Source organism: Streptomyces sp. NBC_00322 (assembly GCF_036147535.1).
In the GTDB taxonomy this organism is placed as follows: domain Bacteria; phylum Actinomycetota; class Actinomycetes; order Streptomycetales; family Streptomycetaceae; genus Streptomyces.
This window is the reverse complement of the sequence record NZ_CP108019.1, coordinates 5,732,877-5,848,219: the sequence shown is the minus strand read 5'-3', so window position 1 is coordinate 5,848,219 and position 115,343 is coordinate 5,732,877. Positions and strand designations below refer to the sequence as shown.

90 protein-coding genes, 3 tRNA genes and 1 pseudogene (2 of these 94 cut by a window edge) are annotated in these 115,343 nt (G+C 70.0%); 41 read left to right on the top strand and 53 right to left on the bottom strand.

The window, feature by feature from the left end; genetic code table 11:
- The 3 genes from wecB to OG905_RS26715 form a co-directional block, all read left to right on the top strand.
- Positions 1-357, top strand: partial view of a non-hydrolyzing UDP-N-acetylglucosamine 2-epimerase gene (gene wecB / locus OG905_RS26725; protein WP_266476415.1) — the 3' end only. It extends 747 nt beyond the left edge of the window; 357 of the gene's 1,104 nt are visible here — the last part of the coding sequence; its start codon lies beyond the left edge, outside the window; the stop codon is at positions 355-357.
- A gap of 166 nt (positions 358-523) precedes the next feature.
- Positions 524-1,879, top strand: coding sequence for a glycosyltransferase (locus OG905_RS26720; RefSeq protein ID WP_328682629.1), 1,356 nt, complete (start codon positions 524-526; stop codon positions 1,877-1,879).
- Positions 1,876-3,999, top strand: coding sequence for a glycosyltransferase family 1 protein (locus OG905_RS26715; RefSeq protein WP_328677846.1), 2,124 nt, complete (start codon positions 1,876-1,878; stop codon positions 3,997-3,999). Before OG905_RS26720 ends, OG905_RS26715 begins: the two co-directional genes overlap by 4 nt.
- Before the next feature lie 73 nt (positions 4,000-4,072).
- Here the strand turns inward: OG905_RS26715 and galE are convergent, their stop codons facing one another.
- From galE to OG905_RS26620, 19 genes are all read right to left on the bottom strand, one after another.
- Complete coding sequence (galE, locus tag OG905_RS26710; protein WP_328677845.1) at positions 4,073-5,053, bottom strand: UDP-glucose 4-epimerase GalE; 981 nt, start codon at positions 5,051-5,053, stop codon at positions 4,073-4,075.
- 79 nt (positions 5,054-5,132) lie between these two features.
- A complete protein-coding gene (locus OG905_RS26705) occupies positions 5,133-6,416 on the bottom strand; it encodes a nucleotide sugar dehydrogenase (protein WP_266476408.1) in 1,284 nt (427 codons plus the stop codon).
- A complete protein-coding gene (locus tag OG905_RS26700; RefSeq protein ID WP_328677844.1) occupies positions 6,413-8,062 on the bottom strand; it encodes a glycosyltransferase family 2 protein in 1,650 nt (549 codons plus the stop codon). Before OG905_RS26700 ends, OG905_RS26705 begins: the two co-directional genes overlap by 4 nt.
- Positions 8,063-8,073: 11 nt before the next feature.
- Positions 8,074-9,084, bottom strand: coding sequence for a Gfo/Idh/MocA family protein (locus OG905_RS26695; RefSeq protein ID WP_328682626.1), 1,011 nt, complete (start codon positions 9,082-9,084; stop codon positions 8,074-8,076).
- A gap of 2 nt (positions 9,085-9,086) precedes the next feature.
- Positions 9,087-10,205: a DegT/DnrJ/EryC1/StrS family aminotransferase gene (locus OG905_RS26690; protein WP_328677843.1), complete on the bottom strand. Its 1,119-nt coding sequence runs from the start codon at positions 10,203-10,205 to the stop codon at positions 9,087-9,089.
- A 332-nt stretch (positions 10,206-10,537) separates the two neighbouring features.
- Positions 10,538-14,446: an Rne/Rng family ribonuclease gene (locus OG905_RS26685; protein ID WP_328677842.1), complete on the bottom strand. Its 3,909-nt coding sequence runs from the start codon at positions 14,444-14,446 to the stop codon at positions 10,538-10,540.
- A gap of 231 nt (positions 14,447-14,677) precedes the next feature.
- Positions 14,678-15,499, bottom strand: coding sequence for a TIGR03936 family radical SAM-associated protein (locus OG905_RS26680; RefSeq protein WP_328677841.1), 822 nt, complete (start codon positions 15,497-15,499; stop codon positions 14,678-14,680).
- A 125-nt stretch (positions 15,500-15,624) separates the two neighbouring features.
- Positions 15,625-16,809 (bottom strand): hypothetical protein, encoded by a 1,185-nt coding sequence (locus tag OG905_RS26675; RefSeq protein ID WP_328677840.1) that lies wholly within the window; start codon positions 16,807-16,809, stop codon positions 15,625-15,627.
- A gap of 119 nt (positions 16,810-16,928) precedes the next feature.
- Positions 16,929-18,854: a TIGR03960 family B12-binding radical SAM protein gene (locus OG905_RS26670; RefSeq protein WP_328682624.1), complete on the bottom strand. Its 1,926-nt coding sequence runs from the start codon at positions 18,852-18,854 to the stop codon at positions 16,929-16,931.
- Between the two features lie 54 nt (positions 18,855-18,908).
- Positions 18,909-20,444, bottom strand: coding sequence for a CYTH and CHAD domain-containing protein (locus tag OG905_RS26665; protein ID WP_328677839.1), 1,536 nt, complete (start codon positions 20,442-20,444; stop codon positions 18,909-18,911).
- Positions 20,445-20,494: 50 nt separating this feature from the next.
- Complete coding sequence (rodA, locus tag OG905_RS26660; RefSeq protein ID WP_328677838.1) at positions 20,495-21,697, bottom strand: rod shape-determining protein RodA; 1,203 nt, start codon at positions 21,695-21,697, stop codon at positions 20,495-20,497.
- A gap of 3 nt (positions 21,698-21,700) precedes the next feature.
- Entirely contained in the window at positions 21,701-23,866 is a 2,166-nt protein-coding gene (gene mrdA, locus OG905_RS26655) for a penicillin-binding protein 2 (RefSeq protein WP_328677837.1), read from the bottom strand.
- Positions 23,867-23,882: 16 nt separating this feature from the next.
- Positions 23,883-24,551: a rod shape-determining protein MreD gene (gene mreD, locus OG905_RS26650; protein WP_328677836.1), complete on the bottom strand. Its 669-nt coding sequence runs from the start codon at positions 24,549-24,551 to the stop codon at positions 23,883-23,885.
- Between the two features lie 13 nt (positions 24,552-24,564).
- Positions 24,565-25,518, bottom strand: coding sequence for a rod shape-determining protein MreC (gene mreC / locus OG905_RS26645; RefSeq protein ID WP_266476390.1), 954 nt, complete (start codon positions 25,516-25,518; stop codon positions 24,565-24,567).
- Positions 25,519-25,653: 135 nt separating this feature from the next.
- Positions 25,654-26,673 carry a rod shape-determining protein gene (locus OG905_RS26640; protein ID WP_142218247.1) on the bottom strand — a complete coding sequence of 340 codons (1,020 nt, stop codon included), beginning with the start codon at positions 26,671-26,673 and terminating at the stop codon, positions 25,654-25,656.
- Positions 26,674-26,928: 255 nt separating this feature from the next.
- On the bottom strand, positions 26,929-27,342 hold the full coding sequence (gene ndk / locus OG905_RS26635; RefSeq protein WP_266476387.1) for a nucleoside-diphosphate kinase: 414 nt from the start codon (positions 27,340-27,342) through the stop codon (positions 26,929-26,931).
- A gap of 64 nt (positions 27,343-27,406) precedes the next feature.
- Positions 27,407-27,760 carry a DUF4233 domain-containing protein gene (locus tag OG905_RS26630; RefSeq protein ID WP_328677835.1) on the bottom strand — a complete coding sequence of 118 codons (354 nt, stop codon included), beginning with the start codon at positions 27,758-27,760 and terminating at the stop codon, positions 27,407-27,409.
- Positions 27,761-27,766: 6 nt separating this feature from the next.
- The gene (folC, locus tag OG905_RS26625; protein ID WP_328677834.1) at positions 27,767-29,257 is read right to left on the bottom strand and encodes a bifunctional tetrahydrofolate synthase/dihydrofolate synthase; all 1,491 of its coding nucleotides are present in this window, start codon (positions 29,255-29,257) and stop codon (positions 27,767-27,769) included.
- Between the two features lie 147 nt (positions 29,258-29,404).
- A complete protein-coding gene (locus tag OG905_RS26620; RefSeq protein WP_328677833.1) occupies positions 29,405-32,050 on the bottom strand; it encodes a valine--tRNA ligase in 2,646 nt (881 codons plus the stop codon).
- Positions 32,051-32,186: 136 nt separating this feature from the next.
- Between OG905_RS26620 and OG905_RS26615 the strand changes: the two genes are divergently transcribed.
- Positions 32,187-33,140 (top strand): hypothetical protein, encoded by a 954-nt coding sequence (locus OG905_RS26615; RefSeq protein ID WP_328677832.1) that lies wholly within the window; start codon positions 32,187-32,189, stop codon positions 33,138-33,140.
- 66 nt (positions 33,141-33,206) lie between these two features.
- Here OG905_RS26615 and clpX read toward each other — a convergent pair whose 3' ends face one another.
- From clpX to OG905_RS26590, 5 genes are all read right to left on the bottom strand, one after another.
- A complete protein-coding gene (gene clpX / locus OG905_RS26610; RefSeq protein WP_328677831.1) occupies positions 33,207-34,499 on the bottom strand; it encodes an ATP-dependent Clp protease ATP-binding subunit ClpX in 1,293 nt (430 codons plus the stop codon).
- A gap of 145 nt (positions 34,500-34,644) precedes the next feature.
- A complete protein-coding gene (locus tag OG905_RS26605) occupies positions 34,645-35,319 on the bottom strand; it encodes an ATP-dependent Clp protease proteolytic subunit (protein WP_313904719.1) in 675 nt (224 codons plus the stop codon).
- Between the two features lie 41 nt (positions 35,320-35,360).
- Entirely contained in the window at positions 35,361-35,978 is a 618-nt protein-coding gene (locus OG905_RS26600; RefSeq protein ID WP_328677830.1) for an ATP-dependent Clp protease proteolytic subunit, read from the bottom strand.
- A 231-nt stretch (positions 35,979-36,209) separates the two neighbouring features.
- Positions 36,210-37,607 (bottom strand): trigger factor, encoded by a 1,398-nt coding sequence (tig, locus tag OG905_RS26595; protein ID WP_328677829.1) that lies wholly within the window; start codon positions 37,605-37,607, stop codon positions 36,210-36,212.
- Positions 37,608-37,806: 199 nt separating this feature from the next.
- Positions 37,807-37,883: transfer RNA gene (locus tag OG905_RS26590), tRNA-Pro, on the bottom strand.
- A gap of 153 nt (positions 37,884-38,036) precedes the next feature.
- Here OG905_RS26590 and OG905_RS26585 point away from each other — a divergent pair.
- Positions 38,037-38,107 (top strand) — tRNA-Gly (locus OG905_RS26585).
- A gap of 118 nt (positions 38,108-38,225) precedes the next feature.
- Here the strand turns inward: OG905_RS26585 and OG905_RS26580 are convergent.
- Complete coding sequence (locus tag OG905_RS26580) at positions 38,226-38,420, bottom strand: hypothetical protein (RefSeq protein ID WP_266476365.1); 195 nt, start codon at positions 38,418-38,420, stop codon at positions 38,226-38,228.
- A gap of 423 nt (positions 38,421-38,843) precedes the next feature.
- Here OG905_RS26580 and OG905_RS26575 point away from each other — a divergent pair, with 423 nt between their 5' ends.
- The gene (locus tag OG905_RS26575; protein WP_328677828.1) at positions 38,844-39,998 is read left to right on the top strand and encodes an acyltransferase family protein; all 1,155 of its coding nucleotides are present in this window, start codon (positions 38,844-38,846) and stop codon (positions 39,996-39,998) included.
- A gap of 70 nt (positions 39,999-40,068) precedes the next feature.
- Here the strand turns inward: OG905_RS26575 and OG905_RS26570 are convergent, their stop codons facing one another.
- The 3 genes from OG905_RS26570 to OG905_RS26560 all read right to left on the bottom strand — a co-directional run bounded on the left by OG905_RS26570 (position 40,069) and on the right by OG905_RS26560 (position 43,194).
- Positions 40,069-40,527, bottom strand: coding sequence for an HD domain-containing protein (locus OG905_RS26570; protein WP_328677827.1), 459 nt, complete (start codon positions 40,525-40,527; stop codon positions 40,069-40,071).
- A gap of 62 nt (positions 40,528-40,589) precedes the next feature.
- The gene (locus OG905_RS26565; protein WP_328677826.1) at positions 40,590-41,786 is read right to left on the bottom strand and encodes an amidase; all 1,197 of its coding nucleotides are present in this window, start codon (positions 41,784-41,786) and stop codon (positions 40,590-40,592) included.
- A 262-nt stretch (positions 41,787-42,048) separates the two neighbouring features.
- Entirely contained in the window at positions 42,049-43,194 is a 1,146-nt protein-coding gene (locus OG905_RS26560; RefSeq protein WP_328677825.1) for a PP2C family protein-serine/threonine phosphatase, read from the bottom strand.
- A 106-nt stretch (positions 43,195-43,300) separates the two neighbouring features.
- Here OG905_RS26560 and OG905_RS26555 point away from each other — a divergent pair, with 106 nt between their 5' ends.
- Complete coding sequence (locus OG905_RS26555; protein ID WP_328677824.1) at positions 43,301-44,530, top strand: GNAT family N-acetyltransferase; 1,230 nt, start codon at positions 43,301-43,303, stop codon at positions 44,528-44,530.
- Between the two features lie 20 nt (positions 44,531-44,550).
- Here the strand turns inward: OG905_RS26555 and OG905_RS26550 are convergent, their stop codons facing one another.
- Both OG905_RS26550 and OG905_RS26545 read right to left on the bottom strand, forming a co-directional pair.
- On the bottom strand, positions 44,551-45,360 hold the full coding sequence (locus tag OG905_RS26550; protein WP_328677823.1) for an Fpg/Nei family DNA glycosylase: 810 nt from the start codon (positions 45,358-45,360) through the stop codon (positions 44,551-44,553).
- Positions 45,361-45,362: 2 nt separating this feature from the next.
- Complete coding sequence (locus OG905_RS26545; protein ID WP_142217169.1) at positions 45,363-45,851, bottom strand: ribose-5-phosphate isomerase; 489 nt, start codon at positions 45,849-45,851, stop codon at positions 45,363-45,365.
- A 182-nt stretch (positions 45,852-46,033) separates the two neighbouring features.
- Between OG905_RS26545 and OG905_RS26540 the strand changes: the two genes are divergently transcribed.
- Positions 46,034-47,530 (top strand): amino acid permease, encoded by a 1,497-nt coding sequence (locus OG905_RS26540; RefSeq protein WP_328677822.1) that lies wholly within the window; start codon positions 46,034-46,036, stop codon positions 47,528-47,530.
- A 108-nt stretch (positions 47,531-47,638) separates the two neighbouring features.
- Here the strand turns inward: OG905_RS26540 and OG905_RS26535 are convergent, their stop codons facing one another.
- Positions 47,639-48,223: a biotin transporter BioY gene (locus tag OG905_RS26535; protein ID WP_328677821.1), complete on the bottom strand. Its 585-nt coding sequence runs from the start codon at positions 48,221-48,223 to the stop codon at positions 47,639-47,641.
- Positions 48,224-48,607: 384 nt separating this feature from the next.
- On the opposite strand from OG905_RS26535, the gene OG905_RS26530 reads away from it, so the two are divergent.
- Together OG905_RS26530 and OG905_RS26525 are read left to right on the top strand one after the other, a co-directional pair.
- Complete coding sequence (locus OG905_RS26530) at positions 48,608-50,011, top strand: amino acid permease (RefSeq protein ID WP_328682619.1); 1,404 nt, start codon at positions 48,608-48,610, stop codon at positions 50,009-50,011.
- A 187-nt stretch (positions 50,012-50,198) separates the two neighbouring features.
- Positions 50,199-50,834 carry a superoxide dismutase gene (locus OG905_RS26525; RefSeq protein ID WP_328677820.1) on the top strand — a complete coding sequence of 212 codons (636 nt, stop codon included), beginning with the start codon at positions 50,199-50,201 and terminating at the stop codon, positions 50,832-50,834.
- A 129-nt stretch (positions 50,835-50,963) separates the two neighbouring features.
- Here the strand turns inward: OG905_RS26525 and OG905_RS26520 are convergent, their stop codons facing one another.
- On the bottom strand, positions 50,964-51,608 hold the full coding sequence (locus OG905_RS26520; protein ID WP_328677819.1) for a mycothiol-dependent nitroreductase Rv2466c family protein: 645 nt from the start codon (positions 51,606-51,608) through the stop codon (positions 50,964-50,966).
- A 134-nt stretch (positions 51,609-51,742) separates the two neighbouring features.
- Between OG905_RS26520 and pepN (OG905_RS26515) the strand changes: the two genes are divergently transcribed.
- Positions 51,743-54,313, top strand: a complete 2,571-nt coding sequence (gene pepN, locus OG905_RS26515) for an aminopeptidase N (protein WP_328677818.1) — start codon at positions 51,743-51,745, stop codon at positions 54,311-54,313.
- A gap of 280 nt (positions 54,314-54,593) precedes the next feature.
- The gene (locus tag OG905_RS26510) at positions 54,594-55,619 is read left to right on the top strand and encodes a hypothetical protein (protein ID WP_328677817.1); all 1,026 of its coding nucleotides are present in this window, start codon (positions 54,594-54,596) and stop codon (positions 55,617-55,619) included.
- A gap of 4 nt (positions 55,620-55,623) precedes the next feature.
- On the opposite strand, the gene OG905_RS26505 is transcribed toward OG905_RS26510, so the two are convergent.
- Entirely contained in the window at positions 55,624-56,790 is a 1,167-nt protein-coding gene (locus OG905_RS26505) for a serine hydrolase domain-containing protein (protein WP_328677816.1), read from the bottom strand.
- Between the two features lie 84 nt (positions 56,791-56,874).
- Positions 56,875-57,348: an NUDIX hydrolase gene (locus OG905_RS26500; RefSeq protein ID WP_328677815.1), complete on the bottom strand. Its 474-nt coding sequence runs from the start codon at positions 57,346-57,348 to the stop codon at positions 56,875-56,877.
- A gap of 46 nt (positions 57,349-57,394) precedes the next feature.
- On the opposite strand from OG905_RS26500, the pseudogene OG905_RS26495 reads away from it, so the two are divergent.
- The 3 genes and pseudogenes from OG905_RS26495 to OG905_RS26485 all read left to right on the top strand — a co-directional run.
- Positions 57,395-57,481 (top strand): annotated as a pseudogene (locus tag OG905_RS26495) (CGNR zinc finger domain-containing protein); the annotation flags it as partial.
- 157 nt (positions 57,482-57,638) lie between these two features.
- Positions 57,639-60,962, top strand: coding sequence for a S8 family serine peptidase (locus OG905_RS26490; RefSeq protein WP_328677814.1), 3,324 nt, complete (start codon positions 57,639-57,641; stop codon positions 60,960-60,962).
- Positions 60,963-61,131: 169 nt separating this feature from the next.
- Positions 61,132-62,160 carry an aspartate-semialdehyde dehydrogenase gene (locus OG905_RS26485; RefSeq protein ID WP_328677813.1) on the top strand — a complete coding sequence of 343 codons (1,029 nt, stop codon included), beginning with the start codon at positions 61,132-61,134 and terminating at the stop codon, positions 62,158-62,160.
- A 149-nt stretch (positions 62,161-62,309) separates the two neighbouring features.
- On the opposite strand, the gene OG905_RS26480 is transcribed toward OG905_RS26485, so the two are convergent.
- Positions 62,310-62,813: a DUF1203 domain-containing protein gene (locus tag OG905_RS26480; RefSeq protein WP_328677812.1), complete on the bottom strand. Its 504-nt coding sequence runs from the start codon at positions 62,811-62,813 to the stop codon at positions 62,310-62,312.
- Positions 62,814-62,940: 127 nt separating this feature from the next.
- Between OG905_RS26480 and pepN (OG905_RS26475) the strand changes: the two genes are divergently transcribed.
- From pepN (OG905_RS26475) to OG905_RS26455, 5 genes are all read left to right on the top strand, one after another.
- Positions 62,941-65,526 carry an aminopeptidase N gene (gene pepN / locus OG905_RS26475; RefSeq protein WP_328677811.1) on the top strand — a complete coding sequence of 862 codons (2,586 nt, stop codon included), beginning with the start codon at positions 62,941-62,943 and terminating at the stop codon, positions 65,524-65,526.
- A 185-nt stretch (positions 65,527-65,711) separates the two neighbouring features.
- Entirely contained in the window at positions 65,712-67,151 is a 1,440-nt protein-coding gene (locus OG905_RS26470; RefSeq protein ID WP_328677810.1) for a sensor histidine kinase, read from the top strand.
- Positions 67,148-67,564: a roadblock/LC7 domain-containing protein gene (locus OG905_RS26465; RefSeq protein WP_328677809.1), complete on the top strand. Its 417-nt coding sequence runs from the start codon at positions 67,148-67,150 to the stop codon at positions 67,562-67,564. The genes OG905_RS26470 and OG905_RS26465 overlap by 4 nt, the downstream gene beginning before the upstream one ends.
- Positions 67,561-67,920 carry a DUF742 domain-containing protein gene (locus tag OG905_RS26460; RefSeq protein WP_266476322.1) on the top strand — a complete coding sequence of 120 codons (360 nt, stop codon included), beginning with the start codon at positions 67,561-67,563 and terminating at the stop codon, positions 67,918-67,920. Before OG905_RS26465 ends, OG905_RS26460 begins: the two co-directional genes overlap by 4 nt.
- Entirely contained in the window at positions 67,901-68,521 is a 621-nt protein-coding gene (locus OG905_RS26455; protein ID WP_328677808.1) for a GTP-binding protein, read from the top strand. Before OG905_RS26460 ends, OG905_RS26455 begins: the two co-directional genes overlap by 20 nt.
- A gap of 397 nt (positions 68,522-68,918) precedes the next feature.
- Here the strand turns inward: OG905_RS26455 and OG905_RS26450 are convergent, their stop codons facing one another.
- The 6 genes from OG905_RS26450 to OG905_RS26425 all read right to left on the bottom strand — a co-directional run bounded on the left by OG905_RS26450 (position 68,919) and on the right by OG905_RS26425 (position 74,320).
- On the bottom strand, positions 68,919-69,827 hold the full coding sequence (locus OG905_RS26450) for a LysR family transcriptional regulator (protein WP_328677807.1): 909 nt from the start codon (positions 69,825-69,827) through the stop codon (positions 68,919-68,921).
- A 35-nt stretch (positions 69,828-69,862) separates the two neighbouring features.
- Positions 69,863-70,441 carry a dihydrofolate reductase family protein gene (locus tag OG905_RS26445; protein ID WP_328677806.1) on the bottom strand — a complete coding sequence of 193 codons (579 nt, stop codon included), beginning with the start codon at positions 70,439-70,441 and terminating at the stop codon, positions 69,863-69,865.
- A 97-nt stretch (positions 70,442-70,538) separates the two neighbouring features.
- Complete coding sequence (locus tag OG905_RS26440; RefSeq protein ID WP_328677805.1) at positions 70,539-71,492, bottom strand: DMT family transporter; 954 nt, start codon at positions 71,490-71,492, stop codon at positions 70,539-70,541.
- A gap of 240 nt (positions 71,493-71,732) precedes the next feature.
- The gene (locus tag OG905_RS26435) at positions 71,733-71,963 is read right to left on the bottom strand and encodes a hypothetical protein (protein WP_328677804.1); all 231 of its coding nucleotides are present in this window, start codon (positions 71,961-71,963) and stop codon (positions 71,733-71,735) included.
- 23 nt (positions 71,964-71,986) lie between these two features.
- Entirely contained in the window at positions 71,987-74,125 is a 2,139-nt protein-coding gene (gene malQ, locus OG905_RS26430; protein WP_443043997.1) for a 4-alpha-glucanotransferase, read from the bottom strand.
- Positions 74,126-74,320 (bottom strand): hypothetical protein, encoded by a 195-nt coding sequence (locus tag OG905_RS26425; RefSeq protein ID WP_266476309.1) that lies wholly within the window; start codon positions 74,318-74,320, stop codon positions 74,126-74,128.
- 289 nt (positions 74,321-74,609) lie between these two features.
- Here OG905_RS26425 and OG905_RS26420 point away from each other — a divergent pair, with 289 nt between their 5' ends.
- Positions 74,610-77,588, top strand: coding sequence for a beta-N-acetylglucosaminidase domain-containing protein (locus tag OG905_RS26420; RefSeq protein WP_328677803.1), 2,979 nt, complete (start codon positions 74,610-74,612; stop codon positions 77,586-77,588).
- Positions 77,589-77,700: 112 nt separating this feature from the next.
- Here the strand turns inward: OG905_RS26420 and OG905_RS26415 are convergent, their stop codons facing one another.
- A complete protein-coding gene (locus tag OG905_RS26415) occupies positions 77,701-78,237 on the bottom strand; it encodes an HNH endonuclease (RefSeq protein WP_142217192.1) in 537 nt (178 codons plus the stop codon).
- Positions 78,238-78,485: 248 nt separating this feature from the next.
- Between OG905_RS26415 and OG905_RS26410 the strand changes: the two genes are divergently transcribed.
- From OG905_RS26410 to OG905_RS26345, 14 genes are all read left to right on the top strand, one after another.
- A complete protein-coding gene (locus OG905_RS26410) occupies positions 78,486-79,550 on the top strand; it encodes a mechanosensitive ion channel family protein (protein ID WP_328677802.1) in 1,065 nt (354 codons plus the stop codon).
- Positions 79,551-79,854: 304 nt separating this feature from the next.
- Entirely contained in the window at positions 79,855-81,015 is a 1,161-nt protein-coding gene (locus tag OG905_RS26405) for an ROK family transcriptional regulator (protein WP_328682617.1), read from the top strand.
- Between the two features lie 61 nt (positions 81,016-81,076).
- Positions 81,077-82,414 carry an ABC transporter substrate-binding protein gene (locus tag OG905_RS26400; RefSeq protein ID WP_328677801.1) on the top strand — a complete coding sequence of 446 codons (1,338 nt, stop codon included), beginning with the start codon at positions 81,077-81,079 and terminating at the stop codon, positions 82,412-82,414.
- A gap of 15 nt (positions 82,415-82,429) precedes the next feature.
- Positions 82,430-83,371, top strand: coding sequence for a carbohydrate ABC transporter permease (locus OG905_RS26395; RefSeq protein ID WP_328677800.1), 942 nt, complete (start codon positions 82,430-82,432; stop codon positions 83,369-83,371).
- A 5-nt stretch (positions 83,372-83,376) separates the two neighbouring features.
- Positions 83,377-84,270, top strand: a complete 894-nt coding sequence (locus tag OG905_RS26390; RefSeq protein WP_328677799.1) for a carbohydrate ABC transporter permease — start codon at positions 83,377-83,379, stop codon at positions 84,268-84,270.
- A 6-nt stretch (positions 84,271-84,276) separates the two neighbouring features.
- Positions 84,277-85,584, top strand: coding sequence for a 6-phospho-beta-glucosidase (locus tag OG905_RS26385; protein ID WP_328677798.1), 1,308 nt, complete (start codon positions 84,277-84,279; stop codon positions 85,582-85,584).
- Positions 85,575-86,561: an N-acetylglucosamine kinase gene (locus OG905_RS26380; RefSeq protein ID WP_328677797.1), complete on the top strand. Its 987-nt coding sequence runs from the start codon at positions 85,575-85,577 to the stop codon at positions 86,559-86,561. Before OG905_RS26385 ends, OG905_RS26380 begins: the two co-directional genes overlap by 10 nt.
- Positions 86,562-86,865: 304 nt before the next feature.
- Positions 86,866-88,269, top strand: a complete 1,404-nt coding sequence (locus OG905_RS26375) for a hypothetical protein (protein ID WP_328677796.1) — start codon at positions 86,866-86,868, stop codon at positions 88,267-88,269.
- A gap of 11 nt (positions 88,270-88,280) precedes the next feature.
- On the top strand, positions 88,281-89,288 hold the full coding sequence (locus OG905_RS26370) for a glutamate ABC transporter substrate-binding protein (protein ID WP_328677795.1): 1,008 nt from the start codon (positions 88,281-88,283) through the stop codon (positions 89,286-89,288).
- Between the two features lie 82 nt (positions 89,289-89,370).
- Entirely contained in the window at positions 89,371-90,711 is a 1,341-nt protein-coding gene (locus tag OG905_RS26365; RefSeq protein ID WP_443043996.1) for a hypothetical protein, read from the top strand.
- Positions 90,708-93,437, top strand: coding sequence for a serine/threonine-protein kinase (locus OG905_RS26360; RefSeq protein WP_328677793.1), 2,730 nt, complete (start codon positions 90,708-90,710; stop codon positions 93,435-93,437). The genes OG905_RS26365 and OG905_RS26360 overlap by 4 nt, the downstream gene beginning before the upstream one ends.
- Before the next feature lie 3 nt (positions 93,438-93,440).
- The gene (locus OG905_RS26355; RefSeq protein WP_328677792.1) at positions 93,441-94,874 is read left to right on the top strand and encodes a PP2C family serine/threonine-protein phosphatase; all 1,434 of its coding nucleotides are present in this window, start codon (positions 93,441-93,443) and stop codon (positions 94,872-94,874) included.
- Between the two features lie 97 nt (positions 94,875-94,971).
- Positions 94,972-96,330: a vWA domain-containing protein gene (locus tag OG905_RS26350; RefSeq protein ID WP_328677791.1), complete on the top strand. Its 1,359-nt coding sequence runs from the start codon at positions 94,972-94,974 to the stop codon at positions 96,328-96,330.
- 73 nt (positions 96,331-96,403) lie between these two features.
- Positions 96,404-97,579: an FHA domain-containing protein gene (locus tag OG905_RS26345; protein WP_328677790.1), complete on the top strand. Its 1,176-nt coding sequence runs from the start codon at positions 96,404-96,406 to the stop codon at positions 97,577-97,579.
- Positions 97,580-97,764: 185 nt separating this feature from the next.
- Here OG905_RS26345 and OG905_RS26340 read toward each other — a convergent pair whose 3' ends face one another.
- Positions 97,765-98,781 (bottom strand): methyltransferase domain-containing protein, encoded by a 1,017-nt coding sequence (locus OG905_RS26340; protein ID WP_328677789.1) that lies wholly within the window; start codon positions 98,779-98,781, stop codon positions 97,765-97,767.
- 99 nt (positions 98,782-98,880) lie between these two features.
- Between OG905_RS26340 and OG905_RS26335 the strand changes: the two genes are divergently transcribed.
- Complete coding sequence (locus tag OG905_RS26335; protein WP_328677788.1) at positions 98,881-99,285, top strand: globin; 405 nt, start codon at positions 98,881-98,883, stop codon at positions 99,283-99,285.
- A 19-nt stretch (positions 99,286-99,304) separates the two neighbouring features.
- On the opposite strand, the gene OG905_RS26330 is transcribed toward OG905_RS26335, so the two are convergent.
- The 7 genes from OG905_RS26330 to OG905_RS26300 form a co-directional block, all read right to left on the bottom strand.
- Positions 99,305-99,979 carry a hypothetical protein gene (locus OG905_RS26330; RefSeq protein ID WP_328677787.1) on the bottom strand — a complete coding sequence of 225 codons (675 nt, stop codon included), beginning with the start codon at positions 99,977-99,979 and terminating at the stop codon, positions 99,305-99,307.
- Complete coding sequence (locus tag OG905_RS26325; RefSeq protein WP_328677786.1) at positions 99,976-100,416, bottom strand: acyl-CoA thioesterase; 441 nt, start codon at positions 100,414-100,416, stop codon at positions 99,976-99,978. Before OG905_RS26325 ends, OG905_RS26330 begins: the two co-directional genes overlap by 4 nt.
- 7 nt (positions 100,417-100,423) lie before the next feature.
- The gene (gene ettA, locus OG905_RS26320) at positions 100,424-102,088 is read right to left on the bottom strand and encodes an energy-dependent translational throttle protein EttA (protein WP_328677785.1); all 1,665 of its coding nucleotides are present in this window, start codon (positions 102,086-102,088) and stop codon (positions 100,424-100,426) included.
- A 200-nt stretch (positions 102,089-102,288) separates the two neighbouring features.
- Positions 102,289-103,704: an LAETG motif-containing sortase-dependent surface protein gene (locus OG905_RS26315; protein WP_443043995.1), complete on the bottom strand. Its 1,416-nt coding sequence runs from the start codon at positions 103,702-103,704 to the stop codon at positions 102,289-102,291.
- Positions 103,705-103,928: 224 nt separating this feature from the next.
- On the bottom strand, positions 103,929-104,372 hold the full coding sequence (locus OG905_RS26310; protein ID WP_328677783.1) for a single-stranded DNA-binding protein: 444 nt from the start codon (positions 104,370-104,372) through the stop codon (positions 103,929-103,931).
- A 123-nt stretch (positions 104,373-104,495) separates the two neighbouring features.
- Positions 104,496-106,307, bottom strand: a complete 1,812-nt coding sequence (locus OG905_RS26305; protein ID WP_443043994.1) for a GTP-binding protein — start codon at positions 106,305-106,307, stop codon at positions 104,496-104,498.
- A 5-nt stretch (positions 106,308-106,312) separates the two neighbouring features.
- Positions 106,313-107,920, bottom strand: coding sequence for a dynamin family protein (locus OG905_RS26300; RefSeq protein WP_328677782.1), 1,608 nt, complete (start codon positions 107,918-107,920; stop codon positions 106,313-106,315).
- A gap of 316 nt (positions 107,921-108,236) precedes the next feature.
- Here OG905_RS26300 and OG905_RS26295 point away from each other — a divergent pair.
- The 5 genes from OG905_RS26295 (at position 108,237) to OG905_RS26275 (ending at position 112,333) form a co-directional block, all read left to right on the top strand.
- Positions 108,237-108,309, top strand: a tRNA-Arg gene (locus OG905_RS26295).
- A 166-nt stretch (positions 108,310-108,475) separates the two neighbouring features.
- A complete protein-coding gene (locus OG905_RS26290; RefSeq protein ID WP_328677781.1) occupies positions 108,476-108,982 on the top strand; it encodes a VC0807 family protein in 507 nt (168 codons plus the stop codon).
- 470 nt (positions 108,983-109,452) lie between these two features.
- Positions 109,453-111,486, top strand: coding sequence for an APC family permease (locus OG905_RS26285; RefSeq protein WP_328677780.1), 2,034 nt, complete (start codon positions 109,453-109,455; stop codon positions 111,484-111,486).
- 97 nt (positions 111,487-111,583) lie between these two features.
- On the top strand, positions 111,584-111,880 hold the full coding sequence (locus tag OG905_RS26280; protein ID WP_328677779.1) for a hypothetical protein: 297 nt from the start codon (positions 111,584-111,586) through the stop codon (positions 111,878-111,880).
- Positions 111,881-112,012: 132 nt separating this feature from the next.
- Positions 112,013-112,333, top strand: coding sequence for a GYD domain-containing protein (locus OG905_RS26275; protein ID WP_328677778.1), 321 nt, complete (start codon positions 112,013-112,015; stop codon positions 112,331-112,333).
- Positions 112,334-112,566: 233 nt separating this feature from the next.
- Here OG905_RS26275 and OG905_RS26270 read toward each other — a convergent pair whose 3' ends face one another.
- The 3 genes from OG905_RS26270 to OG905_RS26260 form a co-directional block, all read right to left on the bottom strand.
- Positions 112,567-113,550, bottom strand: a complete 984-nt coding sequence (locus OG905_RS26270; RefSeq protein WP_328682613.1) for a lysylphosphatidylglycerol synthase transmembrane domain-containing protein — start codon at positions 113,548-113,550, stop codon at positions 112,567-112,569.
- A 173-nt stretch (positions 113,551-113,723) separates the two neighbouring features.
- Entirely contained in the window at positions 113,724-114,194 is a 471-nt protein-coding gene (locus OG905_RS26265; protein WP_328677777.1) for an anthrone oxygenase family protein, read from the bottom strand.
- Between the two features lie 475 nt (positions 114,195-114,669).
- Positions 114,670-115,343 carry the 3' end of a vWA domain-containing protein gene (locus OG905_RS26260; RefSeq protein ID WP_328677776.1) on the bottom strand. The gene runs 913 nt beyond the window's last position, so 674 of the gene's 1,587 nt are visible here — the last part of the coding sequence; the start codon falls outside the window, past its right edge; it ends in the stop codon at positions 114,670-114,672.

The following is a 115,343-nucleotide window of genomic DNA, read 5'->3' as shown; positions in this document are numbered from 1 at the left end:
GAGCTCGCGCAGGGCTCGGTCCACGTCGGCCGTCCGCTTCCGTACGCGGGTCTGGTCGCCGCGGTGCTGGCCTCGACCGGTGTGGTCACCGACTCCGGCGGCCTGCAGAAGGAGGCCTTCCTCCTGGAGCGGATCACGACCACGATCCGTCCCGAGACCGAGTGGGTCGAAACCGTCGACACCGGTTGGAACGTCTTGGTTCCCGACCCGCACGAGCTCTCCGCCGACGAGTGGGCCGCCACGGTCACCCGCGCCGTTCCGACGGCCGACCCGGGCACCCCCTACGGCGACGGACGAGCCGCGCAGAACGTTGTCCGGATCATGGAAGAGTGGAAGGGGGGCAGCCGGCGCGTGTGACGGACAAGCGCCTCAATGCAGGCTCTAATCCGTACTTGTCACCGTGCTAGCGTCACCGTTTATGTCAGCGTCTCCCAGGTCCGGGCTGCCCTCAGAAGGCCCGCGACCGCACGTCATCTATCTCGCCATCGGCTTCCCGCCGGCTGCGAAGAGCAGCGCCTACCGCATGCGCGAGACGGCGAACCAGTTCTGCAAAGCAGGCTGGGACGTCACCGTCGTCAACATCGCCCAGGAGTCCTGGGAGCGGGACTCGGGTGTCGACCTCACCCTGCTGGAGCAGGTCGACCCGCGGGTGAAGATCGTCGAGCTGCCGCTGTCCCGTGAGGACCTGGAAACGGACATCCGGCTCTTCAGCGAGGACCGCGCCCTCAACCCCAACAGGTGGGTCACGCAGCTGCGCAAGCGGCAGCAAAAGGCGTTCCCCGAGCCGAACTTCGGCGAGTGGCGCGGCGATCTGGAGCAGGCAGTGCTCGACATCCACGGGGAGCACCCGGCGGATCTGCTCGTGGCCAGCTGTGTTCCGTACGTGAATCTCGCCGCGGCCTGGAAGCTCTGGGAAGAGGCCAAGGTCCCGTACGCCGTGGACTTCCGCGACGGCTGGTCCATCGATGTGATCACCGGCATCGAGGCGTTCACCAAGGACTCCGAGATGGGCCGCTGGGAACAGAAGGTCCTCGACAGCGCGGTCTCGCTGTGGGTCGTCAACGACCCGATCGCCGACCACTACCGCGCCCGCTACCCGGAGTTCGCCTCCCGCGTCGAGGTCGTACGCAACGGCTACGACGCGGACAGCTCGCCCGGCCGCGCCCACAACCCCGACCCCGAATCGGGTCTGGTCTTCGGCTACCTGGGCACGGTCAACTTCACGCCCGCGCACCTGGAGACGGTGCTCAACGCCTGGCGCGCGGCCCGTGAGAAGGAGCCGCTGCTCGCCAACGCGCGCTTCGAGGTACGCGGCCACATCGGCAACGGAGCGGGCCGCGAGGCGAACAAGCACTCCGAGATGCTCAAGCAGGCCGAAGCGGACGGCGTGTTCTTCGGCGGCCCCGCCGCCAAGGCCGAGGTCTCCTCGATCTACGCCCGCTGGGACGCCATGGTGCTCATCCTGATCGGCGGTCGCTTCGTGACCTCCGGCAAGGTGTACGAGTACATGGCCACGGGCCTGCCGATCGTCTCGGCGCATGTCGTCGAGCACGACGCCTCGAACGTTCTCAACGGTCATCCCCTGTGGACCGGTGCCGTCGGCATCGACGAGGAAGGCCTCGCGGAGTCCTTCGTGAAGGCGGCCCACATGGCCGTCGAGACGAGCGACGAGGTCCACGCGGAAGCCATGGCGCACGCCGACCAGTTCACCCGTGAGGCCCTGATGTCGGTCGCCGTGAAGAACGTCGTCGACCGGCTCGCCGCCGAGCACGGTGTACCGGCCGCGCCCGCGGAGGGCATTGTCCCCCTGACTGCCGAAGCCACGGATGTGGACGACCTCTCATCGAAGTCGATCGTTGCCGGAGGTCCCACCCCGTGACCGATGTGTTGCTCGTCGCCGCCGCCCAGCCGCAACTCGGCGTGCTGGCCGGCGCGGTGCAGAAGTTCCGCGCCCAGGGTGCACGCGTCTATCTGGCCTGCGCCTTCGACACGAAGAGCTGCCAGGAGGAGCTCGACCTGCTCGAGCTGGACGGGTACCAGCCACTGCCGTACGGCATAGGGCATCTGCGCACCGCGACCCGCCGCCGGCTGCGCAGGCTCCCGGCGAGCCGCCGCCTGTGGATCCAGATCCGCCGCAATCCGTGGCTGCGCCGCCACGGCCTGGGCGCGCAGCAGCTCGTCGCGCTCGACGCGAACGCCGTGTACACGGTCTGGCGGCTGTCCCAGTACACCGACGCCGACGCCAGCTTCGGCATCGCGTCGGCGCTGCGGGCCCTGTCGGACCCGCAGCGGACCCCGGCCCCGCCCAAGCGGAGGGCTCTGCCGCCCCGCTCGGTGATCGTCAGCGATGTACGCCGTCAGGCCAAGGCGCTGCCCGAGACCGTGATCCGTACGGCCACGGCGCGTCCCCTGATGCGCAGCAGCGTCGGTGCCCGGCTGTGGCGCACCGCGCTCGTCGCACCCGGTGTTCCCGCGAACGTACGGGCGCGCCTGTCCCGCCAGGTGGCCGAGGGCATGCGCTGGGCCGGCCGGCCCGGCGGCGCGACGCTCGCGCTGACCACCGCCGCACAGCGCATCTCGGACCCCACGATCAGGACGGCGCTGCTGGACGAGGCGGCCAAGACCGAGCTCAAGAGGGGCATCGCACCGCGCGCCTTCGACAGCACGGTCAAGGAGCTGCTGACCGCCGCGGACGAGCAGTACACGTCCGGGGATCCGGAGGGCGCCGCGTCCACGCTGGACCGTGCCCTCGTCCTCGGTTTCCACCGGGTCGTCCACATCGACCAGCTCAGCTCGCCGCTGGCCAGTGACCCGGCCGCCTTCTCGGCGCCGGTGCACGGCTCGGCGGTCATGAAGAAGATCCAGCAGCCGCAGGGCAGGAAGACCCCGGCCGCGACGCCTCCGAAGGACCGGCCGCTGCGGCTGCTGGTCACCACGAGCGCCAACGACAACTTCCTCAAGCTGATCCTGTCCCACTACGAGGCCCACCAGGGCGTCGAGGTCCGCTACCTGGACCTGGCGTCCACCCCGGCCATGAAGCGCATCTCGTGGGCCGGCCGGCGGATGATAGAGAACCGTCTCGGGGGCGACGCCCTCTACGCGGAACAGGTCGAGCAGCTCATGCGGCCCCATCTGGACTGGGCAGACACGGTGTTCCTCGACTGGTGTGTGGCACCGGCCGTGATGCTCACGACGATCGACCCGGGCGACACCCGGATCGTGGTGCGGCTGCACAGCTACGAGGCCTTCACCCGGTGGCCGCACCTGGTGGACTTCTCCCGCGTGGACGACCTCATCTATGTCGCCGACCATGTGCAGGACCTGACGACCGCTCTGGTGCCGCAGCTCCGCGGTCCCGAGGCGCCTCGTACGCACATGATCGACAACGCCATGGACCTCAGCGCCTTCAACCGCGCGAAGCCCGCCGACGCCCGCTTCAACCTCGGGCTCATCGGTGTCTCGCAGGTGGCGAAGGACCCGCTGTGGGCCATCGACGTCCTGGAGCGCGTACGCAAGCGGGACGAGCGCTACCGGCTGCTGCTGGTCGGCGGTGACATGGATCCCAAGACCAGCCGTGCCACCAAGGACTACCTGAAGGAGTTCGAGCGGCAGCTCGAACCGCTGGTGGAGTCCGGTGCCGTGGTACGTCTCGGGCCGACGGACGACGTACCGTCCGCGCTCACCGGGATCGGTACGATCCTGAGCTCCTCGGTGCGTGAGGGCTGCCATGTCGGTCTGATGGAGGGCGCGGCCAGTGCCGCCGTCCCCGTCGTGCGCGACTGGCCGTTCTACGCCGGACGCGAGCACAGCGCCCGCACCCTCTACCCCGAGGGCTGGGTCGTCGGCTCCCCGGAGGAGGCCGCCAAGCGCATCCTCGAGGCCACGGCGACCGAGGAGAGCTGGCAGAACGCGGGCAAGCTGGCCTCCGAGCACGCGCTGTCCGCGTGGGACTGGCCGGTGGTGAGCCGTCGCTTCGACGAGCTGCTGCTCGGCGAGTAACACGTAAAGCAGCACGAAGGGCCCCCGGGAAGTCCCGGGGGCCCTTCGCCGTACGCAGGATCCAGAGCACGGGTCAGCCGCGTGCCTCCGGGTGGCGCAGGCACCAGCCCTCCCACGCCGATGTCACCATCGCGCGCACGTCGTGACGCGCCTCCCAGCCGAGCTCCTGGCGGATACGGTCAGCGGCGGCCACAACGCGGGCCGGATCGCCCGGCCTGCGGGACGTGACCTCGGCCTTGCTGTCCGTGTGCCCGGTGACGTCGAGGATGATGTCGACCATCTCCGCCACCGAAACCCCTTCGCCGCGGCCGATGTTGAGGACCAGCGAGGCCGAGGGGTCCGCGGCGAGCCGCCGCGCCGCCGCGACATGCGCGGAGGCGATGTCCTCGACGTGGATGTAGTCGCGGATGCAGGTGCCGTCGGGCGTCGCGTAGTCGTCGCCGAAGATGCGCGGCGGCTCGCCCGCGGTCAGGCGCTCGAAGACCATCGGCACGAGGTTGAAGATGCCCTCGTCGCCCAGCTCCGGCGAGGCCGCGCCGGCGACGTTGAAGTAGCGCAGGGAGGCGGTCGCCATGCCGTGCGCCCTGCCGACGGCGGTGACCAGCCATTCACCGGCGAGCTTGGTCTCGCCGTACGGGCTCATCGGCAGACAGGGCGTCGCCTCGGTCACCAGGTCGACGTCGGGCATGCCGTAGACGGCCGCCGACGAGGAGAAGAGGAACCGGCCGACGCCTGCCGCGGCCGACGCTTCGAGAAGGACCCGCAGGCCCTCGACGTTCTCGCGGTAGTAGAACAGGGGCTTCTCGACCGATTCCGCCACCTGCTTCTTGCCCGCGATGTGCACGACTCCGGTGATCGCGTGCTCGGCCAGGACACGGCCGACCAGCTCACCGTCCAGGACGGAGCCGGCCACCAGCCGTATGCCCGCGGGCAGCCGGTCGGCGCTGCCGGTGCTCAGATCGTCGAGGACGACGACGCTCTCGCCACCGTCGGTCATCGCCTTCACCACATGGGAGCCGATGAATCCGGCACCGCCCGTGATCAGCCACGTCATGTCAATACCCCTTGCGGAACGGCCCCGTCCCGGTGACTCGGGACGGGGCCACTGTGTCGCTCCAGTACTGCGTACTAAATCAGCCGCCGATGACAACCCGGCGTACGCCTTCCCAGCGCGCCGGGTCGGTGGTGCGCCGGCCGTCGACCAGGACGCGGACGTCCGGCAGGTCGGATGCGGCCAGCTCGCGGTACTCGGCGTGGTCGGCCTGCAGGATCGCGGCGGTGACGGTCTGGCCCTCGTGCGGGGTCAGACCGTGCGCGGTGAGCTCCTCGGCCGTGTACATCGGGTCCGACACGAAGGGGACGGCCCCGCGCGCCTTGAGCGCCTCGACGGTCGGGAAGACGCCGGAGAAGGCCGTCTCCTTCACACCGCCGCGGTAGGCGGCGCCGAGCACCAGCACGCCCACGCCCTCCAGGTCGCCGTAGGCCGCGGCCAGCAGGTCGACGGCGTACTCCGGCATGGCGGCGTTGGCCTCGCGCGCCGAGCGCACGACGGTGGCCTCCGGGTCGTTCCACAGGTACATCCGCGGGTAGATCGGGATGCAGTGGCCGCCGACCGCGATGCCGGGCTGGTGGATGTGGCTGTAGGGCTGCGAGTTGCAGGCCTCGATGACCTTCTTGACGTCGATGTCGTTCTTGTCGGCGAAACGGGCGAACTGGTTCGCCAGGCCGATGTTGACGTCGCGGTAGGTGGTCTCGGCGAGCTTCGCCAGCTCGGATGCCTCGGCGGTGCCCAGGTCCCAGACGCCGTTCGGCTGCGCCAGGTCCGCGCGCTCGTCGAAGTCGAGCACCTGCTCGTAGAACTCCACGCCGTGCTTCGCGGAGGCCTCGTCGATACCGCCGACGAGCTTCGGGTAACGGCGCAGGTCGGCGAAGACCCGGCCGGTGAGCACCCGCTCCGGCGAGAAGACCAGGTGGAAGTCCTTGCCCGCGGTGAGACCGGAGCCCTGCTCCAGCATCGGGGCCCAGCGGGTGCGGGTGGTGCCGACCGGCAGGGTGGTCTCGTACGAGACGAGCGTGCCGGGCTTGAGACCAGCGGCGATCGCCTTGGTTGCGGAGTCCATCCAGCCGAAGTCGGGCACGCCCTCGGCGTCCACGAACAGCGGGACGACGACCACGACGGCGTCGGACTCGGCGACGGCGGAGGCGGTGTCGGTGGTCGCGGACAGCAGCCCGGCGCCGACGGTCTCCTTGAGCAGACGGTCGAGGTCGTGCTCGCCGGGGAAGGGCTCGGTGCCGGCGTTGACCAGCTCGACGACCTTCTCGTTGACATCGGCGCCGATGACCTTGTGGCCCTTGGCGGCGAACTGGACGGCGAGCGGCAGGCCGATCTTGCCCAGCGCGACTACACAGATATTCATCGGGTCAGTTTCCTCTTCACACGGGACAGCAGCGCGCGCAGGCGCGGGACACGGGACAGCAGGGTGCGCAAGCGCGCGTCCAAGCCGGCTCTGGGCTCCCACAGGGGGGCCGTGGTGATGACCAGCCGTCCCTTGGGGTTCGCGTTGGCGGAGATGCGGTACGGGATCTTCTCCCGCCACCGCCGTGCGAGCGGCAGCGGCAGCCCGCAGGTCTTCACCGGGATCTCGTACATCGAGCCTGCGACGTCCACATGGACGCGGACGCCGAGCTTGGCGCGCTGCGGCTCGATCGGGATCCGGGCCCGGATCAGGGTGCCGCTTCCGTCGGGCATGGGCTCGCGGCTGAACTCGCCCACGGGGGCAGGCAGTTCGTGCCCGTCGGGCAGCTTGCGGCCGCCCGCCTTGTCGGAGCTCTTGGGCATGGCTCCGTTCACCAGACGGATGACGGCGGAGTCGGTGTCCCCGACCGCACCGGCCCGTACGGCAACGGCGAGCGTCAGCTGCTCGCCGGTCTGCTCCCACTCCGCGGAGAGAAGGCCGGTGGCGTCCGCCAGGACCTTGGGGAGGGACTCGGCGTCCGCCTCGAAGATGCGGTCGGGCATGTCGAGACCCGCGCTGCGAAAGCCCGGGTAGCGGACGAAGGCGCGGCCGTCCTCGACCAGGACCGCCGCCCCGGCCTCGTCGGTGATGGCCTGTACGAGCTCCTGGACGGCGCCCCGCTGGGCCAGCGCGATCCGCACCCGCCGCTTGACGTCCACGGAGTCACGCAGCGCGTCGGTGAAGTACTCGTCCGCGAGACGGGCGATACCGGCGCACACCTCCTGCCGGGTCTCCGCGTCCAGCGACGGGAAGTCCTCCCGGACGAGCTTGGCGAGCTCCCAGGTGAAGTGCCGCTTGAGGAGATGGTCACGCCGGGGGCCCGCCTCGACGAGCCCGGCCGCGTGCTTCATGATCTCGGCCGTGCAGCGCAGCCGCGACAGATGATCGGCGCGGTAGGTGATGTTGCTGGCGTCCCCGCGCTTCACGGCGTAGTAGCACGTGTAGTCCGCCATCACCGAGATCTTCCGGGCTCGGACACACGCCTCGATCGTGAAGGGCATGTCGCTGCCGACCGGGAGGTCCTCGGGGAAGCGCAGCTTGTACTTGTCCACCAGCTCACGGCGGAACAGCTTCGTGTTGGCCAGCGTGAACGGCAGCTCCGAGTCGTACAGGCTGATGTCCGGGTCGCTCTTCTTGAAGAGCGCCTGGTGGACATAGCGGCCGTTCGTGCCGACCATCTTGCCGATCACGACGTCGGAGTCGTGCTTGTCGGCGTACGCCACCATCCGCGCCAACGCCTCTTTGCCGAGGTGGTCGTCGGCGCCGATGAAGTAGACGTAACGTCCGGTGGCCACGTCCAGCGCCCTGTTGCTGGGCGCGGCCGGGCCACCGGAGTTCGCCTGGTGGATCACCGTGACGGTGTCCGGGTACTTCTTCGCGAACCGGTCGAGCTCCGCTCCGCTCTCGTCCGTGGAACCGTCGTCGACGGCCACGATCTCGAGCCTGTCCCGGCCAATGCTCTGCCCGACAAGGGAGTTAAGGCATTCCGTCAGATACGGCATCGTGTTGTACACGGCGACGACGACGGTGACATCAGGACTGGTCAAGGCTCCTCGCCCTACTGGGCCGCGGGGTACGCGGAGAGATCGACGGTGATGCCCGTGGCGGCGGACTCCAGAACGGCTGCTGCGACCTCGACGGTACGAAGACCCTGGCGCAGTGTGCAAATGTCGTGCGACTTCCCGAGGACCGCGTCACGGAAGAGCTCGTGCTCGACCAGCAGCGGCTCGCGCTTCGCGATGGCGTAACGGATCATGTCGCCCTCGGCGACGCCGCGGAACGCCTGGACCGCTTCCCACTCGGTGGCCTGGGAGGCGTTCGCGTAGAAGGTGAGGTCGGCGGTGAGGGTGTCCGCGACGAAGCAGCCCTTCTCGCCGGTGACCGAGGTGAAGCGCTCCTTGAGCGGGCTCAGCCAGTTCACCAGGTGGTTGACCATGGTGCCGTCGGAGAGCTGGCCGACCGCGGAGACCATGTCCTCGTGCGGACGGCCCGACTTGGAGACCGTGCGCGCGGAGATCGAGGTGTACGTCTGGCCGGTCACCCAGCCGGTGAGGTCGATGTCGTGGGTGGCGAGGTCCTTGACCACGCCGACATCGGCGATGCGGTGCGGGAAGGGGCCCTGGCGGCGGGTGACGACCTGGTAGACGTCGCCGAGCTCGCCGGCCTCCAGGCGCTGGCGCAGGGAGCGCAGCGCCGGGTTGCAGCGCTCGATGTGGCCGACGCCGGCGACCAGGCCGCGCGACTCGAAGGCCTCGACGAGGCGGCGGGCGCCGTCGACGGTGTCCGCGACCGGCTTCTCGACGAGTGCGCCGATTCCGGCCTCGGCCAGCTTGAGGCCGACTTCCTCGTGCAGGGCGGTCGGGCACGCCACGACGGCGTAGTCGATGCCGAGCGCGATGAGCTCCTCGACGGTCGACAGCACCGGGGCGCCCTGGCCCCAGCCGTTCTTGTCACCCATCGGGTCGACGACGGCGACAAGCTCGACGCCCTCCAGGCCGGCGAGTACGCGGGCATGGTGGCGGCCCATCGAGCCGAGGCCGATCAGGCCGGCCCGCAGTCCCTGGGCGATGGTCACTGGTTCTCTCCAAGCTCGTTCACGGCGACAACGATCCGCTCGAGGTCCTCCGCGGACAGCGAAGGGTGCACCGGCAGGGAGACGACCTCGGCCGCCGCACGCTCGGTCTCGGGCAGGTCCCAGTTACGGCCGGCCTTCTGGTCCGGCTCCCAGTACGGCTTCAGCCGGTGGATCGGGGTCGGGTAGTAGACGGCGTTGCCGACGCCCGCCTCGGTGAGCTTCGCCATGGCGGCGTCGCGGTCCCCGCCGACCCGGATCGTGTACTGGTGGTAGATGTGGCGCGCGCCCTCGGCGACGGTCGGCGTCTGCACGCTCGGCGCGGTGATGTGCTCGGTGAGGTACGCGGCGTTGGCGATGCGCTGCTCGGTCCAGCCGCCCAGCTTGGAGAGCTGTACGCGGCCGACGGCGGCGGCGACGTCGGTCATCCGCATGTTGGCGCCGACGATCTCGTTGGCGTACCGCTGCTCCATGCCCTGGTTGCGCAGGAGGCGCAGGGTGCGGGCGATCTCGGCGTCACCCGTGGAGATCATGCCGCCCTCGAGGGAGTGCATGTTCTTGGTCGGGTAGAAGCTGAAGGTGCCGCCCGAACCGAACGCGCCGACGGGGGTGCCGTTCAGCGCGGCGGCGTGCGCCTGGCAGGCGTCTTCGACGACGGCCAGTTTGTGCTTGGCGGCGATGGGCATGAGCTTGTCCATCGCGGCCGGGTGGCCGTACAGGTGCACCGGCATGATCGCGGCGGTGCGCGGGGTGATCGCGGCCTCGACGGCCGCGGGGTCCAGGCCGAAGCTGCCCGGCTCGATGTCGGCGAAGACGACATCGGCGCCGACGAGGCGGACGGCGTTCGCCGAAGCGGCGAACGAGAACGAAGGAACGATCACTTCGTCACCCGGGCCGATGCCCAAAGCCAGCAGAAGGAGGTGCAGCGCGGAGGTACCCGAGTTGACGGCCACACAGTGGCGCCCCTCGACGAGCTCCGAGAAGCCCTCCTCGAACGCGGCGACTTCGGGGCCCTGTACGACCCTGCCGCTGCGCAGTACGCGTACTGCGGCCTCGATCTCTTCCTCACCGATGACCGGGCGTGCAGCGGGAATGGGCTGCTGGTTGCTGCTCGTCATGGACGTCCTCCTTGAACACCGCAAGAGCTCTATGTGGCAGAGGTCAGGGGCGGAGCGGACGTCTCACGAGGCCGCGCATACCCCTCCGGCGCAAAGCCAACGCCCTACCGAGGATCTGGGACCGGTCTTGTCCCGAACCGGGCCGGTCACCCACCGTAGTGTCCGGAACGGGGCCCTCACCCGGCAGCGACCGCCGTCACATTATCAGGGATTTCCTAGTCAATTTCGGGGCTGTTAACGCAGCCCTGCATCGATTCGGCGACAAAAACCACGTCCCACCCCGCAGTCTGCGGGATGGGACACGGTTCGTTCACTGAGGGCTCATCAACTGTTCAGCTCTCAGTGGTCGCCGTCACTGTGGGCAGCGGCTGCTGCTCGGCCGCCGCGGTGGTCTTCTTCGCACCGGCCTTCTTCGCGGTCGTCTTCTTCGCCGCGGTCTTCTTGGCCGCCGTCTTCTTGGTGGCGGCCTTCTTCGCGGTTGCCTTCTTAGCGGTCTTGCGGGCGGCCTTCTTGGCCGGAGCGTCGGCCCCGGCCTCCGGCTCCGCCGTGGGCTCGGCCGTCGCGGGGACCACGACGATCGCGGCCTCCTCGGCGCCCGACGGCGAACCGGCGGGAGCGGTGACCTTGCGGGTCACCCGGCGGCGCGCACGCGGCGGCGCCACGACGGGAGCCTCCTCGGAGACGGTGGCCTCCGGCTCGGCGACCGGCGCCTCGGCCTGGGGGGCCTCCGCCTTGGCCTCGATGACGACCTCCGCCTCGACGGGGCTCGTCTCGGCGGCCTTCGGCGCACCGGCCGGAGCCGTCGCCTTGCGGGTGGCCCGGCGGCGGGTGCGGCCCGCCGGGGCGGCCTCGGGAGCGGGAGCCTCCGCCTGGGCGACGGGCGCCTCGGCCTGGGGCTCGGCAACCGGAGCCTCGGCCTTGGCCTCGATGACGACCTCGGCCTCGGCCACGGGGGCCGCGGCCTTCGGCGCACCGGCCGGAGCGGTGACCTTACGGGTCGCCCGGCGGCGGCCACGGCCGCGCGTCGCGGCGGCCTCGGCCTCCGCGGCGCTGCTGTACAGCTCCTCGTCCGGCACGAACTCGGGCTCCGCGAGCGCCACGGGGGCAGCCACCTCGGCGGCGACCTCCGCCTCGGTCTCGGTCTCGGTCTCCCCCTCAGCAGTGAGCTCGTGCTCCTGGGCCTGCTCCGCGCCGCCGCGCCCGCGCTTCTTGGCGCGCTTGCCGCCGCCACCGCCACCGGGGGCGGTCGGCTGCTCCATGTGCACGATCACGCCACGGCCGTTGCAGTGGACGCAGGTCTCGGAGAAGGACTCCAGCAGACCCTGGCCCACCCGCTTACGGGTCATCTGGACCAGGCCCAGCGAGGTGACCTCGGCCACCTGGTGCTTCGTACGGTCCCGGCCCAGGCATTCGAGCAGACGCCGCATGACCAGGTCGCGGTTGGACTCCAGGACCATGTCGATGAAGTCGACGACGACGATGCCACCCAGGTCGCGCAGCCGCAGCTGGCGCACGATCTCCTCGGCCGCCTCCAGGTTGTTCCTGGTGACGGTCTCCTCGAGATTGCCGCCCTGCCCGGTGAACTTGCCGGTGTTGACGTCGACCACGACCATGGCTTCGGTCTTGTCGATCACCAGCGAACCGCCGCTCGGCAGCCAGACCTTGCGGTCCAGCGCCTTCATCAGCTGCTCGTCGATCCGGTACGTCGCGAAGACGTCGACCTCGGACGTCCACTTGGACAGCCGGTCGGTCAGGTCGGGGGCGACGTGGTTGACGTAGCCGTGGATGGTCTCCCAGGCCTCGCCACCGCTGACGATGACCTTCGTGAAGTCCTCGTTGAAGATGTCGCGGACGACCCGGACGGTCATGTCCGGCTCACCGTAGAGAAGGGTCGGGGCGTTGGAGCTGCCGCCGCTCTTGGCCTTCTTCTGGATGTCTTCCCACTGCCCCTGCAGACGCTCGACGTCGCGGCGCAGCTCGTCCTCGCTCGCACCCTCTGCGGCGGTACGGACGATGACGCCCGCGTCCTCGGGGACGATCTTCTTGAGGATGGTCTTCAGACGGGCGCGCTCGGTGTCGGGCAGCTTGCGGCTGATGCCGGTCATCGAGCCCTCGGGCACGTAGACCAGGTAGCGGCCGGGCAGCGAGACCTGGCTGGTCAGGCGGGCGCCCTTGTGGCCGATCGGGTCCTTGGTCACCTGGACGAGGACCGACTGACCGGACTTGAGCGCGGCCTCGATACGACGCGGGCCGTTCGCCATGCCCAGCGCCTCGAAGTTGACCTCACCGGCATACAGAACGGCGTTGCGTCCCTTGCCGATGTCGACGAACGCGGCCTCCATGGACGGCAGTACGTTCTGCACCTTGCCCAGGTAGACATTGCCGACGTACGAGGTCGCCTGCTCCTTGTTGACGTAGTGCTCGACGAGCACGTTGTCCTCGAGGACGCCGATCTGGGTGCGCTCGCCGCTCTGGCGGACGACCATCACGCGCTCGACGGCCTCGCGGCGGGCGAGGAACTCGGCCTCGGTGATGATCGGCACCCGCCGGCGGCCCTGCTCGCGGCCCTCACGGCGGCGCTGCTTCTTCGCCTCCAGACGGGTCGAGCCCTTGATGGACTGCACCTCGTCGGACGGCTCGTCGCTCTTGGCGCGCGCGGGGCGGGGCTCGCGGACCTTGACGACCGTACGCTCCGGGTCGCCCGAAACCGTCTCCTCGCCCTCGGCGGGCTCACCGCTGCGACGGCGACGGCGACGGCGGCGACGGCTGCTGGAGGTACCGGCGGCCGAGGGGGTCCCGGACTCGCCCTGCTCCTCCTCCTCGGCCTCCTCGTCGTACTGGGCCTCTTCGGCGGCGGTCTCCTCGGAGGGCTCCTCAGACGTCTCGTCGGTGTCGGCGGGCTCACCGCGGCGACGGCGACGGCCACCACGGCGGCGGCGGCGCGAGGGGCGCTCGTCGAACTCGTCCGACTCCTCGCCCTCAGCCTCCGGCTCGGCCTCGGTCTCCGGCTCGGCCTCCTGCGCGGCGGGCGCGGGGGCCTCGACCGGCTCGGCGGCCTCACCACGGCGGCGACGGCGGCGACGGCCCGCGGGCTCGGGGGCGACGGTCTCGGCGACCGGCTCGACGACGTCCTCGTCCTCCTCCGGCTCCGTGTCCTCGGCAGCTGCGGCGGCCGCGGCGGCCGTCTCCGGGGTCTGGAACATGGGCTCGGTGAAGACGGGGGCCTGGAACACAGCCACGGCGGGCCGTCCGGCCCGGCGGCCGCGCGCGGGCGCCTCGGCCTTCTCGCTCTCGGCCTTCTCGCTCTCGGCCTTCGCGGGCTCGACCTTCGTGCTTTCGGCCTTCGCGGGCTGGGCGAACTCGGGCGTGGCGGCGCGACGGCGCGTACGGCCACGGGTGGCGGCCTTCTCGGCGGCCGCGACCTCCTCGTCGGAGGCGATCTGGGCGACGGTGCCCGTGGGCAGGCTCTCGCCCGCCTCGGCGACGTCCTCGTCCTCGTCGGCATCGACGGCCTGCGGGGCGCCGGCGGGCGCGGTGACCTTACGGGTGGCGCGACGGCGGGTACGCGGCGCGGCGGCCTCGGCCTCCGGCTCGGCAGCAACCTCAGCGGCCTCGGCGGTCTCAGCCGTCTCGACGGGCTGCGGCGCACCGGCGGGCGCGGACGCCCGGCGGCGGGCACGGCCACGCGGCGCGGAAGCCTCGGTCTCGGTCTCGTCGTCGGCCACGGCTTCGGCGGCAGCGGGCTCGGCGACCGGCTCGGGGGCGGTCACCTGGCGGGTGGCCCGACGGCGGGTACGCGGCGCGGGAGCCTCGGCCTCCGGCTCAGCAGAGGTCTCAGGGGCCTCGGCAGCCTCGGGCTCCGCCGCGCCGGCGGGCGCGGTGACCTTACGGGTGGCGCGACGGCGGGTACGCGGCGCGGCGGCCTCGGCCTCCGGCTCGGCAGCAACCTCAGGGGCCTCTGCAGCCTCAGCGGGCTCCGGGGTACCGGCGGGCGCGGTGACCTTACGGGTCGCACGGCGCCGCGTACGCGGCGCGGCAGCCTCGGCCTCCGCGACATCGGCGACGACAGGGGTCTCGGCGATGTCCGCCGTGACCTCCGCGGCCTGGGTGGAACCCGCGGCCGCCGTCGGCGGCCCCGCGGGACGCGATGCTGCCCGGCGCCTGCGGCGCGGCGGCAGCGTATCGCTGGGTGAATTGTTCTCGGTCTCTCCGGCGGTGCCGGATTCGTTCGGCTCGTGCATGCGGGCGGTTCTCCCGTCACGCTCCCGGGCGCCACGCCTGATTCCGGTCCGGTCACGGCCCGCGTGATGTTCGCGGTGCCGCCGTCCGGGGCGCGGGCGCCGCACGGGAGCTGATGTATGGCTCGCCGGTTCCGTACGCGATGTACGTACGGCCTGGCGAAAGTCTCCTGTCAGTGCGCGGCCCGACCCAGGTGGCTCCCGAGTACCAGGGCTGCGCTACAACGACTGTCCTTACGCGGCGGGACCCGGCGCCGTCGCGGCGGCGATTCCGGCGGCCGTGGGTGTAGCGGCCGGAACTGCCTCGCGGTCGGGCGCGAGCGGGTCGGTCACCGTGCCGGACTCCTCGTCGAAGAGCCCCTGCGCCAGCCTGGTCACCGCTGCGGGGACCGGCGGCGCCAGGTCGGCCACAGCTCGGAGACCGGACAGGACGTCGTCGGGTCGCACGGCAGGTGTTACGTGCCGAACAACCAGCCGCAGTATCGCACAGGGCCCGTCCCCCGGCCTATTGATGAGCGCGGCGGCAGCCGCTCCAGTGGAGCCGACGCTTGCGTCGGACGGTGAATGGAGCGCCTGCAGCTCTGCCACGGCACCTCGTGCGTCGAAGGTCCGCAGGCCGTTCTTCGTCTTGCGCTCGACCTCTACGGACTCGGCGCCGAGGAAGGCGGACACGGCCTGTGAAGCATCCTCGACTCCCACCCCGTCGAGCCGCAGCTCCCACACGGAGGCGGTGAGCCGGTCGGCGAGCCCTGACGTACGGGCCTCGACGGCATCGGTGATGTCCAGCCCGGCGGGCAGCGACTCGTCGAGCAGCTCACGCAGCTTGTCGGGGTCGCGGTGCTCGGTGAGGGCGATCTCCAGATACTCGGCCTCACTGCCCGTGCCGGTGGGTGCGGCATTGGCGTAGGAGACCTTGGGGTGCGGTGTGAAGCCCGCCGAGTACGCCATGGGCACCTCGGCACGCCGCAGCGCCCGCTCGAAGGCACGCTGGAAGTCTCGGTGGCTGGTGAACCGGAGGCGGCCGCGCTTGGTGTAGCGCAGTCGGATGCGCTGCACCGCCGGTGCGGGCGGCGGGCCTTCGGGCTGTCGCTTGCCCAGTGGTTCTTCTCCTCGGTGCGGGGCGGGCGCGGGGGGCGCGCCGCCCTCGGACGTGCGGGGTGTTCCCTGGGGGCCTGACCGGCTCACCCCCGCTTGTGCAGGGAGATCTCGGGTTCGGCCGGCGCGCCGGGAACAGTCTGTGTTTGTCGCGCATCACCCAGCCTACGCGCCTGCCGCACTACCGGTTCCCCGAGTGTGGGCGCCGGAGGCCCGCCGACCAGTGCCCGCCAGGCGTCGCGCCTGGCCTGGCGTACCGTCTCGCGGGCCGATCGCAGCGCGACCCGTGCGGCCCGTCCCGCCTCGACGGCGGCCTTCTTCGCCGGACGCCAGATCCCGTCGCGCAGGGCATGCCCGACGGGGGTGCAGACGACCTGGTAGAACCAGCGCACCGGACGTCCGACCAGATTCCAGGCGAGCCACTTCAGCGCCCTGCCTACGGCGTGCGAGATGTATCCGGCGATACGCCAGGCGAAAGCGAAGGCGTCGGCGATCTCGCGTCCGACGGGGGCAAGGATGTGCCGGTAGACCCAGGCGACGGGCGTGACGAGCAGCGTCACGACCAGCCAGAGGACCGCCACCCACACTCCGCGGCAGACGGCGGCGATGCCACGGCCCATCACGGTGAGCAGCCAGGCGATGCCGTGGCCGAGCGGCGTCAGCAGCTGCCGGTAGATCCACACCACCGGCACCACCAGCCCGTACGTCACCACCGGCACCACGACGAACCGCCACAGCGCCACCCACGGCCAGACGAACAACGCCATGCCCAGCCGGCTGAGCACCACGGCGATGCCGTGCCCGGCCGGGGTGAGCAGCCGGCGGTAGATCCAGCGCGCGGGCGCGAACAGCAGGTTCTCGACGAGCCAGGCGATGCCGTGGCCGAGCGGCGTCAGCAGCTGCCGGTAGATCCACACCACCGGCACCACCAGCCCGTACGTCACCACCGGCACCACGACGAACCGCCACAGCGCCACCCACGGCCAGACGAACAACGCCATGCCGACGAAGAGCGCGACGGGGGCGAGCACGCTCTCGTACAGCCAGACCAGCCCGCGGCCGACCGGCCTCAGCAGGACGCGGTCGAGAGCGAGCCCGCAGACGACGAGCAGGTCCCAGACCATCCGTACGGGAACGACCACGAGCAGCACCACGATCCGCACCGGGACCCGGACGACGGTGGTCAGACAGCCCTCGCCGGGCTGGTAGTGCGCGGGCGCCTGATGACTCCCGTATGTCCGGGGGGACTTCTCGAACTCCATGTCAGCCATGACGCGCTACAGCCCTGTCCGGATCCAGTACCGGGACGCGGGTTGTGGTGTTCACAGGAGCAGCACACGATCAAGGCCCGGCCACGGGGTTTTCCCGGCGGCCGGGCCTGCCCCGAGCTCTACTTGACGACCGTCAGCGGCAGCAACTTCTTGCCTGTCGGGCCGATTTGGATATGCGTGTCCATCTGCGGGCAGACGCCACAGTCGAAGCACGGCGTCCAGCGGCAGTCCTCGACCTCGGTCTCGTCGAGCGCGTCCTGCCAGTCCTCCCAGAGCCAGTCCTTGTCGAGACCGGAGTCCAGGTGGTCCCAGGGCAGGACCTCCTCGTAGGTGCGCTCGCGGGTGGTGTACCAGTCGACGTCCACCCCGAACTCGGGCAGCGTCTTGGTGGCACACGCCATCCAGCGGTCGTACGAGAAGTGCTCACGCCAGCCGTCGAAGCGGCCCCCGTCCTCGTAGACGGCGCGGATGACCGCACCCACCCGGCGGTCGCCGCGCGAGAGCAGGCCCTCGATGATGCCGGGCTTGCCGTCGTGGTAGCGGAAGCCGATGGAGCGGCCGTACTTCTTGTCGCCGCGGATCTTGTCGCGCAGCTTCTCCAGGCGGGCGTCCGTCTCCTCGGCGCTCAGCTGCGGGGCCCACTGGAAGGGGGTGTGCGGCTTGGGCACGAAGCCGCCGATGGAGACCGTGCAGCGAATGTCGTTCTGGCCGGAGACCTTTCGGCCCTCGGCGATGACCTTGACCGCCATGTCGCCGATCTGGAGGACGTCCTCGTCGGTCTCGGTGGGCAGGCCGCACATGAAGTACAGCTTCACCTGGCGCCAGCCGTTGCCGTACGCCGTCGAGACGGTACGGATCAGGTCCTCTTCGGAGACCATCTTGTTGATGACCTTGCGCAGGCGCTCGGAGCCGCCCTCGGGGGCGAAGGTCAGACCCGAGCGACGGCCGTTGCGGGTCAGCTCGTTGGCCAGGTCGACGTTGAAGGCGTCGACCCGGGTGGACGGCAGCGAGAGGCCGATCTTGTCTTCCTCGTACCGGTCGGCCAGACCCTTCGCGATGTCGCCGATCTCGCTGTGGTCCGCGGAGGACAGCGACAGCAGTCCGACCTCCTCGAAGCCGGTCGCCTTGAGGCCCTTCTCGACCATGTCGCCGATGCCGGTGATGCTTCGCTCCCGCACGGGCCGCGTGATCATGCCGGCCTGGCAGAAGCGGCAGCCGCGGGTGCAGCCGCGGAAGATCTCCACCGACATCCGCTCGTGGACGGTCTCGGCGAGCGGCACGAGCGGCTGCTTGGGGTAGGGCCACTCGTCGAGGTCCATGACGGTGTGCTTGGACACACGCCACGGCACGCCCGACTTGTTCGGGACGACGCGGCCGATACGGCCGTCGGGCAGGTACTCGACGTCGTAGAAGCGCGGAACGTAGACATTGCCCGTCCTGGCGAGGCGGAAGAGGACCTCCTCGCGCCCGCCCGGGCGGCCCTCGGCCTTCCAGGCGCGGATGATCCCGGTCATGTCGAGGACGGCCTGTTCGCCGTCGCCGATGACCGCGCAGTCGATGAACTCCGCGATCGGCTCGGGGTTGAAGGCCGCGTGGCCGCCCGCGAGCACGATCGGGTCGTCGACCGTCCGGTCCTTGGCCGCGAGCGGGATGCCCGCGAGGTCGAGGGCGGTGAGCATGTTGGTGTACCCGAGCTCGGTGGAGAAGCTCAGCCCGAAGACGTCGAAGGCCTTCACCGGACGGTGGGAGTCCACGGTGAACTGCGGGACCTTGTGCTCCCGCATCAGCTCTTCGAGGTCCGGCCAGACGCTGTACGTACGCTCGGCCAGCACGCCCTCGCGTTCGTTCAGTACCTCGTAGAGGATCATGACGCCCTGGTTGGGCAGTCCGACCTCGTACGCGTCGGGGTACATGAGGGCCCAGCGGACATCGCAGGCGTCCCAGTCCTTGACGGTGGAGTTGAGCTCACCGCCGACGTACTGAATGGGCTTCTGCACGTGCGGCAGGAGGGCTTCCAGGCGGGGGAAGACCGACTCGACAGGCATCGTGGTGTCTCTCATAGAGGCGGGCTGGGGTGACCATCAAGCCTACCTTGGCGCTCATCCGGTCAGATCCGCCCGAAGTTCCGGGGCCGACGCGTGCGCCCACACCCCCGGCAGCTCCGCCTCGCGCTGCGCCGCGGCCGCCTCCTCCTGGCCGTACATCAGTCCCCAGGTGAAGGCGGACTCCCCCGCCGCGTGCGACTGGATCGCGAGATTCCGCAGGGCTTCGCGGGCGACGACGCTGTCCTGGTGATCGCCGAGGACCGTCTGTACGGCCTTCATCCGCTTGGCGAACTTCTTGGCCGCCTTGCCGAGCGCGGGCGTCGCCGCCTCGCCCGCATACCTGGCCCGCTTGGCGGCTTTGCGGGCGTCGTGCATGGCCAGGTCCCTGGCCTCGCCGGCCGGGAGCTCCAGGGCGTGGTCGACCCGGCCGGCCAGCCGGTCGTAGTCCTTGATCACGGCCGCGGGGACCACCCTGGCGGCGGCGCCGCCCGCCGCCTTGAGCAGCGGTGGGTCGGCGAGCAGGGTGTCCAGGGACTCCAGCAGCGCGAGGTAGCGCTTGCTGTCGAGCACGGCGACGGCCTTGCGCCGGGCGCCCGAGCCGTGGGCGACGCTCCACAGCCGCAGCCGCCCGCGCACCGGGCCGAGCAGCAGCGTCCTGGGCAGGGCGTCGATCCTCGACTTCAGCCGCTCGGTGAGCACCTCCTGGTCGCGGGCGACACCGAGCTCGGCCGCGAGCCACTTGAGCTCCTCGCCGATCGGGTCGGTGACGGTCCGGTCGACGACCTTGCCGAACGTCTTGAACGCGCTGCGCATCCTCCGGGTGGCGACCCGCATCTGGTGGACGGCGTCGGGCAGATCGCGGCGTACGGCAGGGTCGTAGGCGAGCAGCGCGGCGGCCTGTTCCCGCAGATAGGCGAGGACTTGGCCGCCGGCGGTCCCCGGGTCGAGCACGGCGGGCGGCGTCGGCTGCTTCGGGGCGCGCTTGCCCCGGGGGGCGGTCTCCGCCAGCGCCCTCGCCAGCTTCGACGGCGAGGCGGCGGGCTTCAGCCCTGCCTTGCGGAACTTCTTGTCGACCGCGTCCAGGAAGGACGGATCACCGCCGTCCGCGAGCTCGACCTCGATCTCGTCCCAGGCGGCCGTGCCGCCGCCCTCGGTGAGGCGTTCCGCACGAACCGCGTCCCGGCTCAGCTCGGCGAGCAGCGTGCCTTCGGAGTCCAGAAGGTGGCGGATGTCCCGGGAGGACCGCAGCCGTACGACGGGCACGAGTTCGGCGTCCCGGGTGCGGACCCGGGACAGGCTCGCCAGGTTGCGCGGGACCGTGTCGGACAGGGGCGCGGCGATCTCGTCCCGTACCCCTGGTGCGACGGGAAGCTTGAGGTGCCAGCCCGCGTCGCTGCCGCCCGTTCTGCGCCGCAGGGTGATCGAGGCGGCGGCGAGCCGCAGGTCGGCGGTGTCGTAGTAGACCGCGTCGAGCTCGACGACGCCCTTGTCGACGACCGCATCGACCCCGGGCACCCGGCCGGGATCCGGCAGCCGGGTCTCGGGAGAGGCTTCGTACTTCCGCTCGATCTCGCGCTTCGTATCCGCCATGAACTGAATCTAGTTGCCAAAAGGACTTCGCGGCAGCCCCATTTGTTCATCTACGCCGTTATCGGCCTCTGAACGCGGATCGACTGCAGCAGACCGATCGCGATCCAGACCGCGAACATCGACGTGCCTCCGTACGACACGAACGGCAGCGGCAGACCCGCCACCGGCATGATGCCGAGCGTCATGCCGATGTTCTCGAACGCCTGGAACGCGAACCAGGCGATGATCCCGGCGGCGACGATCGTGCCGTACAGCTCGGTCGTCTCGCGCGCGATCCGGCAGGCGCGCCACAGCACGATGCCGAGCAGCAGCAGGATCAGACCCGCACCGAGGAAGCCGAGTTCCTCGCCCGCGACGGTGAAGACGAAGTCCGTCTGCTGTTCGGGCACGAACTGGCCGGTGGTCTGCGAGCCCTTGAACAGGCCCGTGCCGGTCAGCCCTCCCGATCCGATCGCGATCCTGGCCTGGTTGGTGTTGTAGCCGACACCGGCCGGGTCCAGCTCCGGGTTGGCGAACGCGGCGAAGCGGTTGATCTGGTACTCGTCGAGCAGTCCGAGGGCCGTGACCAGCACCGCGCCGATGACGCCGGCGCCGATCAGCCCGAGGATCCAGCGGTTGGACGCGCCGGAGGCGAGCAGCACCCCGAGCACGATCACCGCCATCACCATGACCGAGCCGAGGTCCGGCATCAGCATGACGATCGCCATCGGAAGGACCGCGAGGCCCAGCGACTTGGCGACCGTCCGGTGGTCCGGATGCGCCAGGTCGCCCGCGTCCACGCGCGCGGCCAGCATCATCGCCATCCCGAGAATGATCGTGATCTTCACGAACTCCGAGGGCTGGAGGGAGAATCCGCCACCGATCACGATCCAGGCGTGTGCGCCGTTGATGGTCGCGCCGAGCGGCGTGAGCACCAGCAGGACGAGCACCACGGACAGCCCGTACAGCACCGGGACGGCGCCGCGCAGGGTGCGGTGCCCGAGCCAGATCGTGCCGATCATCAGCGCGAAGCCGATACCGGTGTTGAGGGCGTGCCGGAAGAGGAAGTAGTACGGGTCGCCCTGGTTGAGCTGGGTGCGCCCGCGCGTCGCCGACCACACGAGCAGCGAGCCGACGAAGGAGAGCGCGATCGCCGAGAAGAGCAGCGGCCAGTCGAGCCTGCGCACCATGGAGTCACGGGCGCTCAGCTGGGACCACAGGCCGCCGCGCCGGGGCCCGTATCCGGAGACGGAGAAGCCGTTCGTACCGGCCATGCCTCAGTCCCTCCGCGCGGGCGGGCCCGCGAGCTGCTGGGTTTCGTCCGGTTTCTCTTCGACCGGCTGGTACGGCTTGATCTCCGGGGCGTCGATGGAGCCGTCGGGCTGGATCTTCGGGAGCGCCTTCTGCGGCGCGGGCAGCAGGGCCCTCTTCAGGTCCTGGCCGCCCTTCTCGTCGAGTCCGTACATCGCCTCGTAGATCTTGCGCACGGCAGGACCCGAGGCGCCGGAGCCCGTACCACCCTGGGCGATCGTCATGATGATCGTGTAGTCCGGGGTGTACGAGACGAACCAGGAGGTCGTCTGCTTGCCGTAGACCTCCGCCGTACCCGTCTTGGCGTGCATCGGGATCTTGTCCTGCGGCCAGCCGCCGAATCGCCAGGCGGCCGATCCGCGGGTCGTGACTCCCGCGAGGGCTTGGTCTATCTGTTCGCGGGTGTCGGCGTCCATCGGCAGCTTGCCGTGGGACGTCGGCCTGATCTCCTTGACGGACTTGCCGTCCGGGCTGATGACGGCCTTGCCGATGGTGGGGTTGAAGAGGGTGCCGCCGTTGGCGATGGCGGAGTAGATCGTGGCCATCTGGATCGGGGTGACCAGTGTGTCGCCCTGTCCGATGGAGTAGTTGACGGAGTCACCCGCCCGCATCCGGTTGCCTTCGAGGCAGTTCTCGTAGGCGATCTTCTCGACGTAGGAGCCGTTCTTCTTGCCCTGCTTGCACCAGCCGTCCTTGTTGGCCTCCCAGAAGCGCTGCTTCCACTGGCGGTCGGGGACACGGCCGCTGACCTCGTTGGGGAGGTCGATGCCGGTCTCCTTGCCGAGGCCGAACTGGTGGGCGGTCTTGTAGAACCAGTCGTTGGTGTGCTTCTTGGGCTTGGTGCCGCCGTCCTTCTGCCACTCGCGGTGGGCGAGGCCGTAGAAGACGGTGTCGCAGGAGACCTCGAGGGCCCTGCCGAGGCTGATGCTGCCGTAGCCCTTGGACTCGAAGTTCTTGAAGACCTGGCCGCCGACGGAGTACGAGGAGGGGCAGGGGTAGTCGCCGTCGAAGGGGTACCCGGCGTTGACCGCGGCGGTCGAGGAGATCACCTTGAAGATCGAGCCGGGGGCGGCCTGCCCCTGGATCGCGCGGTTCAGCAGCGGGTAGTTGGAGTCCTTGCCGGTGAGCTTGGCGTAGTCCTTGGCGGAGATGCCGCCGACCCAGGAGTTGGGGTCGTAGGTGGGCTGGGAGGCCATCGAGATGATCCGGCCGGTCTTGTTCTCCATCACCACGACGGCACCGGCGTCGGCCTTGTAGTTCTCGTCGGTGTTCTTGTCGAACTCCTGGCGGGCGGTCTTCATCGCCTTGTTGAGCTCGAACTCCGCGACGGCCTGGACGCGCGCGTCGATCGAGGTGACGAGGTTGGCGCCGGGCTGGGCATCGTCCTTGGCGGCCTGGCCGATGACGCGGCCGAGGTTGTCGACCTCGTAGCGGGTGACTCCGGCCTTGCCGCGCAGCTCCTTGTCGTAGGTGCGCTCGATGCCCGAGCGGCCGACCTGGTCGGAGCGCAGGAACGGCGAGTCGGTGTCCTTGGCTTTGGTGATCTCCTCGTCGGTGACCGGCGAGAGGTAGCCGAGCACCTGCGCGGTGTTGGTCTTGCCGGGCGCGGTGTAGCGGCGTACGGCGGTGGGCTCGGCGGTGATGCCGGGGAAATCCTCGGCTCGCTCACGGATCTGCAGGGCCTGCTGGGTGGTGGCCTCGTCGGTGACCGGGATCGGCTGGTAGGGGGAGCCGTTCCAGCAGGGCTGGGGGGTCTTGGCGTCGCAGAGCCTGACCTTGTCCATGACGTCCTTCGGCTTCATGCCGAGGACGGCCGCGAGACGGGTGAGAACGCCCTTGCCGTCGTCCTTCATCTTCATCAGCTCGGTGCGGGAGGCGGAGACCACGAGGCGGGTCTCGTTGTCGGCGAGCGGGATGCCGCGGGCATCGAGGATCGCGCCGCGGACGGCGGGCTGGACGACCTGCTGGACGTGGTTGTTCTTCGCCTCGTCGGTGTACTCCTCGCCGTTGCGGATCTGGAGGTACCAGAGGCGTCCGCCGAGGGTCAGGAGGAGGGAGAAGACAAGGACCTGGATGATCACGAGCCGGATCTGGACCCGGGGGGTCCGCCCGGTCTCCGGAATGTTGCTCACGCTGCTGCCCCCTCGATCACAGTCGCTTGACTCCCTTGATGCGGCCGGCCCGTGCCGCCCGCGTCCTGGCCGCCTTCACCCGCAGTCCGCCGCGCTGGGTGCCGATCCGCAGACCGGTGCCGGAGGAGAGCCAGCGGGAGGCGATGTCGCCGCCGCCGCTGCTCTGGCTCTCGGAGAGCGGATCGTTCTCGGCGCGTCTGGCGAGGGCCATGATCAGCGGCACGGTGAAGGGCGCGAGCAGCAGGTCGTAGACGGCGGCCGTGAACAGCAGGCTGCCCAGGCCCACATGGCGGGCCGCGGTGTCGCCGACGAGGGCGCCGACCCCCGCGTACAGCAGCGTCGAGCCGATGGCGGCCGCGACGACGACGAGCATCGGTCCGGTGGCCGACTTGAGCTGGCCGTTGTCGGGGCGCACCAGGCCCGCGAGGTAGCCGATGACGCAGAGCACGAGTGCGTAGCGTCCCGCGGCGTGGTCGGCGGGCGGAGCGAGGTCGGCGAGCAGGCCCGCGCCGAAGCCGATGAAGGCCCCGGCCATGTGCCCGTAGACGAAGGCGAGTCCGAGGACGACGAGCAGCAGCAGGTCGGGGACGGCGCCGGGGAGCTGGAGGCGGGCGAGGACGGAGACCTGGATGACGAGGGCGACCACGACGAGTGTCGTGGAGAGCAGCATCCGGTTGAAACGCATGACGGATCAGCTCCTACTGCTCGTCGTTCTGGCCGGTCGCGTTCACATCGCCGCCGGGTGACGGGGTGACCGTCACCGTGACCGTCGGTGTGGGCTTCGGGGCCGCCGGCTTGGGCGGCAGGACCGCGTCGCGCGGATCGGACCGGGGTGCCTGGACGACGACGCCGACGATGTCGAGCTTGGTGAAGCCGACGAACGGCCGGACGTAGATGGTGCGGGTGAGGTCGCCGCCGGAGGGGTCGACACGGACGACCTCCCCGACCGGGACACCCGGCACGAACGGCTTGTCGGCCTGCGAGCCGAAGGTGACCAGGCGGTCGCCCTTCTTGACCTTGGCCTTGCCGTTGAGCAGCTGCACGGAGAGCGGACGGTCGCCCTGACCGGTGGCGAAGCCCAGTTCGTCGGTCTTCTCCATACGTGTCCCGACCGTGAAGTCCGGGTCGTTGGCGAGCAGTACGGTCGCGGTGTTCGGGCCGACCGTGGTGACGCGTCCGACGAGTCCGTCGCCGTTCAGGACGGTCATGTCCCGCTGGATGCCGTCGCTGGAGCCGACGTCGATGGTCACCGTCCAGGAGAAGCCCTGGGCCGCTCCTATGGCGATGACCTCGGCGCCCTTGATGCCGTACTGTCCCGCGCCGGCCTTCTTGAGCATCTTGTCGAGCTCGCGCACCCGGCTGCGGTTGCGGTCGTCGCTGCCGAGTCTCTGCTTCAGCGCGGCGTTCTCGTGCTCCAGTTGGGTGATGCGGTCGTGGCGCTGACCGGAGTCCCGCACCGCTCCGATCGCGTTGCCGATCGGGTCGACCGCTGCCGCGACGCCGTTCTCGACCGGTCCGAAGACCGTGGCGGCGGCCTGCCGGGCGCCGTCGACCGGTGACTCCTCGCCCCCGCGGATATCCACCGTGATCAAAGCGAACGCGATGGCGATCAGCAGCACCAGGAGCAGCCGGCTCTCTCGTGTGTCCCTCACAGTGCGGCGGCCGTGCCTTCCTCGTAGGAATGGTGATGTCTGTATATCAACGACCCGCCGCACGGGTTGGCAGCGCACCCGTATGGGGGTCCCCCCACGCCCGCCAGGGCGTGGGGGGAAGATCCGTCGATGCCGCTAGCGGCGGGGCTGGGCGTCCAGCACCTGCTGAAGTGCCTCGAACTCCTCGACGCACTTACCGGATCCAAGGGCAACGGAGTCCAGCGGATCCTCGGCGATATGGATGGGCATTCCGGTCTCGCGGCGCAGCCGCTCGTCCAGGCCGCGCAGCAGGGCGCCACCGCCGGTGAGGACGATGCCGCGGTCCATGACATCGCCGGAGAGCTCCGGCGGGCACTTGTCGAGGGTGGTCTTGACGGCGTCGACGATCGCGTTGACGGGTTCCTCGATCGCCTTGCGGACTTCGGCGGCCGAGATGACGACGGTCTTCGGCAGACCGGAGACGAGGTCCCGGCCGCGGATCTCGGTGTGCTCGTCCTTGTCCATGTCGTAGGCGGAACCGATGGTGATCTTGATGTTCTCGGCGGTCCGTTCGCCGAGCAGGAGCGAGTACTCCTTCTTGATGTGCTGGATGATCGCGTTGTCCAGCTCGTCGCCGGCCACGCGGATGGACTGTGCCGTGACGATTCCGCCGAGTGAGATGACGGCGACTTCGGTGGTCCCGCCACCGATGTCGACGACCATGTTGCCGGTGGCTTCATGGACCGGGAGTCCGGAGCCGATGGCCGCGGCCATGGGCTCCTCGATGATGTGCACCTGCCGGGCGCCCGCCTGCGTCGACGCCTCGATGACCGCGCGGCGCTCGACGCCGGTGATGCCGGAGGGCACACAGACGACGACGCGCGGCCGGGCGAGGTACCGGCGCTTGTGGATCTTCAGGATGAAGTAGCGGAGCATCCGTTCGGTGATCTCGAAGTCGGCGATGACGCCGTCCTTCAGCGGCCGGACGGCAACAATGTTGCCCGGTGTCCGGCCGATCATCTTCTTCGCCTCGGCGCCGACCGCGAGAATGCCGCCCGTGTTGGTGTTGATGGCGACGACGGACGGCTCGTTGAGGACGATCCCCCGGCCCCTGACGTACACCAGCGTGTTGGCGGTCCCGAGGTCGACAGCCATGTCACGGCCGATGAACGACATGTTGTTCCCCATGAGGATGCGTCTGGCCTTCCCAAATCGAGCGTTGATGGCTTTTTAGGATGGCGAGGTGGGTGCTGTGGCGTGGAGGTTTCATCGTAGTGCCGCCTGCACGGACACCGCGCGGTGAGTCCACCTCTATATGTGGTGACGAGGTGTCGGAGCGATGCGTTCCCGCAAAGCGCTCATGTACACCGAAGGGCGACCGAAATTCCTTCGGTCGCCCCAGGTGGAGAGCTCTGTATGGCTGACGGCCAATCAGGAAAGCCCGGGGAAGAAAATCTTGAGTTCTCGAATGGCGGACTCCTCGGAGTCCGAGGCGTGGATGAGATTCTCCCGCACGATAGTGCCGAAGTCCCCACGGATGGAGCCGGGCGCGGCGGCGATCGGGTCGGTCGGCCCCGCTAGGGCGCGCAGGCCCTCGATCACCCGCTCGCCCTCGACGACGAGCACGACGACCGGGCCGGACTGCATGAACTCGACGAGCGGCTCGTAGAACGGCCGGCCGACGTGCTCGGCGTAGTGCAGCTCCAGGATCTCCCGGTCGAGGGTGCGCAGCTCCAGCGCGCTGATGGTCCAGCCGTCCTTGGCCTCGATACGGCCGATGATCTCGCCGATCAGGCCGCGGCGTACGGCGTCGGGCTTGAGCAGGACGAGCGTGCGCTGGCTCACGGTGCGGGCTCCTTCATATGCGGATTGGGGAGTTCAGAGGCTACAGGGCAGGACGGTACGCCGATTACGCAGCGTCAGGCTCTGAGGGGGCCTGCGCGGCCCATCTCGCCTTCGCCTCGTCGATCTTGCGGCCGTAGTGGACCGAGGCCCACCACAGGCCCGCGAAGATCGCGCCGAGGAAGAACATCGTCGGCACCACGAAGCCGCTGGCGATCAGCGCGATCTGCAGTGCCCAGCCGAGCTGCACTCCGCCGGGGCGGCCGATCATCCCGCAGAGCAGGACCGAGATCAGCATCCCGATGCCGCACACGGTCCAGACGGTGGTCATGGAAAGTTCGTCGGACTTCATGGCGACGAGACCGGCGAAGCCGATCACGAAGAACTCGCCGATCAGGGTGGAAGCACAGAGCGTACGCATCGGATGTCAGCCCTTCCCCAGCAGCAGCCGGGCCTCGCCGACCGTGATCACGGAACCGGTCACCAGGACGCCAGCGCCCGCGAATTCGGACTCCTCCTCGGCGAGCGTGATCGCCGCCTCCAGCGCGTCGTCGAGACGCGGCTCGACCACCACCCGCTCGTCGCCGAAGACCTCGACGGCGACCGCCGCCAGCTCGTCGGCGTCCATCGACCGATGGCTCGAGTTCTGGGTGATCACCACCTCGGCGAAGATCGGCTCGAAGGCCTCCAGGAAGCCCCGGACGTCCTTGTCGCCGCTCGCGCCCACCACACCGATGAGGCGGGAGAAGCCGAACGACTCGGTGATCCCGTCGGCGGCCGCGCGGGCGCCCGCCGGGTTGTGCGCGGCGTCCAGCACGACCGTCGGGCTGCGGCGCACGACCTCCAGGCGGCCCGGAGAGGCCACCGAGGCGAACGCCTTGCGGATGGTGTCCATGTCGAGCGTGCGGGCCTGCTCGGAGCCGATGCCGAAGAAGGCCTCGACCGCGGCGAGCGCCACCGCCGCGTTGTGCGCCTGATGAGCCCCGTACAGCGGGAGGAAGATCTCTTCGTACTCCCCGCCGAGTCCGCGCAGCGTCACCAGCTGGCCGCCGACCGCGACTTCGCGGGCGACCACGCCGAACTCCATGCCCTCGCGAGCGACCGTGGCGTCGACCTCGACGGCCTTTTTCAGCATCACCTGCGCGGCGTCCACCGGCTGCTGCGCCAGGATGACCGTCGCACCCGGCTTGATGACACCGGCCTTCTCGACGGCGATCTCGGCGGGCGTCTCGCCGAGGCGGTCGGTGTGGTCCAGATCGATGGGGGTGATGACGGCGACGGACCCGTCGATGACGTTCGTCGCGTCCCAGCTGCCGCCCATGCCGACCTCGACGACGGCCACATCCACGGGCGCGTCGGCGAAGGCGGCGTACGCCATGCCGGTCAGCACCTCGAAGAAGGACAGCCGGAACTCCTGCTGGGAGTCGACCATCTCGATGTACGGCTTGATGTCGTTGTACGTCTCGATGAAGCGCTCGGCGTCGATCGCGGCGCCGTCCAGGCTGATCCGCTCGGTGACCGACTGGACGTGCGGCGAGGTGTACCGGCCGGTGCGCAGATCGAAGGCGCCGAGCAGTGACTCGATCATGCGGGCCGTGGACGTCTTGCCGTTCGTCCCCGTGATGTGGATCGAGGGGTACGCGCGCTGGGGCTCGCCCAGCACGTCCATCAGGGCCGAGATACGGGCGACCGACGGCTCCAGCTTCGTCTCGCCCCAGCGCGTCGCCAGGTCCGCCTCGACCGCGCGCAGCGCCTTGTCCACCTCCGGGTCTGCGGGCCGGGCGGGCACGGGGTCACCCTGGAGCGATCCGGCCTGCGCGCGCAGGGTACGGCTGCCGGCCTCGATCACCGCCAGGTCGGGGTCACGGTCTGTCTCGGCGTCGACGATCTCGTCGAAGGGGTCGGGCTGCTTGCTCACGGGGCCAGTCTACGGAGGAGCAGTGACAGGACGTTCGCCCCGCCCCTTTCGGGTGGTCTGCGTGCCCCGCGAGCAGTAGCGGGGCAGCGGGGCTTGACCGCGCGAGAGGCCCCGGGGTGCTCCCCCGGGGCCTCTCGTACGTCGTGACTACGCCTGCGGCAGCCGGTCCAGCTGGGCCGTGATCCGCGCGATGTCCTCCTCGGCCTTGGCCAGGCGCGTACGGATCTTGTCGACCACGTTGTCCGGGGCCTTGGCGAGGAACGCCTCGTTGCCGAGCTTCCCCAGCGCCTGGGCCTTCTCCTTCTCGGCCGCGGCCAGGTCCTTCGCGAGCCGCTTGCGCTCGGCGCCGACGTCGATCGTGCCGGACAGGTCGAGCGCGACCGTGGCCCCCGCGACCGGGAGGGTCGCCGTGGCACTGAAGCCCTCACCCTCCGGCTGCAGCCGCAGCAGCTGCCGGATGGCGGCCTCGTGCGGCGCCAGCGCGGTGCCGTCCAGGCTGAGCCGGGCCGGAACCTTCTGTCCGGGCTGCAGCCCCTGGTCGGACCGGAACCGGCGGACCTCGGTGACGACGCGCTGGACCAGTTCGATCTCCCGCTCGGCGGCCTTGTCGCGGAAGCCGCTGTCACTCGGCCAGTCGGCGATGACGAGCGACTCCTTGCCGGTGAGCGTGGTCCACAGCGTCTCGGTGACGAACGGGACGATGGGGTGCAGGAGTCGCAGCGTGACGTCGAGGACCTCGCCCAGGACGCGGCCGGAGACGCGCGCCTGCTCGCCGCCCGCGAAGTACGTCGTCTTCGACAGCTCGACGTACCAGTCGAAGACCTCGTCCCACGCGAAGTGGTAGAGGGCGTCGGCGAGCTTCGCGAACTGGTAGTCGTCGTAGTACGCGTCGACCTCGGCGACCACCGCGTTGAGCCGGGAGAGGATCCACCGGTCGGCCGCCGACTGCTGCTCTGCGGGCGGCAGTTCGCCCTCCACCGTCGCGCCGTTCATGAGCGCGAAGCGGGTCGCGTTCCAGATCTTGTTGGCGAAGTTGCGCGACGCCTTGACCCAGTCCTCGCCGATCGGGACGTCCACACCCGGGTTGGCACCGTTGGCCAGCGTGAAGCGGACCGCGTCGGAGCCGTAAGTGTCCATCCAGTCCAGCGGGTTGACCGCGTTGCCGAAGGACTTCGACATCTTCTTGCCGAACTGGTCGCGGACCATGCCGTGCAGGGCGATGGTGTGGAACGGCGGGGTGCCGTCCATCGCGTACAGGCCGAACATCATCATCCGGGCAACCCAGAAGAACAGGATGTCGTAACCGGTGACCAGGACGGAGTTCGGATAGAACTTCTCCAGGCTCTCGGTCTGTTCGGGCCAGCCGAGGGTGGAGAAGGGCCACAGGCCGGAGGAGAACCAGGTGTCCAGGACATCGGTGTCCTGGGTCCAGCCCTCGCCCGTGGGGGTCCCCCCAGCGGTAGCTGGGGGAGGCTGCTCGTCCGGTCCGACGCAGACGATCTCGCCGTTCGGTCCGTACCAGACCGGGATGCGGTGGCCCCACCACAGCTGGCGCGAGATGCACCAGTCGTGGAGGTTGTCGACCCAGTCGAAGTACCGCTTCTCCATCTCCTGCGGGTGGATCTTGACCTTGCCGTCGCGGACCGCGTCACCAGCGGCCTTGGCGAGCGGGCCGACCTTGACCCACCACTGCATGGACAGCCGCGGCTCGATCGTCGTCTTGCAGCGCGAGCAGTGGCCGACGGAGTGGGTGTACGGACGCTTCTCGGCGACGATCCGGCCCTCGGCGCGCAGCGCGCCGACGATCGCGGAACGGGCCTCCAGACGGTCGAGACCCTGGAACGGGCCGTGCACGGTGATGACCGCGTGCTCGTCCATGATCGCGAGATTCGGCAGGCCGTGGCGCTGGCCGATCTCGAAGTCGTTCGGGTCGTGGGCCGGGGTGACCTTGACGGCGCCCGTGCCGAACTCGGGATCGACGTGCTCGTCGGCGACGACCGGAATCCGGCGGCCGGTGAGCGGCAGTTCGATCTCCGTGCCGACGAGGTGGGCGTAGCGCTCGTCGTCGGGGTGGACGGCGACAGCGGTGTCACCGAGCATCGTCTCGGCACGAGTCGTCGCGACGACGATCGACGCGTCGCCTTCGCCGTAGCGGATCGAGACCAGCTCACCCTCGTCGTCCTGGTACTCCACCTCGATGTCGGAGATGGCGGTCAGGCAGCGCGGGCACCAGTTGATGATGCGCTCGGCGCGGTAGATCAGTTCGTCGTCGTAGAGCCTCTTGAAGATCGTCTGGACGGCCTGGGAGAGGCCCTCGTCCATGGTGAAGCGCTCGCGGCTCCAGTCGACACCGTCGCCGAGGCGGCGCATCTGGCCGGAGATCTGCCCGCCGGACTCCGCCTTCCACTGCCAGACCCGCTCGACGAAGGCCTCGCGGCCGAGGTCGTGGCGGGACTTGCCCTCCTTGGCCAGCTCGCGCTCCACGACGTTCTGGGTCGCGATACCGGCGTGGTCCATGCCGGGCTGCCACAGCGTCTCGTATCCCTGCATCCGCTTGCGGCGGGTGAGGGCGTCGATCAGCGTGTGCTCGAAGGCGTGGCCCAGGTGCAGGGAGCCGGTGACGTTGGGCGGCGGGATGACGATGGTGTACGCGGGCTTCTCGCTCTTCGCGTCCGCCTCGAAGTAACCACGCTCAACCCAGCGCTCGTACAGCTTCCCCTCTACTTCGGCCGGCGCGTACTGGGTCGGCAGTTCGGGGTTGCTGGCTGGCTGCTGCTGAGTGTTCTCGGTCACGGACTCAGTTTAGGGGTGTCACAGGGCCGTACTGAAACGGGATTCTTCGGTAACGGTGTGACCCCTGCCGCCCCAAGGCGTTGGCGCTTGGGCCAGGATGTTCGAACCACATAAGTATCTGGAGGGGAACCCAGTAATGAGCTACAACCAGCCGGGCCCGTACGGCGGACAGCCTCAGCAGCCCGGACCGTACGGTCAGCCGGGTCCCTACGGCCAGCAGCCGCAGGCCCCGCAGCCCGGCTACGGCTACCCCCAGCAGGCCCCTCCCGGCGTCCCGCCGCAGCAGCCTCAGCAGCCGGGCCAGTGGGGCCAGCCCCAGCAGCCGGGCCCGTACGGCCAGCAGCCCCAGTACGGCCAGCCCTACGGCGGCGGCCAGGTCCCGCCCCCGCCGGCTGCCCCGAAGAAGAAGACGGGCCTGATCGTGGCGGCCTCGGTCGTGGCGCTCGCGGTGATCGCCGGCGGCGCGTACTTCCTGCTGGGCGGGAGCAGCGGGAACGGGGATGTCTCGGCCGACACGAAGGGCTACAAGATCGTTCCCCCGGCGACGGTCAGCGACTTCAAGAAGGGCCAGCGGGGCGACCAGTCGACGCCCATGTCCGCCGAGCAGAAGAAGAAGGCCGAAGCCCTCAGCGTCAAGAACCCGAAGCAGGTGGTGACTCAGTATCAGGCGGGTGCTGACAAGAGCAATCCACTCGCGGGCAAGTCGCTGAGCTTCCAGGGAGTATGGGGCGAGATCGCGGACCCCGCGAAGGTGCTCGACGCTTCGTTCAAGGACGCTACGAAGAACGACGACAAGAGCGACAAGGTCAACATCGAGCTCGTCGGCAGCCCGCAGGAGTTCAAGCCTGACGGCTTCGAAGGCGCGCTGATGAAGTGCCAGAACCTGAAGCTCTCGAACACGAGCAAGGACTCGTCGGACTCGACGCCCGGGATGCCAAAGGAGATTGTCATTCCGACCTGCATCTGGGCCGACTACAGCACCTACGGTGTCGTGAACGTCGTGGACCTCTCCAAGCCGGCGGGGACGTCGCAGGACGAGGTCGCGAAGCTCGCCGCCGAGCTGTACAAGACGGGCCGCCAGAAGGTCTGATCCAACACGAAGGGGCGCCCGGCCAGTTGACTGGCCGGGCGCCCCTTTTCGCGTACGTGCAAAAAGCTACGCGGACTTCTCGTGCCGCCCGTCGTTCTTCACGATCCTCGGCTCCCGCGGCACCAGCGTCGGGTTCACGTTGTTGTGCACCACGTCCGCCGTGATGACCACCCGCGCGACGTCCTTGCGGGAGGGGACCTCGTACATCACCGACATCAGGACCTCTTCCATGATGGCCCGGAGGCCACGCGCGCCCGTGCCGCGCAGGATCGCCTGGTCTGCGATCGCCTCCAGGGCCGGGAGGTCGAAGTCCAGCTCCACGCCGTCCAGTTCGAACAGGCGCTGGTACTGCTTCACCAGTGCGTTGCGCGGCTCGACCAGGATCTTCAGCAGGGCCTCGCGGTCCAGGTTGTGGACCGAGGTGATGACCGGGAGGCGGCCGATGAACTCCGGGATCATCCCGAACTTCACCAGGTCCTCCGGCATGACCTCCTGGAACTGGTCGCTCGCCTCGATCTCGCGCTTCGAGCGGATCGTCGCGCCGAAGCCGATGCCCTTCGCGCCCGCCCGCGACTCGATGATCTTCTCCAGGCCCGCGAAGGCACCGCCCACGATGAACAGCACGTTCGTCGTGTCGATCTGGATGAACTCCTGGTGCGGGTGCTTCCGTCCGCCCTGGGGCGGGACCGAGGCCGTCGTGCCTTCGAGGATCTTCAGCAGGGCCTGCTGGACGCCTTCGCCCGACACGTCACGGGTGATCGACGGGTTTTCACTCTTACGGGCGACCTTGTCGATCTCGTCGATGTAGATGATCCCGGTCTCGGCCTTCTTGACGTCGTAGTCGGCCGCCTGGATCAGCTTCAGCAGGATGTTCTCGACGTCCTCGCCGACATAGCCGGCCTCCGTCAGCGCCGTCGCGTCGGCGATGGCGAACGGGACGTTGAGCATCCGGGCCAGGGTTTGGGCGAGAAGAGTCTTGCCGGACCCGGTGGGGCCCAGCAGCAGGATGTTCGACTTGGCCAGTTCGATCGCGTCGTCCCGGCCCGTGCCCCCGCCGTTCTCGCCGGCCTGGACGCGCTTGTAGTGGTTGTAGACCGCTACCGAGAGGGCCTTCTTCGCGGGCTCCTGCCCGACGACGTACCCCTCGAGGAACTCGTAGATCTCGCGCGGCTTGGGCAGTTCCTCCCACCGCACCTCGGAGGTCTCGGCGAGCTCCTCCTCGATGATCTCGTTGCAGAGGTCGATGCACTCGTCGCAGATGTACACACCCGGGCCTGCGATGAGCTTCTTCACCTGCTTCTGGCTCTTTCCGCAGAACGAGCACTTGAGCAGGTCGCCGCCATCACCGATGCGTGCCACGAGGTGCTTCCCCTTCGCCTGGGAGCAGCTTGGTTCAGCCGACTCCTGGTGCCTCATATCCGACGGTACCTTGCCGGGCCCCCCGTTCGGGCCCCCCTTGGCGCGGTTCACATGCTTGTGCTCCGCGCCAAGGGCACCGGACCGGTCAGGCGGCCGCTGCGGCCGTGCTCTTACGGGTCGAGACGATCTGGTCGACGAGGCCGTACGCAAGCGCGTCCTCGGCGGTCAGGATCTTGTCGCGCTCGATGTCGTCACGGATCTTCTCGATCGGCGTGGTGGAGTGCTTGGCCAGCATCTCCTCCAGCTGCGTACGCATCCGCAGGATTTCGTTGGCCGCGATCTCCAGGTCGGAGAGCTGCTCACGGCCGGTCTGCGAGGACGGCTGGTGGATCAGGATGCGGGCGTTGGGCAGGGCCATCCGCTTGCCGGGGGTACCGGCGGCGAGCAGCACGGCCGCGGCGGAGGCCGCCTGGCCCATGCAGACCGTCTGGATGTCCGGCTTCACGAACTGCATCGTGTCGTAGATGGCTGTGAGGGCCGTGAACGAGCCGCCGGGGCTGTTGATGTAGATGGAGATGTCGCGGTCCGGGTCCATCGACTCCAGGCACAGCAGCTGCGCCATGACGTCGTTGGCGGAGGCGTCGTCGATCTGCACGCCGAGGAAGATGACGCGCTCCTCGAAGAGCTTCGCGTACGGGTCGTACTCGCGCACACCCTGGGAGGTGCGCTCGACGAAGCGCGGGACGACGTAGCGGTTGTCCACCTGCGGGCCGGTGTAGAGGCCGCTCGCGGAGAAGTTACTCATGTGGGTGTTCACCATCCTGGTGGCGTTCTACGGGCGGGGGCTGGGGGCAGGGCGGCTCAGGCGCCGGTGCCGCCGCCGCCCGGAACGCCCGATGCGGCGGAGATGATCTCGTCGATGAGGCCGTACTCCTTGGCCTCTTCCGCGGTGTACCAGCGGTCGCGGTCACCGTCGCGGATGATCGTCTCGACGGTCTGGCCGGAGTGGAGGGCGGTGATCTCCGCCATGCGCTTCTTCGTGCGAAGCAGATACTCGGCCTGGATCTTGATGTCCGAGGCGGTGCCGCCGATGCCGGCCGATCCCTGGTGCATCAGAATGTCGGTGTTCGGGAGCGCGAAGCGCTTGCCCGCGGAGCCGCCGGTGAGCAGGAACTGGCCCATCGAGGCCGCCATACCCATACCGATCGTGACCACGTCGTTCGGGATGTACTGCATGGTGTCGTAGATCGCCATGCCGGCCGTCACCGAGCCGCCGGGGCTGTTGATGTAGAGGTAGATGTCCTTGTCCGGCTCGGCGGCCAGGAGCAGCATCTGCGCCGTGATCTTGTTGGCGATCTCGTCGTCGACCTGCTGGCCGAGGAAGATGATGCGCTCGCCGAGCAGCCGGTTGTAGACATGGTCGCCGAGGCCGCCACCGATGGACGGCTCACCCGCGGCGTAAGGCTTCAGATTCGTCACGTATCCACCTGCTCGTCTCTGACGGCTGCGGCCGTCTCAGCATCTTTCGTACTGGGGGCGGGGACTGACCTGCCCTCGTATTCATGGACCCTAACGCGCTGGTCGGCGGGCGCCATCCCGGTTCCCCAACTGTTCGCTCGGAGCGCAAGGTGGACGGGGGCGCGCGGCAGTACGAGTCGGGCCCCGGCGCGGTTGCGTCCGGGGCCCGAAATCAGTGGTTCAGCGCGAGGCTCAGGCCTCGGTCTTCTCCGTGGTCTCCTCGGCCTCGTCACCCTCGACGACGGCCTCGACCGTCTCCGCGGCGACCTCGGTCTCGTCCTCGTCCTCGAGGTCGACGACCTCACCGTTGGTGTCGGTGACCTTGGCGGCCTCGACGACCACGGCGAGCGCCTTGCCGCGGGCGACCTCGCCCACGAGCATCGGCACCTGGCCGCCCTCGACGACCGCCTGGGCGAACTGGTCGGGGCTCATGCCGGAGGAGGCCGCACGCCGCATGAGGTGCTCGGTGAGCTCCTCCTGGTTGACGTTCAGCTTCTCCTTGTTGACCAGCTCGTCGAGGATGAACTGGGTCTTGATGCCCTTGATCGCCTGCTCGGACGTCTCGGCGTCGAACTCTTCCTCGGTCTTGCCCTGGATCTCCAGGTACTTGGCGAGGTCGATGCCCATCTGGCCGAGCTGGTGGTGCTCCAGGTTGTGCTTGCGGGTCTTGACCTCGTCCTCGAGAAGCTTCTCGGGGATCGGCACCTCGGCCAGCTTCAGCAGCTCGTCGAGGACGCGCTCCTGGGCCTGGGTGGCCTGGTCGTACTGCTTCATGTTCTCCAGGCGCTTGCGGCTGTCCGCCTTCAGCTCCTCGAGGGTGTCGAACTCGCTCGCCATCTGCGCGAAGTCGTCGTCGAGCTCGGGGAGCTCGCGGGCGGCGACGGCGGTGACCTTGACGGTGACCTCCGCGTCCTTGCCCTCGGCGGAGCCGCCCTTCAGCTGCGAGGAGAAGGTGGCCTCGCCGTCGGCCTCCAGGCCGGTGACGGCCTCGTCGATGCCGTCGAGGAGCTCGCCGGAGCCGATGGTGTACTGCACGCCGGCCGCGACGCCGTCCTCCAGGACCTCGCCGTCGACCTTGGCCTCGAGGTCGATCGTCACGACGTCGCCCTCGGCGGCGGCGCGCTCGACCGGGTTGGTGGAGGCGAAGCGCTCGCGCAGCTGCTCCACGGACTTCTCGACGTCCTCGTCGGTGACCTCGACGGCGTCGACGGTGACCTCGATGCCGGAGTAGTCCGGGATCTCGATGGCCGGGCGGATGTCGACCTCGGCGGTGAAGGCCAGCAGCTCGCCGTCCTTCAGCTCGGTGATGTCGACCTCGGGCTGGCCGAGCGGGTTGACCGAGGCCTCGTTGACGGCCTCGGTGTAGAACTTCGGGAGGGCGTCGTTGACGGCCTCCTCCAGCACCGCACCACGGCCGAACCGCTGGTCGATCACTCGGGCCGGGATCTTGCCCTTGCGGAAGCCCTTGACCGTGACCTGCTGGTTGATCTTCTTGTACGCCGCGTCGAGGCTGTCCTTGAGCTCCTCGAAGGGCACCTCGACAGTGAGCCGAACCCGGGTCGGGTTCAGGGTCTCCACGGCGCTCTTCACGGTTCGGTCTCCTTGGTGGCTGATTCTGGGGTTCTGCTGCGTCCGCCGCACTGGAGGCGGCTCAGCGGATTCGGCCCGGTCTCTCCGTCAGACTCGCCGGCTTTTCGTCGGACTCGTCGGACACACGGGCACGCAGCTTGCATAGTAGCCGCAAGCAGGATGAGCCCCACAATGTGATCTTGAAGAACGATCGTGATGATGGTCGGGGTGGCCGGATTCGAACCGACGACCTTCCGCTCCCAAAGCGGACGCGCTACCAAGCTGCGCCACACCCCGTCGGTGCGACACGTAGGGTACATGCCCGCAGGCCATGCGGCTGCCGCATTCTTCGGGAGGCGGCGCACGGTGGAATGGGGTGTGCGGCAGCGGCCCCGGACCCGCTACGATGCTCTTCGTACCGCGGCCCTCGTGACCTGCGGTGCGATGCGTGCGGGCGTAGCTCAATGGTAGAGCACTAGTCTTCCAAACTAGCTACGCGGGTTCGATTCCCGTCGCCCGCTCTTCATGTCTCAGGCCCGGCCCGGTGGTTGATCACCAGGACCGGGCCTGAGTCGTTCTCGGCGCAGGGCCGACGGACCGCCGGGCGGTGCCAGGTCGGACGCTATTCGGATCGCCGATTCAGAAGCTGATCTGATTGATGGTGTCGGCTATCGAGTCGAGGAATTTGTTGATCGACGGCGCCATGCCCGTCGAGGCGAGGAAGAAGCCGAACAGCACCGCGACGATGGCGGGTCCGGCCTTGATAGAGCCGCCGCGGATCAGCACCACGAGGATGATCGCCAACAGCAGCACCACAGACAGTGAAATGGCCACAACTGATCACACCCTCGGTCGGTCCGCCTTGCCGGCCCGGGAGCGTGCGGCCCAGCACACCCCCGCCATTGACCATCGTGCCACCAACAGCCCCATACATGCTCCCTGCTGACGAATCATCGCCGACGGGATCACGCCATCCGCGCGCACGCGTGCGCCTGTACGCGTGCGGAGACTGGTCCGGCCGGGTGAAATACCACAAGGAATTCGGCCTGATCGTTTCCATGCCCTCACGCGTCGGTCACGCGAAATTCGAAGGCGTCCGGTGAGGAAATTCACGCACGCACAAGAGCGTGCCGCTATGCACCATTTAAGGGGGATTAATTGGGGCATAGCGGGCGGTTGGTGGCCGTTTCAGATTCGAATGGGAGACATGCACAGAGGGTTTTACGAAATCGAATCGGCGAGGCTAGGGTGCCTCAGATGTTCCACGCTCCGAATGGATTCAGCAGGGCCCCGCTCCCCCAGGCCCGGGAGTCGGAGCCCGTCCCTACAACACAGGAGTCGGCCGCACCGGCAGTTGCCGCCGCGGCCGAGAAGGCACCGGCGAAGTCCACCAGTCGAGACGCCTACTTCGACAACGCGAAGTATCTGGCCATCGTGCTCGTCGCGATCGCGCACGCATGGGAGCCGGTGATGGACGGCAGCCGTGCCTCCCGGGCGCTCTACCTGCTCGTCTATACCTTCCACATGCCGGCCTTCATCCTCATCTCCGGCTATTTCTCCCGGAGTTACACCGGCAGGCCCGACCAGCTCAGACGGCTGCTGACCGGGATCGCCGTGCCGTACGTCGTCTTCGAGGTCGTGTACTCCCTGTTCAGGCGGTGGGCGCAGCACGCCCCCGAGCAGCCGATCAGCCTGCTCGACCCCTTCTATCTGACCTGGTTCCTGGCGGCCCTGTTCATCTGGCGGCTGACCGCCCCGCTGTGGCGGCTGATCCGGTGGCCGGTGCCGGTCGCGCTCGCCCTGGCCTCGCTCGCCGCGCTGACGCCGAACATCGGCGCGGATCTCAATCTCCAGCGCGTACTGCAGTTTCTGCCGTTCTTCGTGCTGGGTCTGTCACTCAAGCCCGAGCACTTCCAGCTGGTGCGGCGCCGGGAGGTGCGGCTGCTCGCGCTGCCGCTCTTCGCGGGCGCGGGCGCGTTCGCGTACTGGGCCTCTCCCCGGATGAACTTCAGCTGGCTCTACCGCTCCAGCAGCGCCCAGGAACTGGGTGAGCCGTGGTGGGTGGGTGTCGTGATGACACTTGCGTTCTTCGGCTGCGCGGCGCTGCTCACGGCCGGGTTCCTGGCCTGGGTGCCGGGCCGCAGGACCTGGTTCACGGTGCTCGGCGCCGGGACGATCTGCGGTTATCTGGGGCACGGCCTGCTGATCAAGGCCGCGGACTACGGACATGTCTTCGAGACATACGCGTGGCTGAGCGACCCGAGCGGCGAGATCGTGCTGACGCTGGTCGCGGCGGCGGCCGTGACGCTGCTGTGCACGCCGCCGGCGCGCAGGGCACTGCGGTTCGTGACCGAGCCGGAGATGACGTGGGCGTTCCGGCGGGACGCGGCGGAACTGGGGCCGCGGCGCTGAGCCGCGAGATGGTGCCGGGCGGGACCGGGCACGTGGGTCCGTACCTGGGTCCGGTCGGCCCGTACGGTCGTCAGGCCAGGTCACCGTCCGGCAGACCCAGCAGGCCGCGTACCTTCGCGTACTTCGCCGTGAGCCGCGTCCGCGTCGCCTCGTCGAGGACCGCGAGCCGCGCCGGATCGGCGTTGTGCGCGAGGTCGGCCTCCTTGACGAGGCGCGCGCCCGGCGTGGCCAGAATGCGCCTCGTGTAATCCTCCAGATCCTCGCCCTTGCGCTTGGTGAGGGCGAGGACCATGTCCTTGACCGTCTGCGGCAGCGCGGCCTCGTCCAGCCACTCCCGGGACAGCGCGTCGTCCTCGACGGCGTCGTGCAGCCATCCCGCGGCGATCTGCTCCTCGCTCCCGCCGCGGCCCCGCACCCCTTCCGCGACGGCGGCGAGATGCTCGGCGTACGGGCGTCCCGCCTTGTCCGTCTGGGCGGCGTGGGCCTCGCGGGCGACGGCCTCGATCTCGGTGAGCGTGAGATACGGCATGGGACGACTGTACGGGCGCACGGCCGCGCCCTGCCGGGCAGTTGGGCCCCGGGGGCCGCGCGTCAGGGGCGGAAGCCCGGTCCGGCGCTGCGCACACCCAGGTCGAGCAGCGCGCGGTCACTCCCGCGGCCGGCGATCACCGCAAGACCCACCGGCAGTCCGTCCACCGACATCCGCGGAAGCACGAGGCACGGCAGGCCCGCGCCGCTCGCCAGGCAGGTGAGGCGGAACGTCCCCTGCCGGGTGGCTGCCTTGCGCGCGCTGTCCTCGTCGGGCAGCGGGGCCGGTCCGCTCGCCGCGGGCAGGAGCAGTACCGCGTCGTCCGGCAGAGCCGCGAGCAGCTCGCGGGCGCTTTGGTGGACTACCTCCTCCGCGGCGACCCGCTCCTCGGGAGTGACCGCGGCGGCGCGGGCGAACCGGGCCTCGACTCCGGGCCCGAGCGTCCCGGGATGGGCGCTCACCCAGGCCCCGTCGCACTCCCACACCTCCGCCGCCTGAGCCGTCGCGAAGGCCACCGCCCGCTCGGCCGGATCGCCTCCCAGGGACGGGACTTCCTCCGTCTTCAGGCCGAGCCGCTCGGCCAGTCCCGCCGCTGCCGGGCCGAAGGCCTCACGCACTCCCGCGTCGGCGAGCGCGACGAGGTCCCTCGCCACCAGGGCGGTACGGAAAGGGCGTTGGCCCACGGCGCCCCCTGATGGCAGCAGTACGTCGCCCAGCCGTGCCAGCGTGCGCGCGTCCCTCGCGAGCCAGGCGACCGTGTCGAACGAGGGGGCCAGCGGCAGCATTCCGGTGGCGGGGACAGCGCCGTGGGTGGGCCGCAGCCCGTGGAGCCCGCAGTACGAGGCGGGCACCCGGATCGATCCGGCGGTGTCGCTGCCGAGCCCGGCGTCGGCCTGGCCGAGGGCGACCGCGGCGGCCGGTCCGCCGGAGGAGCCGCCGGGGACGCGGCCGGGTGCCGCCGGGTTGGGCGGGGTGCCGTAGTGCGCGTTCGTCCCGTTGAGGCTGTAGGCGAACTCGTCGGTCTGCGCGATGCCGGTCACGTCGGCTCCAGCCGCCAACAGGGTGCCCACGGCCCACGAGTGCGCTCTCTGGGGTTCGGCCTCGGCGAGCCAGGCCGGATTGCCGGCGCCGAGCCGGTGGCCGGCGACGGCGTGCACGTCCTTGACCGCCAGCCGTACGCCGTGCAGCGGGCCGCTGCCGGACCCGGCGACCAGCGGGTTGCCCCGCTCGCGCCAGACCGCGGTGTCTGTCGTCGCCATCAGGTCTCCTCGGGACGCCGTCGTGGGCGTTCGAGCATCTCAGGCCCCCGTCCGGCGATTAAGGACGAAACACCCGCCGGGGGCACTAGGCCGTGTCTGACAAATAGCGCCGTCCGCCCGCAGGGCGGGGTGCGCGGCGTCCGGTGCGTGCAATCGCAAGGCGGAGGACCATCCTCGTACTGGACGTACTTGGATGACTCCGACAACGCAGCGAGTGTGCGTGCCGGGCGTCGCGCGCCAGGCGAGATTTGTCAGACACGGCCTAGGCCTCGCGGCAGAGCAGCAGCAGCGCCCGGTCGTCGTTGACGTCCTTCGCGACGGCCTCGATCAGATGCCAGGCCGCGCCCTCGAACCCCGAGGCGACATAGCGGTCGGCCTCACCGGTGAGGCGGTCTATGCCCTCGCTGATGTCACGGCCCGACGCCTCCACCAGGCCGTCGGTGAAGAGCATCAGTACGTCGCCGGCGCGCAGGGAGCCCTTGACCGGGTCGAACTGTGCCCCGTCGTACACCCCCAGGAGCGGGCCTTCGGCGCCCTTCTCCTCCCAGCGGCCGCTGCCCGCGTGCAGCTGGAGCGCGGGCAGATGGCCCGCCGAGAACAGTTCGTAGTCTCCGGAGTCCAGGTCCAGGACGAGATGGATGGAGGTCGCGAAGCCCTCGTCCCAGTCCTGGCGGAGCAGATAGCCGTTGGCCGCGGGCAGGAAACCGTGCGGCGGCAGCGAGCCGAGCAGCCCCCCGAACGCGCCGGACAGCAGCAGCGCCCGCGAGGCCGCGTCCATGCCCTTGCCCGAGACGTCGGTGAGGATGACTTCCAGGGTGCGGCCGCCGTTCGTACGGGCCGCGACCACGAAGTCGCCGGAGAAGGACTGACCGCCGGCCGGGCGGAGCGACATCTCGCGGTGCCAGCCCTTGGGGAGCCGGGGCAGGGCGCTCTGCACCCGGATGCGTTCGCGCAGGTCGAAGAGCATCGTCCCGCCGCGCCGCCAGGGCACTCCGACCCGGGCTCTGAACTGGGCTATCAGCAGTCCGAACAAGCCGCAGGCCGCGACGGCGAGAACCGTTCCCGGGGTGACGCGCGCCGGGCCCTCGGCGTACGGGCCGAGCACGACCGACTCGACGATCAGCGCCGCCGCTGCCGCCGCGTACAGACCCAGCAGGCTCGCCGGACGCAGCAGCAGACCGCCCGCCACGATCGGCAGGACGAGGGCAGCCGGGGAGACCCAGACGGGCATCACGACCGTGCCCCAGGTGAAGGCCGGGATCGTCAGCAGCAGCCCGACGAGCGCGATCCAGTCGGAGCCGTCGCCGCGGAAGTAGTCGACCCCGGATTTGCGCAGCGCGATTCGTCCCCGGTGCACGGCTTTCCGCAACCGGGCCGTGAACGAGTCTGCTGCAGAGCCGCGGGCCATTGCCGTGGACCCTATCCACCCGCTCGCCATCCGTGCAGGGGGACCCCGGTGACAATGCGTTCGAAATCGGGTCGCCCCGGCGCCGTCGCCCTGGTAGGCATGGCATATGACGATCGAACTTCGCGTACTGCGCCGTACCGAATGGGACCTCTGGTACGGCAAGTTGGAGCGCGCGTTCGGCGGTGTACCGGAGGCCCCTGAGGAGCGCGAGCTTTACCATTCGCTGACCGAGCACGAGCGCTCCATCGGCGCCTGGGACGGCGACGAGTGTGTCGGGACGGCCGGGGCGTTCACGTTCGGGGTCTCGGTGCCGGGCGGCGCGATGGTGCCCGCCGCGGGCGTGACGATGGTCAGCGTGACCGCGACACACCGCCGCCGCGGGGTGCTCACCTCGATGATGCGCCGCCAGCTCGACGACGTACGCGGCTGGGGCGAGCCGATCGCCGTACTCACGGCGTCAGAACCGGAGATCTATGGACGATTCGGCTACGGCCTCGGGACCCAGCAGATCTCCCTGACGATCGACACCGTCCGGGGACACATCGCCCTCCCCGAGGGCGCGGACGCGGTCCGGCTGCGCTTCGCGGACGTCGCGGACGTCGCGCGGGAATGCGAGGCGGTGTACGTCCGCACCATCGGCTCACGGCCCGGCATGCTCGCCCGCAGGCCCGGCTGGGAGCGGCTGCCGCTGCTCGACCCCGAATCCGAGCGGCACGGCGCCTCGCCGATGCAGTGCGTGGTCGCCGAGCGGGAGGGCGAGATCGTCGGTTTCGTGCGCTTCCACACCAAGCCGGACTGGGATGCGCGCGGCCCCAAAGGCAGCATCACACTGCGGCACATCGAGGCGCTCGACCCGGTGACGTACGCCGTGCTGTGGCGCTTCCTCTTCGACATCGACCTGACGGTGCAGGTCGTGGCGCGCAACCGGCCGGTGGACGATCCGCTGCTGCATCTCGTCAATGACATCCGGCGGTGCGAAGTGCGAGTGCGGGACGGCATGTTCGTACGGCTCGTGGAGCTGGGCGCAGCCCTGGAGGCGCGTACGTACCAGACGCCGGTGGATGTCGTCTTCGACGTCGACGACGCCTTCTGCCCCTGGAACACGGGGCGTTGGCGGCTGACCGGCGACCACAAGGGCGCGTCCTGCAAGCGGACCGAGGACCACGCGGATCTGGCGCTGTCCGTACGGGAGTTGGGCGCGGCCTATCTGGGCGGGGTGTCGCTGGCCGCGCTGGCGGGGGCGGGGAGGGTGCGGGAGCTGCGGCAGGGGGCGCTGGCCGAGGCGTCGATGGCCTTCGCCTCGGACGTCGCGCCCTGGCTGCCGCACGGCTTCTAGTACTCACGCGCGGCAGTACCTCAGGCCAACTGGCAGCCCGGGCACCAGAAAAGATTGCGTGCGGCGAGAGAGGCGGTGCGGATCTCGCCGCCGCAGACATGGCAGGGCAGGTGTGCCCGGCGGTAGACGTAGACCTCGCCGCCGTGGTCGTCGACTCGCGGCGGGCGGCCCATCGCCTCGGGGGTGTGCTCGGGGCGGACGGTGTCGATGCGGTTGTTGCGTACTCCTTCGCGCATCAGCTCCACGAGGTCCGCCCAGATCGCGGTCCACTCGCCGTGGGTGAGGTCCTTGCCCGCGCGATACGGGTCGATGCCGTGCCGGAAGAGGACCTCGGCGCGGTAGACGTTGCCCACGCCCGCGATGATCTTCTGGTCCATGAGCAGCGCGGCGACGGTGGTACGGGAGCGGGAGACACGGACCCAGGCGCGGTCAGGATCGTCGGCGTGGCGCAGCGGGTCGGGGCCCAGGCGCTCGTGTATCGCCGTCTTCTCGCCGTCCGCGATCAGCGCGCAGGCCGTGGGCCCGCGCAGATCGACGTACGCCGTCGGGTTGGCCAGCCGCAGCCGCACGGTGTCGGTCGGCGGCGGCGCGGGCGCGTCGCCGAAGGCGACCTTGCCGAAGAGGCCGAGATGGATATGGACCCAGCCGAGCAGGCCGAAGCCGAGGAAGAGGTGCTTGCCGTGCGCCTCGGTGCTCCGAAGAGCCTGGCCGTCGAGCAGCGCCGCGCTGTCGGAGAACTTCCCCTGCGGGCTGGTCGCCCGCACAGGCCGGCCGCCGAACCTCTCGAAGTGGTCGGCGGCCAGTCGGTGGATCGTATGCCCCTCGGGCACGCTCAGCCCTGCTGCGGGTGGTGGGCCGGGATCGGGGGAAGCTCGCCGGTCTCCTCGTACGCCGAGAGCATCTCGATACGGCGGGTGTGACGCTCCTCACCCGAGTACGGGGTGGAGAGGAAGATCTCGACGAACTTCACCGACTCTTCCAGCGTGTGCATCCGGCCGCCGATGGAGATGACGTTCGCGTTGTTGTGCTCACGGCCGAGCGCTGCGGTCTGCTCGCTCCAGGCGAGTGCGGCGCGCACTCCCTTGACCTTGTTGGCGGCGATCTGCTCGCCGTTGCCCGAGCCGCCGATCACGATGCCCAGGCTGTCCGGGTCCGCGGCCGTCTTCTCGGCGGCACGCAGGCAGAACGGGGGGTAGTCGTCCTGGGCGTCGTAGATGTGGGGCCCGCAGTCGACGGGCTCGTGGCCGTGGGCCGTGAGCCACTCGACGAGGTGGTTCTTGAGTTCGAAGCCGGCATGGTCGGAGCCGAGGTACACGCGCATGATCCGAGTGTGGCACGCGAGTGTCCGGGTAGCGGTGACCGGGGTCAGGCTCTGTCGGGGCCGCGGACTTCCGCCTATCGCCCGGATCTAACGATCCGGAGACGGGACTTCACACACCTGGAGTCGCGGGTTTGAATGCGGGGGCTCGTGACCCGAGTGCACTCAAACCTAAGGATTCGTCCATGACCTCGCAGCAGACCCTCATGAAGGAAGGCGAGAAGGCCGGTACGCCCGGTAACTCGCAGCCCTCCGGTGGTCTCCAGGCCGGACTCAAGAACCGGCATCTGTCCATGATCGCCATCGGCGGTGTGATCGGCGCCGGCCTGTTCGTCGGCTCCAAGGCCGGTATCGCCGCGGCGGGCCCAGCCATCCTCCTCTCGTACGCACTCGTGGGTGCGCTGGTCGTCTTCGTGATGCGGATGCTCGGCGAGATGGCGGCGGCCAACCCGACGTCCGGCTCCTTCTCCGCCTACGCGGACCGGGCGCTCGGCCGCTGGGCCGGGTTCTCCATCGGCTGGCTCTACTGGTTCTTCTGGGTCGTCGTGCTGGCGGTCGAGGCGACGGCCGGCGCGGACATCCTCGAAGGCTGGGTACCGGGGGTCCCGCAGTGGGGCTGGGCGCTCATCGTGATGGTCGTGCTGACGGCGACGAACCTCGTGTCCGTGTCCTCGTACGGCGAGTTCGAGTTCTGGTTCGCGGGCATCAAGGTCGTGGCGATCGGCGCGTTCATCGTGATCGGCCTGCTGGCCGTCTTCGGCGTGCTGCCGGGCTCCGACAACCCCGGCGCGGGCTTCGCGCACCTGACGGACGCCGGCGGATTCATGCCGAACGGCGCGGGCGCTATTCTCACCGGCGTCCTTATGGTCGTCTTCTCCTTCATGGGCAGCGAGATCGTGACCCTGGCGGCGGGCGAGTCCGAGGACCCGCAGCGCGCGGTGACCAAGGCGACGAACAGCGTGATCTGGCGGATCGGCGTCTTCTACCTGGGCTCGATCTTCGTGGTGCTGACGCTGCTGCCGTGGAACGACGACTCAATCCTCGCCAATGGCTCCTACGTCGCGTCCCTGGACTCGATCGGGATCGCGCACGCCGGGCAGATCATGAACGTGATCGTGCTGACGGCCGTGCTGTCGTGTCTCAACTCCGGCCTGTACACGGCCTCCCGTATGGCGTTCTCGCTCGGACGGCGCGGCGACGCGCCCAAGGTCTTCGCCCGTACGAACTCGCGGGGCGTGCCGCAGGCGGCGATCCTCGGCTCTGTCGTCTTCGGCTTCCTCGCCGTCTTCTTCAACTACAAGTGGCCCGACACGGTCTTCGCGTTCCTGCTGAACGCGTCCGGTGCGGTCGCGCTGTTCGTGTGGCTGGTCATCTGCGTCACGCAGCTGCGGATGCGCGGGATCATCCTGCGCGAGTCGCCGGACAAGCTGATCGTGCGGATGTGGCTCTTCCCGTATCTGACGTGGCTGACGATCGGCATGATCGTTTTCGTGCTCGGCTACATGGTCTACGACGGTGGCGACGCGCGGGAGCAGGTGTTGCTGTCGCTGCTGGTGGCGGTGCTCGTGGTGGGCGTCGCGGTGGTGCGGCAGATGCTGGGCAAGGGCGGCGCGGTTGCCGATGCCGCTGCGGTTGCCGATGCCGATCAGAGCGGTGCGAAGGACTCGGTCACGTCTTCGTAAGTGATCAGTGCGGCGTCCTGTGAGGCGACGGCGCACCAGACATGCGCAGGGGCCCGCGGCCGTCGGTGGCCGCGGGCCCTCACGCCGTAAAAGCAAGCACCGCCGGCATCAGCCGCGGCGGCCGACGAGCTTCCAGGCCGCGGGCAGTGCACCCATCGCCAGCGCCGCCTTCAGCGCGTCGCCGATCAGGAACGGCGTCAGTCCGGCGGCGACGGCCTGCGACAGCGTCATACCGGTGGCCAGCGCGAGATACGGGACGCCGACCGCGTAGATGATCAGCGAGCCGACCGCCATAGCACCCGCGGTGCGCAGCACCGAGCGGTCGGCGCCGCGGCGCGCGAGGGCGCCGACGACCGTGGCCGCGAGCATCATGCCGAGGATGTAGCCGAAGGACGGCATCCCGTAGCCCGAAGTGGCCTGCGCGAACCACGGCATGCCCGCCATTCCAGCCACCGCGTACAGCGCGAGGGAGAGGAAGCCGCGGCGGGCGCCGAGCGCGGTGCCGACGAGGAGGGCCGCGAAGGTCTGGCCGGAGACCGGGACCGGTGAGCCGGGGACCGGGACGGCGATCTGGGCCGCGATGCCGGTGAGCGCGGCGCCGCCGAGTACGAGCGCGATGTCCTTCGTACGGGATGCGGGCAGCAGGTCGGCGAGGACCACTCCGGGGCGGGACGTGACGGAAGCAGTACTCATCGGGACTCCGCTGAGGCGAGGACGGGTTGGGGACACGGCGACGCTAACCCGCGGGGAAGGTGCTGATCACGGTCGGCCGACGACAAAGGCCCACTCCGCCGATTGGTGGGGATCGAACAAAGGCGGCGCGACATGCGCGAGTTGGAGTGATCCTCATCACTGAGGTCGGAGCATGGTCGGCTCGTTTTGCGCGGAGGGGCCGAGGTTGGGGACACTGTTGGATCTTGCCAAATGAACCGGGAGGGCAAGGAGCAGGTGGGCGTGAGGATGTGTTCACCACGTGTAAGCCTGGTGCCCGTATAGCGGACATCCGTTCCGTGTCAGCGGTACACGCAACCAGACTGTGGTCCTCTCCCCGTCTCAGCTACTGAACAGGGCATGCCCATGTCTCGGACCTCCGCGCCCGCGCCTGTCGACCAGCAGGCCGACGCTCCGCTCTCGCACGGACTCAAACAACGCCACCTCTCGATGATCGCCCTCGGCGGCGTCATCGGAGCCGGACTCTTCGTCGGATCCGGCGCGGGCATCGCCGCGGCCGGCCCGTCGATCGTCATCGCGTATGCGATCTCCGGCCTTCTCGTCATGCTCGTGATGCGCATGCTCGGCGAGATGTCGGCGGCGAACCCGGCATCAGGCTCCTTCTCGGTGCATGCCGAACGGGCAATCGGCCCCTGGGCCGGATTCACGGCGGGCTGGGCGTTCTGGTTCCTGCTCTGTGTGGCTGTCGGTCTCGAAGGCATCGGCGCGGCGAAGATCATGACGGGCTGGCTTCCCGGGACGCACGAGTGGGCCTGGGTCGCGCTGTTCATGCTGGTGTTCTGCGGCACGAACCTGGCTGCCGTGAAGCACTTCGGCGAGTTCGAGTTCTGGTTCGCGGCGATCAAGGTCGGCGCGATCGCCCTCTTCCTGGGCATCGGTGTGCTGGCGATCCTCGGCATCCTGCCCGGCACGGACGCGCCCGGCACCGCCAACCTCACCGGCGACGGCGGCTTCTTGCCGAACGGCACGGAGGGTCTGGTCGTCGGACTGCTCGCCTCCGTCTTCGCGTACGGCGGTCTGGAGACGGTCACCATCGCCGCGGCCGAGTCCGAGCACCCGGTCCAGGGCGTCGCCAAGGCCGTGCGCACGGCGATGTGGCGTATCGCGGTCTTCTACATCGGCTCGATGGCGGTCATCGTCACGCTGGTCCCGTGGGGCGACCCGAAGGTCGTGGAGAAGGGCCCGTACGTCGCGACGCTCGACCACCTGGGCATCCCCGGGGCCGGTCAGATCATGAACGTGGTCGTCCTGGTGGCCCTGCTCTCGGCGATGAACGCCAACGTCTACGGCGCCTCCCGCATGGCCTGCTCGCTGGTCGCCCGCGGCCAGGGCCCGAAGGCGCTCGGCCGGACCTCCGGCGGGGTACCGCGCACCGCGGTACTGGTGTCGTCCGTGTTCGGGTTCCTGTGCGTACTGCTCAGCTACTGGCGGCCCAACGACGTCTTCATGTGGCTGCTCAACATGATCGGCGCGATCATTCTGGTCGTATGGATCTTCATCGCGGTCTCACAGCTGGTGCTGCGCCGACGGACCGAGCGCGAGGACCCGTCGAAGCTGGTCGTGAAGATGTGGCTCTACCCGGCGCTGACGTGGGTCGCGCTCGCGGGCATGGTCGCGATCTTCGTCCTGATGGCACGGGAGCCGGACACCCGCACGCAGTTGTACTACACGGGTGGCCTGACAGTGGCGCTGGCGGTCGTGGGTTACGTCCGCCAGGTGCGGGAGCGGCGGGTCCGGGCCGCCGGCTGACTTTCCCCACGGCCCGCACATTCAGCCCGTGCGGCGTGTGACGACACTCCCCCTACGCCCTGCGGGCGTAGGGGGAGTACGGCGTTCGGGGCGGACCGCGCAAGCGCCTGATCATGACCCGGCCCTCTTGCTGCTAGCCTGCACTTGCATATGATTTGCAATAAGCAGTCGGAGGGACCGGACAGACATGGCCGTTTACACGCTTCCTGAACTTCCTTATGACTACGCGGCGCTGGAACCGGTCATCAGCCCGCAGATCATCGAGCTCCACCACGACAAGCACCACGCCGCCTACGTCAAGGGCGCCAACGACACCCTGGAGCAGCTCGAAGAGGCCCGCGACAAGGAGGCCTGGGGGACGATCAACGGCCTGGAGAAGAACCTCGCGTTCCATCTCTCCGGCCACATCCTGCACTCGATCTACTGGCACAACATGACCGGCGACGGCGGCGGTGAGCCGCTGGCCGCGGACGGCGTCGGCGAGCTCGCGGACGCGATCGCCGAGTCCTTCGGATCCTTCGCCAAGTTCAGGTCCCAGCTGACCAAGGCCTCCGCGACCACCCAGGGTTCGGGCTGGGGCGTTCTCGCGTACGAGCCGGTCAGCGGGCGTCTGATCGTCGAGCAGGTCTACGACCACCAGGGCAACGTCGGCCAGGGCTCGATCCCGATCCTGGTCTTCGACGCCTGGGAGCACGCGTTCTACCTTCAGTACAAGAACCAGAAGGTGGACTTCATCGAGGCGATGTGGCAGGTCGTCAACTGGCAGGACGTGGCGAGGCGTTACAACCGGGCCAGGGAATGCACCGCGCTCATCACCCCGTGAGCGGGGGAACCTGAAGCGTCCTGCGCGTGATCGTCTTCTCAGCCTTCACGTGCGGGCGGTATGACGAAGGACCCCTGCGAGAACCTGACTCGCAGGGGTCCTTCCAGGAGCAAGGATCAAAGGAAGAGGTCAGTCGAAGATCGGGCCCTGCGTGCGCGTGCGCTTGATCTCGTAGAAGCCGGGGATCGACGCGACCATCAGCGTGCCGTCCCAGAGCTTCGCCGCCTCCTCACCCTTCGGGGCAGGCGTGACGACCGGGCCGAAGAACGCGATCTGCCGGCCGTCCGAGCCCGGGACCGCGATGACAGGGGTGCCGACGTCCTGGCCGACCTTGTCGATGCCCTCCTTGTGGGAGGCGCGCAGCTCGGTGTCGTACGCGTCGGAGTCGGCGTACTCGATCAGCTCGGCCGGGAGGCCTACCTCCTCCAGCGCGCCGGCTATGGCTTCGCGGGTCGCGCCCTCGCCGCGGTTGTGAAAGCGGGTGCCGAGCGCGGTGTAGAGGTCCCCGAGCACCTCGTCGCCGTGCTTCTGCTGCGCGGCGATGACGACCCGGACCGGGCCCCATGCGTGCTTCATGGCCTCGCGGTACTTCTCGGGGAGCTCGTCGAGCTTGGGCTCGTTCAGGACGGCGAGACTCATCACATGCCAGCGGACCTCGACGTCGCGGACCTTCTCCACTTCGAGCATCCAGCGCGAGGTCATCCACGCCCAGGGGCACAAGGGGTCGAACCAGAAGTCGACGGGGGTCTTGCCGGTCTGACCGTTCTCGGACATCTCTCTCCTCGTTGTGGCGTCACGCACGCCTCCAACGGGCAACGCCGATGGTCACCGGACGATTCCCGCACGCACCCCGCTCAGGTGCGCATGGGAGGATCGGTCCTGTCCGAACGAGACACGAAGGAGTGCCCGTGCCCGGTGAGAATCTGACCCGCGACGAGGCCCGACGACGGGCCGAGCTGGTGTCCGTCGACGGGTACGAGGTTGCCCTCGATCTGCGTTCCGCGGTCGGGGAGACCCCGGAGGGCTCCGGGCCACGCACCTTCCGTTCGGTGACGACGATCCGCTTCCGCTGCAGCGAGCCGGGCGCATCGACCTTCGCGGATCTGCTGGCGCCCGCCGTGAGGACCGTCACGCTGAACGGCGAGAAGCTGGACGCGGCCGCCGTCTTCGACGGCTCGCGGATCGCGCTCGACTCTCTGGCCGCGGAGAACGTACTGGTCGTGGACGCGCAGTGCGCGTACAGCCGTACCGGCGAGGGACTGCACCGCTTCGTCGACCCGGAGGACGGCGAGGTCTATCTCTACACGCAGTACGAGCCGGCCGACGCCCGGCGTGTCTTCGCCACCTTTGAGCAGCCGGACCTCAAGGCACCGTTCCGCTTCGAGGTGACCGCGCCGGAGGGCTGGACCGTCTGGAGCAACGGCGCGGGCGCGCGGGACGAGGACGGGGTGTGGCGCTTCGCCGAGACGAAGCCGATCTCCTCGTACATCACGGCGGTCGTGGCCGGTCCGTACCACTACGAGACCGACGTCTACACGCGCACCCTCGACGACGGGACGACGCTGGAGATCCCGCTCGGCGCGATGTGCCGCAAGGGACTCGCCAGGCACTTCGACTCCGACGACGTCTTCCTGGTGACGAGGCAGGGACTGGACTTCTTCCACGACCACTTCGACTACCCGTACCCCTTCGGGAAGTACGACCAGGCGTTCGTGCCGGAGTACAACATCGGGGCGATGGAGAACCCGGGCTGTGTGACGTTCCGCGAGGAGTTCATCTTCCGGGGGAAGGTGACGCAGGCGTCGTACGAGCGCCGGGCCAACGTCATCCTGCACGAGATGGCGCACATGTGGTTCGGCGATCTGGTCACGATGGTGTGGTGGGACGACCTGTGGCTGAAGGAGTCCTTCGCGGACTTCATGGGCAGCTTCTCGATGGTCGGGGCGACCCGCTTCACCAACGGCTGGATCACCTTCGCCAACAACCGCAAGTCGTGGGCGTACCGGGCGGACCAGCTGCCGTCGACCCATCCGATCACGGCCGACATCCGTGACCTGGAGGACGCCAAGCTGAACTTCGACGGGATCACGTACGCGAAGGGCGCGTCCGTACTGAAGCAGCTCGTCGCGTACGTCGGCCAGGACGCCTTCCTGGAGGGCGCGCGGCGCTACTTCAAGCGGCACGCGTACGGGAACACGCGCCTCGCCGACCTGCTGGCGGTGCTCGAAGAGACGTCCGGGCGGGACATGGCGACATGGTCGCGGTCCTGGCTGGAGACGGCGGGCGTCAACTCGCTGACCCCTGTGGTGACGTACGACGCGGGCGACCGGATCACCGAGCTCGCGGTGGCGCAGGACGGCGAAGAGCTACGGCCGCACCGGGTGGCGGTCGGCCTGTACCGCAGCGAGGCGGGTGCGCTGGTGCGTTACGCCCGCGCCGAGGTGGACGTCACCGGGCCCCGGACGGTCGTGGACGCCCTCGCGGGCGCCGAGCGGCCCGAACTGATCCTGGTCAACGACGAGGACCTGACGTACTGCAAGATCCGCTTCGACGAGGGGTCCCTGGCGACGCTGCGCAGCCACCTGGGCGACATTGCGGACCCGCTGGCGCGGGCACTGTGCTGGTCCGCGCTGTGGAATCTGACGCGGGACGCGCTGATGCCCGCTCGGGACTTCATCGACCTGGTGCTGCGGTTCGCGGGACGCGAGTCGGACATCGGCGTGCTGCAGATGCTGCACATGTGGGCCCGCTCGGCGCTGCACCACTACGCCGCGCCCGCCTGGCGCGAGGAGGGCGCACGGCTGCTCGCGGAGGGCGCGCTGCGGGAGCTGCGGCAGTCCGAGCCGGGCAGCCAGCACCAGCTGACGTGGGCGCGGTTCTTCGCCACGACCGCGACGTCAGCGGCAGATCTGCAGCTGCTGCAGGGCCTGTTGGAGGGTTCGGCGAAGATCGACGGCCTGGACGTGGACCAGGAACTGCGGTGGGCCTTCGTGGAACCGCTGGCCTCGCACGGGGTGGCGGACGAGACCTTCGTCGCGGCGGAACTCGCCCGCGACGACACCGCCTCGGGCAAGCGCCACCAGGTCCGGTGCCTGGCGGCGCGCCCGTCGGCGGCGGTCAAGGACCAGGCGTGGGCGCAGGTCGTCGAGTCGGACTCGCTGTCCAACGCGCTGGTGGAGGCGACGATTTCGGGCTTCGCGCAGGCGGGGCAGCGGGAGCTGCTGGCGCCGTACGTGCCGAAGTACTTCGAGGCGATCGAGCGCGTGTGGGAGGAGCGGTCGATCCAGATCGGCATGGACGTGGTGAAGGGCCTGTTCCCGGGCCTGCAGGACAGCGAGGCGACGCTGGCGGCGACGGACGCGTGGCTTGCGGCGCACGAGGGGGCGGCGCCGGCGCTGAGGCGGCTGGTGCGGGAGTCGCGGGACGACCTGGCGAGGGGGCTGCGGGCGCAGGCGTGCGACGCGGGGGCGTTGGGCTGACGCGGACGGGGGGTGCGCCTGCGGCGGGCCCGTTCCCCTACCCCCTTCCCGAACTGAGGCAAGCCCCAGACCCCGTACGCCCTTGAGGCGTGTCCTCAAACGCCGGACGGGCTGAATTTCAGCCCCGCCGGATATCAGGCGCGGGGTCCGGGGCGGAGCCCCGCGCGGCTGTGTCTGATCGGCAGTCGAACGCCCGTACTTTAGGACGAGGTTGTCCCGAAATGTCGACGAGCCTGTAACAGCGGTTAGCTCCCCGACCCCCCGCGGGCATCCCCGTCGCATGAACCACAACACCCCGCTCTCCCCCCTCCCCCTCTCCCACCTCTCCGATGTCCAGCGCCGCGTCCTGTCCGCCGCGCAGCTGCGGGCGCATGGAGTGTCCGCCGCGCGGACCACCGCGCAGTGCCGGCCCGGTGGACCCTGGCAGTTGCTGCTGCCCGGGGTGTTTCTGCTGCACCCCGGTCCGCCGACGAGCGAGGAGCGGCTGCACGGCGCGCTCCTGTACGCCGGGCGCCCGGTGATTCCCGCGCAGGGCGAGCCCCGGAGCGCCGCACCCCGCTACGGGGAGGCCATGGTCACCGGGCTCGCCGCCCTCGCCCTGCATCAGTTCTCCTCAGTACCGCCGCTCCTTTCCCTCGAACGCATCGACGTCCTCGTGCCCCGCACCCGGCGGCTGCGGTCGACCGGTTGCGCCCGGCTCGTGCGCTCGCGCGAGCTGCCGGGACCGGAGGAGATCACCGGCGTCCCCGTCGCACCCGTGCCGCGTGCCCTCGCCGACGCCGTCGCGGAGCTCGCGGACCCCCATGCGGTACGGCGGCTGCTCACCGAGGCCGTCCGCGGCGGGCACTGCGAACCCGCCGCGGTCGTCAAGGAGCTGAACCGGGCGCGGCTGCTGAACCGGCCCCATGTCGTCGACGCCGTCGACTGGCTGCTCGCCGAGGGCCGGGCACTGGCCGAGGACCGGCTGTACGAGCTGGTGCGCGAGTACGGCCTGCCCGTCCCCATGTGGAACGTGGACCTGCGCCTCCCCGGCGGCCCGCACCTCGGCGGCCTCGACGCCTACTGGCCCGAACAGGCAGTCGCCGTCGAGCTGGACACCCGTGCTCCCCGCCACGACGAGGACGCGCTCTGGTCGGAGTACGCCCGTAAGCGCGAGCATCTGGAGCGACTCGGCATCACCGTCGTATACATCACGCCGCGCAAGCTGCGGGATTCGCCGGAGCAGCAGGCGACCGTGGTCCGCACCGCCCTGATGGCGGCGGCGGACCGCGACCCGGCCGCCTATGTCGTGGTGCTCCCGCGCTGAGTCGTCAGCCGCAGAACTCCGCCTCCACGACAGCCCAGCTGTCCCCCGACCAGTCACCGTTGAAGTTCATCGCCAGCGAATGGCTCCCGTCCCGCGTGGTGAGCGCCTCGGACGACGACCCGTGGATCCCGCCCCCGTGGCCCCAGACGTCCTTGCCGCAGCTCGTCTTGATCTGCATCAGGCCGAGGCCGTAGCGCTTGTCCTGATCCTTCGGGTCCATCGCGACGGTGGCGGTCATCTCCCGCAGCTGCTTGCGCGGCAGCAACTCGCCCTTCAGCAGCGCCCGGTAGAAGCGCTGCAGATCGGCGGAGTCGGAGACCATCTCGCCGGCCGACCCCGCGGCCGACGGGTTCAGTTCGGTCACATCGTGGATCTTCGCCTTCGGGTCCTCGGACAGTTTCGAGTACGCCCGTCCGCTGGGGCGCGGCATCCGGGCATCGGTTCCCGGGAGGGAAGTGGCGCGCAGGGAGAGCGGGCGCAGGATCCGGCGCTCGATCTCGGCGCCGTACGCACGTCCCGTCGCCTTCTCGACGACCATCCCGGCGAGGATGAAGTTGGTGTTGGAGTAGTGCCAGCTCGCGCCGGGCGCGAAGTAGGGCTTGTGCCCCATCGCGAGGCCGACCAGCCGGCGCGGGGTCCAGGTGTCGTAGCGGTGCTGGAAGAAGCCGTCACCGAAGACCTTCTCCACGAAGCCCTGGTCCTCGGTGTAGTTGTAGATCCCGCTGGTGTGGTTGAGGAGCTGCCGCAGGGTGATCCGGCGGCCGTCGTGGCCGTTGCCGCGCACCACACCCGGCAGCCACTGGTCCACCGTGTCGTCCAGGCTCAGTCTGCCTTCCGCCTCCAGCTGGAGCACGACGGTGGCGACGAAGGTCTTGGTGATGGACCCGACGCGGTAGCGGTCCTGCGGCAGGCGTTCGCGCCCGGTCCTCAGGTTGGCGACGCCGGCCGTGCCGTTCCATGTGCCGTCGCGGTCGCGTGCCTGGGCGAGAACTCCGGGCACCCCCTCGCGGACGGCGGCCTCGATCGCCCGCTGCGCGGCGCGGTGATCGCCGCTCCCTGCCGGCCCGCTGTCCGCGGCCGCGGGGCTCACCAGTGCGCCGGTGGCCAGGGCTGCCACCACCACCGCTCCTGTCAACGCCGTGCGGACCGTGCGTGCTGAACGTCCTGCCATCCCGGTCTCCTGTCTCCGACTGCGGTCGAAGGACAGGACTCGGACGGCGCGTACGGCGTTGCCTGCAGTGGCAGGGTTGAGCGGCTACCGGCCATTCCTGACGATCCGGCCCACCGGGGGCCTGGAACGCCACAGTTCCAGGCCGATGTCGACGAGTTCGACCCGCTCCAGACCGGTCACCGAGGCGAGCGGATGCCAGGCCGCGAGGTCCGTCGACCCGTCCGTCTCATGGCGCAGCTCGCCGCCGGTGACCCTGCCCTCGTACACGATGCGCAGCCCCTGGAAGTCGGCGAACGCACCGAGCCTGCGGGGGTACTGGCGGCGGATGGTGTCGAGGCCGAGAAGCGCGGTCATCTCCGACGCGTAGCCCGTCTCTTCTTCGACCTCACGGACGACGGTGTCGAGCGGGTCCTCCCCGTGGTCCATGCCGCCTCCGGGAAGCGTCCACTTCTTGGCGCCGTCGCGGGCCACCCAGCGGGCGAGCAGGATCTGTTCCTCCCGTACGCACACGGCGTAGGCCGCAACCCTCAACTCCCTGTTCCGCAACTGCTTGTTCATGCGGTGAGGGTAGACGTACGCCCAAGATCCCCAGTTCAGGGGAGGCGGGTCCCGGCGGGGCTGGTGCTCCATGGCCGTGTACGGCAACCGGGCGAAGGCCTCGCGACACTACGGCCGCAGCCATGGGAACTGAATCTCCCCTTTGTCCCTCATGGCGTACCGTCCGCAGTGGCGGGTTTCCGCCATGACCACATCATGCCTCTGACAACTCTCCACAAACCCCTGTCACTTACGCAAGGCTGAGCGGTCATCCGGCACCGAATTCCGGACCCTTCCTTTCACAAGCAGGGATGCTGATGACCCCCCAATCCCAGAGCCCCCTTTCCGGGCGCTCCGTACCAGGTCACAGACGCGCGGCCCGCATCGCGGCCGCCGCATCGATCGTGGCCGCACTGGTAGCAGCAGGCGCCGTACCCGCATTCTCGGCCGCGCCCGCCGACGACCCGGGCACCTCTGCCGGCGTCAAGGCGGCCTCGTCCGACAAGCTCGGCTCGGCCGACGAGGAACTCCTCGCCCAGGCCGAGGCCAAGGGTGAGAAGAGCGTGACCGTCATGGTCGCCACCGCCCCCGGCGCGACCGAGCAGGTCGTCGGCCAGCTCGACGCCGTCGAGGGTGCCGTGGTCGGCAAGACGTACGACCAGCTCGGCTATGTGCGGGCCACGCTCCCCACCGGCAAGGCGGAGGCCGCGCTCAAGGCGGCCGCCAAGCTCTCCAGCGTCCACGGCATCGACCTCAAGCACGAGGTCAAGCTGGACGACCCGACCCCGGCAGCCGACTCCGTCAAGACCGCGGGCACCGCGGCCGCTCAGACGACGCAGTACCCGGCGCCCGGCAAGGCCACCCCGGCGAAGAACCCGTACAACCCGTCCTTCGAGACCGGCGCTGTCGACTTCGTCAAGGAGCACCCCAAGGCCGACGGCCGCGGTGTGACCATCGGCATCCTCGACTCCGGCGTCGACCTCGGCCACCCGGCGCTGCAGAAGACCACCACCGGCGAGCGCAAGATCGTCGACTGGGTCACGGCGACCGACCCGGTGGCGGACGGCGACGCCACCTGGCGCCGGATGTCGCTCGATGTCAGCGGCCCGACGTTCACGGTCAACGGCCGGACGTACTCCGCCCCGGCGGGCGCGTACAAGTTCAACCTCTTCGCCGAGGCCGCCACCAAGGGCGGCGACATGGCCGGTGACCTCAACCGGGACGGCGACACCACCGACGTCTGGGGCGTGCTGTACGACGCGGGCACCCGCACCGCCCGGGTCGACCTCGACAACGACGGCAACTTCGCCAACGACACCGTGATGAAGCCGTACAAGAACGGCTTCCAGGTCGGCTACTTCGGCACCGACAACCCGGCCACCGAGGTCGTCGAGCGCATTCCGTTCGTCATCGAGGTCCGCAAGGACGTCGTCTACAACGCCGCGGGCGCCAAGGCCGACTACGTCAACATCGGCGTCATCGAGTCCGAGCACGGCACGCACGTCGCCGGCATCACCGCCGCCAACAGCCTCTTCGGCGGCAGGATGAACGGCGCGGCGCCCGGCGCCAAGCTGGTCTCCTCGCGCGCCTGCACCTGGAGCGGCGGCTGCACCAACATCGCGCTCACCGAGGGCATGGCCGACCTGGTCATCAACCGCGGCGTGGACATCATCAACATGTCCATCGGCGGTCTGCCCGCGCTGAACGACGGCAACAACGCCCGCGCCGAGCTCTACACCCGCCTCATCGACACCTACGGCGTCCAGCTGGTCATCTCGGCCGGCAACGAGGGTCCGGGCACCAACACCATCGGCGACCCGGGACTCGCCGACAAGGTCATCTCCGTCGGCGCCGCCATCTCCAAGGAGACCTGGGCAGCCAACTACGGCTCCGCGGTGACGAAGAAGTACGCCATGCTGCCCTTCTCCTCGCGCGGCCCGCGCGAGGACGGCGGCTTCGCGCCGATCATCACCGCGCCCGGTGCCTCCATCAACACCACCCAGACCTGGCTGCCCGGCAGCCCGGTCAAGGAGGCGGGCTACGCGCTCCCGGCCGGCTACTCCATGCTGCAGGGCACCTCGATGTCCTCGCCGCAGGCCGCCGGCGCGAGCGCGCTGCTGCTCTCGGCCGCCAAGCAGCGTCACATCGAGCTGACCCCGGCGAAGCTGCGCACGGCGCTGACCAGCACCGCGCACCGCATCCCCGGAGTGCAGGCGCACGAGCAGGGCTCCGGCCTGATCAACATCGTGGACGCCTGGGACGCCATCGAGGACGGTGCCACCGCCCACGACTACAGCGTCAAGGCCCCGGTCGACACCGCGATCGACTTCGCGCTGAAGACCCCCGGCTTCGGCACCGGCCTCTACGACCGCGAGGGCGGTCTGAAGGCCGGGCAGAAGAAGTCCTACGACGTCGTCATCACGCGGACGACGGGCCCGGACCGCCCCGTGCGGCACCAGCTGGACTGGAAGTACAACGACGGCACCTTCGACCTGCCCGGCAGCGGCGCGGTCACGCTGCCGCTGAACACCCCGGTCACCGTCAAGGTCGAGGCCAGGCCCCGGACGGCCGGCGTGCACAGCGCGATCCTGGAGGCGGACGACCCGCGCACCGAGGGCGTGGACAAGCAGATCATGGCGACCGTGGTCGTCTCCAAGGAGCTCGCGAAGCCTGCGTACACCTTCTCGGCATCCGGCTCGGTGCAGCGCAACAGCCACAAGTCGTACTTCATCACGGTGCCCGAGGGCGCGAAGAACCTCGAGGTCGCCCTCGGCGGTCTGGCCGCCAACAGCCAGACCCGGTTCATCGGCATCCACCCGTACGGCGTGGGTGTCGAGGACAGCTCGACGATCTTCTGCTATCCGAACTACAACAATCCGGCGAACACCTGCCGTCCCGACTTGCGCTCGTACGCCGAGCCGACGCCGGGCGTCTGGGAGATCGAGGTCGAGTCGCGGCGTACGTCTCCGCTGCTCGACAACCCGTACAAGCTGGACGTCAGCCTGCTGGGCGCGTCCTTCGACCCGGCCGTCAAGACGCTCCCCGAGGCGAAGGTCGGCACGCCGGCCGCCGTCGAGTGGAAGGTCACCAACGGCTTCGCCGCGATCGACGGCAAGCTCGCGGGCGGTTCGCTGGGCTCGGCGAAGGTCGCCCGCCCGTCCATCAAGAACGGTGAGTCGCAGGAGTCGACGGTCACCATCGGTGAGGGCGTCGAGCGTCTCGACGTCGCCATCGGCGGGGTCTCCGACACCGGCGCCGACCTGGACCTCACGGTCCTGCTGAACGGTGTGCAGGTCGGCCAGTCGGCGGACGGCGACTCGGAGGAGGCGGTGAGCCTGCTCAAGCCGGCCGCCGGCACCTACACCATCGTCGTCGACGGTTACGCCGTCCCGGCCGGGACCACCGAGTACAACTACCGCGATGTGTACTTCGCGGCTTCCCTCGGCTCGGTCAAGGTCGACTCGACGAAGCCGGTCAAGCTTGCCAACGGAGCGTCGGCGCAGGTCGGCGCCGAGGTTCTGGTGGGTGGCGCGGCTCCCGAGGGACGTCAGTTCTTCGGCGAGGTGCAGCTGCTGAACGGCCGCGGCACCGTCGCGGGCGCGGGCAGCGTCGTGATCGAGAAGGTCACTCCGTAACGCAGTCAGTGATCGGGGGCGGGTGTCCATAGCGGACGCCCGCCCCTTTTCCTATGCCGGTTTTCACATGCCGGACAATGGATTGGACAAGCAGACCCGGGTCATACGCATGATGGGCAGGCTGCCCGCGTCACACGCACAGATGGACGCACAGACAGAAGGAGTCACCGTGAGGGTCGGAATCGTCGGAGCCACCGGTCAGGTCGGCGGAGTCATGCGCAAGATCCTCGCCGAGCGGAAGTTCCCGGTCGACGAGCTCCGCCTCTTCGCCTCCGCGCGGTCCGCGGGCACCACCCTCACCTGGCAGGACCAGGAGATCACCATCGAGGACGCGTCCACCGCCGACTACTCCGGCCTGGACATCGTGCTCTTCTCGGCCGGTGGCGCGACCTCCAGGGCGCTCGCCGAGAAGGTCGCCGCACAGGGCGCCGTCGTGATCGACAACTCCTCGGCCTGGCGCCGCGACCCGGAGGTTCCGCTGGTCGTCTCCGAGGTCAACCCGCACGCGATCAAGGACCGGCCCAAGGGCATCATCGCCAACCCGAACTGCACGACGATGGCCGCGATGCCGGTACTGCGCCCGCTGCACGCGGAGGCCGGCCTCACCGCGATGGTCGCCACTACCTACCAGGCGGTGTCCGGCTCCGGTCTGGCCGGTGTCGCCGAGCTGCGCACCCAGGCCTGCGCGGTGTCCGAGGCCGCCGACCAGCTCACGTTCGACGGCGAGGCCGTCGAGTTCCCCGAGCCCGGCGTCTACAAGCGCCCCATCGCCTTCAACGTCCTGCCGCTGGCCGGCAGCATCGTCGACGACGGCTCCTTCGAGACGGACGAGGAGCAGAAGCTCCGCAACGAGTCCCGAAAGATCCTGGAGATCCCGGAGCTCAAGGTCTCCGGCACATGTGTCCGGGTGCCGGTGTTCTCGGGTCACTCGCTGCAGGTCAACGCGCGCTTCGAGCGTCCGGTCTCGGTGGAGCGCGCGTACGAGCTGCTGAAGGATGCGCCCGGGGTCGAGCTCTCGGAGATCCCGACGCCGCTGCAGGCGGCGGGACGGGACGCGTCGTACGTGGGCCGCATCCGGGTGGACGAGACGGTCGAGAACGGTCTTGCGCTGTTCCTGTCGAACGACAACCTGCGCAAGGGGGCGGCGCTGAACGCGGTCCAGATCGCGGAACTGGTCGCGGACGAGCTCCGCGGGTAGCGGGTCCCGGCCCCTCGTACGCGGTTCGCGCGTGTTCTCAAACGCCGGACGGCTGAACATTCAGCCCCTCCGGCGTTTGAGGAGCGGGGTCCGGGGCGGAGCCCCGGTTACGGGAAAGGGCGGGGTGGGGGAAAGCCCCGCCGCAGGCGCTACCGCCGCCGCACCTCGAACTGGAAGCAGCCGTACTCCACCGCCCTGACGTGGACCAGCACCACCCCCGGCTCCGCGAACGCCTCCCGCAGCGCCTCGTCGAACGCCTCCGTCGCCGCCTCCGGGATCTCCAGCAGGCGGCCTCCCGCTATGTGCCCCTCCGCGTCATAGCGCCGCAGCGCCCGCAGTGCCCCCGGCCGGGCGAAGGGGTAGCCGCCCCCCTCACCCGGGCCCTCGCATTCCTCGGCGTGGATGAAGACGGGGCCCTGTTCGTCGTACGCGCCGGGCTTCGCCCACGTCTCCGCGGCCCAGCGGCGCAGCGGTGCGTAGGAGACGAGGGCGATGCGTTCGCCGACCGCGCTGGGGCGCAGACAGCAGCGCAGCATCTCGCCTCCCTCGGTGTCCGAGTACGGGGCGCACGCACGCCCCGCGTCGTCGGTGTCGCGAAGCTGCTTGAGCGCGGCGGCCTCGATGGGCCGCGCGGTGAAGAGTGTGTTGGTCATGGATTCAGCGTGGCGCTTCCGGGCTCCTCGTTCCGGCGGGAAACGGACATGGAATTAACGACGGGCAGCCCCACCACAGCCCGTGGAAAGATGGCCGCAAACGTAACGAAACCGAGGAGATGACAGCGTGCCTGGCACGAATCTGACCCGCGAAGAGGCGCAGCAGCGGGCGAGCCTGCTGACCGTCGACTCGTACGAGATCGATCTCGATCTGAGCGGCGCGCAGGAGGGCGGGACCTACCGGTCCGTGACCACGGTGCGCTTCGACTCCGCCGAGGAGGGCGCGGAGACCTTCATCGATCTGGTGGCTCCCGCCGTGCACGAGGTGGTGCTCAACGGCGAGGCGCTGGACGTCGCCGCCGTCTTCCAGGACTCCCGGATCGCGCTGGCGCGGCTGCACGCGGGCCCGAACGAGCTGAAGGTCGTCGCGGACTGCGCGTACACCAACACCGGTGAGGGTCTGCACCGCTTTGTCGACCAGGTGGACCAGCAGGCCTACCTCTACACGCAGTTCGAGGTGCCGGACGCCCGCCGTGTCTTCGCCTCCTTCGAGCAGCCGGACCTGAAGGCGACGTTCCAGTTCACCGTGAAGGCCCCCGAGGGCTGGACGGTCGTCTCGAACTCGGCACTGCAACATTCAGAGGGGCCGGAGCCCAAGGACAATGTCTGGCACTTCGAGCCGACGCCGCGTATCTCCAGCTACATCACGGCGCTGATCGTCGGCCCGTACCACTCGGTGCACAGCAGCTACGAGAAGGACGGCCAGTCCGTCCCGCTCGGTGTCTACTGCCGCCCCTCGCTCGCCGAGTTCCTGGACTCCGACGCGATCTTCGAGGTCACCCGTCAGGGCTTCGAGTGGTTCCAGGAGAAGTTCGACTACGACTATCCCTTCGCGAAGTACGACCAGCTCTTCGTGCCGGAGTTCAACGCGGGCGCGATGGAGAACGCGGGCGCGGTGACCATCCGCGACCAGTACGTCTTCCGTTCGAAGGTGACGGACGCGGCGTACGAGGTGCGCGCGGAGACGATCCTGCACGAGCTGGCGCACATGTGGTTCGGCGACCTGGTCACCATGGAGTGGTGGAACGACCTGTGGCTGAACGAGTCGTTCGCCACCTACACCTCGATCGCCTGCCAGGCCGCCCACCCGGAGTCGAGGTGGCCGCAGTCCTGGACCACCTTCGCGAACTCCATGAAGACCTGGGCGTACCGGCAGGACCAGCTGCCGTCCACCCACCCGATCATGGCCGAAATCCGCGACCTCGACGACGTGCTCGTCAACTTCGACGGCATCACGTACGCCAAGGGTGCCTCGGTGCTCAAGCAGCTCGTCGCGTACGTCGGCCAGGACGAGTTCTTCCGCGGTGTGCAGGCCTATTTCAAGGCGCATGCCTTCGGCAACACCCGGCTGAGCGATCTGCTGGGCGCACTGGAGGAGACCTCCGGCCGTGATCTGAAGACCTGGTCGCAGAAGTGGCTGGAAACCGCGGGCATCAACATCCTGCGCCCGGAACTCGAGGTCTCCGCGGAGGGGTACGTCACCTCCTTCTCGGTACGCCAGGAGGCCCCGGCGCTGCCCGCCGGTGCCAAGGGCGAGCCGACGCTCCGCCCGCACCGGATCGCGGTCGGCTGCTACGACCTCGACGAGAGCGGCAAGCTGGTCCGTACGAGCCGCATCGAGCTGGACGTGGACGGCGAGCTCACGGATGTTCCGTTCCCGCAGAACACCCGCCGTCCCGCGGTGATCCTGCTCAACGACGACGATCTGTCGTACGCGAAGGTCCGCCTCGACGAGGAGTCGCTGCGAGTCGTCACCGAACACCTCGGCGACTTCACCGAGTCGCTGCCGCGCGCCCTGTGCTGGGCATCCGCCTGGGACATGACCCGCGACGGCGAGCTGGCCACCCGTGACTATCTGTCCCTGGTCCTGTCCGGCATCGGCAAGGAGTCGGACATCGGCGTCGTGCAGTCGCTGCACCGCCAGGTGAAGCTGGCGATCGACCTGTACGCGGCGCCCGAGTGGCGCGAGGCGGGGCTCACGCAGTGGACGGACGCGACGCTGGCGCATCTGCGTGCGGCTCAGCCGGGCAGCGACCACCAGCTGGCGTGGGCGCGCGCCTTCGCCGCGACCGCGCGTACGCCGCAGCAACTGGACCTGCTGCAGGCGCTGTTGGACGGCACCGAGTCCATCGAGGGCCTGGCGGTGGACACCGAGCTGCGGTGGGCCTTCGTGGAGCGTCTCGCGGCGGTCGGGCAGCTGGACGAGGACGAGATCGCGGCGGAGTACGAGCGGGACAAGACCGCGGCGGGCGAGCGCCATGCGATGACGGCGCGCGCGGCCCGGCCGACCGCCGAGGCGAAGGCCGAGGCCTGGACATCGGTCGTGGAGTCCGACAAGCTGCCGAACGCCCAGCAGGAGGCGGTCATTTCGGGCTTCGTCCAGACCGATCAGCGTGAGCTGCTCGCTCCGTACACCGGGAAGTACTTCGCGGCGGTCAACGACGTGTGGGACTCGCGCAGCCATGAGATCGCGCAGCAGATCGCGGTCGGTCTCTACCCCGCGCTCCAGGTCTCGCAGGCCACGCTGGACGCGACGGACGCATGGCTGGAATCGACCGAGCCGAACGCGGCGCTGCGGCGGCTGATCTCCGAATCGCGCGCGGGAATCGAGCGTGCGCTGGCGGCGCAGGCGGCCGACGCGGCCGCCGCGTAACCGTGTAAACGCGCATCCGCGCAGGCGGGTGCCCCGGGCCGTTCGGCCCGGGGCGCATTCCGTTTCAGGGGGCACATGAAGATCCCGTCAAATGGATGACCCGGCGTCATCTCCCGTAACTGGAACGAGATATGCTCCCGCCCGTCGTCATATGATCTTTCCGGTTCGATGGTTTGAGGATGCTGATGGTTCGACAGGAAACGTCGACCGGAAGTCCGCGGAACGCGGCCGCTTTCGGGTGGCTCCTGCTCGTCGTCGTGACCGCCGTGGCCTCCGCGGTGGCCGCTGCCCTGGTCTCCGCCCCGGCGCGTACCGCCGTGGTCTGGATCGGTGTCGCGGCAGTCGTGCTGGTCGCCGTCGCCTGCGCGGAAGTGGCGCGGCGCGGCCGGCGGATCGAGGAACTGAGCGCCCGGCTCGCCGAGCGGGAGGCGGTGCTGTCACGACAGCAGGCCGAGACCGCACGGCTGGCCGGTGAGCTGCTGCCGCAGGTCGTGGAGCGGCTGCGCACGGGCGAGTTCCCCGAGGACGTGCTCGACTCGCTCGACGCCCCGGCCGAGCACCAGGCGGTGCTGAGCTCGGTGCTCGACGCGGTCGTCGCCGAGGAGGACCTGCGCGAGTCCGCGCAGCGCGCGTTCGTGAACATCGCCCGTCGCGTTCAGGCCATCGTCCACCAACAGGCCCAGGAACTGCGGGAGATGGAGGACCGGCACGGCAAGTCGCCCGAGGTCTTCGGCGATCTGCTGCGGATCGACCACGGCACCGCGCTGATCGGCCGGCTCGCCGACTCCATCGCCGTGCTCGGCGGTGCGCGGCCCGGCCGCCAGTGGGGCAAGGCCGTACCGCTCTACAGCGTGATGCGCGGCGCCATGTCGCGGATCATCGACTACCAGCGCGTCGAGCTCCACTCCGTCTCCGAGGTCGCGGTCGTCGGTACCGCCGTCGAGCCGCTGATCCATGCGCTCGCCGAGCTCCTCGACAACGCGACCCGCTACTCGCCGCCGCAGGCCAAGGTCCATCTGACCGCCGTCGACGTTCAGTCGGGCATCGCCATCGAGATCGAGGACGGCGGTGTGAGCATGAGCGAGGAGGCCCGCAAGCGGGCCGAGCGCATGCTCCGCCAGGCCCAGCAGGGCATCGACGTCAACGACCTGGGCGAGACGCCCCGCCTCGGCCTCGCCGTGGTCGGCCGGCTGTCGCAGGTGTACGGCTTCCAGGTCTCGCTGCGCTCGTCGGCGTACGGCGGTGTACGCGCCGTACTCGTCGTCCCGCAGGCACTGATCACCACCGCGTCGTCGGCGACCGGTCTCGCGCACGGCATCGGGGCGTCCTCCGGCCCCCGCGCCACCGGCACGACCACCGAACAGCGGCCGTCCAGGCAGGTGACCGGCCCGATGACCGCGGACGAAGAGGTCCCGATCGTGACCGAACGGACCCCGACCGGTCTGCCGCAGCGGCGTCGCAAGGCCCCTGTCACCGAACCGGCCGCATACGCCGCATCTGCCGCGACCGCCGCGCCCGAGCCGGAGGCCGCCCCCGAGGTGCAGCCCGGCATGTGGCTGAGCGCCTTCCAGAACGGCCTCGCCGGTGAGACCACCCAGACGAGCAAGGGAAACACGCAGCCATGATTCAGCAGCATTCCACCCGGACGAACATGGACTGGATGCTCAAGGACCTGGCAGAGGGCGTCCCCCAGACCCGAAACGTGGTCGTTCTCTCCGCCGACGGGCTGCGCATGGCCCAGTACGGCGCGGACACCGACACCGCGGACCGGCTGGCCGCCGCCTGCGCCGGGCTGCAGAGCCTCGCGGGCGCCGTCGCCTCCGAACTGCCGCACAGCGACGGGCGGATGCACCTCGTCGTCATCGAGATGAGCGGCGGCTTCTTCTATCTGATGGCGGCGGGCTCGGGGGCGTTTCTCGCCGTGCTGGCCAACGAAGGGGTCGACGCCGGGCTGATGGGACAGCGGATGCGGGACCTCGTGCTGCGGATCGGAGAGCACATGAGCACGCCGCCGCGGCACGAGGGGCACACCGCGTGAGCAACCCGGGCGGGGACTGGGAGGAGAGCAGTCCCGAGCGGCTCTACGTCATCACGGGCGGCCGCAGCGGCTCCTCCGCACCCACCGCACTCGACCTGGTCACGCTGATCGTGGCCAAGTCGGGTTCCCGCCCCGGTATGCAGCCCGAGCAGGCCGCGATCATCCGGCTCTGCCACGCCCCGCTCTCGGTGGCCGAGATCTCCGCCTATCTGAGGCTTCCGGTGAGCGTGGTGACCGTGCTGCTCAGCGATCTGCTGGCCGAGGACCGGGTACTGGCCCGCGCACCCGTCAAACCCGCCCAACTCCCCGACCGCGCTTTGATTGAGGCAGTGATCGATGGACTTCAGAAGCTCTGAGCAGGCCGTCGGGCCGCGCAGCGAGGACGTGCTGCCGGAGACGGCCACCGCCGCCGTCAAGGTGGTCATCGTGGGCGGCTTCGGAGTCGGCAAGACGACCCTGGTCGGCTCGGTGAGCGAGATCCGGCCGCTGACCACCGAGGAGACGATGACCCAGGCCGGGGTCGGCGTCGACGACACGGCCGGCGTGGAACGCAAGACCTCGACGACGGTCGCCATGGACTTCGGCCGCATCAGCATCAACGAGGAGCTGGTGCTGTACCTCTTCGGCACGCCCGGCCAGGAACGCTTCTGGTTCCTGTGGCGCGGCCTGTTCGAGGGGGCCCTGGGCGCGGTGGTACTGGTCGACACCCGCCGTCTGGAGGTCAGCTTCGACGTCATCGGCCGCCTGGAGGAGCGCGGGGTGCCGTTCGTGGTGGCCGTCAACTCCTTCCCGGACGCGCCGGGTTACCCGCTCGACGAGGTGCGCGGCGCGCTCGATCTGCCGGATACGGTGCCGATCGTCGCGTGCGACGCGCGCACGCGTGCGTCGAGCCGTGACGTACTGATGACGCTGATGCGGTATCTGCAGTCCCTCGCCGTCGCCAAGGAACCCTCGTGACCTCGTGATCGGGCGGGCCGCACATTTCAGTCCGTCCGGCGTTTGAGGACATGCGGCCGAAGGTCGCATACGAGTCCAGGGGCGGAGCCCACCACGCGGCGGAGCCGCAGAATGTCACAGCGGGATGGGGCGGGCAGGGAAAGCACGCCCTAGCTAGGGCCTGTCGTTTGGATCTTGCCGGGCTCGCGTGCCCTGGCACGCACTCCCCCGTAGCCCTTCGGGCACGGGAGGTGCCCCCATGCTGCGTTGCGTCAGTCGCCGACGCTCCGCGTCGGCTCTCCCCCTGCCTTCGGCGGGGGGACCTCCATCCTCCGGCCTGCGATCGCACGCACCGCAGTGACATCAGCCGCTGCGCGGCGGGCCGCTCACTGATCCGGCCTGATCCAAACGACAGGCCCTAGCCCCGCCTCGCCGCAACCCCCCTCAGCGCCCCCACCACCCGCCCCACCCCCCGCCCTTCCTCCGCCCCCCTCCGCACCGCCGCCACCACATGCCGCCGCGGCTGGTCCGCGCTCAGGACGCGCATCACGACGCCCGCACGATCGCCCCGTTCCGCCGCCATGCGGGGAATCAGCGCGACGCCCATCCCCGCTTCCACCATCGCCAGGATCGCCGTCCAGCCAGCCGCCGAGTGCGCCTGTTCCGGCACGAAGCCCGCCGCCTCGCAGGCCGCGAGTGTGATCTCCGACCACGGTCCGCTGCCTCCGAAGATCCACGGTTCGCCGGACAGGTCCGCGAGCCGCAGTCCGGCGGCGGACGCCAGCGGGTGCCCGGCCGGAAGGGCCACGTCCAGTGGGTCCGCCAGCAGCGGGAAACGGCTGAACTTCGGGTCACGGGCCGTCGGCGCGTGCGCGGCCAGGGACAGCGCGACGTCCACGTCCCCGGACAGCAGCAGTTCGTACGCCTCCGCCGCCTCCGCCTCGCGCACCCGTACCTCCAGCGAGGGATGCGCCTGCCTCAGCTCCCGCACAGCGGGCACGACCAGCGCGGGCACAGCCGTCGAGAAGGCCCCCACCCGCACCTCCCCCGCCTCGCCCCGCAGGTAGTCGGTCAACTCCGCGTCCGCCCGCTCCAGTTGGGCGAAGACGGCCTCCGCGTGCCGCAGCACCAGATGCGCCGCGTCGGTGAGCCGCACCCGCCGCCCCTGCGCCTCAAGGAGCGGTACGCCGAGTTGCTTTGCGAGATTCGAGAGCTGCTGCGACACGGCCGAGGGGGTCATCATCAGCGCCTCCGCCGTGGCCGTCACGGTCCCCCGTTCGCTCAGCGTGCGCAGGATCTGGAGCTTCTTGATGTCCCACTCGGTCATGGCCGCACGCTATCGGCCGCGCCCGCGCCCGGCGGCTACCGCTTCCGCGCGTACGTCGCGAAGATCAGCCCGTTGTCGAAGACCCGGCTGCTCATCAGCTCGAGGTTCATCGCGCCGTACTTCTCCGAGAACATGGGGACCCCCGCGCCCAGCACCACGGGGTAGGTCTTCACATGCAGCTCGTCGATCTCGTCGCGCAACTGCCCGGCGAGATCGGCCCCGCCACAGAGGTAGATCCCGAGATCGCCGTCCTCCGCCTTGAGCTCGCGGATCTTGGCGACCACGTCGCCGGACACGATCTCCACCGCCGGGTCGGGTGATTCCTTGAGGCTGCGGGAGGCGACGTACTGGCGCATGTGCGCGAACGGACTGGTGACATCGATCCGGAGCGCGGGCTCATAGGTGTTGCGCCCCATGACGATGGTGTCGAAGTGCACATTCGCCGCGTTCTCGATGCCGAGCATCGGACGGACGTGAGTGGGAAGCGTCTCGGGGTACTCCGCCGAGGCGTACGCCGTGAACTCCTCGCTGATGGGGTAGACGTCGCCGTCCCCGTCGGGCGCGGCGATGAAGCCGTCGATGGACACGGCCATGTAGTACACGAGCTTTCGCAAGCTGGTCCTCATTCACTGGTTCTGGCGGCCGGTGCTCCGACCACGACGCTCATAGTGCTCCACCTGTAGTGGTTACGCAAGGCCCTTTCCTGGAGCCTCACTTGACCCGGACCCCCGACCCCAGCATCACCCCGCCGAGGATCATCACCATGCACAGGATCTGCATCGACCCGGTCGACTCGCCCAGCAGGGCGAAGGAGAGCACCGCGACGCACACCGGCTGCAGGTAGTAGACGACCCCGGCCCGCGCCGCGCCGATCACCGCGATCGCCTTGTTCCAGGCGAAGAAGGCGATCGCGGAGGAGAAGACGCCGACGTACACCAGCGGCCCGACCGTCCCGGCCTTCGGCGCGAAGCCGCCCTGGACGGCCAGACTGACGCCGAACACCGGTGTCAGCATCAGCGCGCCGAGCACGAACGTCATGAAGAGGAAGGCGAGTCCGCCGATCTCGGCGGGCCGTCGCCGCAGCAGTGCGCTGTACGAGGCGAAACTGAGCGCGGCGGCGAACATCCACAGATCACCGGCGGTGAAGTCCATCGCGAGGGACCCCTTGCCGACAAGCAGCAGAACTCCCGTGCAGGCGATGGCCATTCCCACCAGGCGTCGTGCTCCGAGCCGCTGTCCGCCGATGCGTTCGTAGACGGCCATCAGGACGGGCGACGCAGCCATGATCATGCCCATGTTGCCGGCCGGGGTGGTCAGACCGGCCTGGTTGACGAGGGTGTTGTACACGGTGACGCCGAGCAGCGAGGCGAGCGTGATGTAGCCCAAGTGGCGCTGGATCAGCGCTCGCTGACGCCAGGCATCCCGTAGCGCGAAGGGCGCGACGGCGATGATCGCGATGATCCAGCGCCAGAACGCGGCCTGCACGGGCGGGACGGAATCGTGGAGGGCACGAGAGGCGACGAAGCTCCCCGACCAGACGACCGTCGCGACGGCGGCGAGCAGCGGTCCGGGGCCGGAGCCGTGGCCGGGGCTGCCCCCTGAACCCCGCCGCACCCGCCTCGCCGTGGTCGCCTCACTGCTGCGGACGCGGTCCAGGACTGCCATCGGTACCCCTTGCCCCTCTCCCCCCATCCCCGGGGCTCTCTCGCTTGTGCGATCTACCGTCGCAGCGAGGGAACGCTTAGGTCCATCGAATCTTTTCGACGATTACCTGAAGGAGAACTGAAAGATCGGCGGGGCTGCCGGACCTGCGACGCACTCGGCGTCGGGGCATGACAAGGGCGCCCCGGGGGTGCGTTCACACCCCGGAGCGCCCGGGAAAACCACAGGAAGCCGAGAGGCCGGTCAGACCTGCTTCTTGGACTTGTCGAGCACCATCACCAGGCCCGTGATCAGCACAAAGAGCCCCAGCGGCGCGGCCACGAAAAGGCCCAGCGTCTCGGCCACACTCAGGCCCTGGCCCGGGTCGTCGCCGTCGTCGGGGGTCAGGGCGAGCGCGGGCGACGTCAGGAGCAGCATCATCAGCGTCGTACCGGCCGCGACGGCGCCGGCGCGCAAAGCGTTCTTCTTGTCCACGGTGCCAACGTAGCGAACGGCTGTCACGACCGCGCGTCCGGGGGTGCCGTACGAGGTTCGGGGGCGGGTTCGGGCCGGGGTTCGGGGCGAGCTCCGGAATCCGGGCCGAAGATCTCCATCAGCGCGTGCAGCCGGGGCGAGGCCGCCAGCTCCTCCAGGGTGACGGGGCGCCCGTCGGCGTCCGCGACCGGCAGCCGCCAGTTCGGGTACTGGTCCCAGGTGCCCGGGAGGTTCTGTGGGCGGCGGTCGCCCACCGCGTCGGGCATCCAGACGCCGACCATGCGGGCGGGCGTACACAGCAGAAAGCGGTACGCCGCGCGGATCTGCCCCTCCTCGTCGCCCCTGCCCTCGGGCAGCAGGCCGAGACCGCCGAGCAGGTCCAGCCATTCGGCGACGTCCGCCGCGTCGTCCGTGCGCTCCTGGTCCAGGGGGCGGGTGAGCAGGCCGAGGCGGTGGCGCAGCGCCACATGCCCGCCGGTCAGCCGGGCGGCCGTGGACGGCAGATCGTGGGTGGTCGCCGTGGCCACGCAGTCCTCGCGCCAGCGCTCGGGCGGCAGCGGTCGGCCCGTGCCCGCCCAGTCGCGCTCGAACCAGAGCACCGAGGTGCCCAGCACCCCACGGCGGGTGAGGGCCTCGCGCACGCCGGGCTCTACCGTGCCGAGGTCCTCCCCGATGACGGCTGCGCCCGCGCGATGGGCCTCCAGGACGAGAAGCGCGAGCATCGCCTCGGCGTCGTAGCGGACATACGTGCCGTCGGTGGGCGGGCTGCCCTCCGGGACCCACCAGAGGCGGAACAGGCCCATGACATGGTCGATGCGCAGTGCGCCCGCGTTGCGGAGCAGGCCGCGCAGCAGTCCGCGGTACGGGGCGTAACCGGACCCGGCCAGAACATCGGGCCGCCACGGGGGCAGACCCCAGTCCTGGCCGCGGGCGTTGAAGGCGTCCGGGGGCGCGCCGACCGACATGCCCGCCGCGAAGGCGTCCTGCTGCGCCCAGGCGTCCGCGCCGCCGGGATGCACGCCGACAGCCAGGTCATGGACGATGCCGACGCCCATGCCCGCCTCGCGCGCGGCCCGCCCTGCGGCGGCCAGCTGCCGGTCGGTCAGCCAGGCGAGCCTGCTGTGGAAGTCGACCCGGTCCATCAGTTCGTACCGCGCCCGGACCGTCTCCGGCGAGTGCGGGTCCCGCAGGGCGGCGGGCCAGCCGTGCCACTCGGGGCCGTGCACCTCGGCGAGGGCGCACCAGGTGGCGTGGTCCTCCAGGGCCCGGCCCTGCCCGGCCAGGAAGTCGCAGTAGTCGGCGCGGCGGCCGGGCCCGAGCGGGACGCGGTGCACGATCTCCAGGGCCTCGCGTTTGAGCGCCCAGACGGCGTCGCGGTCGATCAACGCGCCCTTCTGCAGCACAGATTCGCGCAGCCCGGCCCCTTTCTCGCACAGCTCGTCCAGCCGCTGCCGGTCCCGGGCGCCGACGTACGCGTACTCGGGGATGTCCTCGATCCGCAGATGGACGGGGTCGGGGAAGCGCCGCGAGGAGGGCCGGTAGGGAGAGGGGTCGGTGGGTGCGCCGGGGACGGCCGCGTGCAGCGGATTGACCTGGACGAAACCGGCTCCGAGCGACCGTCCGGACCAGGTCGCGAGCTCGGCCAGGTCCCCGAGGTCGCCCATGCCCCAGGAGCGGGCGGAGAGCAGGGAGTAGAGCTGTACGAGAAAGCCGTACGAGCGGCCTTCTGGCTGCGGTGCCCGGCCCGGCGCGACGACCAGGGTGGAGCGGGCACTGCGCCCGTCGGGGGCCCGGGCGTACAACTGGTGGACGCCGTAGGGGAGTTCCCTCCAGGTCTGCCCGGGCTCCGCCACCGGCTGTGGGGCGAGCTCGGCACCCTCCTCCGTCTCGACCCGCAGGGCCGTGCCCGCGGGGAGCCCGGTCAGGGGAGCCGGGACATCGCCCTCGGGCCACAGCACCAGCGTCGGCGGCAGCAGCCGCTCCGCGGCGGCGGATTCGGCGTGGGCCAGGGCGTCCCGTACCGCCGAGGGGGTCGAGGCGTCGACGCCGAGGGCGGCGAGGACCGCGACGACCGTGGTGTCGGGGACGGGGACGCATCGGCCCTCGGAGGGCGCGTAGGCGGTGGCGACTCCGTGCAGCGCGGCGAGCCGGGCAAGGCCCATTCAGACTCCTGGGGACTCCGTGCCGCCGGCCGTGCCAGGGGCTGTCGGCTCGCTGGTGAGGGGGGCGGCCTCGGCGAGCGGCGGCTCACTGGTCAGCGGTGCGGCGTCGGCGAGCGGGGGTTCGCTGGTCAGCGGGCCGGGGCCCGGGACCTGTTTGGACAGGGCAGAGAGCAGAAGGTGTGCGGATGCGGCCATGAGGGTCACTCCAGACGGACGGTAGCGGGACACAGCAGCCCTACCCAGTGGGCGCGACGGCAGACGTACACGATCAGTCAACGTGTTCCGCGTCACATTCCGTTCCCGGCGCGGCAGTTGGATCAAAACGCCCATCGCCTCAGGCAAAAGGTGCACAACGGCCACCTGCATTGACACCCTCAGTGTGGGGGTGGTGGGCTCGAAACCAACCGGAACGTAACCGGAACAGCAAGCGGAGCGACAACGGGAACGACGGCCGGAACGACAGGGGACACGAGGGGAGACGGGCGTGCGGCTCGCGCGCAGGAGGCGCACCGCGACAGCCGTCGCGGTCGCTGTCATCGGCAGCCTGCTCGGCGGCGCGCACAGCGCGGTCGCGGCCCCCGACAACCCCGGCTCCCCCGTCGGCACCGCCACGGACCCCGAGGGCGAGGCGGCGCTGCCCGCGGTCTGGCCCCGTCCGCAGACGATGCGCGCGGCGGGCCCGTCCATACCGCTCGGCAGCGAGGCGACCGTCCTCGCGGACCGTGCCGCCGATCCGTACGCCGTTCAGCGGCTCAAGGAGCTGCTGCACGAGTCCGGCGTCAGGACCGTGCACAGCGAACTGCCCGGCCGCGGACCCGTCGTGCGCGTCGGCGGGAGCGGCGCGCAGGACGCGCTGCGCGCCCTGCGGGCACGCGAACGCGCCGATCTCCCCTCCGGCGGCTACCGGATCGCCGTCGGCCGGATACAGGGCCGCGACACGATCGCGCTCGACGGCGTCGGCGACGACGGTCTCTTCCACGGCGTGCAGACGCTGCGCCAGCTGATCGTGCGGAAGGCCGGCGCGGGCGGGGCGGGCGCCGGCGGTGCGAGCGTCGCCGGAGTGCTCGTACGCGACTGGCCGGGCACGGCCGTACGCGGCATGACGGAGGGTTTCTACGGTCAGCCGTGGAGCCATCAACAGCGGCTGGCACAGCTGGACTTCATGGGGCGCACCAAGCAGAACCGCTATCTGTACGCGCCCGGCGACGATCCCTTCAGACAGGCTCGCTGGCGCGATCCGTATCCCGCAGCCCAGCGCGCGCAGTTCCGTGAACTGGCCGAGCGTGCCCGGCAGAACCACGTCACGCTCGCCTGGGCCGTCGCGCCCGCGCAGGAGATGTGTCTGGCCGACGACCGCGACGTCAAGGCACTGACCCGCAAGATCGACGCGATGTGGGCGCTGGGTGTGCGCGCCTTCCAGCTGCAGTTCCAGGACGTCAGCTACAGCGAGTGGCACTGCGGCAGGGACGCGGACACCTTCGGCTCGGGACCGGAGGCGGCGGCGAGGGCCCATGCGCGGGTCGCGGGCGCGGTCGCGGCTCATCTCGCGGACCGGTATCCGGGCGCGCAGCCACTGTCCCTGATGCCGACGGAGTTCTACCAGGACGGAGCCACCGACTACCGGCGGGCCCTCGCCGGCGAGCTGGACGGCCGGGTCCAGGTGGCGTGGACGGGCGTCGGCGTCGTGCCGCGCAATATCACCGGAAGTGAACTGGCCGGTGCCCGCGACGTGTTCAGGCACCCGCTCGTCACCATGGACAACTACCCGGTCAACGACTACGCGCAGGACCGGATATTCCTCGGCCCCTACACGGGCCGCGAGCCCGCCGTCGCGACCGGCTCCGCCGCGCTGCTCGCGAACGCGATGGAGCAGGCGTCCGCCTCCCGCATCCCGCTCTTCACCGCCGCCGACTACGCCTGGAACCCGAAGGGCTACCGCCCCCAGGAATCCTGGAAGGCCGCCATCAACGATCTCGCGGGCGGCGACACCAGGACCCGCGAGGCGCTGGCCGCGCTCGCCGGCAACCACTCCTCCTCGATCCTCAGCCCCGCCGAGTCCGGCTATCTGCAACCGCTGCTGAAGGAGTTCTGGCGCTCCCGCACGACGACGGACGCGGCAGCCCGGGACCGGGCGGCGGCCGCGCTGCGCGCCGCGTTCACCGTGATGCGCGAGGCCCCGCAGCGGCTGAAGCAGCCGGCCGACGGGCGACTCGACGACGAAGTACGGCCGTGGCTCGATCAGCTGGCGCGCTACGGCCGCGCGGGCGAAATCTCCGTCGACATGCTCCAGGCGCAGGCACGCGGCGACGGCGCGGCGGCCTGGCGGGCCTCGCTGGACCTTGAGCCGCTGCGTACGCCACTGAGGGCGAGCCGGGCGACGGTCGGCAAGGGTGTCCTGGGCCCCTTCCTGGACCGGGCCGCGAAGGAGTCGGCGGCCTGGACGGGCGCGGACCGTTTCAAGGAGACGGCCGGCGAGGACACGGTGTGGCTGGACCGGCCCAGGTCCGTCGCGGCCGTGACCGCGATGACCGAGCCTTCCGCGGGCGCGGGCTCCGGCAGGCCGGGCGCCGGCGCGGGGTCCGGCAGCCTGGAAGCGCACGTTCCGGGCGAGGGCTGGCACCCGCTCGGCCCGCTCTCGGCGAGCGGCTGGACCCAGGCGGACGCCAAGGGCCTGCGGGTGGACGGGGTGCGGATCACGTCGGCCGGTGAGCAGCCTGTCGCCGTACGGTCCGTGGTGCCCTGGTTCGCGGACGAGCCCCTCGCGGGACTCGATCTCGTACGCGGCGAGGCGGACGCCGAGATCGGCGGCGGCCCGCAGCAGGCCGGGGTCCGGCTGACCGTGCGCCGCCCGGCCGAGGTGCGCGGCGCGCTCACCGCGAAGGCCCCGGCGGGCATCAAGGTGACGGTTCCGAAGGAGACGACGGTGCCCCGCGGGCCGGGGACGACCGTGCCGGTCGAGGTCACCGTCCCGGCGGGCACACCGGCCGGGGACTACCAGGTGCCGCTGTCCTTCGGGGGCGAGGAACGCACCCTGACGGTGCGCGCCTACCCGCGCACCGCGGGCCCCGACCTCGCGCGCGCCGCGGGCTCCGTCGCCTCCTCGTCCGGCGACGAGACGGCCGACTTCCCGGCGGCCTCGGCGATCGACGGCGACCCGAAGACCCGCTGGTCCTCACCCCCCGAGGACGGCGCCTGGTGGCAGCTGGAACTGGCCCGCCCGGCGCGGCTCGGCCAGGTCGTCCTGCACTGGCAGGACGCGTACGCGAAGAGGTACCGCATCCAGGTCTCGGCGGACGGCCGCACCTGGCGCACGGCTTCGACGGTGGGCGAAGGCAGGGGCGGGCGCGAGATGGTCCGTATGGACAGCCGCGACACCCGCTTCGTCCGGGTCCAGGGCGATGCGCGGGCCACGCAGTACGGCTACTCACTGTGGTCGGTGGAGGCGTACGCAGTAGCGGAGTGAGGCCGACGGGGCTCGACGCCGTGGGCTCTGGGCGAGCGCGGGCTCTGGGCGCGGGCTCTGGGCGCGGGACCCGAAGGTCCAGCGCCCGTGCGCCAACAAAAAGGACCCGCTCTCAGGCAGAGATGCCGTCGATCCGGGCCATCGCGTCGTCCGCGCCGTACGGCTGCAGGTATGGCAGCCAGCGCGGGTCCCTATGCCCGGTCCCGATGATGCGCCACGCGAGCCCGCTCGGCGGGGCGGGGTGCTGGTGCAGCCGCCACCCCAGCTCGCGCAGATGCCGGTCGGCCTTGACGTGGTTGCAGCGGCGGCATGCCGCCACCACGTTGTCCCAGGCGTGCTGTCCGCCACGGCTGCGCGGAATGACATGGTCGACGCTGGTTGCGACGCCACCGCAGTACATACAGCGCCCGCCGTCGCGGGCGAAGAGTGCTTTGCGGGTGAGAGGAACGGGCCCCCGATAAGGGACCCGCACGAACCGCTTCAGCCGTACGACGCTGGGTGCGGCGATGACACGGGTCGCGCTGTGCATGAAGGCGCCGGATTCCTCGAGGCAGAGAGCCTTGTTCTCCAGGACGAGGATGAGCGCGCGGCGAAGCGGTACGACGCCGAGCGGCTCGTACGACGCGTTGAGGACCAGAACGTGCGGCACGGTGGATGCCTCCTTGTACGCCGGCGGCGCGTGGCTCGCGCCGGGACGATCTGCTCTTCAGTGTCTCCTCATGCCAGGTCCGAGCGCCACCACGTACAGGTAACGGGCTCGAGGTGTTTTGAACCACATGCCTTCGACCAGTTCATCCCCGGGTGAGCCTCGTCTCTCCCTCGAACACCGCAACGGAGCACACCGGATGCCCCGTTAGGGTGGTTGGTCTGCCACCGCAATGCCTGGAGGTTCCCCTCGTGTCCCTTTCCGTCCTACTGGCCGCCGGCCCCTCCACCGAGCCGGGCTCGCTCGACGAGGCCGCCAAGCAGGCAGGAGACGCCGCGGGCTACGTGGAACAGAACTGGTCCACGTGGCTGAACACCGGCCTGCGTATCGCCCTGATCCTGCTGGTCGCACTGGTGCTGCGGATGCTGCTGCGCCGCGCCCTGACCAAGCTGATCGAGCGGATGAACCGCTCCGCCCAGGCGGTGGAGGGCTCGGCCCTCGGCGGCCTGCTGGTCAACGCCGAACGCCGCCGCCAGCGCTCCGAGGCCATCGGATCCGTACTCCGCTCGGTCTCCTCTTTTGTGATTCTCGGCACTGCGGGCCTGATGATCCTGGGCGCTTTCAAGATCGACCTGGCACCGCTGCTGGCATCGGCGGGTGTCGCGGGCGTCGCGATCGGCTTCGGCGCGCGCAACCTGGTCACCGACTTCCTCTCGGGCGTCTTCATGATCATGGAGGACCAGTACGGAGTCGGGGACAGCATCGACGCGGGCGTCGCCTCGGGCGAGGTGATCGAGGTGGGACTGCGCGTCACCAAGCTGCGCGGCGACAACGGTGAGATCTGGTACGTCCGCAACGGCGAGATCAAGCGCATCGGCAACCTCAGCCAGGGCTGGGCGACGGCCTCGGTCGACGTCATGGTCCGCCCGACCGAGGACCTGAACCACATCCGCTCGGTGATCAGCCAGGTCGCGGAGGAACTGGCGAAGGCCGAGCCGTGGAACGAGCGCCTGTGGGGCCCGGTCGAGGTGCTGGGCCTGAACGAGGTCCTGCTGGACTCGATGACGGTCCGGGTCTCGGCGAAGACGATGCCGGGCAAGGCGCTCGGCGTGGAACGCGAACTGCGCTGGCGCATCAAGCAGGCCTTCGACACGGCGGGCATCCGCATCGTGGGCGGCCTCCCGCCGGTGGCTGAGGAGGCGACGACGACGGACCCGACGGCGGGAATGGCGGCACCTTCGGCGTACGCGTCGACGACGTCCCCGCAGTCGATGGCGGCGACACCGATCGGGCCTCAGGCGAACATGTCGAAGTAATACGGCGTACGGGAACGGGCCCCTGCCGAATGGCAGGGGCCCGTTCCCGTGTCCCTATCGGTGAACCCGGTTCCTGTACCTGGCCCCGCGGCCCGCCCACGTAACGCTTTGGTTGCCTAGGCCGCGCCGACCATTGACTCTCGCCTGACATGCGGCTTACCTTCCTCCCAACTGAATAGGAAACTTTCCTAACAGTCCAGCTGGGGACATCCGCAGCCGAAGGGCAGGTGCATCCGTCGTGGCCGGAACCACACCCGGGGGTACACCCGGGACCACTCCCGGTACACCGCGCGTACTGCGCGCCATGAACGACCGGGCCGCGCTCGATCTGCTGCTGGAGCACGGGCCGCTGTCACGCACCAAGATAGGGAAGCTGACCGGCCTCTCCAAGCCCACCGCCTCGCAGCTGCTCGCGCGCCTGGAATCCGCCGGGCTCGTCGTCGCCACCGGGACCACCGAGGGGCGGCCCGGGCCCAATGCGCAGTTGTACGCCGTCAACGGGCGCGCCGCCTTCGCCGCCGGGCTCGATGTGACGCCGCAGCGCATTCACGCCGCCGTCGCCGATGTCACCGGTGCAACCGTCGGGGAGTTCGAGCTGCCGACCCCCGGGCGGCGCGCCGAGAGTGTCGTGCGGCAGGTCACCGAGGCGCTCGACGGGGCCGTGAAGGCCGCCGGCGTGACCCGGTCCGATGTGCACCGGCTCGTCATCGGTACGCCCGGTGCCTTCGATCCGTCCACCGGGCGGCTGCGGTACGCATCCCATCTGCCCGGCTGGCACTCCCCCACCCTCCTCGACGAACTGGCCGCCGTGCTGCCCATGCCCGTCGAGTACGAGAACGACGTCAACCTGGTCGCGGTCGCCGAGCAGCGCCTGGGCGCCGCGCACGGGCACGAGAACTTCGTGCTGCTGTGGAACCAGGAGGGCCTCGGCGCCGCCGTCGTCATCGGCGGGCGCCTCCATCGGGGCTTCACCGGCGGCGCCGGGGAGGTCGGCTTCCTGCCCGTGCCCGGCACCCCCTTGGTGCGACAGGTGACCAAGGCCAACAGCGGCGGCTTCCAGGAGCTGGCCGGCGCCCAGGCACTGCCCCGGCTGGCGCGCGAGTTCGGGGTCGAGGGCGTCGGTCACGGACCGCACGCCGAGGTCGCCGCCTCTCTCGTCGCCCGGGCCGTGGAGGCCGACTCGGGGCCGTACCGCAAGCTGCTCGACGCCTACGCGACCGGTCTCGCCACCGGTCTGGCCTCCATGGTCGCCGTGCTCGACCCCGAACTCGTCGTCCTGTCCGGCGATGTGATCGCCGCCGGCGGGGAGCCGCTGCGCGAACGCGTACAGGCGGAGCTCACCGAACTGGCCGCCCCCCGGCCCCGTCTCGTACTCGGTTCCGTACAAGAACACCCCGTCCTGCGCGGCGCGTTGGAGAGCGCCCTGGCCACCACGCGCGACGAAGTCTTCGACACCTCCCGCTGATCCCGCCCGAAACAGCCGAAAGACCTGCCAGCCCCCCGACCCGTCACAGGGAGACTCCGCCATGTCCACACGCACCCGGAAGACGGCCGCCGCGCTCGCCGCGACCGCCGCGATATCCCTGTTCGCCTCGGCTTGTACGGGCTCGAGCGACAGCGCGGCCAACGACGATCCGAACGCCAAGACGACCATCACCTTCTGGCACGGCTGGAGCGCCCCGAGCGAGGTCAAGGCCATCCAGGAGAACGTCTCCCGCTTCGAGAAGGCGCACAGCAACATCAAGGTCAAGATCGTCGGCAATATGACCGACGACAAGATCAACCAGGCGCTACGGGCGGGCGGTTCGAATGCCCCGGATGTGGTCTCCTCCTTCACCACCGACAGCGTGGGCAAGTTCTGCACCTCCGGCGCATTCGTCGACCTCAAGCCCTTCCTGGCGAAGTCGAAGATCGACCCGACGAAGGTCTTCCACAAGCCGCTGCTCGACTACACGCAGTTCGCGGGCAACCAGTGCTCGCTGCCGCTGCTCAACGACGCGTACGGCCTCTACTACAACAAGGACGCCTTCAAGGCCGCCGGGATCACCGCCCCGCCGAAGACCTGGAGCGAGTTCGAGAAGGTCGCCGAGAAGCTGACCAAGGCAAAGGGCGACAGCTACGAGCAGCTCGGCTTCATGCCGAACTACCACGGCTACGAGACGACCCCCATGCACTACGCCTCGCAGTGGGGCCCCACCTACTTCGACGCGGACGGCAAGTCCAACATCGCCAAGGACCCGGCGTTCTCGAAGATGCTGACCTTCCAGAAGGGCCTGGTCGACAAGCTGGGCGGCTTCACCAAGCTGGAGAAGTACCGCAACACCTTCGGTGACGAGTGGGGCGCCAAGCACCCCTTCCAGACCGGTCAGGTCGCCATGCAGCTGGACGGCGAGTGGCGTCTGGGCATGGCCAAGGACGCGAAGGTGAAGTTCGAGATCGGCACGGCGCCGCTGCCCGTCGCGGACGACCAGGTCGCCGACTACGGCAAGGGCTATCTCTCCGGCACGATCATGGGCATCGCCTCCACCAGCAAGAAGCAGAACGCCGCGTGGGAGCTGGTGAAGTACATGACGACGGACACCGAGGCGGTGGTGGCCTTCGCCAACGGCATCCACAACGTGCCCTCGACGATCGAGGCGCTCACGTCGCCGAACCTGAAGATCGACCCGGGCTTCAAGACCTTCATCGACATCGCGCAGCACCCGAGGTCCAACACCACGCCCGCCAACGTCGACGGCGGCGCGTACCAGGTGACCTTCCAGGACTTCGGCTACCAGTACGAGTCCGGGAAGGCGAACGACCTGAAGGCCGGTCTGGAAAAGACGGCCCAGCAGATCGACACCGACATCGCCAAGCAGAAGTAGCAGAGAAGAAAAACCGTGACTACGCACACGCTGCGGACGAAGCGCCGGCGCTCGGCTCTGCGCACTGCGGCCTTCATGTCACCGTGGCTGATCGGCTTCGGCGTCTTCTTCGCCTACCCGCTGATCTCGACCGTCTACTTCTCCTTCATGAAGTACGACGGCTTCCGGCCCCCCGTCTTCAACGGCCTGGACAACTGGACGTACGTCTTCAGCGAGTACCCGATGTTCTGGCCCGCCCTGCGCAACACGCTGTGGCTGGTGCTCGTGATGGTCACCTGCCGCGTCCTGTTCGGCCTCGGTATCGGACTGCTCATCACCAAGATCAAGACGGGCGCCGGGGTCTTCAGAACCCTGTTCTATCTGCCGTATCTGGCCCCGCCGGTCGCGGCGACGCTCGCCTTCGTCTTCCTGCTCAACCCGGGTACGGGACCGGTCAATTCGATCCTCGACTCGATCGGGCTGCCGACCCCGGGCTGGTTCACCGACCCCAGCTGGTCCAAGCCCGCGCTCACCGCGCTCGCGCTGTGGGGCATCGGCGATCTGATGGTGATCTTCATGGCCGCGCTGCTCGACGTGCCGAAGGAGCAGTACGAGGCGGCGGAGCTGGACGGCGCATCGGCCTGGCAGCGCTTCCGCTTCGTCACCCTGCCGAACATCTCGCCGATCGTGATGTTCGCCGTGGTCACGGGTGTGATCCAGACGATGCAGTACTACACACAGCCGCTGGTGGCGGGAAAGGTCGCCTCCGGAATCATCGGCGGCAGCGGGCAGCAGTTCGAGCCCGGTTACCCCGAGAAGTCGACCCTGACGTTGCCGCAGCTCGTCTACAACGTCGGCTTCCAGCGCTTCGACTACGGTGCCGCGGCCGTGATCGCGCTCGTCCTGTTCGTGCTCTCCATGGTCTTCACCGCGTTCCTGATGCGCAGGCGCGGCGGCCTCGTCCAGGTGGGTGACTGACCATCATGACCCAGATCCTCGACAAGCCCGTCCGGGCGGCAACCATCGTCGGCGACGCCGAACGGACCGCACGCCGCAAGACGCTGCTGCACTGGATCGCGGTGCACTCCTTGGGTGTCGCGGCAGCGCTCTTCTTCGTGCTGCCGTTCGTCTTCGTCGTCCTCACCTCGCTGATGAGCGACCAGCAGGCACTCACCCGTGACCTCATTCCCAAGACCTGGGAGTGGGACAACTACAGCCGCGTGCTGGACACTCCGGGCTTTCTGACGTGGTGGCGCAACACGCTGCTGTATGCGGGGCTCGGCACAGTTCTCACGGTGGTGTCCTCGATCCCGGTCGCGTACGCGCTGGCCAAGTTCCGCTTCCGCGGCCAGCGGCTCGCGCTGATGCTCGTCATCTCGATGATGATGCTGCCGCCCCAGGTCGTCATCATCCCGATGTACCTGTTCTGGGCGAAGCAGCTCGACCTGGCGGGCACGCTGTGGCCGCTGATCATCCCGATGGCGTTCGGCGACGCGTTCTCGATCTTCCTGCTGCGCCAGTTCCTGCTCACCATCCCCAATGAGTACCTGGACGCGGCGAAGGTCGACGGCTGCAGCGAACTGCGCACCCTGCTCAAGGTGGTGCTGCCGATGGCCAAGCCGGGCATCGCCGCCGTAGCGCTCTTCCAGTTCTTCTACGCCTGGAACGACTACTTCGGCCCGCAGATCTACGCCTCGGAGAACCCGGCGGCCTGGACGCTGAGTTACGGCCTGGAGTCGTTCAAGGGCGCGCACCACACCGACTGGAATCTGACCATGGCCGCGACCGTCCTGGTCATGGCTCCCGTGATCCTCGTCTTCTTCTTTGCCCAGAAGGCATTCGTCGAGGGCGTCACACTGACCGGAGTGAAGGGCTAGAGACACATGCTGCATTCAATCGGGGGGCAACCCCCGAACCCCCGGCAGACAAAGATTGCAGTCGTGGGTGGCGGATCCACCTACACCCCTGAGTTGATCGACGGCTTCGCCCGGCTGAGGGACACCCTCCCGATCAGTGAACTGGTCCTCATCGACCCGGCGGCCGACCGGCTGGAGCTCGTCGGTGGTCTGGCGCGGCGGATCTTCGCCAGGCAGGGCCACGACGGGAGGATCGTCACCACCTCCGACGTCGACGCGGGCGTCGAGGACGCCGACGCGGTGCTGCTGCAGCTGCGCGTCGGCGGTCAGGCGGCCCGCAACCAGGACGAGACCTGGCCGCTGGAGTGCGGCTGCGTCGGTCAGGAGACGACGGGCGCGGGCGGCCTCGCCAAGGCGCTGCGCACGGTCCCGGTCGTCCTCGACATCGCCGAGCGGGTGCGGCGTACCAACCCGAACGCCTGGATCATCGACTTCACCAACCCGGTGGGCATCGTGACCAGGGCGCTGCTGCAGGCCGGCCACAAGGCCGTGGGCCTGTGCAATGTCGCCATCGGCTTCCAGCGCAAGTTCGCGGCCCTCCTCGAAGTAGCCGCCGCCGACCTCCACTTGAACCATGTGGGCCTCAACCACCTGACGTGGGAGACGGGGGTGCGGCTCGGCGGCCCGGAGGGCGCGGACGTACTGCCGAAGCTGCTGGCCGAGCACAGTGACGCGATCGCCGACGATCTGCGTCTGCCGCGTGCGGTGCTCGATCGGCTCGGCGTCGTCCCCTCGTACTACCTGCGCTACTTCTACGCGCACGACGAGGTCGTACGGGAGCTGAAGACCAAGCCTTCGCGGGCCGCCGAGGTCGCGGAGATGGAGAAGCAGCTGCTGAAGATGTACGGCGACCCGGCGCTCGACACCAAGCCGGAGCTGCTGGCCAAGCGTGGCGGCGCCTTCTACTCGGAGGCGGCCGTGGATCTCGCGGCCTCCCTCATCGGCAGGGGCGGCAGCCCGTACCAGGTGGTGAACACCGTCAACAACGGCACCCTGTCCTTCCTCCCCGACGACGCGGTGATCGAGGTGCAGGCCGCCGTCGGCGCGCGGGGCGCGACCCCGCTGCCCGTGCCCGAGCTCGACCCGCTGTACGCCGGGCTGATCACCCATGTCACGGCGTACGAGGACCTGGCGCTGGAGGCTGCCCTGCGCGGCGGCCGCGACCGTGTCTTCAAGGCGCTGCTGTCCCATCCCCTGATCGGCCAGTACGAGTACGCCGATGCGCTCACCGACAAGCTGATCGCGCACAACCAGGAGCACCTCGCGTGGGCCTGAACGCACGTCGGCCCGCGGAGACGAGCGTGCTCGCCATCGACGCGGGCAACAGCAAGACCGATGTGGCTGTGATCGGTGGGGATGGCGCCGTGCTCGCTGCCGCGCGCGGTGGTGGCTTCCAGCCGCCACGGGTGGGCGTGGAGGCGGCGATCGACGCCCTCGCCGAACCGGTCGGCCGGGCACTGGCCGAGGCGGGCGTGACGGGCGTCGCGCATGTTTCGGCATGCCTGGCCAACGCCGATCTTCCGGTGGAGGAACGGGAGTTGGCCGAGGCCGTGCAGCGGCGCGGCTGGGGGCGTACGACCGAAGTCCGCAACGACACCTTCGCGATCCTGCGCTCCGGTGTCGACGAGCCGCGCGGTGTCGCGGTGGTGTGCGGCGCGGGGATCAACTGCGTCGGCATGCTGCCGGACGGCCGCACCGCACGCTTCCCGGCGATCGGCAAGATCTCCGGGGACTGGGGCGGAGGCGCGGGCCTCGCGGAGGAGGCGCTGTGGTTCGCGGCGCGGGCGGAGGACGGGCGCGGCGAGCCGACGGCCCTGGCCCGTACGCTGCCAGCGCACTTCGGACTCGACTCGATGTACGCCCTGATAGAGGCGCTGCACCTCGGGCACATCCCCTCGGGGCGCAAGCACGAGCTGACTCCGGTCCTCTTCACGACCAGCGCGGAGGGCGACCCGGTGGCCCGCTCGCTGGTGCACCGGCTGGCACAGGAGGTCGTCGCGCTGTCCACGGTGGCGCTGGCCCGGCTCGATCTCCTGGACGAGGAGGTGCCGGTGCTGCTCGGCGGCAGTGTGCTGGCGGCCCGGCATCCGGAACTGGACGAGCAGATCGGCACCTTGCTGGTGGCCAGGGCTCCGAAGGCGGTCATCGAGGTGGTGACGGCCCCGCCGGTGCTCGGCGCGGCCCTGCTCGGGCTCGACCATGTGGGGGCGCCGCCAAAGGCCCACGCCCGGCTGCGCGCGTATTACGCGTAGTCCAGGGTCAATTTACGCGTAGCGCAGGGTCAATTGGGCAACGCTGTCCTCACTCGCCGGACGGGTTTGAACTCATGCCCGTCCGGCACCCGTGTCCACCCCTCGCCAACGGGAACCGATCGAGGTCGGGGGGCGTATTCATGGTGGGGAGATCGGTCTGGCAGGATCCTGGATTACTGCGATGGGAACAAGATCCAGTCAATCCTGGTGTGAATGTCGGTCACTCCGGCCATACTGCTGGCCGGGAGCAGTCTCCCGACCCGCCGGGGGGCGGGCCGACGTCAGGGACCGAGGGGGAGGTCACGTGACATACCCGCCGAATGTGCGCACCGCGCCCCAGTCGGCTCCGGGGCATGCGCCCGCACAGCCACCGGCCCGGCCGGCCATCCGGCCGCCCGCACACCGCGGCGCCTGGGCCGTGGGCAAGGAGCGACTGCGCACCGCGGCGACGACCGAGCCGGGGCGGCTGCAGATCATCGGGGCCGTTCTGGCCGCGCTGGTCGTGGCGTTCGGCGCGGTGACCGCGTTCGAGATCTCCGACCGCGCTTCCGCGGCCGACGATGTGGTGAGCCGCAGTCAGCCGCTGAGCGCGGACGCCGCGTCCATCCACCGCTCGCTGGCCGACGCGGACGCGGCGGCGGCCAATGGCTTCCTCGCCGGCGCCGAAGAGCCCCGCGCGATCCACGAGCGGTACGAGAAGGACATCACGGCCGCGTCCAGGCTGCTCATCAACGCCGCGACGAACACCGACAGTTCGACCGAGTCGGGCCGCCAGATCGCCGCTCTCAACGAGCAGCTGCCCCGCTACACGGGCTTGATCGAGCGCGCCCGTGCCAACAACCGGCAGGGCCTGCCGCTCGGCGGCGCCTATCTGCGCTACGCCAACCTGAAAATGTCGAACGAGCTGCTGCCCGCCGCCGACAAGCTCTACAAGGCGGAGACGAAGCGCCTCGGCGAGGACAACGACGACGCACGCGACTGGCCGTTCGTCTCGTTCGGTCTGGGTGTGCTGGCGCTGGGAGCGCTCGTCTGGGCCCAGCGGCGCAACTACCTGCTGACGAACCGGATGTTCAACCACGGGCTGCTCGCCGCCACGGCCGCGTCGACGGTCGTCATTCTCTGGCTGATCGTGGGGCACACGGTGGCCCGTGCCGAGCTGAACAACGCCATGGAGAGCGGCCAGGAGTCCCTGAAGGCCCTCAACAGCTCACGGGTACAGGCGCTGCAGGCCCGCGCCAATGAGAATCTGGCAGTCGTCTCCCGGGGCGCGGTCCTCACCCCGGACGGCAAGAACGACCAGTACGAATTCAATTACACGAACCGGATGGACGCCGTCGGTGTCACGCTGACGTCGGCGAAGGACCTGGCGGACGACTCCGAGGGGCGCGATCCCGTCGCGGACGCCACCAATGCCGTCGCCGAGTGGCGCACCCGCCACAAGAAGGCGCGTAACACCGACAACGGCGGTGACTACGACAGCGCGCTGCAGCAGATCATCGGCCCGAAGGCCTCGACGGGCCAGTCGTTCGACACGGTGGACGCGGCGCTGCGCAGGGCGATCGACCATGAGCAGCGGGAGTTCACGGCGTCGGCGACGTCCGGGCGCGGCGCGCTGGACGGGCTGCCGGTCGGCGCCGCCGCACTGGCCGTGCTCGGTGCGGCAGGAGCCGTAATCGGCATCAACCGCAGGCTTTCGGAGTACCGGTGAGAGGGGGCGCCATGAGGGACGTGAGGAGCAGGATCCGCGGCTGGGAGGGCGTCGCGGGGATGGCCGCAGCCTGCGCGCTGACCGCCGCCGTCACACTGCTGCCGCTGGCCAGAGGCACGCAGGAGCACGGCGCGGAGCCGGCCACCCAGGGCGTGGCCTCCGTCGTGCCCGCCAAGGAAGACGGCTGCACCACCCCCGAGGCCTCCCTGCCGTCGTCGACCGCCGGCGGACCGGCCATCGACGCGATTGTGCAGCGCGGCAAGCTGATCGTCGGCGTCGACCAGAACAGCTACCGCTGGGGTTACCGCAATCCCGCGAGCGGCGGCCTCGAAGGCTTCGACATCGATCTCGCCCGGGCCATCGCCAAGGACATCCTCGGCAGGCCCGACGCCATCATCTTCCGCGCCATCCCGACCAACCAGCGCATACCCGCCCTGAACAACGGCACGGTGGACATCGTCGTCCGTACGATGACGATCAACTGCGCCCGGATCAAGCAGGTCGCGTTCTCCACGGCGTACTTCCAGACCGGCCAGCAGGTGCTCGCCCCCAAGGGGTCGTCGATCACCGGTTACGACAAGTCGCTGTCCGGGAAGAAGGTCTGCTCGGCCGAGGGCTCGACGGCCTACGAGGCACTGGAGAAGAACTCCTTCGGGGCGACGTTCAAGGACGCGCACGACGGGCAGGCATCGGACGAGGACCAGCTCACCGTGCCCAATCAGCTCGACTGCCTGGTGCGCCTGCAGCTGGGCCTCGTCGACGCGGTCGTCACGGACGCGGCCCTCGCGGCGGGCCAGGCCGCACAGGACCCGGCGGTCGCGCTCAAGGGCGGCAAGCCCTTCACCACCGAGTTCTACGGCGTCGCCACGAAGCTCGGCAACGACGACCTGGTGCGCCGGGTGAACAGCGTGCTCGACGACTACCGCAAGGGCCCGTGGACGGAGGCGTACAACAAGTGGCTGGTGGCCGATCTGCCCGGGATACCAGGGCCGCCGACGCCGAAGTACCGCACCGGCTGAAGCCGGACACGAACAACTAGGCCGGACAGGACCTAGTTCTGCAGGAAAGCTAGTCCGGCAAGGAAGAGCGGAGAGGTGATCGATGGGCGCGGCGGGACCCTCCCCCAGCTTCGCGGCGGGACCCCCAGGACCGGTGATGGACCGGGACGAGGTGGACCGTGCTCTGGCGCGCCTCGGCGCCGAGCACGAAGCGATCGAGACGTCGCTCCTCGCCCTCCAGGACCATGCGGGCCGCCGGCTCCTCGAAGGCGCCGAGCTGACGGGCGTCACCAAGGACCGCTGGGCCTCCGCCGAGCAGGCGATCACCCTGCTGTGGGGGTACTTCGACGCGTACACCGCCGCCCTGAACGACACCCGTGAGCTGCGTTCCCACCGTCGCTGGCCCAGCCGTGAGGACCTGGTGGAGCTGACCGAGCGGCTGCGCGGCCGCAGCGTCACGGTCGCAGGCACCGCCACCCACACCGCGCCGTCGATCACCGGACCCGCCAAGCTCTCCGAGCAGTTCACGCTCGAAGAGCTGGTCGCCCGGATGAACGAGCTGTACGCGAGCTCGCTGGACATGGTCGTCACGGCCGACTCGGTGTGGTCGGCGCTGCCCGCCCGCATAGATCTGCTCTCCGCCGAACTGCAGCGGACCCGATCGCTCGCGCACTCCGTCGGCGTACGGCCCGGCGAGCACCCGGCCGGTGACGAGCTGGAGGCGATCACCCATGAGCTGTCCACGCTGCGCGCCCAGGTGATCTCCGATCCGCTCGCCTTCTGGCGGCCCGCGCCCGGCAGTTCGGCCCCGGGCGGCGGACGGCCCGACACCGACCGCTACGACCGGGCGGCCCGCGCCCTTGAGGACATCCGCCGCGAGATCGAAGCGGTGCTCCAGGTCCGGCAGGACTCCGAGGAGCGGCTGATGCGGCTGCGCGACGTGCTCTCGCGCGCCGAACGCACGCTCACCGAGGCCCGGTCCGCGCGCGGCGAGGTGCTCGCGAAGATCGCGGCCTCCGAGGTGCCCGCGGTCAGCGGCCCACCGACCGCGCTGCAGGAGCGGCTCGCCACGGCAGCCGAGTACCGCAGGCACTCCCAGTGGCACCGGCTCTCGCCGCTGCTCGAATCGCTGGAGCGCGAGGCCGAGGACGAACTGATGCGCGCCCGCGAGTCGTTGACGGCCGTGACCGCGCCGCTCGCGGTCCGCGCGGAGCTGCGCGGCCGCCTGGACGCGTACAAGGCGAAGGTGGCCCGGCACGGCATGGCGGAGGACCCGCTGCTGATCGAGCGGTACGACGCGGCCCGCCGGATGCTGTGGAGCGCGCCGTGCGATCTGCGCGTCGCCGAACAGGCGGTGCTGCGCTATCAGCAGGCCGCCGCCGAAGTACTGGTCCCGCGCCAGGCCGGACCGGCCGGGCCCCAGGACCGCAGGGGGGATTCATGAGCGAGAACAACAAGTGCCAGCGCCCCGGCTGCGAGGGCAGTTACGAGGACATGGGCGGCGGTGAGCTGTACTGCGACACCTGCGGGCTCGCTCCCGTCGTCTCGTCGAACGGCATGGTGTCCTCGCAGCCCACCGGCATCACGGGCGGCGGCAGGGGCTCCGGCTCGGCGCGCAGTTCACGCTCCTCGCGGGCCTCTTCGCGCTCGTCGACCTCCCGGCGTTCGGTATCGGGGCGGCTTTCGCGCTCGCTGACCGGGAGCAGCACCTCCTCCCGGTCGGTCTCAGTGCGCAGCTCGGGCACCTCCACGGGCGCGTCCGGCCGCAACCGGCTGGGTGCGGGCCTGGTCACCGTGCCGCAGGTGCCGCGCCCCGACCCGCGCGCTGCGGTGATGGAGAACCCCGAGGTCCCCGAGCGCAAGCGGTTCTGCTCGCGCTCCGACTGCGGGGCACCGGTGGGCCGTGCGCGCGGTGAGCGTCCCGGGCGTACGGAAGGTTTCTGCACCAAGTGCGGCCACCCGTATTCGTTCGTGCCCAAGCTCGCCGATGGCGACATCGTGCACGGGCAGTACGAAGTGGTGGGCTGCCTCGCCCACGGCGGCCTGGGCTGGGTCTATCTGGCGGTGGACCGCGCGGTCTCCGACCGGTGGGTGGTGCTCAAGGGCCTGCTGGACACGGGCGACCAGGACGCCATGGCCGCGGCGATCTCGGAGCGCCGCTTCCTCGCGGAGATCGAGCACTCCAACATCGTCCGTATCTACAACTTCGTGGAACATCTCGACCAGCGCACAGGCTCGCTCGACGGCTACATCGTCATGGAGTACGTCGGCGGCAAGTCGCTGAAGGAGATCGCCAACGAGCGGCGCGACACGGCAGGCAAGCGCGATCCGCTGCCGGTCGAGCAGGCGTGTGCGTACGGCATCGAGGCGCTGGAGGCGCTCGGGCATCTGCACAGCCGGAACCTGCTGTACTGCGACTTCAAGGTCGACAACGCCATCCAGCAGCAGGACCAGCTCAAGCTCATCGACATGGGCGCGGTCCGCAGGATGGACGACGACGAGTCCGCGATCTACGGCACGGTCGGCTACCAGGCCCCGGAGGTCGCCGAGGTCGGCCCTTCGGTCGCCTCCGACCTGTACACCGTCGCGCGCACGCTGGCGGTGCTGACCTTCGACTTCCAGGGCTACACGAACGTATTCGTGGACTCCCTGCCGGACCCGGAGAACATCAAGGTCTTCCAGACGTACGAGTCCTTCTACCGGCTGCTCGTGCGGGCGACGGACCCGGACCCGGCGCGGCGGTTCGCCTCGGCGCAGGAGATGGCGGAGCAGCTGACGGGGGTGCTCAGGGAGGTCGTCGCGATCCAGACGGGCCGACCGCGGCCCTCACTGTCGACGACGTTCGGGCCCGAACTGCGGGTCACAGACACGCAGTTGTTCGCCGAGCTGACGGGAGACGTTTCGCAGCTGGGAGGGCGTGCGGCGGTAGCTCCGGGCCGTGGGCGCGGTAAGCAGTCGGCGGCGGCGAACGGCTCGGTGGGCATGGGTCCTGTCGCGGTGGGCGGCTCGGCCCCGGTGGGTGCGGGCGGCGCGCTGGTGCCCGGGGCGCGTGTGGGCGAGAGTGCGCCCCAACTGGGCGTCTCGGGCGCCGGATACGGCATCGGCGGGCCCAGCAACATGGGCGGGACGCCCGCACCGGGTGCCGGGATCGTGGGCGGAGGGGCCGCAGGCGCCTACCCGCTCGCGCCCCACCTCGCCACGCTCGACGCCCGCGCGACCTCACTCGCCCTGCCCGTGCCGCGCGTCGACCCGAACGACCCCAACGCCGGTTTCCTCGCCGGTCTCATGGCTTCGGCCCCCGCCGAGCTGATCGCCGCGCTGCACTCCGCCTCCGCCGCCTCCCCGGAGACCCGGCTGCGTGAGCTGCGCGCCCGCCTGGAGATGGGTGAACTGGACTCCGCGAGCAAGGCGCTCGCGACCCTGGAGGGCCAGTACCCCGACGACTGGCGGGTCGTCTGGTACCGCGGCCTCACCTCCCTGGTGACCGGGGAGAACGAGGTCGCTGCGCTCTCCTTCGACGCGATCTACGACGCGTTCCCCGGCGAGCCCGCGCCCAAGCTCGCGCTGGGCGTCTGCGCCGAGGTGCTCGGCCAGCTGGACAACGCCGCGGAGTACTACCGCCTGGTGTGGACGACCGACCCGAGCTATGTCAGCGCCGCCTTCGGCCTCGCGCGGGTGCAGCTCGCGGCGGGCGACCGGGCCGGAGCCGTACGGACTCTGGAGTCGGTGCCGGAGGCGTCGATCCACTACACGGCGGCGCGCGTGGCCGCCGTGCGGGCGAGGCTGCGGCGACGCGCCGTGCACGAGCCGCTGATCGGCGACCTGTTGGCCGCAGCTGCGCAGGTGGACGGCCTGAAGGACTTCGGTCTGGACGCGGTACGCCGCGAACAGTTGTCGACAGAAGTACTCGGCACGGCCCTGGACTGGGTACTCTCCGGTAGTCCCGGAGCCCCTCCGTCCGTACAGAACGCACCGCATGCGCCGAGCGCACCGCACGCGGCGGCGCACAGCACGCCGACAGTGCTGCTCGGCAGCGAACTGGACGAGCGCGGCCTGCGCTTCGGGCTGGAACGCTCCTACCGGGTACTCGCCCGGCTCGCCCAGCGCGGCGAGGAGCGGATCGACCTGGTGGAGCGGGCCAACCGCTTCCGCCCCCGGACGTGGGTGTGATTGATGACCTCGCAGATGCACCAGCCGGCCGCGGGGTCGACCTGCCCAAGCTGCGACGAGCCGCTGGACACGGGTGACCTCTTTTGCGGTGCGTGCGGATACGACCTCTCGGCCGTGCCCGAGCAGCCGGACGACCACCCGACCATCGCCATCGGTACGGCGGTCCGCTGGCCGGCGGCGACCGGCACGGACAGTGCGGGTACCCCGGCGCCCACGCACCGGCCCGGCGATCTGCCGGGCACGGACTCGGGCGGCGGCCCGCTGGCCGCCCCGGCGGCCGTACGGTACGACAACCGGCCGGGCCATGAGGCGTCGCCCGATGTCCCCGTCGTCCCTGTCCAAGCCACCGCGCCCAAGGCCTCGCCCAACGCCGCGCCCAACGCCGCGCCCAGCGTCTCGCCCAGTGGCGACTTCGAGCTGCCCGCACCCGAACCCGAGGCGGCCCCCGCCGGCGCCGCCGACCCGCGCGCCGTGGATCCCGTAACTGCCCCGTCCGGCACCAAGCTCTGCGTGGCCTGCCGCGCCGGTCATGTCGACACCGACGGCTACTGCGAGAACTGCGGGCACGCCCAGCCCCGCGAGCGCGACCACATGGAGCGTGAGCTCGGCTCGGTCGCCGCGGTCAGCGACCGCGGACTGCGCCACCACCGCAACGAGGACTCGTTCGCGGTCTCCTGCACGGCTCTGCCCGACGGCTCACCGGCCGTCGTCGCGATCGTCTGCGATGGCGTGTCATCGGCGACCCGCCCCGACGAGGCCTCCGAGGCCGCGGCGAGCGCCGCCAACGAGCTGCTGCTGGAGACCCTGCCGCGCGGCACGCACCCTCAGCAGGCCATGCACGAGGCGATCGTCGCAGCCGCGGACGCGGTCAACTCCCTTGCCACCGACGCCGGTGAGGGCGAGGCGATGGAGCACGACCCGCACCGCCACCAGAACGCGCCCGCGTGCACGATCGTCGGCGCGGTCGCGGCCGGCGGTCTGCTGGTCGTCGGCTGGGTCGGCGACAGCCGGGCGTACTGGGTGCCCGAGGACCGCAGCGGCCCGCCCGCCCGGCTCACCGAGGACGACTCCTGGGCCGCCCAGATGGTGGCGGCGGGCCTGATGAGCGAGGCCGAGGCGTACGCGGACGAGCGCGCCCACGCCATCACGGGCTGGCTGGGAGCCGACGCGTACGAACTGGAGCCGCACACCGCGTCCTTCAAGCCGGACCGTTCCGGTGTGGTCGTGGTCTGTACGGACGGTCTGTGGAACTACGCCGAGGGCGCCGAGGACATGGCCCGGGCGATCCCCGCCGATGCGGCGGACCGGCCGCTGCACAGTGCGCAGGTTCTGGTCGGTCATGCCCTGGACGGCGGGGGCCACGACAACGTAACAGTGGCTGTCCTGCCGTTCGCCGTGCCGCAGCAAGGGGCAGGATCGGCCTACAACAAGGCTTGAGCCCCCTTTTGTCCGCGGCTTGCGGACCTTCATGCCATTACTCGCTGACCGATTCTGACCAACCCTGCCCGAGCGGAGCCTCAAGGAGCCGATTCAGATGGCTGTTTTCTCCAAGTCCCAGGTGCCGCAGTTCTCCGTCGAGGTGTACCAGAACGAATACCTGCCCGAGGGCGGCCGCGAGGTGAACGCGATCGTCACCGTCACCTCCACCGGAGGCGGCACCAGCGGCGGGGCTCCGCTCACGGGCGCCACGCCCTCCCCCACCGCCATACCTGGGCAGGCGCCGAGCGCGGCCGTAGTGATCATGGTCGACTGTTCCGGCTCGATGGACTACCCGCCGACCAAGATGCGCAATGCCCGTGATGCCACTGCCGCCGCCATCGACACCCTGCGCGACGGCGTCGCGTTCGCGGTGGTCGCGGGCACGCATGTGGCCGCCGAGGTCTTCCCCGGCGGCGGAAAGCTCGCCGTCGCCGATCCGGCGACCCGCGCCCAGGCCAAGGACGCCCTGCGGCGGCTCACCGCGGGCGGCGGCACCGCGATCGGCACCTGGCTGCGGCTGGCCGACCGGCTGCTCGCCACCTCCGATGTCGCGATCCGGCACGGCATCCTGCTCACCGACGGCCGTAACGAGCACGAGGCGCCGGAGGATCTGCGGGCCACGCTCGACGCGGCCGGGGGCCGCTTCACCTGCGACGCCCGCGGCGTCGGGACCGACTGGGAGGTCAAGGAGGTCACCGGAATCGCCTCCGCGCTGCTCGGCACGGCGGACATCGTCGCGAACCCGGCCGAGCTGGCCGCGGACTTCACGAGCATGATGGAGAACGCGATGGGCAAGGAGGTCGCGGACGTGGCGCTGCGGCTGTGGACGCCCGTCGGCGTGGAGATCAAGTTCATCAAGCAAGTGGCGCCGACGGTCGAGGAGTTGACCGGGCGGCGCACGGAGGCGGGTCCGCGGGCCGGGGACTACCCCACGGGATCCTGGGGCGACGAGTCCCGCGACTATCACGTGTGCGTCCAGGTGCCGGAGGCGAGCGTGGGCCAGGAGATGCTTGCCGCCCGCGTCTCGCTGATCATTCCGGCCGCGGACGGCGGCGCTCCGCAGGTGCTGTCGCAGGGGCTCGTACGCGCGGTGTGGACGGACGACATGGTGGCGTCCACCTCGATCAACCCGCAGGTCGCGCACTACACGGGCCAGGCCGAACTGGCACAAGTCATCCAACAGGGGCTGGATGCCCGCAAGTCGGGCGACATCGACGGCGCGACCGCGAAGCTCGGCCGTGCGGTGCAGCTCGCGGCGGACTCGGGGAACGCGGACACTGCGAAACTGCTTTCGAAGGTGGTGGACGTCGTCGATGCGGCGACGGGTACTGTGCGACTGAAGGCGAAGGTCGCGGAGGCGGACGAGATGACCCTCGAAACGCGCTCCACCAAGACGGTTCGTGTGAAGAAGTAGCCAGCCAGAGACACCCAGATTCACCGATGTGAAACGGCCCCCGGGCCGGACGAGGAGAGGGGGAAGCGCCGACATGCCGACCTGCCCGAACGGACACCAGTCGGGTTCCGACGACTGGTGCGAGGTCTGTGGCCACCGCATGGCCGGTCCTGGCGCTCCCGCGGGTGCCATGCCGCCGCCTCCACCGCCGCCACCGCCCGCCTACGGCTACCCCGGCCCGGGTCCCGGCTCCGGTGTCCCGAACGCCACCGCCCACGCCGAGCTCTGCCCGCAGTGCCGCACACCGCGCGAGGCCATGGCCCCGTTCTGCGAGGAGTGCCGGTACAACTTCCTCACGCACACGGCGACCTCGTACACCCCGCTGGCTCCGCCCCCGCAGCCGGTCGGCGGGCTGAACCTGCCGCCGGGCTTCCAGGCGCAGCAGGCGCCCGCGCCGCAGCAGCACGACCCGTACGACTACCAGAGCTCGCGGCCCTCGCAGATGAACCGGCCCGCCGAGCCGCTGACGAACGAGCCGCCGTCGCAGCAGCAGCCGCCGCAGGGCTTCCAGCAGCAGGGGCCGCCGCCGGTGCCGCAGGCCTTCCAGCAGCAACCGGGCCCGCCCGCGCCGCCCGCGTATCAGCAGCCCGCACCTCCCGCGCCGCCGGGGCCCCAGCACACGGGCGGCGGGGACGACTGGATGCTGCCTCCGCCCTCGCAGACGCAGGCACCGCAGCAGCCTCAGGCCCCGCAGCAGCCGCACCCGTTCCAGCAGCATCAGCAGCCGATGCAGCCGCAGTACACCCAGCATCCCGGCCCGCCGCAGGGTCAGCAGGCTCCGCCCCCGTACCAGCAGGCGGCGCCCGCGGGCTGGACGGCCGTCATCGCGCCCGACCGTGAGTACTTCCTGGCGATGATGCAGCGCAGCGGCCCGGACGCGAGCGGCCTCAACCTGCCCGCGTACTCCCCCGAGCAGCAGCTCCCCCTCGTCGGCAACCAGATCACCATCGGCCGCCGCCGGCACTCCACCGGCGAGTCCCCCGACATCGATCTCTCCGTGCCTCCGGAGGACCCGGGTGTCTCGCATCAGCACGCGGTGCTGGTGCAGCAGCCCGACGGCTCGTGGGCGGTCGTCGACCAGAACTCCACCAACGGCACCACGCTCAACGGCGCCGAGGACCCGATCCAGCCCTATGTCCCGATCCCGCTGAACGACGGCGACCGGGTCCATGTCGGAGCCTGGACGACGATCACGGTCCGCCGGGGCTAGGGCCTGTCGTTTGGATCAGGCCGGATCAGTGAGCGGGGTCTGGTGCGTGCGATCGCAGGCCGGAGGATGGGGGTCCCCCCGCCGAAGGCAGGGGGAGAGCCGACGCGGAGCGTCGGCGACCGACGACAACGCAGCGAGCGAGCGTGCCAGGGCACGCGAGCCCGGCAAGATCCAAACGACAGGCCCTAGGGCGTGTGGGACGCCCCGAGGGGCCAGGCGTACGGCCCCTCGGGGTCGTCCAGCCAGGCCCACTGGTGGTGTCCGCTGACCGTGACCCCGAAGCGGTCCCGCTGCGGGCGCCGCTCGCGCTCCCACAGCGACAATGCCTCGTGCGGGTCGAGGCTGCCCGCGGTCAGCGTCAGCAGGAAACGGAACAGCTCGTTCTCTATCGCGCGCCTCGGCAGCCCGCCGCTGTGCCCCTCCCGTGCGGCCGCGCCGCCGCGCAGCGGCACGAAGTAGGCGGCCGTCCGCAGAAAGCGCCCCTCCGCGGTGCGGCCGCTGCTGTCGTCGTGCACCCGCAGGGCGATCAGACCGGTGGACAGCGGCGCCAGGATCCGCGCCCCCGGCCTGCACTGCGGCAGCCAGTCGAAGGGAACGGACGGCAGGGTGCAGGTCGCGATGATGCGGTCGAAGGGTGCGCGTTCGGGGCAGCCGCGCGCGCCGTCGCCGGTGATCACAGCCGGGTGGTAGCCCGCGGCGGCCAGATGTGAGCGCGCCGACTCGGTGATCTCCGGGTCCACGTCGATGGTCGTCACCAGCTCGTCGCCGAGACGGTGGGCGAGCAGGGCGGCGTTGTAGCCGGTGCCCGCGCCGATCTCCAGGACGGCATGCCCCTCGCGCACCTCCAGCTCCTGAAGCATCCGTGCCATCAGCGAGGGCTGGCTGCTGGAGGAGATCAGCTGCCCGTCGCGCACCCGCGTCGCGAGCGGGCCGTCGGCATAGGCACCCCGCAGCCAGCGGGCCCGCCGCTGCGGATCGGGGTCCTCGCACCACAGCCGCTCGTACGCGCCCTTGCCGACGCCGTCGCTCGGGGCGTATCCCCGGCTCACGAAGTAGTACGGCACGAACAGATGCCGCGGCACGTCCTCGAACGCCGCCCGCCAGGCCGGATCGGTCAGCCCTCCGTCGGCCATGATCGTCCGTACCATCGAGCGCCGCGCCTCGGCCGCTGGCTCGGCGAACCGTTCAAGCTCCGTACCCATGCCTCCACTCTCCTGCGCGGCCGCCGCCGAGGCGAGCACCCGATGGTGAGTGGTCCTAGGCCCTCGGTCCTCGGCCGGCGCGTCTGAGACCATGGAGGCGTGACTGAGATTCCGCGCGGCACCCTTGAGGAGCAGACGTTCTACGAGCAGATCGGTGGCGAGGAGACCTTCCGGCGTCTCGTCCACCGTTTCTACCAGGGCGTTGCCGAGGACCCGCTGCTGCGGCCGATGTACCCGGAGGAGGATCTGGGTCCGGCCGAGGAGCGGCTCACCCTGTTCCTGATCCAGTACTGGGGCGGGCCTCGCACCTACAGCGACAACCGCGGCCACCCGCGGCTGCGGATGCGGCACGCGCCGTTCACCGTCGACCGGGCCGCACACGACGCCTGGCTGAAGCACATGCGTACGGCCGTGGACGAGCTCGGACTCTCAGAGGCGCACCAGCGGCAGCTGTGGGACTACCTCACCTATGCCGCGGCCTCCATGGTGAACGCGGCGGACTAGGGCGTGTCCGCTGCGGGTGTCAGCCGTGCCGGGTGGGCGTGACCGTCAGTCCGCCGAGGCCATGCGTGCGTACGACGATCGACCCGAAGGGCGTACGCAATCTGAGCCAGGCCCCCGTGGACAGCAGGGCGACCGGAACTCCCGGGCGCAAAAAGCCGAGCGACTGGGCGGCGTGCACGGCGCGCAGCGGCAGCCCGGTGGTGCCGACGGTGCGCGACCAGATCTCGCGGCCGATCCCGTCCCGCTCGGCGCGGGTGCGGCGCTCGGCGGGCAACTGCTCGTCGCGGGTGCGGAATTCGGCGACCGCGGCGGCGACGGCTCCGCGCATCGCGGTCACTTCGGGCAGTCCGGGCAGCTCCCGCCAGCCGCCGCGCGGCGGCAGCACTCCGGCCCACGGCGGCCCGGTGACCGGCGCGGGCACGGTGAACTCCGCGCCGCCCTCACCGCCCAGGGACTCCAGAAGCTCACCCGCCGAGACGGTGACATCCAGCTCGGCGGCGTCGTCGAGCCGTGCCGTACGGATCGCGAGCACCTCGAAGGAGGGCGGGCGCCCGAAAACGGCGAGCGCGCCACCACCGGCCTGAAGGCGGACGGCGGCGGCGCGGTCGTAGTGGATCAGCCGGGCGAGGAAGGCGGCGAGATCCTCCGCCTCCCTCGCGTCGGCGAAGTGCAGACTCTGCACGGGCACGCTCATGCGGCGAGAGCACCCTCGCCGGCGTCGTCCATGTACTTCAGGAGGAAGGACTTCTCCTCCGCGCTGATCCGGCGCGGACGCTCGGCGGCGAGGTCGTAGGGCACGACGATGGTCGAGGCCCGCACATAGACGTCCGAAGGGCCCTCCGCGTCCTTGACCTCGTACGCGATGGTCAGCGACGCCGCGCTTATCTTCGTCACCCACAGCTCGATGATCACCGGCTCGTGCCGGTGGACCAGCGGCCGCTTGTAGTCGATCTCGTGGCGGGCCACGACGGACCCGCCCGAGAAGGACGGCGACCCGTCCCCCGGCGCCAGCCGGAACATGAAGTCGATCCGCGCCTCTTCCAGGTACCGTAGGAAGACCGTGTTGTTGACATGCCCGAAGGCATCCATGTCCGACCAGCGGAGGGGACAGCGGTAGATGTAGCGGGCCATGTGCGACTCAGCCCCGGGTGAGCTTCTTGTAGGTGGCACGGTGCGGACGGGCCGCGTCCGGGCCGAGGCGCTCGACCTTGTTCTTCTCGTACGAGTCGAAGTTGCCCTCGAACCAGAACCACTTGGAGTCGCCCTCGTACGCCAGGATGTGCGTGGCGACGCGGTCGAGGAACCAGCGGTCGTGGGAGACGACCACGGCCGCACCGGGGAACTCGAGCAGGGCGTTCTCCAGGGAGGAGAGCGTCTCGACGTCGAGGTCGTTGGTGGGCTCGTCGAGGAGCAGCAGGTTGCCGCCCTGCTTGAGGGTCAGCGCCAGGTTGAGGCGGTTGCGCTCACCACCGGACAGGACGCCGGCCGGCTTCTGCTGGTCCGGTCCCTTGAAGCCGAACGCCGAGACATAGGCGCGGGACGGCATCTCGACCTGTCCGACGTTGATGTAGTCGAGCTCGTCGGAGACAACGGCCCACAGGGTCTTCTTGGGGTCGATGTTGGCGCGGCTCTGGTCGACGTAGGAGATCTTGACGGTCTCGCCGACCTTGATCACACCGGAGTCGGCCTCTTCCAGACCCTGGATCATCTTGAAGAGCGTGGTCTTGCCGGCGCCGTTGGGGCCGATGACGCCGACGATGCCGTTACGCGGCAGGGTGAAGCTCAGGCCGTCGATCAGGACCTTGTCGCCGAAGGCCTTGGTGAGGTTCTCGACCTCGACGACGACGGAGCCCAGACGCGGGCCCGGCGGGATCTGGATCTCCTCGAAGTCCAGCTTCCGCATCTTGTCGGCCTCGGCGGCCATCTCCTCGTAACGGGCCAGACGGGCCTTGGACTTGGCCTGCCGCCCCTTCGCGTTGGAGCGGACCCACTCGAGCTCTTCCTTCAGACGCTTCTGGCGCTTCGCGTCCTTGGCGCCCTCGACCTTGAGGCGGGAGGCCTTGTTCTCCAGGTAGGTGGAGTAGTTGCCCTCGTAGGGGTGGGCGCGGCCGCGGTCGAGCTCGAGGATCCACTCGGCGACGTTGTCGAGGAAGTACCGGTCGTGGGTGATGGCGACGACGGTGCCGGGGTACTTGGCGAGGTGCGCCTCCAGCCACTGCACGGACTCGGCGTCCAGGTGGTTGGTGGGCTCGTCGAGGAGCAGCAGGTCGGGGGCTTCGAGCAGCAGCTTGCACAGGGCGACGCGGCGCTTCTCACCACCGGAGAGGGTGGTGACGGGCCAGTCCCCGGGCGGGCAGCCGAGCGCGTCCATGGCCTGCTCGAGCTGGGCGTCGAGGTCCCAGGCGTTGGCGTGGTCGAGCTCCTCCTGGAGCTTGCCCATCTCTTCCATCAGCGCGTCGGTGTACTCGGTCGCCATCTGCTCGGCGATCTCGTTGAACCGGTCGAGCTTGCCCTTGATCGCGGCAACGCCGTCCTCGACGTTCTCCAGAACCGTCTTGGACTCGTCCAGCGGCGGCTCCTGCAGCAGGATGCCGACGGTGTAGCCGGGCGAGAGGAACGCGTCACCGTTGGAGGGCTGCTCCAGACCGGCCATGATCTTCAGCACGGTGGACTTACCGGCGCCGTTGGGGCCGACCACACCGATCTTCGCACCGGGCAGGAAGCTCAGCGTCACGTCATCGAGGATGACCTTGTCGCCGTGCGCCTTGCGCGTCTTGCGCATCGTGTAGATGTACTCAGCCAAGAGAAACCGTCCGGCAAGAAGAGGGTGGGCAGATACACCCCATCTTGCCGTACGTCCATCCCTCGACGGAAACCGGTAGGTCGGGGGCCCTTGCTTCGGTCCGGCCACCGGCACAGGACCGGCACCGACGAAACGGCCCCGGTGCGCACAGGCGTACCGGGGGCCGTCTCGGCGCAGTGTCACGTTGCGCGAGGGGGCGCTCACTCCTCGGTGGGCGTCTCCTTCTTCTTGCGGAGGAAGAAGACCGCGCCGCCGCCGATCACGACCAGCGCGATCGCGATACCCGCGATCATCGGGGTGGCACTGGAGCTGCCCGTCTCGGCGAGGTCGCCCTCAAGGCCGCTGGAGGTGCCACCGGCAGAGGCCGGGCTGGGCTGGGACGAGGGGGTATCCTCGGAGCCCGAGGCGCCGGTGGTCTTGCAGTCCAGCACGCCCTTGAAGGTCTTGCTGAAGCCTTCGGGCCCGGTGATGGTGAAGTCGTACGCCTGGTCCTCGGCGACCGGGATGGTGACCGTCCGGGACGCCCCGGCCGGGATCGTGTGCTTGAAGCCCATCAGCTCGAAGCTGAACGGCGCGTCGCCCTTGTTGGTCGCGCTGATGTCCACGCCGCCCTTGGCGCAGTTCTTCTTCGCCGACAGCGCCGGAATCGCGCCCGCCTTCGCCCAGGTCGCCGTCGCGGTCGCGGAGACCGTTGACTCGCTGGAGCCGGCCAGGATCTGGGTCTGGCTCTTGGTCGCACCCGCGAAGGCACGGCCCACCGGCACGGAGGTGGTGGCCTGCGCCGTCAGGGTCGCCGAGCCGTCGACGGCACCCGCCGGCACGTCGAAGTACAGCTGAGCGCCGTTGACGACCGCGGTGAGGGGCTTCCCAGCTACGTCGGTGATCTTGATCCCGCTGGCTGCCGCGTCGGCCGGCGGGCTCACGGCGACCTGCCCGGCATCGGTGCGGACCGTGACCGGGCCGAGCCGTCCGCCCGCCTTGCCGGAGACGGCGTTCGGCTCCAGGCTGAGCGAGGCCTTCGGCTCCGCCACGTTCTGGGCCTTGACCTCCAGCCAGTCCGCGAGCTTCTCCGCGGCGGGGTCGAGCGCGTCGACGTCCGCGCCGTCCGAGTAGCGCCAGATGGCCACCTGGGTGCCGGCCGCCGCGGTCCTCTCCGAGAGCGGCCCGGTGCCCGCCGACTTGGCCAGCGCCGCCAGGTCGTCGACCTGGGGGTAGGAGTGCTGCAGGATCCACCGGATCTTGCCCGCGTCCTTGTTGGTGCCCAGCGACGTCTGGTTCCAGGGGGTCTCGAGGTACTTCGCCTGGTCCTGGGTCGGGTTGTGGATGTCGATGCAGTACGTCTTCAGCCGGCCGCCACCGTCGACGGTCATCTCGAAGACCCCGGCGGGGATTTCGTGCTTCTTGCCGTTCGTGCGGAGCACGGCCCGGTCAAAGGTCTTCAGCCCGTCGAGAGTGGCAACCGCGCCACCCTGGTGCTGGACGTCGTCGTCGGCGGCGGCCGGGCCCGCGGCGGCCATGGAGCCGGTCGCGATGAGGCCCGACAGCAAAGCCGCGGCAGTAAGACGACGAGCAGCGCTCCGCCTGCGTCCGACCGACGCAGAGAACACAGCAAACACAGAATTCCCCTCCGGGCGAGGCCCTATTCGCGTGTGACGCGTGGGGGGAGTGCCTCGCCTGCAGACTCAAGTGCCCCGTGGTACGCCGAAATCCTATGGATGCCGTGCACCCCAGTCCCCCGTCATACCGTCAGACAACCATTCCGACTCGGAATCGTTATCGTCGCCTCTGTCGCCATCGCCGAATCCCCGTTCCTGAAACGACAAATCTCCACAACTCCTGGTCAGGGCACGGCTACCGGTGCCGCCCCGACCTCCTCGGATCGCCGGCCGGTGCGCTCCGCCGGACGGTCCGTCAGATTTGGTTCGGCCTTCACCACGCGCCGGAATGCCGAGGTCCCACGCGTCAGATCGTGGCCCACCGCCACCGCGTCGATCTCCACCGATGTCCTGCGCTGCCCGTCCCGCTCCTCTTCGCGCACCTTCAACCGCCCATGAACAAGAAGCGGTTCCCCCACGGAGACCGACCCGGCCAGATTTACGGCGAGCGACCGCCAGGCGAAAACCGTGTAGAAGCTGGTGTGCCCGTCCGTCCAGCTTCCGCTCTGCTTGTCCCATCGCCTCGATGTGACAGCGAATCGGAATCGCGCCATGCCTCCTGCCACTGATTCCCGGTACTCCACATTCGTGGCGACATTGCCCACCACCGTCACCATCGTGTCGTTCACGACAGCCACCTCCCCGTCCGGTTGTCCTGACCGATCTCCATGCTGGACCGGACGGGAAGAACCCGCTGACGCCTGTGGACGAGAGCCCCTCTGTGGAAAACCCCCTCACCCCCCTCGCCCCAGTCACCGCTGAAGCCATACAGACCCGCCCCCAGGCCCGCTTCCCGAACCGCCCCCCGGAACCGCCACGGCAGCCCCCGCCTTCCCCGACGACACCGTCGAGTACTGCTCCCGCACCTCGCGGTAGCGCATGAGCTCCCCCGCGATCGGGTCGAGCACCCTCGCCCGCCCGCACCCGGCCGCCGCCTCCCGCAGCCGCCGCTCGGCGTCCTGTCCGTACCGCCGCGCCGGCCCCCGTACGGCCGCCCCGCACGCCCACTCCACCAGCGGCCCGCCCACGATCCCGGCGAGCATCAGCATCGCCGGTGTCAGCAGCCCCGGCTCCAGGACGCCGATGATCTGCCCCACCAGCCATAGCCCGCCGTAGATCTGAAGCAGCGTCATCGATGCCTGTGCCAGTACCGCGGCCGGCCACCACTTCGGTCGCAGGGGCCGTTCGCTCGTTGCCGCCGCCTCCCGCGTCGCCAGCTCGTCCAGCGCCTCGGGCAGCCCCTCGGCCCCGCGCACCGCCGCCTCGCGCACCGCCTGCGCCCAGGGCGCGGGCAACCCGGCGGCCGCCTCGTCCGCGACCGTACGCACAGCCTGTTCGACCCGTTGGCGCGCCGTGAGCTCCTCCTCCACCGGCTCCGCGGCCTCCGGCGCCCCGCTGCCCGGCGTGCGCGTGCCCTCGTACCAGCGCCACAGCCGCAGCCAGGGCGTCCCGCACGCCCGCCCGGCGTTCCTGCGCCACTCGCGCTCCGCCGTCTCACCGGCCGCCTTGGCACCGATCGCCTCGGCGAGCCGGGCGGCGAAGTCCTCGCGCGAGCGTTCGCTCAGTCCGGTCCTGCCGTCGGCCACGTACACCGCACGCAGCTTGGCCGCGGCGGCCTCCACATCGGCGGACAGGCGCCGGGCCGGAGCAGTGCGCTCCTGTACGAACGTACCGATCATCTCCCGCAGTTCCTCGACGCCTTCCCCGGTCAGCGCGGAGAGCGGGAGCACGGTTGCGCCGGGTTCGCCGTGTTCGCCGAGCGCCATGCCGTCCTCGTCCAGGAGGCGGCGCAGATCGTCGAGCACCTGGTCGGCGGCCTCGCCGGGCAGCCGGTCCACCTGATTGAGCACCACGAAGGTGATCTCCGCATGCCCGGCGAGCGGCCGCAAATACCGCTCGTGCAGGGCTGCGTCCGCGTACTTCTCCGGGTCGACGACCCAGATCACCGCGTCCACCAGTGCCAGCACCCGGTCCACCTGCTCCCGGTGGCGGACCAGTGCCGAGTCGTGGTCGGGCAGATCGACGAGCACCAGCCCGGACAGCTCCTCGGCGCCGCCCGCCAGGGGTCTGCGCCGCAGCCGGGGCGGGATGGCGAGCCGGTCGAGCAGCCCGGCGGCACCCTCCGACCAGGTGCAGGCGATCGGTCCTGTGGTGGTGGGCCTGCGCAGTCCGGTCTCCGAGATCGGCACCTGGGCCAGTGCGTTGAAGAGCGTCGACTTGCCACTGCCCGTGGCGCCCGCGATGGCGACGACGGTGTGCCGCGAGGAGAGCCGCTGACGGGCGGCCGCCTCGTCGAGGACACGTCCTGCCTCGGCGAGTGTCTGCCCGTCCAGCCGGGTCCGTGACAGGCCGATGAGTTCGCGCAGGGCGTCGAGGCGTACCCGAAGCGGCCCGACGTACGCCCCGCCGATCGGGACGTGCTCCTCACCCACCTCCTCCTCGGTCCCCTCCCCGGTCTCCTCATCCCGCAGCCCGCCGTCGTCGCGCCCGCCCGCGCGCCGGGCGATCAGCCCGTCGTCCCAGCGGTCCGCGGCCTCGTTCTCGTCGTCAGTGATGGCGGTCAACACCGTCACCTCTCCTTCTGCAGTACGGACAGCGCGGCGATCAGTTCGGCCTGCGGCTCGGGGGTCACTTCGAGTGCGTCCAGGGGTGCCAGCCGACGGTCGCGTTCGCCGTGCAGTACGCCGTCGATGTACGTCGCCATGAGCTCGCCGCCCTTGTCACGCAGTCGCAGCGCGCCCTTGGCGCCGATCCGTTCGGCGAGCCGCTCCCCAGCTCCGCGTGCGCGCCTGCCGCCGAGCAGTGCGGCCGCGATCAGTGCGGCCACGGTTTCGGCGTCGGGCGGGAGATTCAGCTCCAGCCGGCGTACCTCTTCGTCGGCGAGCTCCTCCAGCTCCCGCCGCCAGCGGCGCACGGCGATCCCGATCCGTTCCGCCGACTCCAGATCCGGCCGCCCTCCCCGAGCGAGGACGGCCTCCGCGGCGGGCTCGCGCCGCCAGGCGTCCTGGACGCGTTCGTCGGCGGCGGCGACGGCGCACTGCAGCAGCGCGGACAGGCTGCCGACCAGCGCGTCCAGCAACTCGCCCGCGGAGCTGTCGCGTGGAAAGCCCCGCCAGCGCGTCCGCGCGTCGCCCGCGAGGACCGCACCGCTCCGGAGCTGTCCGCGTACCCGCTCGCGCTCCTTGTCGTACGCGTCCTCGACCGCGCCGGTGAGCCGTACGGCCGCCGCGTACTGCCCCGCCACCGCGGCCGCGAGTTCCGGCATCCGGGCGTTGAGCGAATCGATCACGCCCGACGCGGTACGTGCCAGTGCCTGCTGGCGGGCCGCCGGATCCTGCGCCCGGTGGGCCAGCCAGGCGAAGAGGGGGGCGACGGCAGTGGTGGGCAGCAGCCCGTTGCCGCCGCCCGCCGACTCGGGCAGCTCCGGGATCGTGAACCGCGGCACCTCACCGAGTCCGGCCTTGGTCAGCAGGGCGGCGTACTGGCGCGAGACCTCCGCGACGACCTGGTGGGGCACCCGGTCGAGCACGGTGACCAGCGTGGCGTCGTACTCCTTGGCGGTACGCAGCAGATGCCAGGGGACCGCGTCCGCGTACCGCGAGGCCGTCGTCACCATCACCCACACATCGGCGGCGCAGATCAACTCGGCGGCCAGCAGCCGGTTCTCGACGACGAGCGAGTCGATGTCGGGCGCGTCGAGCAGCGCGAGCCCCCGGGGGAGGCCGGCGGCGGTCTCGATCCGCAGGGAGTTCTGCGCGTCGGCCGCCTCGCCTGTACCGTCCTGTTCCCCTTCGGTCTCGTCCTGCTGGGGGAGCCATACGCGGGTGAGGTGCGGCAGGACCCGCATTCCCGTGAACCAGTGGTGGTCGTCGGGATGGCACACGAGCACCGGCGTACGGGTGGTGGGCCGCAGCACCCCGGCCTCGCTGACCTGCCGCCCCACAAGGGAGTTGACGAGGGTCGACTTCCCGGCTCCGGTGGATCCGCCGACGACGGCGAGAAGCGGCGCTTCGGGCTCCTTGAGCCGGGGCACGAGATAGTCGTCGAGCTGTGCGAGCAGCTCGGTACGCGTCTGCCGAGCGCGCGGGGCGCCAGGAAGGGGAAGAGGGAGACGCACGGCGGCGACACGGTCGCGGAGGGCGGAGAGTGCGTCGATCAGCTGAGGCCGTGCATCCAAGGTCACCACATGCGAAGAATGCCCAATTTAAGTGGCTTTTTGAAGCGTATAGCCCTCCCTGCGCGCCGGTCGGACAGACGGGACACATGGGGCGAGTGGGGCGCAGGCATAACGAGTGCACAACACCCGAGACGCGAGGCGCTAAAAGCGGTGCGTGAATCGCGCCTGCCTGCGATTATCGGTTCGCTTCACTGAACCTCCACATCGTGCCACGCAGGTGAAGCAACGGGGTCAAGGCGATCGGAGCCCTATCCTTGTCCCCGGCAAGGTCACGGACCACCCGACGTGGGCTCCAGGCCACCGAGGCCACCATTCGGCCCCCGTAGCTCAGTGGATAGAGCAGGCGCCTTCTAAGCGCTTGGCCGCAGGTTCGAGTCCTGCCGGGGGCACTCTTCCCGACCGATGCACGGCCCTCCCTCGTGGAGGGCATTTTTTGCAGGTCGGAGGAACCCTAGCGACGGTGGCGCAGCGCCGGGGCAAACCGGCAGGATCCCGCCAGGCGTCCGGCTCGTTCGCGCTGCGGACCTCATGGTTTGGGCGGGGAGGCCGCAAAGCATGAGCAAAGCCGGCTTCTGCGGGAAGTTGATCTTCTACGATCCCCGGGGCCTGCACTCCGAGGTGCTGCTGAGCGCCGTGAGCGCGTTCGCCTTCAAGAGCGAGAAGCTCGTCTTCGTCAAGGACTCCGCGCTGACCGGCCTGCTGGGGCTGGCGTTCCTGGGATCGCTGCTGCTGGCGCGGCCGATGATGTTCTACTTCGGCCGGAAGTTCGCGACCGACGGGACCGCGGAGGGAATCGCGCGCTGGAACGGCTCCTGGGACGCGTATCCCGGCTTCCGCAGCAGCCAGCGACGGCTGACGGTCGTCTGGGGCGTGGCGTTCCTGGTGGAGTCCGCGGTGCGCATCGCGCTCACGTACGCACTCGACACCGGGACGATGGTCGGGGTGTCGAATGTGCTGCCGTTCGTGGTGCTGGCCGGGCTCATGACGTCCACGATCCAGACCGGGAAGAAGGGGCGCGCCAGGATGGCCGCCGCACAGTTGCAGGAGCCCGGGGCGGCCTGAGCGGCCCGGGCCCGTGCCGTCGCGGATGAATACGGGTGAGTAGAGGCGCAACGCCTCCTGCTTCTCCCCTCGACACAGCGGGAGTTGGGCGAGATCGGCGGCGGTCGGCGTACGTCCGCCGTGGAATCACGCAAGTGCGCGGTGCGGCTCACCGGCCCCGGCTCGGTCGCCGGACTGGTCGCGCTCTTGGACCGGGTCTGGGCGGCTGCCGTCCCGCTCGGCACCAGCTGGGCCATCGCTACGCACCGTGCGCCGAATGATGGCGACCTGATGGAACGGCTCGAGGCGCGCAGCCGTTTGCGAGGCGGGCCAGCGCGCGGGCCAGCGTGGCTGGTTCCGGCCGGCCGGCCACCCTCATCGGAGAAATTGCGCCATTTGTCCGAAGCCTCGGGGAATCCTAACGAGTTCTTGATCCCCTCAGACCCCTCTGACGGTGCTTTCCGGCCGGTGGAGCGGCTTACGCTCGCGCCGTGCTCAACGTGACCGGGATACTCAAGCGGCTGGTGATCGGCCGGGCAAGGCGCAGCGAGGAGCTGGGCGAGACGCTGCTGCCCAAGCGTCTCGCTCTGCCGATCTTCGCCTCCGACCCACTGTCCTCGGTGGCGTACGCCACCCAGGAGATCCTGCTGGTCCTCACCCTTGGCGGCCTGGCGTATCTGCATTTCACGCCCTGGATCGCGGCCGCGGTCGTGGTGCTGATGACCGTGGTGGTGCTGTCCTACCGCCAGGTGGTGCACGCCTATCCGAGCGGCGGCGGATCGTACGAGGTGGCCTCGACGAACATCGGCCCGTCGGCCGGCCTGGTGGTCGCAGCCTCGCTGCTGGTCGACTACGTGATGACGGTGGCCGTATCGGTCGCCTCCGGCGTCGACAACATCATCTCGGCGGTGCCCGAACTGGCCGACGAGCGGGTGCTGATGGCGCTGATCTTCGTCGCCCTGCTGACCGCGATGAACCTGCGCGGTGTACGCGAGTCCGGCCAACTGTTCGCCGCCCCGACCTACCTGTTCATCGGCGGCGTACTGATCATGGTCGGTACCGGCCTGTTCCGCTATCTGATGGGTGACGCGCCGGTGGCCGAAAGCGCCGCCTACGGCATCAAGGCGGAGCCCGGGGACGCGAACCTGGCGGGCCTCGCGCTGGTGATGCTGGTCCTGCGCGCGTTCTCCAGCGGCTGTACGGCACTGACCGGCGTGGAGGCGATCTCCAACGGCGTGCCCGCCTTCCGCAAGCCCAAGTCCCAGAACGCCGCGACCACCATGGCCGCGATGGGCATCATCGCCATCACGATGTTCGTCGGCGTCACCACGCTCGCCATCGTGGCCAAGGTGCACATCACCGACGACTCCTGCCGGCTGACGGGGCTGACCGACTGCGAGGGCTACACGCAGCGCACGGTCATTGCGCAGCTGGCAGCCGCCGTCTTCGGCGGCGAGAGCAGCGTGGGCTTCTACTTCATCCAGGCCGCCACCGCCCTGGTCCTGATCCTCGCCGCGAACACCGCCTTCAACGGCTTCCCGCTGCTCGCCTCGATTCTCGCCCAGCACCGCTATCTGCCACGCCAGTTGCACAACCGCGGCGACCGGCTCGCGTTCTCCAACGGCATCCTGGCCCTGGCGATCGTGGCCGGTTTGCTGCTGTGGGGCTACAAGGCCAATGTCACCAGCCTCATCCACCTCTACATCCTGGGCGTGTTCACCTCCTTCACGCTCTCCCAGACGGGCATGGTCCGGCACTGGAACCGCGAGCTGCGCACCGAGCCCGATCAGGCGATGCGCCGCCGCCATCAGGTCGCGCGGGTCATCAACGCCACCGGCGCGGTCATCACCTTCCTGGTCCTGGTCATCGTGCTGGCCACCAAGTTCACCCAGGGCGCGTGGCTGGCGGTGCTGGCGGCGGTCGTGCTGTTCGTGATGATGCGCGGAATCCGCCGCCACTACGACAGTGTCGCGGCCGAACTCGCGGTCACCGACCCGCGCAGCGAGATGGTCCGGCCTTCCCGGGTGCTGGCCATCGTGCTCGTGTCCACCATCCACAAACCGACCCTGCGGGCGCTGGCCTACGCACGCGCCTTCAGGCCCGACCGGCTGGAAGCCCTCACCGTCGCGGTCGACCGCGACGCCTCCACCGCACTCCAACGGCAGTGGGAGGACTACGGCATCGACATCCCGCTCACGGTCCTCGACTCCCCCTACCGCGAGATCACCAAGTCGGTGGTGGAATACGTGCGCTCGATACGGCGCGAGAGCCCGCGCGACGTGGTCGCTGTCTTCATCCCCGAGTACGTCGTCGGCCACTGGTGGGAGAACCTGCTGCACAACCAGTCGGCGCTGTGGCTCAAGAGCCGCCTGCTGTTCACCCCCGGCGTGATGGTGACCAGCGTCCCCTGGCAGCTGTCCTCCGCCGCCCGCGCCGACCACCCTGCCGCCCGCGCCCCCGGCTCCGTACGCCGCGGAGAACCCACGACGGCGCCCACGAGCGACGACGTCAGCACGCATCACTAGCCGCTCCGCGGAGAGGAGGCGCGAGCGGCAGCGCCGACCTACGGTGGTTTGGAGAGGACGCCGTCAGGCCGAACCGGGCGTTCCGGAGGAGGCTGCGATGAAGGAGCTATTCGTCTGGGTGACGACGCGCCGCATCAAGCCCGGCGCGTTGGAGGAGTTCGAGAGCGCCTGGCGCCCGGATCCGTATCCGCAGGCTCTGCGCTACGCCTACGCGTACTGGAGCGAGGACGGCCGGGAGATCACCGGGGTGTCGTTCTGGGACACCAAGGAGGCATGCGACTCCTGGCGGGCCTCCGAGGCGGAGACGCGGCGGCACGAAGCCATGGCCCCGTACGTCGTCGAGGAGCGGGAAGGCTTCTACCGCGGGCGTGAACTCGCCGCCCCCGCACGGTAGCCGGCGCGCGGTCTCCGGAATCCCGGTCGCGGCTCTGGCACCGGGGCAGCCTTCGCCGCGACGGAGGACGCGAGGCGGAGGAGAATTCGGGTAAGGGGCAAAGATCGGGGCAATGCCGAAGGGCGGAGACCGATGTCGAAATACCTTTTCAGAGTCACGCTGACCGTGGACGGCCTGAAGGGCATGCTCAAGGAAGGTGCCGCGTCGCGCCGCAAGGTCGTCGAACGCATGGTTCAGGGCCTGGGAGGCCAGGTCGAATCCATGTACTGGGCGTTCGGCGAGGAGGACGTCTACGTCATCGCGGACCTGCCGGGCAACGCCTCCGCCGCGGCCATGGGCCTGGCCACCTCGGCGGCCGGTGGCGTTCGCACGAACACGGTCGTCCTGCTGACGGCCGACGAGATCGACGAAGCGGCCCGTCAGAAGGTGGAGTACCGCGCACCCGGTGCCTGACACACGCGCTCAACCCATGCGACGACCCGCATCGGGCGGCAGGGGCTGAGTCTCCTGCGCCCTCGTGTGCACCTTCATGGCGCGTTGGCGCCACGCATACGCCACCGTCGCCGAGTGGATCGCGGCCATCGGCATCCTCGTCGTGCTCCCCCTCGCTCTCACCTGGCCGGCGGCGGGCATCGGCCTGGTGGCCATGCCTTCAACCGCGAAGCGCCTAGGCCTGTCCGTACGGCTCAGAGCACCCGCCACCTCACCAGCGCGGCCAGCACCGCAACCCCCGGCAGCAGCGGCATCCATACGGTGAGGAAACGGAAACCGAGAACCGTCGCGGTGGCGACCACGAGCGGCGCACCGACCGTGACGAGGGCGACGGCCAGGGCGGGCTCGACCGAGCCGATGCCGCCCGGAGCCGGAATGAAACCGGCCGCGATGCTCGCCGCCAGATAGGCGATCACGATGTACGGCCACGAAACCGGCAGTTCAAGGGCAAGCGCGACACACACCAGCACGGCTGCCTGCAGCAGCGGGAAGGCCAGCGCGCCGCCCCACAGGGCCAGCGCCCGGGCGGGCCGCTTGTGCAGGGCGCGTGCGTCGGTCAGCGCGGTACGCAGGAATCCGGCGACGAAGCGGCGCAGCCGCGGTATCGAGAGCAGCACGATCACCGCCGCTCCGATCACGGCGACCGCGACGAGGAGCGCCGTCGGGACCGTACTCCCCGGCGGTACGAGCTCGTCGAGCCGCAGCGCGTCGGGGAAGGCCAGCACCAGTCCGAGGAGCAGTCCGATCCTGGCGACCGCCTCGACCAGGCTGTAGAGGGCGAGCGCGGCCGTCGAACGGTCCAGCGGAATGCCGCAGCCCCGAAGGAAGCGCAGGGTGACCACATGCGCCCCAAGTCCTGCCGGGAGCAAGTGGTTGGCGGCTCCGGCGGCGAACTGCGAGGCGAGCAGGCGCCCGGTGGGGAGCCTTTCCACCACGGTTCCCTGGCGTACGCAGGACGCCGCCACCCAGCACAGTCCGGTGACGACGGCGCCCATGAGCAGCCAGCTGATGTCGGCGCCGCCGAGGCGGCTGACGCCGGAGGCCACGAGGGGCCAGTTGCCGACCGCCCAGACGGCAACCAGGACGAACGGGACGAAGCAGATGATCCGGCGGACGGGCAGCTGCCGCAGACGGTTCAGCGGGTGCCGTTGCAGGGGGAGGGGGAGGGTATCGGGCATGGCCACGTTCTCGGCCGTCCTTCTTTCATGGGGCCCGCCTCGCGGCGCCATCGCGGTACGAGGCGGGAGGGCTGCCCGGGAACCTGCCCCTCTCGCGCGACATTCCGGTGTCGCGAACCCGACATCCAGCGGATACGTCGGTGGCCTCTGGGGGCACCGGTGCTGTCACGTCGCTACAGCGCGGCACTGACCAGCAGGGCGAACGACGCGATCGTGAACAGTGTGCGGATCAGATGGAGGACGTTCCAGCGGGGCTCGAAGGCCGCGCGGACCTCGCTGTCGGGTCCGGCCGAGGGGTCGTTCTCCGACGTCGCGAGGGCGTTGTTCAGCGGGATGTTGCCGACGACGGTGACGAGGTGGTTGAGGACCGCGCACACCAGGCCCACGACGATCAGCCAACGCTGGGTGTCCGTGCGCCCGTCGACGGGGACGGCGAGGGCCGCGGCCGGGAAGGCGATGATCCCGAAGAAGATGAGGAGGAAGAGCGGGCGCGGTACGACCTCGTTGATCCGGCGCATGGCGGTGAGGAACTGGTCGTCGGACAGCCGGGCGAGAGCGGGCATGACCCCGGTCCGGAAGGTCAGCATGAACCCCGCGTACAGACCGGTGGAGATGATGGCGAGGGCGAGCAGAAGGGAGGCCATGGCCCACATCATGTCCCTCCGTGACTCGCCGACGCAGCACCGTAACGGCGGAGCTGCGCGCCCGATAGTCCGGATAGTTGGGCTGGAGCGGCCCGCACCCCGGGGTGGACCGCAGTACGGGGCGGCGCGGCCAGGCCGTCCGCCTCCTGCCCAAGGCGACAGGCGAAGGGCGACAGGCGACAGGCAGGCGACCCCGCGCCGCCGGGCTGCAGCTGGAGCCGGGCCGGGCCACGAGGCTGGAGCCGGGCCCGCTTGCGAGGCCGCCGCCGGGCTGACCTCGACCCGCCTGGCCGGCGGCTCCGCCGGGCCGCACCCGAACCCACCTGCCCGGTCGCTCCGCCGGGCCGCACCCGAACCCACCTGCCCGGCAGCGCGCCCAGCACCCGGGACACGGCACACGGCACACGGCACAGCCCGACCACCGCCGCGCCGTCGTCAGGGCGCAGCCCGACGCCCGCGCCGTCTCGCCCTCTTCTCAGTCCCGCAGCTTCTGCGCCTGCCTGATCGCCTCCGCCAACTGCCGCACCGCGCCGTCCTCCGTCGACTTCGCCAGCGTCCCCGCCCGCTCGGCCAGTTCGCCCAGACCCGGCGCGCCCGGCATCGAGCCGCCCCTCAGCGATTCGGCGAAGTACGCCGCGACCGCCGTGACCTGGAGCCTCTTGGAGGCTCCGTCCCACAGCGCGCCGTCGATCGCGTCCGTCTCGACCGAGCTCGTCTGCTCGTGCGGGGCGCGTGTCCGTGGGTCGAGCCAGCGGACGGTCGCCGTCGCGACATGGCCGCTCGCGCCCTCCCGCAGCCGTACCGCATACAGCGCCGTCACCGTGTGGCCCGGGCCGACCTCGCCGCCGTCCACACGGTCGTTGCGGAAGTCCTCGTCCGCGACCGCGCGGTTCTCGTAGCCGATGAGCCGGAACTGCTTGACGGTCTTCGGGTCGAAGGCCACCTGCGCCTTCGCGTCCCGTGCGCGCAGCTCGATATGGGTGGGCAGTTGGTCGACGAAGACCTTCCTGGCCTGCTGGCTGGTCGAGACGTACGTCGTGTGGCCGTCGCCCTTGTCGGCGAGCCGCTCCATCAGCTTGTCGCCGTACTCGCTGCCGACGCCCACGCCGAAGAGTGTGATGCCGTACTCCCGACGCTCGTCGTCGATAC

Bases quoted from the DNA above. Each gene is read 5' to 3' on its own strand.
- OG905_RS26720 (WP_328682629.1), top strand. From the start codon at position 524: ATGCGCGAGACGGCGAACCAGTTCTGCAAAGCAGGCTGGGACGTCACC.
- galE (WP_328677845.1), bottom strand. From the start codon at position 5,053: ATGACGTGGCTGATCACGGGCGGTGCCGGATTCATCGGCTCCCATGTG.
- OG905_RS26705 (WP_266476408.1), bottom strand. From the start codon at position 6,416: ATGAATATCTGTGTAGTCGCGCTGGGCAAGATCGGCCTGCCGCTCGCC.
- OG905_RS26690 (WP_328677843.1), bottom strand. From the start codon at position 10,205: ATGACGAGCAGCAACCAGCAGCCCATTCCCGCTGCACGCCCGGTCATC.
- OG905_RS26685 (WP_328677842.1), bottom strand. From the start codon at position 14,446: ATGCACGAGCCGAACGAATCCGGCACCGCCGGAGAGACCGAGAACAAT.
- OG905_RS26675 (WP_328677840.1), bottom strand. From the start codon at position 16,809: ATGGCTGACATGGAGTTCGAGAAGTCCCCCCGGACATACGGGAGTCAT.
- OG905_RS26670 (WP_328682624.1), bottom strand. From the start codon at position 18,854: ATGCCTGTCGAGTCGGTCTTCCCCCGCCTGGAAGCCCTCCTGCCGCAC.
- OG905_RS26665 (WP_328677839.1), bottom strand. From the start codon at position 20,444: ATGGCGGATACGAAGCGCGAGATCGAGCGGAAGTACGAAGCCTCTCCC.
- rodA (WP_328677838.1), bottom strand. From the start codon at position 21,697: ATGGCCGGTACGAACGGCTTCTCCGTCTCCGGATACGGGCCCCGGCGC.
- mreD (WP_328677836.1), bottom strand. From the start codon at position 24,551: ATGCGTTTCAACCGGATGCTGCTCTCCACGACACTCGTCGTGGTCGCC.
- OG905_RS26640 (WP_142218247.1), bottom strand. From the start codon at position 26,673: ATGTCGTTCATCGGCCGTGACATGGCTGTCGACCTCGGGACCGCCAAC.
- OG905_RS26630 (WP_328677835.1), bottom strand. From the start codon at position 27,760: ATGCGTACGCTCTGTGCTTCCACCCTGATCGGCGAGTTCTTCGTGATC.
- OG905_RS26615 (WP_328677832.1), top strand. From the start codon at position 32,187: ATGAGCTACAACCAGCCGGGCCCGTACGGCGGACAGCCTCAGCAGCCC.
- OG905_RS26605 (WP_313904719.1), bottom strand. From the start codon at position 35,319: ATGGTGAACACCCACATGAGTAACTTCTCCGCGAGCGGCCTCTACACC.
- OG905_RS26575 (WP_328677828.1), top strand. From the start codon at position 38,844: ATGTTCCACGCTCCGAATGGATTCAGCAGGGCCCCGCTCCCCCAGGCC.
- OG905_RS26570 (WP_328677827.1), bottom strand. From the start codon at position 40,527: ATGCCGTATCTCACGCTCACCGAGATCGAGGCCGTCGCCCGCGAGGCC.
- OG905_RS26565 (WP_328677826.1), bottom strand. From the start codon at position 41,786: ATGGCGACGACAGACACCGCGGTCTGGCGCGAGCGGGGCAACCCGCTG.
- OG905_RS26560 (WP_328677825.1), bottom strand. From the start codon at position 43,194: ATGGCCCGCGGCTCTGCAGCAGACTCGTTCACGGCCCGGTTGCGGAAA.
- OG905_RS26555 (WP_328677824.1), top strand. From the start codon at position 43,301: ATGACGATCGAACTTCGCGTACTGCGCCGTACCGAATGGGACCTCTGG.
- OG905_RS26545 (WP_142217169.1), bottom strand. From the start codon at position 45,851: ATGCGCGTGTACCTCGGCTCCGACCATGCCGGCTTCGAACTCAAGAAC.
- OG905_RS26540 (WP_328677822.1), top strand. From the start codon at position 46,034: ATGACCTCGCAGCAGACCCTCATGAAGGAAGGCGAGAAGGCCGGTACG.
- OG905_RS26535 (WP_328677821.1), bottom strand. From the start codon at position 48,223: ATGAGTACTGCTTCCGTCACGTCCCGCCCCGGAGTGGTCCTCGCCGAC.
- OG905_RS26530 (WP_328682619.1), top strand. From the start codon at position 48,608: ATGTCTCGGACCTCCGCGCCCGCGCCTGTCGACCAGCAGGCCGACGCT.
- OG905_RS26525 (WP_328677820.1), top strand. From the start codon at position 50,199: ATGGCCGTTTACACGCTTCCTGAACTTCCTTATGACTACGCGGCGCTG.
- OG905_RS26520 (WP_328677819.1), bottom strand. From the start codon at position 51,608: ATGTCCGAGAACGGTCAGACCGGCAAGACCCCCGTCGACTTCTGGTTC.
- OG905_RS26510 (WP_328677817.1), top strand. From the start codon at position 54,594: ATGAACCACAACACCCCGCTCTCCCCCCTCCCCCTCTCCCACCTCTCC.
- OG905_RS26505 (WP_328677816.1), bottom strand. From the start codon at position 56,790: ATGGCAGGACGTTCAGCACGCACGGTCCGCACGGCGTTGACAGGAGCG.
- OG905_RS26500 (WP_328677815.1), bottom strand. From the start codon at position 57,348: ATGAACAAGCAGTTGCGGAACAGGGAGTTGAGGGTTGCGGCCTACGCC.
- OG905_RS26490 (WP_328677814.1), top strand. From the start codon at position 57,639: ATGCTGATGACCCCCCAATCCCAGAGCCCCCTTTCCGGGCGCTCCGTA.
- OG905_RS26480 (WP_328677812.1), bottom strand. From the start codon at position 62,813: ATGACCAACACACTCTTCACCGCGCGGCCCATCGAGGCCGCCGCGCTC.
- OG905_RS26470 (WP_328677810.1), top strand. From the start codon at position 65,712: ATGGTTCGACAGGAAACGTCGACCGGAAGTCCGCGGAACGCGGCCGCT.
- OG905_RS26465 (WP_328677809.1), top strand. From the start codon at position 67,148: ATGATTCAGCAGCATTCCACCCGGACGAACATGGACTGGATGCTCAAG.
- OG905_RS26455 (WP_328677808.1), top strand. From the start codon at position 67,901: ATGGACTTCAGAAGCTCTGAGCAGGCCGTCGGGCCGCGCAGCGAGGAC.
- OG905_RS26450 (WP_328677807.1), bottom strand. From the start codon at position 69,827: ATGACCGAGTGGGACATCAAGAAGCTCCAGATCCTGCGCACGCTGAGC.
- OG905_RS26440 (WP_328677805.1), bottom strand. From the start codon at position 71,492: ATGGCAGTCCTGGACCGCGTCCGCAGCAGTGAGGCGACCACGGCGAGG.
- malQ (WP_443043997.1), bottom strand. From the start codon at position 74,125: ATGGGCCTTGCCCGGCTCGCCGCGCTGCACGGAGTCGCCACCGCCTAC.
- OG905_RS26425 (WP_266476309.1), bottom strand. From the start codon at position 74,320: ATGGCCGCATCCGCACACCTTCTGCTCTCTGCCCTGTCCAAACAGGTC.
- OG905_RS26405 (WP_328682617.1), top strand. From the start codon at position 79,855: ATGAACGACCGGGCCGCGCTCGATCTGCTGCTGGAGCACGGGCCGCTG.
- OG905_RS26400 (WP_328677801.1), top strand. From the start codon at position 81,077: ATGTCCACACGCACCCGGAAGACGGCCGCCGCGCTCGCCGCGACCGCC.
- OG905_RS26390 (WP_328677799.1), top strand. From the start codon at position 83,377: ATGACCCAGATCCTCGACAAGCCCGTCCGGGCGGCAACCATCGTCGGC.
- OG905_RS26385 (WP_328677798.1), top strand. From the start codon at position 84,277: ATGCTGCATTCAATCGGGGGGCAACCCCCGAACCCCCGGCAGACAAAG.
- OG905_RS26370 (WP_328677795.1), top strand. From the start codon at position 88,281: ATGAGGGACGTGAGGAGCAGGATCCGCGGCTGGGAGGGCGTCGCGGGG.
- OG905_RS26365 (WP_443043996.1), top strand. From the start codon at position 89,371: ATGGGCGCGGCGGGACCCTCCCCCAGCTTCGCGGCGGGACCCCCAGGA.
- OG905_RS26360 (WP_328677793.1), top strand. From the start codon at position 90,708: ATGAGCGAGAACAACAAGTGCCAGCGCCCCGGCTGCGAGGGCAGTTAC.
- OG905_RS26355 (WP_328677792.1), top strand. From the start codon at position 93,441: ATGACCTCGCAGATGCACCAGCCGGCCGCGGGGTCGACCTGCCCAAGC.
- OG905_RS26350 (WP_328677791.1), top strand. From the start codon at position 94,972: ATGGCTGTTTTCTCCAAGTCCCAGGTGCCGCAGTTCTCCGTCGAGGTG.
- OG905_RS26345 (WP_328677790.1), top strand. From the start codon at position 96,404: ATGCCGACCTGCCCGAACGGACACCAGTCGGGTTCCGACGACTGGTGC.
- OG905_RS26340 (WP_328677789.1), bottom strand. From the start codon at position 98,781: ATGGGTACGGAGCTTGAACGGTTCGCCGAGCCAGCGGCCGAGGCGCGG.
- OG905_RS26330 (WP_328677787.1), bottom strand. From the start codon at position 99,979: ATGAGCGTGCCCGTGCAGAGTCTGCACTTCGCCGACGCGAGGGAGGCG.
- OG905_RS26325 (WP_328677786.1), bottom strand. From the start codon at position 100,416: ATGGCCCGCTACATCTACCGCTGTCCCCTCCGCTGGTCGGACATGGAT.
- OG905_RS26290 (WP_328677781.1), top strand. From the start codon at position 108,476: ATGAGCAAAGCCGGCTTCTGCGGGAAGTTGATCTTCTACGATCCCCGG.
- OG905_RS26280 (WP_328677779.1), top strand. From the start codon at position 111,584: ATGAAGGAGCTATTCGTCTGGGTGACGACGCGCCGCATCAAGCCCGGC.
- OG905_RS26275 (WP_328677778.1), top strand. From the start codon at position 112,013: ATGTCGAAATACCTTTTCAGAGTCACGCTGACCGTGGACGGCCTGAAG.
- OG905_RS26270 (WP_328682613.1), bottom strand. From the start codon at position 113,550: ATGCCCGATACCCTCCCCCTCCCCCTGCAACGGCACCCGCTGAACCGT.
- OG905_RS26265 (WP_328677777.1), bottom strand. From the start codon at position 114,194: ATGGCCTCCCTTCTGCTCGCCCTCGCCATCATCTCCACCGGTCTGTAC.